This is a genomic window from Paenibacillus sp. KS1, assembly GCF_001680695.1.
Classification (GTDB): domain Bacteria; phylum Bacillota; class Bacilli; order Paenibacillales; family Paenibacillaceae; genus Paenibacillus_B; species Paenibacillus_B suaedae.
In genome coordinates, this window is the sequence record NZ_MAIS01000017.1 from 1 (window position 1) to 83,420 (window position 83,420).

At 47.0% G+C, this 83,420-nt stretch carries 70 protein-coding genes and 3 pseudogenes; 21 read left to right on the top strand and 52 right to left on the bottom strand.

The genetic code is table 11. The features are described from left to right. The first annotated feature begins 324 nt into the window (after positions 1-324). Both BBG47_RS07915 and BBG47_RS07920 read left to right on the top strand, forming a co-directional pair. A complete protein-coding gene (locus tag BBG47_RS07915) occupies positions 325-1,263 on the top strand; it encodes a hypothetical protein (RefSeq protein ID WP_065291292.1) in 939 nt (312 codons plus the stop codon). A gap of 66 nt (positions 1,264-1,329) precedes the next feature. Next, positions 1,330-1,572, top strand: a complete 243-nt coding sequence (locus tag BBG47_RS07920; RefSeq protein WP_021255329.1) for an NHLP leader peptide family RiPP precursor — start codon at positions 1,330-1,332, stop codon at positions 1,570-1,572. A gap of 79 nt (positions 1,573-1,651) precedes the next feature. On the opposite strand, the gene BBG47_RS07925 is transcribed toward BBG47_RS07920, so the two are convergent. Beyond that, positions 1,652-3,583, bottom strand: a complete 1,932-nt coding sequence (locus BBG47_RS07925; protein ID WP_065291293.1) for an ATP-binding protein — start codon at positions 3,581-3,583, stop codon at positions 1,652-1,654. A gap of 427 nt (positions 3,584-4,010) precedes the next feature. Between BBG47_RS07925 and BBG47_RS07930 the strand changes: the two genes are divergently transcribed. Beyond that, positions 4,011-4,616, top strand: coding sequence for a pentapeptide repeat-containing protein (locus BBG47_RS07930; protein ID WP_065291294.1), 606 nt, complete (start codon positions 4,011-4,013; stop codon positions 4,614-4,616). 68 nt (positions 4,617-4,684) lie between these two features. Here the strand turns inward: BBG47_RS07930 and BBG47_RS07935 are convergent, their stop codons facing one another. Together BBG47_RS07935 and BBG47_RS07940 are read right to left on the bottom strand one after the other, a co-directional pair. Then, on the bottom strand, positions 4,685-5,833 hold the full coding sequence (locus tag BBG47_RS07935; protein ID WP_254659780.1) for a phosphodiester glycosidase family protein: 1,149 nt from the start codon (positions 5,831-5,833) through the stop codon (positions 4,685-4,687). Positions 5,834-6,022: 189 nt separating this feature from the next. Then, the gene (locus BBG47_RS07940; protein ID WP_065291295.1) at positions 6,023-6,778 is read right to left on the bottom strand and encodes an acyl-[acyl-carrier-protein] thioesterase; all 756 of its coding nucleotides are present in this window, start codon (positions 6,776-6,778) and stop codon (positions 6,023-6,025) included. Positions 6,779-7,154: 376 nt separating this feature from the next. On the opposite strand from BBG47_RS07940, the gene BBG47_RS07945 reads away from it, so the two are divergent. The 3 genes from BBG47_RS07945 (at position 7,155) to BBG47_RS07955 (ending at position 10,379) form a co-directional block, all read left to right on the top strand. Next, a complete protein-coding gene (locus BBG47_RS07945) occupies positions 7,155-7,880 on the top strand; it encodes a futalosine hydrolase (RefSeq protein ID WP_083189157.1) in 726 nt (241 codons plus the stop codon). Between the two features lie 2 nt (positions 7,881-7,882). Next, complete coding sequence (locus BBG47_RS07950) at positions 7,883-8,725, top strand: 1,4-dihydroxy-6-naphtoate synthase (RefSeq protein WP_065291296.1); 843 nt, start codon at positions 7,883-7,885, stop codon at positions 8,723-8,725. Positions 8,726-9,167: 442 nt separating this feature from the next. Then, positions 9,168-10,379: an MFS transporter gene (locus BBG47_RS07955; protein WP_065291297.1), complete on the top strand. Its 1,212-nt coding sequence runs from the start codon at positions 9,168-9,170 to the stop codon at positions 10,377-10,379. A 153-nt stretch (positions 10,380-10,532) separates the two neighbouring features. Here BBG47_RS07955 and BBG47_RS07960 read toward each other — a convergent pair whose 3' ends face one another. From BBG47_RS07960 to BBG47_RS08010, 11 genes and pseudogenes are all read right to left on the bottom strand, one after another. After that, positions 10,533-11,825 (bottom strand): Gfo/Idh/MocA family protein, encoded by a 1,293-nt coding sequence (locus tag BBG47_RS07960; RefSeq protein WP_065291298.1) that lies wholly within the window; start codon positions 11,823-11,825, stop codon positions 10,533-10,535. Between the two features lie 296 nt (positions 11,826-12,121). Continuing rightward, entirely contained in the window at positions 12,122-13,024 is a 903-nt protein-coding gene (locus BBG47_RS07965; protein WP_021255338.1) for an ABC transporter permease, read from the bottom strand. 13 nt (positions 13,025-13,037) lie between these two features. Then, positions 13,038-13,949 (bottom strand): ABC transporter permease subunit, encoded by a 912-nt coding sequence (locus BBG47_RS07970; protein ID WP_065291299.1) that lies wholly within the window; start codon positions 13,947-13,949, stop codon positions 13,038-13,040. A 259-nt stretch (positions 13,950-14,208) separates the two neighbouring features. Beyond that, positions 14,209-15,276, bottom strand: coding sequence for a sensor histidine kinase (locus BBG47_RS07975; RefSeq protein WP_139070691.1), 1,068 nt, complete (start codon positions 15,274-15,276; stop codon positions 14,209-14,211). Continuing rightward, positions 15,269-15,979 (bottom strand): response regulator transcription factor, encoded by a 711-nt coding sequence (locus BBG47_RS07980; protein WP_065291301.1) that lies wholly within the window; start codon positions 15,977-15,979, stop codon positions 15,269-15,271. The genes BBG47_RS07975 and BBG47_RS07980 overlap by 8 nt, the downstream gene beginning before the upstream one ends. A gap of 125 nt (positions 15,980-16,104) precedes the next feature. Further along, positions 16,105-16,683: a class I SAM-dependent methyltransferase gene (locus tag BBG47_RS07985; RefSeq protein ID WP_175400500.1), complete on the bottom strand. Its 579-nt coding sequence runs from the start codon at positions 16,681-16,683 to the stop codon at positions 16,105-16,107. Between the two features lie 361 nt (positions 16,684-17,044). Next, positions 17,045-17,920, bottom strand: coding sequence for a radical SAM/SPASM domain-containing protein (locus tag BBG47_RS07990; protein ID WP_065291302.1), 876 nt, complete (start codon positions 17,918-17,920; stop codon positions 17,045-17,047). Positions 17,921-18,098: 178 nt separating this feature from the next. Then, a complete protein-coding gene (locus BBG47_RS07995) occupies positions 18,099-18,725 on the bottom strand; it encodes a hypothetical protein (RefSeq protein ID WP_139070692.1) in 627 nt (208 codons plus the stop codon). A gap of 158 nt (positions 18,726-18,883) precedes the next feature. Then, positions 18,884-19,522: a DUF1349 domain-containing protein gene (locus tag BBG47_RS08000; RefSeq protein WP_065291304.1), complete on the bottom strand. Its 639-nt coding sequence runs from the start codon at positions 19,520-19,522 to the stop codon at positions 18,884-18,886. 94 nt (positions 19,523-19,616) lie between these two features. Continuing rightward, a complete protein-coding gene (locus tag BBG47_RS08005) occupies positions 19,617-20,081 on the bottom strand; it encodes an OsmC family protein (RefSeq protein ID WP_021255349.1) in 465 nt (154 codons plus the stop codon). 151 nt (positions 20,082-20,232) lie between these two features. Next, positions 20,233-21,757, bottom strand: a pseudogene (locus BBG47_RS08010) (ABC-F family ATP-binding cassette domain-containing protein). A gap of 660 nt (positions 21,758-22,417) precedes the next feature. Between BBG47_RS08010 and BBG47_RS08015 the strand changes: the two are divergent. Continuing rightward, positions 22,418-22,858 carry a helix-turn-helix transcriptional regulator gene (locus tag BBG47_RS08015; protein ID WP_065291305.1) on the top strand — a complete coding sequence of 147 codons (441 nt, stop codon included), beginning with the start codon at positions 22,418-22,420 and terminating at the stop codon, positions 22,856-22,858. Continuing rightward, complete coding sequence (locus BBG47_RS08020) at positions 22,855-24,036, top strand: macrolide family glycosyltransferase (protein WP_065291306.1); 1,182 nt, start codon at positions 22,855-22,857, stop codon at positions 24,034-24,036. Before BBG47_RS08015 ends, BBG47_RS08020 begins: the two co-directional genes overlap by 4 nt. A gap of 145 nt (positions 24,037-24,181) precedes the next feature. On the opposite strand, the gene BBG47_RS08025 is transcribed toward BBG47_RS08020, so the two are convergent. Both BBG47_RS08025 and BBG47_RS08030 read right to left on the bottom strand, forming a co-directional pair. Beyond that, positions 24,182-24,955, bottom strand: coding sequence for a DUF6612 family protein (locus tag BBG47_RS08025; protein ID WP_065291307.1), 774 nt, complete (start codon positions 24,953-24,955; stop codon positions 24,182-24,184). Positions 24,956-25,124: 169 nt separating this feature from the next. Beyond that, on the bottom strand, positions 25,125-25,985 hold the full coding sequence (locus BBG47_RS08030) for a DUF6612 family protein (RefSeq protein ID WP_065291308.1): 861 nt from the start codon (positions 25,983-25,985) through the stop codon (positions 25,125-25,127). Between the two features lie 198 nt (positions 25,986-26,183). Between BBG47_RS08030 and BBG47_RS08035 the strand changes: the two genes are divergently transcribed. Continuing rightward, a complete protein-coding gene (locus BBG47_RS08035; RefSeq protein WP_065291309.1) occupies positions 26,184-26,744 on the top strand; it encodes an SLOG family protein in 561 nt (186 codons plus the stop codon). A gap of 188 nt (positions 26,745-26,932) precedes the next feature. On the opposite strand, the gene BBG47_RS08040 is transcribed toward BBG47_RS08035, so the two are convergent. The 11 genes from BBG47_RS08040 to BBG47_RS08090 form a co-directional block, all read right to left on the bottom strand. After that, entirely contained in the window at positions 26,933-27,505 is a 573-nt protein-coding gene (locus tag BBG47_RS08040; protein WP_065291310.1) for a GNAT family N-acetyltransferase, read from the bottom strand. A 221-nt stretch (positions 27,506-27,726) separates the two neighbouring features. Beyond that, entirely contained in the window at positions 27,727-28,155 is a 429-nt protein-coding gene (locus BBG47_RS08045; RefSeq protein WP_065291311.1) for an NUDIX domain-containing protein, read from the bottom strand. A 119-nt stretch (positions 28,156-28,274) separates the two neighbouring features. Beyond that, positions 28,275-28,874, bottom strand: a complete 600-nt coding sequence (locus tag BBG47_RS08050; protein WP_021261013.1) for a response regulator transcription factor — start codon at positions 28,872-28,874, stop codon at positions 28,275-28,277. Next, on the bottom strand, positions 28,871-30,001 hold the full coding sequence (locus BBG47_RS08055; RefSeq protein WP_065291312.1) for a sensor histidine kinase: 1,131 nt from the start codon (positions 29,999-30,001) through the stop codon (positions 28,871-28,873). Before BBG47_RS08055 ends, BBG47_RS08050 begins: the two co-directional genes overlap by 4 nt. A 68-nt stretch (positions 30,002-30,069) precedes the next feature. Beyond that, positions 30,070-31,128: a Delta(5) desaturase DesA gene (gene desA / locus BBG47_RS08060; protein WP_065291313.1), complete on the bottom strand. Its 1,059-nt coding sequence runs from the start codon at positions 31,126-31,128 to the stop codon at positions 30,070-30,072. Positions 31,129-31,356: 228 nt separating this feature from the next. Next, positions 31,357-32,178 (bottom strand): alpha/beta hydrolase, encoded by an 822-nt coding sequence (locus BBG47_RS08065; protein WP_065291314.1) that lies wholly within the window; start codon positions 32,176-32,178, stop codon positions 31,357-31,359. Between the two features lie 72 nt (positions 32,179-32,250). Beyond that, positions 32,251-33,273: a FecCD family ABC transporter permease gene (locus BBG47_RS08070; protein WP_065291315.1), complete on the bottom strand. Its 1,023-nt coding sequence runs from the start codon at positions 33,271-33,273 to the stop codon at positions 32,251-32,253. Further along, the gene (locus tag BBG47_RS08075) at positions 33,266-34,273 is read right to left on the bottom strand and encodes a FecCD family ABC transporter permease (protein ID WP_021261018.1); all 1,008 of its coding nucleotides are present in this window, start codon (positions 34,271-34,273) and stop codon (positions 33,266-33,268) included. Before BBG47_RS08075 ends, BBG47_RS08070 begins: the two co-directional genes overlap by 8 nt. A 38-nt stretch (positions 34,274-34,311) precedes the next feature. After that, positions 34,312-35,334 (bottom strand): ABC transporter substrate-binding protein, encoded by a 1,023-nt coding sequence (locus tag BBG47_RS08080; protein WP_065291316.1) that lies wholly within the window; start codon positions 35,332-35,334, stop codon positions 34,312-34,314. Positions 35,335-35,435: 101 nt separating this feature from the next. After that, positions 35,436-37,067 (bottom strand): ABC transporter substrate-binding protein, encoded by a 1,632-nt coding sequence (locus BBG47_RS08085; RefSeq protein ID WP_175400501.1) that lies wholly within the window; start codon positions 37,065-37,067, stop codon positions 35,436-35,438. Between the two features lie 192 nt (positions 37,068-37,259). Then, a complete protein-coding gene (locus tag BBG47_RS08090; RefSeq protein ID WP_021261021.1) occupies positions 37,260-37,568 on the bottom strand; it encodes a hypothetical protein in 309 nt (102 codons plus the stop codon). A 174-nt stretch (positions 37,569-37,742) separates the two neighbouring features. Here BBG47_RS08090 and BBG47_RS08095 point away from each other — a divergent pair, with 174 nt between their 5' ends. Then, positions 37,743-38,129 carry a helix-turn-helix domain-containing protein gene (locus BBG47_RS08095; RefSeq protein WP_021261022.1) on the top strand — a complete coding sequence of 129 codons (387 nt, stop codon included), beginning with the start codon at positions 37,743-37,745 and terminating at the stop codon, positions 38,127-38,129. 100 nt (positions 38,130-38,229) lie between these two features. Here the strand turns inward: BBG47_RS08095 and BBG47_RS30645 are convergent, their stop codons facing one another. The 13 genes and pseudogenes from BBG47_RS30645 to BBG47_RS08155 form a co-directional block, all read right to left on the bottom strand. Beyond that, positions 38,230-38,469, bottom strand: coding sequence for a hypothetical protein (locus tag BBG47_RS30645; RefSeq protein WP_254659782.1), 240 nt, complete (start codon positions 38,467-38,469; stop codon positions 38,230-38,232). Further along, the gene (locus tag BBG47_RS08100; protein ID WP_254659783.1) at positions 38,403-40,334 is read right to left on the bottom strand and encodes an ADP-ribosylglycohydrolase family protein; all 1,932 of its coding nucleotides are present in this window, start codon (positions 40,332-40,334) and stop codon (positions 38,403-38,405) included. The genes BBG47_RS30645 and BBG47_RS08100 overlap by 67 nt, the downstream gene beginning before the upstream one ends. A gap of 36 nt (positions 40,335-40,370) precedes the next feature. Next, positions 40,371-41,532 (bottom strand): annotated as a pseudogene (locus BBG47_RS08105) (ADP-ribosylglycohydrolase family protein). A gap of 86 nt (positions 41,533-41,618) precedes the next feature. Next, positions 41,619-43,070 (bottom strand): extracellular solute-binding protein, encoded by a 1,452-nt coding sequence (locus tag BBG47_RS08110; protein ID WP_065291318.1) that lies wholly within the window; start codon positions 43,068-43,070, stop codon positions 41,619-41,621. Positions 43,071-43,182: 112 nt separating this feature from the next. Continuing rightward, positions 43,183-44,064, bottom strand: a complete 882-nt coding sequence (locus BBG47_RS08115; RefSeq protein WP_021255373.1) for a carbohydrate ABC transporter permease — start codon at positions 44,062-44,064, stop codon at positions 43,183-43,185. A gap of 13 nt (positions 44,065-44,077) precedes the next feature. Further along, positions 44,078-44,980, bottom strand: a complete 903-nt coding sequence (locus BBG47_RS08120; RefSeq protein ID WP_028531973.1) for an ABC transporter permease — start codon at positions 44,978-44,980, stop codon at positions 44,078-44,080. Positions 44,981-45,004: 24 nt separating this feature from the next. After that, positions 45,005-45,313 carry a DUF4387 domain-containing protein gene (locus tag BBG47_RS08125; RefSeq protein WP_065291319.1) on the bottom strand — a complete coding sequence of 103 codons (309 nt, stop codon included), beginning with the start codon at positions 45,311-45,313 and terminating at the stop codon, positions 45,005-45,007. Positions 45,314-45,315: 2 nt separating this feature from the next. Then, complete coding sequence (locus tag BBG47_RS08130; RefSeq protein WP_065291320.1) at positions 45,316-46,683, bottom strand: acyclic terpene utilization AtuA family protein; 1,368 nt, start codon at positions 46,681-46,683, stop codon at positions 45,316-45,318. A 158-nt stretch (positions 46,684-46,841) separates the two neighbouring features. After that, on the bottom strand, positions 46,842-47,564 hold the full coding sequence (locus BBG47_RS08135) for a FadR/GntR family transcriptional regulator (RefSeq protein ID WP_065291321.1): 723 nt from the start codon (positions 47,562-47,564) through the stop codon (positions 46,842-46,844). 179 nt (positions 47,565-47,743) lie between these two features. Next, the gene (locus BBG47_RS08140) at positions 47,744-49,372 is read right to left on the bottom strand and encodes an extracellular solute-binding protein (RefSeq protein ID WP_065291322.1); all 1,629 of its coding nucleotides are present in this window, start codon (positions 49,370-49,372) and stop codon (positions 47,744-47,746) included. Between the two features lie 56 nt (positions 49,373-49,428). Beyond that, positions 49,429-50,313 carry a carbohydrate ABC transporter permease gene (locus BBG47_RS08145; protein ID WP_065291323.1) on the bottom strand — a complete coding sequence of 295 codons (885 nt, stop codon included), beginning with the start codon at positions 50,311-50,313 and terminating at the stop codon, positions 49,429-49,431. A gap of 13 nt (positions 50,314-50,326) precedes the next feature. Continuing rightward, positions 50,327-51,232 (bottom strand): ABC transporter permease, encoded by a 906-nt coding sequence (locus tag BBG47_RS08150; protein ID WP_254659784.1) that lies wholly within the window; start codon positions 51,230-51,232, stop codon positions 50,327-50,329. A 119-nt stretch (positions 51,233-51,351) separates the two neighbouring features. Beyond that, positions 51,352-52,530, bottom strand: a complete 1,179-nt coding sequence (locus BBG47_RS08155) for a Gfo/Idh/MocA family protein (protein ID WP_065291346.1) — start codon at positions 52,528-52,530, stop codon at positions 51,352-51,354. 810 nt (positions 52,531-53,340) lie between these two features. Between BBG47_RS08155 and BBG47_RS08160 the strand changes: the two genes are divergently transcribed. Beyond that, positions 53,341-54,246 (top strand): NAD-dependent epimerase/dehydratase family protein, encoded by a 906-nt coding sequence (locus tag BBG47_RS08160; protein ID WP_065291324.1) that lies wholly within the window; start codon positions 53,341-53,343, stop codon positions 54,244-54,246. 189 nt (positions 54,247-54,435) lie between these two features. Here the strand turns inward: BBG47_RS08160 and BBG47_RS08165 are convergent, their stop codons facing one another. After that, entirely contained in the window at positions 54,436-55,467 is a 1,032-nt protein-coding gene (locus tag BBG47_RS08165) for a LacI family DNA-binding transcriptional regulator (protein WP_065291325.1), read from the bottom strand. 290 nt (positions 55,468-55,757) lie between these two features. Between BBG47_RS08165 and BBG47_RS08170 the strand changes: the two genes are divergently transcribed. Continuing rightward, positions 55,758-56,450, top strand: a complete 693-nt coding sequence (locus BBG47_RS08170; RefSeq protein ID WP_065291326.1) for a glycosyltransferase family 2 protein — start codon at positions 55,758-55,760, stop codon at positions 56,448-56,450. A gap of 70 nt (positions 56,451-56,520) precedes the next feature. Next, positions 56,521-57,339, top strand: a complete 819-nt coding sequence (locus tag BBG47_RS08175; RefSeq protein WP_065291327.1) for a WcbI family polysaccharide biosynthesis putative acetyltransferase — start codon at positions 56,521-56,523, stop codon at positions 57,337-57,339. 110 nt (positions 57,340-57,449) lie between these two features. Here BBG47_RS08175 and BBG47_RS08180 read toward each other — a convergent pair whose 3' ends face one another. Both BBG47_RS08180 and BBG47_RS29855 read right to left on the bottom strand, forming a co-directional pair. Continuing rightward, complete coding sequence (locus tag BBG47_RS08180; protein ID WP_065291328.1) at positions 57,450-58,493, bottom strand: hypothetical protein; 1,044 nt, start codon at positions 58,491-58,493, stop codon at positions 57,450-57,452. Between the two features lie 22 nt (positions 58,494-58,515). Beyond that, positions 58,516-58,710 carry a hypothetical protein gene (locus BBG47_RS29855; RefSeq protein WP_065291329.1) on the bottom strand — a complete coding sequence of 65 codons (195 nt, stop codon included), beginning with the start codon at positions 58,708-58,710 and terminating at the stop codon, positions 58,516-58,518. Positions 58,711-58,901: 191 nt separating this feature from the next. Between BBG47_RS29855 and BBG47_RS08190 the strand changes: the two genes are divergently transcribed. Both BBG47_RS08190 and BBG47_RS08195 read left to right on the top strand, forming a co-directional pair. Next, entirely contained in the window at positions 58,902-59,471 is a 570-nt protein-coding gene (locus BBG47_RS08190) for a TetR/AcrR family transcriptional regulator (RefSeq protein ID WP_065291330.1), read from the top strand. Then, a complete protein-coding gene (locus tag BBG47_RS08195; RefSeq protein ID WP_065291331.1) occupies positions 59,468-60,553 on the top strand; it encodes a serine hydrolase domain-containing protein in 1,086 nt (361 codons plus the stop codon). Before BBG47_RS08190 ends, BBG47_RS08195 begins: the two co-directional genes overlap by 4 nt. A gap of 56 nt (positions 60,554-60,609) precedes the next feature. Here BBG47_RS08195 and htpG read toward each other — a convergent pair whose 3' ends face one another. Then, positions 60,610-62,487 carry a molecular chaperone HtpG gene (gene htpG, locus BBG47_RS08200; protein ID WP_028531964.1) on the bottom strand — a complete coding sequence of 626 codons (1,878 nt, stop codon included), beginning with the start codon at positions 62,485-62,487 and terminating at the stop codon, positions 60,610-60,612. Between the two features lie 408 nt (positions 62,488-62,895). On the opposite strand from htpG, the gene BBG47_RS08205 reads away from it, so the two are divergent. From BBG47_RS08205 to BBG47_RS08215, 3 genes are all read left to right on the top strand, one after another. Continuing rightward, entirely contained in the window at positions 62,896-64,347 is a 1,452-nt protein-coding gene (locus tag BBG47_RS08205) for an esterase-like activity of phytase family protein (RefSeq protein ID WP_065291332.1), read from the top strand. Between the two features lie 183 nt (positions 64,348-64,530). Beyond that, the gene (locus BBG47_RS08210; protein ID WP_065291333.1) at positions 64,531-66,879 is read left to right on the top strand and encodes a S9 family peptidase; all 2,349 of its coding nucleotides are present in this window, start codon (positions 64,531-64,533) and stop codon (positions 66,877-66,879) included. 189 nt (positions 66,880-67,068) lie between these two features. Further along, entirely contained in the window at positions 67,069-69,399 is a 2,331-nt protein-coding gene (locus BBG47_RS08215; protein ID WP_065291334.1) for a S9 family peptidase, read from the top strand. Between the two features lie 240 nt (positions 69,400-69,639). On the opposite strand, the gene BBG47_RS08220 is transcribed toward BBG47_RS08215, so the two are convergent. The 7 genes from BBG47_RS08220 to BBG47_RS08250 all read right to left on the bottom strand — a co-directional run bounded on the left by BBG47_RS08220 (position 69,640) and on the right by BBG47_RS08250 (position 77,536). Further along, positions 69,640-70,590 (bottom strand): helix-turn-helix transcriptional regulator, encoded by a 951-nt coding sequence (locus BBG47_RS08220; protein WP_021255396.1) that lies wholly within the window; start codon positions 70,588-70,590, stop codon positions 69,640-69,642. A gap of 203 nt (positions 70,591-70,793) precedes the next feature. Then, positions 70,794-72,200: an erythromycin esterase family protein gene (locus BBG47_RS08225; protein ID WP_065291335.1), complete on the bottom strand. Its 1,407-nt coding sequence runs from the start codon at positions 72,198-72,200 to the stop codon at positions 70,794-70,796. Positions 72,201-72,308: 108 nt separating this feature from the next. Continuing rightward, the gene (locus BBG47_RS08230; protein WP_254659785.1) at positions 72,309-73,796 is read right to left on the bottom strand and encodes an ArnT family glycosyltransferase; all 1,488 of its coding nucleotides are present in this window, start codon (positions 73,794-73,796) and stop codon (positions 72,309-72,311) included. Positions 73,797-73,875: 79 nt separating this feature from the next. Then, a complete protein-coding gene (locus BBG47_RS08235) occupies positions 73,876-74,559 on the bottom strand; it encodes a hypothetical protein (protein ID WP_065291337.1) in 684 nt (227 codons plus the stop codon). Between the two features lie 129 nt (positions 74,560-74,688). Further along, positions 74,689-75,375, bottom strand: a complete 687-nt coding sequence (locus tag BBG47_RS08240) for a TFIIB-type zinc ribbon-containing protein (RefSeq protein ID WP_065291338.1) — start codon at positions 75,373-75,375, stop codon at positions 74,689-74,691. Positions 75,376-75,478: 103 nt separating this feature from the next. After that, positions 75,479-76,225, bottom strand: a complete 747-nt coding sequence (locus BBG47_RS08245; RefSeq protein WP_065291339.1) for a hypothetical protein — start codon at positions 76,223-76,225, stop codon at positions 75,479-75,481. 12 nt (positions 76,226-76,237) lie between these two features. Beyond that, a complete protein-coding gene (locus BBG47_RS08250) occupies positions 76,238-77,536 on the bottom strand; it encodes an SPFH domain-containing protein (protein ID WP_065291340.1) in 1,299 nt (432 codons plus the stop codon). Positions 77,537-78,295: 759 nt separating this feature from the next. Here BBG47_RS08250 and BBG47_RS08255 point away from each other — a divergent pair. Then, positions 78,296-80,653: a glycosyl hydrolase family 18 protein gene (locus BBG47_RS08255; RefSeq protein ID WP_083189155.1), complete on the top strand. Its 2,358-nt coding sequence runs from the start codon at positions 78,296-78,298 to the stop codon at positions 80,651-80,653. Positions 80,654-81,010: 357 nt separating this feature from the next. Then, positions 81,011-82,357: an erythromycin esterase family protein gene (locus tag BBG47_RS08260; protein WP_065291341.1), complete on the top strand. Its 1,347-nt coding sequence runs from the start codon at positions 81,011-81,013 to the stop codon at positions 82,355-82,357. A gap of 30 nt (positions 82,358-82,387) precedes the next feature. Here BBG47_RS08260 and BBG47_RS31390 read toward each other — a convergent pair. Beyond that, a pseudogene (locus tag BBG47_RS31390) lies at positions 82,388-82,788 on the bottom strand (IS30 family transposase); the annotation flags it as partial. 207 nt (positions 82,789-82,995) lie between these two features. Between BBG47_RS31390 and BBG47_RS31205 the strand changes: the two are divergent. After that, on the top strand, positions 82,996-83,163 hold the full coding sequence (locus BBG47_RS31205; protein WP_368072438.1) for a hypothetical protein: 168 nt from the start codon (positions 82,996-82,998) through the stop codon (positions 83,161-83,163). Positions 83,164-83,420 lie beyond the last annotated feature (257 nt).

Below are 83,420 nucleotides of genomic sequence, written 5' to 3' on the forward strand. Positions count from 1 at the left end.
CTTTAGACAGCCTTCTTTAGACAGACTTCTCCAGATGGACTTCTGCATGTAGTCAGCAATGTTCTTGTCGATTTAACCAATCTTCCTCTATACTGGTGGTAACTGACTTCAACTTCCTAGCTTCCTACTTCCTACTTCCTATTTCCTATTCAAGCTATCCTATCAACATCTGCATCTGTTTCGCACTCACACTTAGCTCTTATGCTTTCATTCTGCTACTATCCTACTCACGAACGCTACGCACGCCTACAAGTTTCTCATCATGTCCAAACATCATTCATACTTCAGAGTTGCAACATCAATCACATAGGAAGGAGGGATACTATGCATTGGTACGAACCGTTCCGCTCCGAGATTGAACAGGTCTTTCAAGATGCCGAGTGTATCATCGAGGCATTCCCAGCCCCGCTGAATGACGCAGGATTTCGCTATATAGAGAAATTCAATCCCAGTAACGATCGAAGCACAAATAATTATATATGCTACTGCCTCCCTTATTGGATGCAGGACATGACTGGACTCTCGACAGCGCATTGCCGCCGCCTGGCGCTTGCAAGCATATTCGGCATGCTCTATTACTTTATCCAAGATGATGTCATGGATAATGATTGCGATAATAAGGCCGAGCAGCTTGCCTTGGGTAATCTATGCTATATCGAATTGCTCGACATCTATAGACAGATGTTCCCTCCCCGGTCCCCGTTATGGGACAGCTTCAGGCAGTACACATGGGAGTGGGTTCATGGCGTCACAAGCGAGCGTGAGCAGGATGTATTTATGACGGATCGCCTCAAGGTCGCTCACAAGTCAGCCCTCGTCAAGCTGTCTAGTAGCGGCGCGCTCTTCTTAACGGGTATGGAGGATAAGCTCCCGCATGTAAACGAGGCCGTTGATACTGTGCTTGTTTGTTTGCAGATGACCGATGACTGGGCAGATTGGCAGACAGATCTACAAGATGGAAGCTATAATTGTCTGCTGGCGTGGATTCGTTCTATTCAACAGATTCCGACAGATAAACCACTTACCGAGGAACTCGTTCGACATGCCATTACCGTTTCCGACATCCTCGCTTCCTTTGGTCAAGAAGCTTTGAAACTTCAAGCCAAGCTGGATGGCATGCCGGAAGCGTCCCCTCAACTTGTAGAGTTCAACCGTTCACTAGCAAACATTCTTGTCGAAGAAGCCGACCATATTCGACAGCAGCGTGAAGTGCTGATGATGGGCGGATTGTCGTATTGGTTGTCGAATTCGGTAACAAAGTAGTAGTTCAGAAAACAGGCAAAGTGTTACATTATCTGTGTAGTTCATTCCATATACGGAGGGGTGCACATGGTAACTACGGAGCAACTTTTCAAAAATCAAATCATTCACAAGGCCTGGGAAGATCCTTCATTTAAGGAGCGCTTGCTCAAAGATCCGAAGGCTGCCATTAAAGAAGTGCTAGGCATTTCGATTCCTGACCATGTTGAACTAACGACTCAGGAAGAAACAAAAGATCGCTTCGTCCTCGTCATACCTCCAAATCCAGCAGAGACACTCCCTGCAGAAGGCGTTCGCCGTTTCGTCTGGTAAATAATCTCCCTCTAAAAAGGGGCTTTCCCTCGTCAGGCTATGACTTGTGGAATGCCCCTTCTCACTCTTGTATAATCGTCTAAGTACCACTATGAAGCGCAATAGGTGGCTGTTCCAGTGCAGAAGGAAAGCGCACTATCGCCTCTGTCCCTTTCCCCTTCTCACTGTGAAAATGGATGCTTCCCTGCATAACTTCAACGATGCGGAAGGTGACCATCAACCCTAGCCCAGTTCCCTTCGTCTTATTCGAAAAATAAGGCTCGCCAAGGCGTGCTATCTCCTCCTGATCCATCCCCACACCATCATCCTGAACACAGATCATGATACCCCCTCTTTCTTCATACCCTGCTATTCGGATCATACCGCCATCCTGCAGTGCTTCGATGCTATTCTTGATCAGATTGATAAATACTTGCTTGAACTTGGATGAGTTGCCGTAAATCAATAAATTTGACTCTACTTCCAATTCGATAACACCACCCTGCATATTTGCAAGCGGCATAAGTATCCCCTCAATCTGCCTAAGCTCCTCCCCAACATTAAGAATCACGACATCCTCGAGCTCCGGCTTCGCAAAAGTGAGGAAATCAGTAATAATTTCGGATGCGCGATCAAGCTCAGTTAATGCAAGCTTCACGTATTCCTTTTCTTTGTCATTCGAGTAATTCTTCATCAACTGAAGGAATCCTCTCGTTACCTGAAGCGGATTGCGCACCTCATGGGCTACAGAGGCTGCAAGTTCGCTGATGATGTGCATCTTTTCGGAATGCTGCAGCTTGCCGTTGTACATTTCAAGCTCCTTGGAATATTGAATAACCTGTTCATGCGTCGCAACGATTCTTCTGCCCATAATCATGATGAAGGCAATGATAAAGGCAATAACTCCCCATTTCCAAATGGTAAGTTCATACTGGCCAGAATGAAGCAGAAACCAAACTAATTCTCCTAATGTCACAATAGCAAAAACAGTAAAGCCAATTGCAAACAATATCGCGTCCACATTTTTTCGGATAGCGTATACGATAGAAAGCCCCGTCAGCAAGCACAATTGCCCGACAATTAGGACTGCATACACTTTGACGGTTATAAAGTAAAAAAAACCATAGAACTGATTATTAGATAGTATATTTATAAACAGGCACACAAGCATGAGTATAGAGTAAACAACTTGAAACTTCCTGATTTTCAATGTAATTGAGAATGGTCCGGGCCCAGTAATTTGCTCGAAATAATAAGTTAGTGCTGGGGAAAGGGCTTGCATGGCGATGTCAAATAAGATGACAGTCAGTTTCCCATATTCGCCGAAATAAGTATGAATAAACTTAGAGTTCGTAATCATGATAATACCAACAGCCATGATTACGATATTAAGAGATAACCAACTGGGCACGTCAATATTACGAAGGGAAAAGACGCAAATAAGCATTACAATGGAGATAAACACCAATGAACTACCTAGTAAAATATCTATGAGCCCTTGATTCGCATAATCTTGAATGATTTCTTGGTAATTGCCGATGATGATTGATTTCTGGATTCCAATTCGTTCTACCGTTGTAGCCGTATGGATATATACATGTTGACTATTAGAGGATGGTCTGATCGGCACAAGAATTTGATATACGTCAGATCCATAATCACGTGCAGAGTGGTACAGCTTTCTACCTTCATCCGAGTATACATCTACTTCAAATCCATATAACATACTTATGTATAACCCGGGTTGATCCCAATGCACAGGCGGGAGAGAAATTCGATACCATGCAGATTGGCTTCCTTGTGGCTTCAGGGGGACGCTTGATTGAAGATCAATTGTCTCCCATCCCTCTGTTCTCCTTACAATGTCCTTCCATGCACTTTGCTGCTTTTCCCATATTACATCCCATTGGGTTATCGTTATTTTAGTGGGTTCTGGTTGTGTGGATAATAGAGAAGGCGATGTTATAGCTCCAATAACCAATATAATGAGGCCTATGAAAATACCTCGCGTGAACCAGTTTTTAAATCCCATTTCACACCCCTGTATGTATTCAAGGATCATTCCATATCCAATATGGGCAATACTTCAACAAAAATATGTAAAATCCTGCTTAGAATCTGGAAATTGAACCATTTCTAATATGCATCTCCATAAAATATAATAATCTTCATGGATTTTGTTGAAAATACCTGTTCATGCTACTTCTGTGTCGATCTATGGCTGGGAAAAGACATAGAGAAAGTATATACAAACAATAGCGAGATGACTGTCGAAAAAAGAATGTCGAAATGTATTTTTTCATGGTTTTATCCGTTGAACCTATATTTACATGGATACGACCACACAATGATGTGTCCCCTCGTAATATTTGCATCATTGCATACAGGTAGATTTCCTTGTTACGATAACTACTGGAATAGATGAACGATATCGTATGAAATCTACAAAGGAGTATCCTATGACAACTTATATAGAAGAACAGTACGACGGCAACGACTTTAGCTATGTCAATTGGAGCGAGTCTGAGCTACGCAATTGCACGTTTACCTCCTGCCGCTTTCGAGGTGCACAACTGGATGGAGCAGTGACAACAAGCTGTCAATTTATTGACTGTGATTTCACAGGAGTCGTGCTCAATGGCTCTACACACACGCACAGCGCATTTACGAATTGCCGGTTCACAGGAGTGAATTTATTTGCGGCCAAATTTGCAGAATGCAAAATGGTAGGGACGGATTTCACCAATGTATTATGGGATGGCATAACGATTATCGGAGGAGATTGGTCGTATACGAATATGCGCCATGCGAACTTAACGAGGCAGAACTTGCGTGGTGTTCGCTTCATGGAGGCAGACCTGACTGAAAGCAAGCTGGAGAAGGCTGACTTACGGGATGCCGATCTAACCCGTACAAATCTCACCAAAACCAAATTGGCTGGTGCAGATTTGCGGGGTGCTGAGATGAACGGAGTGAACTTCAAAGCACTGGAACTTACCAAAGTCCGAATTGATATGATTCAAGCCGTTGCATTTGCTAGAGCATACGGAGCCAAGGTAGATTGATTCGTAGATAGAGTAACAGCCGCAGTCTGCTAATATAGCAATTTTGCGGCTGTTTTTCAGTACTTCTTTTATTTAAAAATGAGCAGCGCATTGCTAATGTTCCGCCCAGGGTATGTCATATATCTTCCATTGTAATAAAGGCCACTTGATGCTCCGCCATCCAAATTCATCGCCTGATAAGCGCCAGCCTGCTTCATCACTTTAGCAAGCTCTGGAATCGTAGCGCTGGATGTAGTCAAGATCATTAGCTTGTAGTCCTTTGTTATACCAACCGCACTGCGTATGCTGCTGTGCTTCAATATTTTCGGATCTTTAAAGCCTTCGCCCTTCAGATTAACGGTAATCTTGCCGTCTGTAATAAGACGCGGCCCTACCTGCAAAGCTCCGTACACATCCCCTTCTTGGAATCGATCTATGAACGATGGCCCCGGGATCATCTCTACTTGATTATCTTTCGTGAACAGAAGCACACTTCGTTTATCGCCAGAGCCGTTATGTATCATTTTTCCGTTTCTAACTACATAGCCATACGGGACTTTCACCTTCGAATTGGAATAAGCATCAAAGTAGCCCCCATTTATCGCAGCGATTGCATAATTACGCTTTGCCATATGCTTGAGGTTATCGACCGAGCCCTCTCCTCCGTAACCCACTCCTACGCCGAGACGTATATGAGGATGCAGCAGATTTATGGTCAGCATCGTGGTCGTCACCCGCTTGTTCCCGACCCTGAATGCTCGCCAGCTCTTCTCAATTGACGATGTTTGGTTGATCCGCTGCTTCGAGACAATAGGCAAGCGAACATGACTGTCCCCATTCCAAAAATGGACAAGCGATCCGTTCTTGTCCCATTCCATAGACAGGTTCATTGCTTCGCTGACGAACCGAACTGGAACATAAGTCGTCCCCCCTGCTCGGAATGGGGCTGCTTCCAACTCCGTATTCATTCCGTTGACATATGCCTGCGTTGTACCTAATGTCATCTCCAGATAATTATCGTCGCTTACCACCTCTATGCGCTTACTCGTAGGCTCCCATGTCACTTGATAGTGCAGCTTATCGCTCAAATAGCGTATCGGGACGTAAGTACGGTATGCCTTCGTATCCATAACCCCATATGAACTTGCATCTGCGTGAGCTTGCCCATGTGGTGTAATGAATGTAAAAGTTAAGGCTATCCCTAGAACTGCTGTCATTATTTTTTTCAATTTCTGCACTCTCCCAGGCGAAAAAATCCATTTTCAGGAATATAGTATCATATCATCCTTTTGAAGACGATGTCTTTTTTCGACAATAATGTCAATTAGCCGACGTAATCCGATCATCCTGACGATTAATGTCATTGTCACAGAGAAGAGGAGCGCAACGTTAGCGCTCCCCAATCCCCGGCACCATCTATCCAGCAGCTATTCTTCTCGATAAACAACTTCAGCATCGAACAACGTACTGCCATCCGAAGCTTGTCCACGAATAAAGCAGCGGCGATCATCTGCATGCAGCGCTTCACCAGTAGAACGGTATACATCTACTTGATCCCCGAGGATGATTTCCTTATGGTACGTAATTCGGAAGCGCGACACACCTCGTTCCAATTCCTCTTGCGTCATCGCATCCAAGCATATATCAGCAAATCTGGCATTATTCAAATGGCCGTTCATATCAATACTGCTCTGTCTTACGTGGAGGGTATAAGCAAGGAGAAGAGAGGATTCTTCTGGTATGGCAACCTTCTCAGGCATCTCCCCCACAGAATCCTCATTATTGACAGGAACATCATAAGGAAATGCGGATGCCCGAAGAATACGCCGCTTATTCAGATCAACAAGTGCCCATGTCGTACGGGATTGAGCAATTTGCTGATGCTCTGCATCGTAGACCACATAATCACGCAGCCATTGAACGCCTCTCGCTCCCTTATGCCATGTATCCAACTGAAGTACATCTCCGTACTTCGGCATTCTCATCAGTTCCAAATCCACGGTCAACAGCATCCAAGCCATGCCGCTGCCTACCAATTCGTCCATGGATACATCATGCGATGCAAGATGGGAATCACCTGCCCGCTGCATCCACTCCATTAATGTCGACAAGCGACAATCGCGCTTGTAATCACAGTTATCAGATGATACTTCATGTTGCTCACTCCAACGATTTGAGACCACTTCTAATCAACTCCTTCTGAACAATCATCTGCCTGCTTTTGAGTCCATCTATCTGCATCAGTCATTCCATGCCCAACAATATCATAACCGATATTGATCTGCTAAACCGCTGCTTCCACTGCGGAGACCTGTTCACGATCCTGAGCTCACTTGGTAATCGTAAATGCTTTTATTCATAAACCATCCTATGATATGTTAGTATAAACATAAGATAAGAAGCAAGCATAGATTATCCCCTTTACACAATAAATCCCCTCTTTACAGAAGTTGAGGAAGAAGATAATTTGAAGGAAGTAAATCGATATATAATTTTTCCGATGCGATAGACGGTGTGTGTGAAACGCTTGTCTTGTATCATAAAGGAGCGACCAACATGATGAAGGAAATGAAGGATGCCTCAGCAGCGGTTTCAACTGTCTTTAGTGCAGCTGAAGCCGCCGAACAGCCAACAGAGGGCCGCATTCTAATTGTGACTTCTGTCACAGCAGAGCGGGATGCCGTATTGCGCGGCCTTCAGCATCATCCTCAATATGACGTCATTCTCGGTGGCGTGGGTGTCGCAGCGGCCGCAGCCCGGACGGCTCGGAAGCTTGCAAATGAGGGTTCATCCAACTATCGGCTTGTCATCTGTGCCGGTATCGGCGGGGGATTTCCCGGACAAGCTGAGATTGGATCATTGGTCGTCGCAAGCGACATCATTGCCGCAGATTTAGGTGCGGAGACCCCAGAGGGATTCTCCAGTCTGGACGAGCTTGGCTTCGGCTCTGCTCGCATTCCTGTCGATGCTGGGCTTGTCGCTCAAGTAGCGACAGCACTGCAAGCAGCGAATCTGCCAGCACGTTCCGGCCCCATGCTCACGGTTGCAACCGTGACAGGCACAGCTGCAACCGCAGCCCAAATGGCAGAACGTGTGCCTGGAGCAGCCGTTGAAGCCATGGAAGGCTATGGCGTAGCAACCGCGGCGCTGGATTTCGGTCTGCCCGTACTGGAGCTACGCGCGATATCGAATGCCGTCGGCCCACGCAATCGTGCCGCTTGGCGGATTCAAGAAGCGCTGGATGCATTGGAAGCTGCCAGCGCAGTTTTAGTGGAGGTGCTGTAATCATGAAAATCGCCTATTCCCCATGTCCGAACGATACATTTGTCTTCCATGCTTGGGCGCATGGACTTATACCGGGTGCCCCGGAGTTAGATGTAACATATGCAGATATTGATATCACGAACCACCTTGCAGCGAGCGGCAACGGGTTAGATGTGCTCAAGATTTCATTCGCAGCATTGCCTTGGGTACTGTCTGAGTATGCCCTGCTGCCATGTGGGGGAGCGCTTGGCCGTGGCTGCGGACCGCTTGTATTGACGAAAGAATCGGCTTCGCCCCCAGCTGACCCATCCAGCTTGTCTGGCCGCCGTGTCGCAGTACCCAGTGAACGATCTACAGCCTATCTATTGTTCCGGTTGTGGGCTGCACAGAATGTGCCAGGCGGGGTCGGAGAGATTGTCGTCATGCCGTTCCATCAGATCATGCCGGCCGTTCGCGATGGCCACATTGATGCAGGGCTAGTTATTCATGAAGCTCGCTTCACATATCCGTCTTACGGTCTCACGATGCTTGCCGATCTGGGCAAGTGGTGGGAAGCGGATACCGGCCTGCCGATTCCACTCGGTGCCATAATCGCTCGCCGCACGCTTGATGTGAACGCAATCGCCGGCTGGGCACGCGCATCAGTCGAATATGCATGGGCTCACCCGGAAGCATCACGTGAATACGTCCTAGCTCATGCACAGGAGATGTCGCCTGAAGTAACGGATGCCCATATTAACCTGTACGTGAATGAATTTACTAGAAACTTAGGTGAAGACGGCTATGCTGCAGTCGAAGCACTGCTTGGCCGCGCAGCGAAGGAAGGTCTCGTGCCTGCTTTCGATTTAGCCGCACTTCGCTTGTAGTCTATAGTGTGATTCGCGAACGCTAGGTATACTATACCATTACGAAGTAGAGCGCCCGCAAATTACGCGGGCGCTCTCTTTGCTTCTTTCGCTGCCGACAGTGATAGACACTTGGCTGATATATCGCTAGGCGCCTACGGGAGACAGCAGATGAATAAGTTCAAGTTAGGAAGACAATCTGTCCCTTCTATATACGCCCCCCTATCCAGTTGTCGACTCTTCGATCATATGCCCATTATGAAAGGATATGCTGTCCATTCGGCATGTCACCGCATACGATACAGCGAGTTTGCATATGCAAACGTTGGAAGCTTTTCATAGGCGGGTCGTGTATAATAGTTTATTGCTAAAGTAAGTAGGCAAATAGAAACGAGATTCTAGGAACAACACACTCCGAAGGAATCGCTCTCTTGCTGAAAACAACTACAGGAGTGAAAGTCCAATGGAAACATGGAAGAAAAATTTATGGATTCTATGGTTTGGTACATTCATCGTCTCATCAAGCTTTTCCATGGTCGTCCCATTCCTGCCGCTCTTCTTGATTCAAATTGGTGTAAAGGATCATATTGAGCTGTGGTCAGGGATTTTGTTCAGCAGCGTATTTTTCGCTGGTGCCATTTCTTCTCCGTTCTGGGGAGCGATTGGCGACAAGTATGGACGCAAGCCAATGATTATCCGGGCCGGAATTGTACTATTCGTAACTTATATTATGCTAGCCTTCGTTACGAATCAGTACCAGCTATTAACGATCCGTATATTGCAAGGCCTGTTGACAGGGTTCATCCCTGGATCGATTGCCCTTGTTGGCACAAGCACACCTGAAAAAAAGGTCGGCTATGCCTTGTCGATGATGGCAACCGCCACTGCAACCGGTACAATAATGGGACCGCTCCTCGGCGGCATCTTATCGAAGCTGTTCGACAGCCGTCTGACGTTCGCATGTGCAGGCATCTTGTGTTTGATTGCAACATTGCTCGTCATCTTCTGGGTAAAAGAAGAGAACTTCGTTCCAACGAAGGATAGCAGTTCGATCGTCAATACCATTCGGATCGCATCCGTAAATCGTCCGTTCATGATCGTACTTCTGCTGTCCCTATTGACCCAATTCTCGGTCATGACGATAGAGCCTGTTCTCCCCCTCTACATTGTAGAAATCGGGCATTCAGCGAAGGACGCCTCATTAGTAGCGGGGTTCGTATTCTCTCTTGTTGGCATAGCTAGTATTCTGTTCGCAGCAAGATGGGGTAAGCTTGCCGACCGCATCGGCTTCCAGAAGGTCCTTCTTATCGGCCTGCTCGCGGGCGGTATCGGTACGCTCGCTCAAATTCCGTTTCAAAATATATGGTGGTTCTCGATTATCCGCTTTACATATGGCATCTTCTTCTGCGCTGTGTTCCCAGCATTGAACGGACTCGTGGTGCGGACAACAGACAGTGATTTCCGTGGACGCGCCTTCAGCTTGAATCAGACCGCGAATCAATTTGGCGGAATGCTCGGCCCACTCGTTGGGGGAGCGATTAGTGGTGTGTTCTCCATCCACATGGTATTTTGGGTCACGGGTATATTGCTGCTTGCAACGATGGGGTTGGCGTTCTGGACGCAGCGTGGTGACCGCGTTCCAGTGAAGGCCGCAGGAACAAGCAAAGAGTTGTAATCATGTAATCCTCAGAAATTACAGGTTTACGTTGCGGAAGACTTATGAAGAGGTTACAATCATCGTTCTACAATAACAAGGGGCTGCATCGAACGTAATTTTTACATACGTCGGTGAGCCCCTTCTCTTTTTTATCGAGTGATCGTTGGAACATTACCGCTCTGAACATGTACCTACCAAGGGCTTGCTGACTACCTGCTGGTAATATCGCGTCAGCTGCTGAATATCCATAGGCATTCCGTCATGCAATCGGGAGCGTTCCGCAGCGAACGCCATCATGTGGCTCTGCACGGAGCCGCGCAGCACAGCCGATAGGTCGCTCCTATTGTGTGGCTGCGACGATACGAGACGGCAAAATTCATGCATCATGACCGTACAGCCTTCGCGCCCCTCATCATGGACATGCATCTCTTGTGAAGTATCATGAACAAAATCATATACTATGAATGTCTGCTTCTCTAGGTTACCGCGTATTTCCCCGCTCGTTCCTGATATTTGCACCATTCGCGAGCTGTCATGCGTGAAGGCTGACAAGGTAAAGGATGCCGTAGCTCCGTTGCGAAATTCCATATTGACCACCTGATGATCGACGACATCATTGTCACATTGGAAGACACACCGCCCATAAGGCGTCTCACGAATCACATCCCGAATATGCTCATCTGTTGGATCCTTCGTAAAATGCAGCGCACGACGACGACCTTCTCCCAAGTAATATCTCAAATCTGCATAACAGCATTCATTAACGTGCGGACAGCCATCTGTACAATAGAGCGGCGCATCTGCCGGCTTATTCTCCCGCCTGAAATGGAACAGCGAGCCGAAGGACGTCAGCCGCCTGCAATCCTGCTGCATGAGCCACAGAATAATATCTAAATCATGACATGACTTCGCTAAAATCATCGGACTAGACTCGCTCGTCTTACTCCAATGGCCACGTACATAACTGTGGGCCATGTGGGCGAAGCCGATATTTTCACATAACTGAATATTCACGATCCTCCCAATGCTGCCTGCATCGATCACCTGCTTGATAGAGGACCAGAATGGTGTGTAGCGCAGCACATAGCATACAAGAACGATCCGGTTGCACCGTCTCGCAGCTGCCTCAATCTCGACGCATTCCTCAGGCGAAGGCGAGATCGGCTTCTCCAACAACACGTGATAGCCCTGCTCCAGTGCCATCATCGTCGCTTCGTAATGCATGCGATCCTGCGTGCAGATCATCACCGCATCCGCATAGCGTGCCCCTTGCAGTGCTTCCTTCCAATCCGAAAATACATATTCCGCCTGAATATGATGCTCGCGCGCGAACACCGCCCGCCTCTCCTCGTCCGGTTCGGCAACCGCGACAATTTCTAATTCCTCTGGGAATTGCAAAGCATGCTGTGCGTATACATCTGCTCCTCGCACCCCTGCTCCTAGCAAGATGGCCTTCACACTCATCTCTCCGGCACCCTCCATTAAGCAATCATCTCGTTGTGATTGGGATATTTTTCTTTGTCTATAATTCTATAATCTAAAGCAAATATCCAATCGGAGCAATGCATTTCCCCACTCTATTTATGAACATCGTATGTCATGAAGACATCCTGCTCTTCCTCTACGAAGAAGCTAAGCTTGCTATCCTTCTGCATAACGCCAAGCCAGATTTGTCTGTCTCCGCTCGATTCTCTGCCTGCTGGATTCTGTCTCTGTCGAACGTGATGATTTCAAAATTCGCATCGTAGTCTCTCTGTCTTCTATAAATAGGAGCCCATGCGGCGGTTGAAGTGGCGTCGTAGGCCCTCTCCCAATAGATTGAAGGTGAGCACCGTGAACAAAATAGCGAGCGCGGGATAAAATACGAAAGTGAACTTGCTTAAATAAATATCCGCGCGCGTCTCTGCAAGCAAGGACACCCAGTTGGTGCTTGTATTCAAAAATTTCATGGTGAAGTAATCAACCTCGGCCCAATTGTGCGTCAAGAAAATACTCAACACACCTAATTGTCCAATAAGCAGCATGACCTTGCCCAAATCAATGCAAAAATTAATGACGATCTCTGGTACGAGCGACGGCATATAATAATTTCGAACCAGGCGCCATCCACTTAATCCAAGCGACTCTCCTGCTTCTACAAATAATTCGTGCGAGATATGGTTCGCTTGCTGCTGCACAATATGTGCCACTCGCCCCACCTCAAGCAAAGCGAGAATTGGGATTACCCATAGAATACGATTGCTCGAATATTGGATGAACGGCATACTCAGTAATAGAATAGCTGAGAAAATAACAGGCAGAAACGTGAATATCTGATTCAAGCTTGTTACCAGCCAATGAGCAACTCCCTTCTGCTTATACGCGAGCACGCCTAATGGCACTGCAATTATATAGCGCAGCAGAGCAATGAAGAAGACGATATAGACCGTCTCCTTGGTTCCTACCACGAGCTTGCTTAAGTTGTCGACGCCTTTCTTATCCGAGCCAAGCCAGTTCAGATCCGAAGCTTTGTAGGGAGGCAGCATGAGCTTGCCCTGCTCTGACCATCTATGCTTTTCGGGTGTAAGCGACTTGTCTATGAACGGCAATTCTGGACCAAGGTACATCACAAATAAAACCAAGGCGAGCATTGCCCCACCGATCCATAGTGTGTAGTTTTTCAATGAGGACACTCCTTTATCTCGATGTCGGCGCAATGGAACGCTTGGCCAGCAAGGCAATCCACTGAACTAGCACCACCATAATCGTAAAACAGCAAGCAATTCCGATAATGACACCCGGCTCATAATTCACTCCCGATCCGAAGCTAGTATCATAATCAATCGCTTGGAACAAACGGTGAGCTGCACCAGGATAACTCATTAAGTATTCGACCATTAGTAAATTAGACAGGGTGTATCCGAACAAGGAAGGCAGGTGGGATAAAATCGTTCCCATACTATTGCGGCCAACGTGCTTGTACAAAATCATTCGCTGCGCCACTCCCTTCGCTTTGGCAACCTGAATGTACATCTGTCCTTCCTGCGCCGCAATTGCAGCGCTCGTAATTCGTGCAATATACATAGCCGGATATACGGATACAAGTACAGATGGAATGAGGAAGGCATACCATTCTTTTTGCTCAAAGAAATGAATAAACGGCATGTATCGAATAACAAACCATTGAATGAGCAGCACGACCATGAAGTCGGGCACCGATTGAAACAACCAAGTCGTTCCGTTCCCGATCACATTCCACTTCGACTTGGACAGCTTATAGTCAACAATCCCTTTCAACAAGCCCAATATAAAACTTAATAGAAAGCCAATCACAATAATAGTTAGGCTGTTCCCCATCACTGTCAGCACCTCAGAACCTACAGCTTCCCCGTAACGAGTTACGCCTAAGGTATTGTCAACAAAGATACCGCGTATAAATCCTGTGATGTTCTCGGCATACTGCGACCAGCTGAAATGATACTTCGCTGTCATCTTGTAGCCTTCCATGCCGATGTCCAGCTTGCGTGGAAATAGGACAACGAGCATTATCATGATCAATGCAAAAAAGCTGAGGCATAGTGACTTCACCATATGCAGTACTAGATTCATAATTTCCTCCTGAGTGATTCTCTCGCGATCCATATGCTAGTGATACCATATCATTCCTGCAATGTGAAGACGATGCAATTCTTTTATGGTTATTTTATCCATCAAATAGATTGCTTCTATGATTGTTGCTTGCTTGGGTGATCATCTTCCCCTTCACATCATAAAAAAGCACATTCCCAAATGAACTGGAAATGTACTCTCTTCTACTAGTTCTATTCTATTGACCTCATGGTATAGGGGGGGCCAGACTTATTCATTGTTACTGTTCGTCCAGCGGGAGCTCCAGACGGAACGTGAATTTCCCCTCCTCATGCGTCATGCTGAGCTGACCACGATGCAGTCTTGCAATATGATAGGCAATAGATAGGCCGAGACCCGCCCCGGGGCTATCGTGTTGATCGTTACGAGAGGCTTCCGCCTTATAGAACCGCTCGAACAATCGCTGCTCCTGTTCCTTCGTAATAGGCTGCCCCCAGTTCTCTATTTCCAGCCATACTGTATCATTCTGCTCCCAGAGCCGCACCGTAATTTCTCCGGGCCTTACTGAGAACTTGTACGCATTCATTAGCAAGTTATCCATTGCTCGAACAAGCAGCTCTGCATCTGCCATTATCATTATCGCACGTTGGGAGGCATGGACAAGCCGAATCGTGAGCGACGCCTCTCTTGCCAACGGTTCAAATTCAACAAGCAATTGGCGCAACAGTCCGCTCAAATCAAGACGAGAGCGCTCGGTCTCCACTCGATTGTCAGCTAGTCTTGTATATTCGAACAAATCATTGATCAGCTGGCTAAGCTGTTCTGTCTTCCGGCATGCATTGTGAAGGTAGCGCAGCTGCTCTTCCTTGCTTGCTGCCTCCTCTTGTTGCAACAAGTTCAAGTATCCAATCAGACTCGTCAGCGGTGTGCGTAAATCATGCGAGACATTTGTAATAAGCTCCATCTTCATCTGCTCGGTAAGACGCTCCTTCTCTATCATCCGCTGCAACTGTTCCGCCATATGGTTAATAGAATCTGCGATAATACCGAGTTCATCCTGTCTATCCAAGGTTACACGGGATTGCAGATCCCCCTCGGCAATAGACATAATCCCCTCTGTCAATCTCTTCAAATCTCGTAGTAAACCGCGTGTAAAGAGAAAGAAGTATGCAAGGTATAGAAATAGAAACACTAATGGACTGACACCGTGACCTATTAAATAGGACGATACCGTATCCATGAGCGCCATTGTAATAAAGGTACAAAACAAACTGAGAAGCGCAAACCAGAACAAACGTCCTCGGATGTTATGCTTCCCATGCAGCATCGACCATATCCTTCTACTCAATCCGATACCCCACTCCCCATACGGTCTTAATATATTGAGGCTCTCTAGGATTCTCTTCGATTTTTTCTCGAATATTGCGGATGTGCACCATCACCGTATTGTCTGTGATAAATTTGTCTTCCTTCCAGACCAGTTCAATAAGCTTATCAATGCTGAATACATGTCCCCGCCGCCGTGCCAGCCGCTCCAATATCGAGAATTCAGTAGGGGTGAGCAGCACTTCCTTCCCTCGGACAATAACGAGATGCCGTTCCGGATATATGCATAAATCCTTTATTTCGATAAACGTTTCATCTGAAATCGGGGGCACCTGCATGATGCGTTCTTCTTGTCCCGCGAAGGATTGTCTGCGCAATTGAGCCTTTACCCTCGCCAGAAGCTCCATCGGATGAAATGGCTTGGCGATATAATCATCCGCGCCTGTATGAAGTCCCGTGATCTTATCCAGACTCTCTCCTTTGGCGGAGAGCATGATAATCGGCACCTTCGTATGTTGACGAATAGCCATGCATGCCTGCATACCATCCATATTCGGCATCATCACGTCAAGAATTATAAGATCAATGGTTTCTTGCTGTATCAGCTCCAATGCTTGAACTCCATCTACTGCCTCGAACACGGTATAGCCTTCATTGTGCAAGTAAATGCGGAGCACATCTCGTATGTCCGTATCATCATCTGTTACTAATATCCGTTGACTCATCCCATCCTTACTCTCCTTTCTGTAGAGCAAGTATATAGCTTAAGAGAAGTGTATGAACAATCCAATTAAAAAAGAAATGATATTCAACTGCTAAAGGGATCGAGAGTCGAAGGCCGAATACCCGATTACTGTAACCCGCTCCCTTTCCGGCATACATATACAAAGGCTGGTGGAACATTCAGAAACACAAAATGAATATTCTCGATATCAAAATAGCGAGCCAAATGCGGCTTCATTTGTTGAGAGTATTGAAAGGCAACGAATAAACCTCCCGGCTTAAGCGATGCGAAAATTTCCTCGATCAGATGATCACGCAACTGTTGCGGAAAGTTGAAGAATGGCAGCCCGCTCAGCACACAATCCAACTGCTCCCTACTTTCATCCCCCAATATCTTGCCTAGCTCACCAGCATCCGGATAAGCAGCGTATTCGGGATAGTTATCCTGCAAACGCGCCAGCAACAATGGATCCTTCTCGAACAAGATCACTCTGGCCGTATCCCGCTTAACCGTATCGATAAATCTGGTAATGGCCCCTGTTCCCGCGCCTAATTCGGCAACATGCTGCACCTCTTGCCAGTCCACAGCATCCATCATGCGCTGCGCGAGAAATCGTGAGCTTGGCGTAATGCTCCCTATCTGTTTGGGCGTTCGAAAAAATGTATTTAAGAACAGTAGCTTTTCCCGAAACATGTTCACACTCATTTGACGTCTCCCTTTCGCTCGTAACCTTGGTTGTTATTATCATATCCAACATGTCTTGGGATCATAGGGAGTTTGCTCTGAATGAGTTCTTAATGAGTTCTGAAGAATTTCTGAAGGGATAGATTCCGCGGATAAAAAATCTCCTGTTGTTTATATATCAACATTTTACAACCTGGAAACATTTTGATAAACCCTTGAAATATATTCCTCCTTAATTAGAGCATCGCAACAATACTAAAACAAATAAGCCCTTATCACCCTCGCGAGGATGGTAAGGACTTCAACTTTCAACTTATTTCGAGAGAAGGGCATGAACTTCCTACCTTCATGCGCTGCTGTCGCTCAGATTTATATCATTCAGCTATGTGCCGAACCGCTTGCGATACCCGCACTTGCGGCACAGCTCCTCCACAGCTTCTCTGCGGGAGAATCCGTAGAACAAGTTGTTCGCTCGCTCGCTTTCTACAATATCCGAGAATGAGTCACGGTTCACATTGCCGAGATTAATAACCCCTTCGCCATCCAAGCAGCACGGTACAACGGTTCCGTCCACGAGTATCGCAGCTTGGGAACGAAGCGCATGGCAGAAGCCTTTGCCCTCATCCTCCGGAGCGCTCAAGCTTGGCCATTCAAATTCATGGTCTTGATTCAAATAAACACGATCCGCAATCTTAACACCGCTGCCCGGAACGATCTTCTCTTCAATTCGATAGTCCAAATTGAATTCTTTTTCAATAATTTCAAGCGTCTCGCGGTTGCGATTACGCTCCATGTTCGTTTTATTATCCTGCGTCAAATTCCATAGTCGGAACGAGAAGATAACCTTATGCTCTTCAGCTTCACGCACGAACTCCAAAATATCAGCAAGATACTTATCACGGTTCTCCGAGCCAATATGACCATCGAAGCTATGAAGCGAGAAGTTCATCTGACGCAACGCTGGCTTGCCCAGCAGCTTATGCTTGTTCTTGCGTATAAGTGTACCGTTCGTTGTAATGTTGACCTTGAAGCCCTTCTCATGGGCTGCATCTAATAATTCATCGATCTTCGGATGGAGCAAGGGCTCCCCTTTGACATGCAAATAAATATGATTCGTATGCGGCTTAATCTCATCTAGAATATGATTGAATGCATCCAGCTTCATGAAGTTTGCCTTGCGTTCTGTCGGCGGACAGAACGTACAAGCCAAGTTGCATACACTGGTCAGCTCTATATATACTTTTTTGAACGTTTTCAAGATTGTTCCCCATTCTATTGTAGTAGTTCCGTACTGTCCTCACCCTCTACTATGCACGAAAACGTCCCTGCATTCAACTTAATCTGGGGCGGAACATACAGGAACTAGTACGGCAGAGCAGAATTCCATCACCGAAAACGATGGATTGTAGCGAAGAATAGGGGGTAACGTACACACGTCACATGTGAATATCGATTGCTTGATGGGTTGATCGGAGTGCATCCTGTTGTCGATCTTGAGGTATATCATTAATTAGTTCTTCCGTAGTTGGATTGCCTTCGTTCCCTTTAACAGCTTGATTGATCTCATCTATGGAGCTTCCGATTTTCTCATCTACAGCAGAGATTTTCGCTTGTACTGCAGCTCCCTGTTCATTCTTCTTCTTAATGACTGTTCGTTCTGCATTCTCATGCATAGAAGCTTTGCCTGAATCCCCCGCACCATCGTCTTCATGCTTCAATCTATCCTGCTTTACTTCTGAATGTATAGTTGCTGCTTCACGATTTAATTTGCTGCGGACACTCGTTATTTTTCCAAGGTTGTTATAGAGGGTGTGGGCTGTCAGAAGATGATCGATGGAGGGATCCGTGGTCATTGAGGTTCCTGTTTTCGTCTGGTTAGATGTTGGTTGATTTGATGCAGAATCCGACTTGCGCTCCTCTTGCTCCAACTTCGATTTCACTTCTGCAATTTTTTCGTTGAGCAGGTTCTTCTGTTTCATTAGAGACTGTATCTCCGTATCTCTTGTGGAGTTAGGCATCATTCGATACGTATTACTGCTAGGCGCCCTTTGAATGGTGTTCATACAACCAGCTCCTTATGGTGGGTATTTTTGGGAGATTATATCTGTTATATCGGCTTTGAAATGGCTTTGGTTAAGAGCTGCTGCATTTATTTCTACTTTTCGCATTATCAAAAAAGAGGCCCTTCAAGAGGACCTCGTCTTCACCATTCGTTTATGATTTACTTATACACTTGAGTTCGATCATCGGAGAGTTCTTCAATCGTTATGTAATCAAAATGCGCCTCATACCCTTCACCTTGCGGACTGCATGCATAGATGCCCACTTGAATGGGCTTCGACTCCTGCTCGAACAAATGTGTCATGCGAAGCTGCTTCCAAGCGGAACCATCCAGCGAGTAATCGACATAAAAGTCGTTGCCAATTCGGGAAATACGGAAGTAGACCGGAGCATCCCCATTATCCACTTCTTGTGTCGACCAATCGGAATACCCATGGTTCGTGACGACTGCGCCGAGCTTATTGCTGGCATCCGGAATATATTCTATTGATGTTTTGAGCCAAGTGTCCGGCGAGTATCTAACCATTAAGCCCGCTTGGTCATAACGGTGGACAGGATAGGAATATACCTTGGTCGTCAGCCTAAAGTTCCCCTCAATTTCTGTGTATAGAAAATGTCCGTTATCGACTTCAAAGCCATAATGTGTCTTTTTCCAGTAATCGGTTTCTTTGGCGGTGCGAACAATGAGTTTTGCAGATTCTTGATTGATCTCCCACGCTCGAGGCGGCGAGTACCACATCAAGTTCGTGTTCAATTGTTCATGTTCAAAATTTTCATGCAGTCGAATTGAATTGCTCATCTGAATTGCCTCCATGTCGTAGTCTCTATTCCATCATAGGTGGAATCATCCCTACTGTACAGGGCGCAATTAAGATTACGGTGCATCTCCTACGTTATGAAGTGACCTGCGGAGAGTCCTGTTCCAAAATAATGCCATTCAATACAAGTCGAACAGGAGCACTAATCGTATCCCCAACCGGACATGTACGCTCAATGAACTGCACGAATTGTTCGATCTGCTCATAGGAAGCATTGCTCTTCACATGGATGTTGTAGCGAATTTCAGAATAGCCTCGGCGCACGTCAGATTTGTTCATGAAGCCATCTGTATCCAAATCCCCCTCAAGCTCCACCCAAAATTGCTCCAGCTGAATATTGAATTTACGGGCATATGCTCTTGCCACGATGGACTGGCAGGCGCCTAACGCACACAGTACGACTTCAACCGGATTCATTGCCGTATCCGTACCGCCCAGCGATTTCGGCTCGTCAATCGTAATCTCGAAATTCCGTGATCTCGCCTTTACAACCATTCCCTCTTGCAGATGTGCAGAAGCAGTAAATGTTTCAAGTGGCATTCATATAACCTCGCCTTCCTATTTTAACCAACATTATATCACAGTTAAAAAATATGAATAGTAAGAATGTTCTCTTGCTTCCAAGAAAAGAAGGGAGACCGCAGCTTTCTGCAATCTCCCTACAATGGTCAAGCCGCAAACGAAGCATCCTTTATTTCAATGACCACACCTGTGTAACCCAATCTGCATAAAAGTCGGGCTCATGAGATACCAGCAGCACTGAACCAGTGTAGCTGCGCAGTGCCTCTATAAGGGCCTCCTTCGCCCGAGTATCCAAGTGATTCGTCGGTTCATCCAACACGAGCACATTGCTGTCCGTCAGCATCAATTCGCATAATCGTACCTTAGCCTGCTCTCCGCCGCTTAGCGAGCTGAGCGGCTGCCGAATATGCTCCTCCGTCAACCCAGTCATCGCAAGCAGCTTGCGTATCTGCTGATGTGTCATGTCTGTACGGAATGCGCATAATTGATCAAGCGCGGAATCGTCGGATACGAACAGCTCTTGGGCAAAATAAGCGACCTTCACCCGCTCTCCTTGACGAACATTGCCATGCAATGGGGGTAATTCTCCAAGCAGCGTCTTAAGCAGCGTTGTCTTGCCAACCCCATTATGACCGACAATCGCAATCTTCTCTCCTCGTTTCATCAACAGATTCAGAGGCGAGCATAGCGGCTTCGCATAGCCGATTTGCAGCTGTTCAGCCCTCATAATTCTACCTTCAGGCTCCACATGAACTTGGAAGGAAAATCGCGGCTTCGCACCCGAAGTTGGGCGATCAATCCGCGTCATGCGTTCGAGCATCTTCTCGCGGCTCTTGGCCTGCTTCGCCTTGCGAATCTTATTTTTCTGGACAAAATCTTCAAGTCGGGCAATTTCCTTCTGTTGTCGGCTGTACGCTTCGTGCTGCTGCAAATTATTAAGCTCGTATGCGCTGCGGAATGCCTCATAGTTGCCTACATAACGCTTAATATTCTGGTGTTCGACGTGGAAGATCGACGTGGCAATTTCATTTAAGAAAGAATTATCATGGGAAATGACCAAGAAGGCTTGCTTATACCCCTTTAAATAGCCCTTCAGCCAATCAATGTGCACCTCATCCAAATAGTTCGTCGGTTCATCCAGCAGGAGAACATGGGTCTCTTTCCAAGAGCAATCTTCCTAGAAGCAGCTTCGTGCGTTGACCTCCGCTCAGCTTCTCGACATCTCGATCCAGACCAATATCAAGCAGCCCTAAGCCTGCGGCGATCTGTTCCAGCTTTACTTCAATCTCATAAAATCCTGAATGCTCCAGTCGATGCTGAAGCTCCCCATACTTGGCAAGCCATAACTCCAGATTGTCAGCATCTTCGGCCATTTTGTGTGCCAGCTCCATCAAGTTCTGTTCCATGGCATAGAGGTGGCCAAATGCCCCGCGCAAATAATCGAGCACGGTCATCCCAGGCTGCAGATCAATATGCTGCTGCAAATAACCTACCTTCACATGAGGCAGCCACTCCACCTTCCCTGCATCCGGCAATAGCTCACCGGACAGGATGCGCAGCAATGTTGACTTGCCCGCTCCGTTGCTGCCTACAATTCCGGTATGCTCCCCCGGTAGCAAGCGAAAGCTAATATCGAGAAATACTCGTTTATCTCCATAAAAATGGGTTACTTCTTCTACAGATAACATACTCATGTCATTCTCTCCTTTGCATGTGCGTAAATGATGCTCAACGCCAAGCGAGAGAACAGCTTCATAAAGAAAGTATTTGCTTGTGTGTATGAAAAAAAGGGCAAGGCGAACGAATCGCCTTGCCCTATACAAATAGCCCATAATAGGTAGTTCAATTTATCCTTAGTGCTGCTGACCAATACGAACAGACCGTGTCTGTTGGTTCCGCTTGGTTCTGCACCCAAAGTTCATGAACGCGTACTTGTATATGAAAAAAGGAATCGGTTCTTTATCCACTGTTCTTCGATTGGCGTTAAGCTAAAAATGGGCAGACTTCTCCCGTCTTAAGCCAATTTCCGTTGAAGAACAGTTGACAATACCGCCATCCCCTTTCTAATCCTCATCATAAAATGGTATTACGAGGAAAATGATACACGATCATAGCTTGTCCTGTCAAGAATATGCAATACCGCCGTTCATTACTGTATTGATTTGGTATGATATCGATGCGGGAGTGTTGGATATGCCGCATTCTTGGACGGGTTTGTACCTTAGGTTCATTTGGTTCGCAAAATCGGATTGTATGAATGCTTTGCCACAATTCTTAACATAAAATGTTGCGAATTGTTGATAGATTTCCACCTTGGTTCTTCTATATATTTAACGTATATGGAGATGAAAAATATGATTGGTATGAATATTCGTATGTTGCGTAAAAAGCATAAATTCAGTCAGGAGCAATTAGCTGAGAAGGTAAACGTATCACGACAGACCGTAGCAAAGTGGGAAAACGGGGATGCCTTGCCCGATATTTTTAAATGCAAGATACTCGCTGAACTTTTTCAAGTAACCCTGGATCAATTATCCCGTGATATGAGTGAAGAAGCGGCGAATCAGCTCGCTCCCAAGGGGAAGCAGTTCTTTGGTGTTGTGAAGGTAGGAGATCGGGGACAGATTGTAATTCCCAAACAGGCACGCGAAATGTATCAGATACAAGCTGGTGATAAGCTGATTGTCTTGGGGGAAGATGCGACAAAAGGGATTGCCCTCTTAAAAAGCAATCATTTCATGGAATTTGTAGAGATGATCCAAAAAGCGGAGCGGGAGGTAGATGAATCAGAATGAGCAAAATTGTATTTTTTTCGATACCCGCACATGGTCATACTAATCCAACCATTCCGGTGGTTGCCGAATTAGTCAATAGAGGCCATCAAGTTTGGTACTATTCCTTTCTAGAATTTCAGGGGAAAATAGAAGGTGCTGGTGCTGCATTCATTGCTTGTGATGAGTTCTTGCCCCAGCTTTCACAAAAGGAATTGGATCGCAAGGTTGGCAAAGATTTTACAGCATTAATTGAGATGGTTGCCGATACGACCATTGCTTTGGATGAGGAGGTATGTCAGGAATTAAGGGAAATTCAGCCGGATTGTATTGTATCTGACTCTATATGCTTTTGGGGAAAATTATTTGCTAAAAAACTAGAAATTCCATATGTTTGTTCGACTACTACCTTTGCTTTTAATCAGTACACCGCGAAACTGATGAAGCGTGGTTTCATCGATGTATGGAGGATGATCGTGGGTTTGCCCCGAATGAACAGAAAAATTCAGTTGTTAAAGAATCATGGGTATGAAATTGAGAATGTTGTATCGATTGTTCAAAATAATAATGAAACAGACACCATTGTCTATACCTCGAAAGAATTCCAGCCGATGGCGGATACCTTTTCTGAGCGATATGCTTTTGTCGGACCATCCATCAGACAGTCTCCGCCGATACAGATTAATAAAAAAGATAGAAAACTAATCTACATTTCACTTGGGACTATACTGAATCAAAATCAAGATTTTTACCAAAACATGATCCAGGCATTTGCAGATACGGACTATGATGTTGTGATGTCGGTTGGTGAAAAAACGGAGATTTCTTCTCTTGGCAATTTACCAGGGAATTTCACAGTGAAAAATGTCGTAGATCAAATATCGGTATTGCAAACAGCCGATGTATTTATTACCCATTGTGGCATGAATAGTGTGAATGAAAGCCTGTATTTTGGAGTTCCAATGGTTTTATTTCCGCAACATAGCGAACAAGGATTAGTGGCTGATCGGGTTGCTCAACTGGGTGCAGGTTTAAAGTTGAAAGGAAAGAAGCCAAAATATTTGGCAGCAGCGGTATCTGAGGTGTTGACGAATCGGACATATCAGGAAAATGCGCAAAAACTGTCAGAAACATTTCAGAATGCTGGTGGTGCAGTAGAAGCGGCCAATGTGATTTTAACTAAAATTCGAGCGAAGTCTTAGTGGTATCTGATAATTTCGTATTGAACTATATACAAAAAACATAAAGAACTCCCGCGGTATAGATATCACGGGAGTTTGTCTTCAATCTAACTGAATCCAATGGAAATAGCCTTAGAAATATGGTCTCGACAATCGAAATCGTATCCTATTGAGCGTTGTCGATTACGTCCATCGGCACTTTGATTTCGGCCACTCCGTTATGCTTCGTAATTGTGCTCGTCACCTTCATGCTGATCGAAACCTTCTGTCCGTTCTCTTCCCCTTCGAGCACAAGTGTAAAGCCGCTCTTCGTCGGGAAGTAGGTTTCCTTATTCACACCATATGTCATGGTAAGCGTCTTAACATTCATCTTGCCAAGCGCTTCCGCAGCTTCTTCACCAGATGACTCGGACAACAGCGTCTTCGCCAACTCCTTGCCTTTATCGCCAGACATATCCGTAGTCATGAGGTATTCGTTACCTTCCACGGTAATCTTCGAATCTTTCTCTAACGGCTTGAATTTATCGAGATTTTGCGTCAAGCTCATTTGGCTTTTAATGTTCGTTTCCCACTGGCTCTTCAACTCATCCGGAACTTTCGCCCATTCGCCATTGACCTGAGAGTATGCTCCTTCTTTGGTGAAGTATTGTTTAATCGTTTGGTTCGTTTGGTCTGACACAATTGACGTATCTTGATAGAAACCAAGCGGTTCCTTTGTAAAGTCAGTTTTGATTTTAATATCCGATTTTTCTTCTTTGCTGCTGTCGCCTTGAATCCCATTCACTTGCTCAACATGGACATCCATTGAATAGCTCTTCAATGTTTTATCCGCATCCGTAGCCTTTTGAATCAATTCTCCTGCCGTAGGTGTTGCGTTGCCGCATGCTGTAATGCCTAGTACTACCATGATCGCTACGAGTGCTGCCGTCCACTTCTTCAAAACCGTCTGCCTCCCAAAATTAGTATGCTCCCTCATAGTAACCAATATCGATAGACAGACAAAGTGAACGTAGCCCTATTCCGAAACAGAAATTAGTAGAATAGAACTATTAATGCCATAAAAAAACCGCCAAATCCGTAGATTCGACGGTCTAGGCTATACATTGCGATTACTTAGCGCTGTCCAATACTTCTTGTGGCACCTTGATTTCGCCAATCTCGTTATGCTTCGAGAATGTGCTTGTCATAACCATATTGAGTTCAACTTTCTGACCTTGCTCTTCGACTTCCATAGACATGTCCACATCGGATATTGTTGGTTGGTATGACTCCTTGTTGACACCAAACTTCATCTTAATGCTTTTAATCTTCATTTGCTCAATCATTGCTTCCATTTGAGGATTACTGTTAGAACCAGATTGGGTCATCAACGACTTCGCCAGTTCCTTCATCCCGTCACCGGACAAGTCCGCCGTCAAGATATAGTTAGTACCTTCTTCGGATACCTTCGAATCTTTCGCTATCGATTTGAAGCGTTCCAGGGACTGCTCTGGGCTTGCCCCTTTCTCCGCACCTTCAAGAATTTGTGCCTTCATGTCATCCGGCATCTTCGTCCATTGCCCGTTCACTTGTGAATAAATGCCGTCCTTCGAAATATACTGAACGACTTTTTGCTCACCTTGACCCGCTACGTTCATTGTCATTTCTTGATACAGATTGAAAGGCTCTTTAGTCATGTCGCTTTTCAGTTTTATTTCCGTATTTTGCTCTTGCTTCTGTTCACCTTGGCTGATTGTAAGATCCTGCTTCACTTGGCTGTCCATAGAGAAATTCTTGAGCGACTTGCTTGCATCAATTGATTTTTGAATAAGTTCATCGACAGATGGAACCTGAGCATCCTTTTTCTCTGTCTCAGTTGTCGTCTGTGCTGTAGAAGAGCTGTTTGCTCCAGCAGTGTCTTTTTTATCTCCACAAGCCGTCATGCTTACTACTAATATTGCCCCCAACAATAGTGCAACCCATTTTTTCAAAACTTTTTCCCCCTAAATGTTAGTATACTTACTCATATTAACCAATTCATACGTCTCTGTAACAGGGATTTTAGAACTAAATCATGTGTCAAATTGATGAAGGAACTAGATATTTAGTCCCATTCTCTGTATATTTATCATTTTTAGTTCTACCGTCTATAATCATATATATAGATACATTCTCGGAGGAATCATACATTGAAAAATCTACTCGTTACCGGCTACCGAGCTCACGAACTCGGCATTTTTAACAATAAACATCAGGGAGTTCCCTATATACGCAAAGCGATAGAATCTCGCCTTATTCCGCTAATTGAAGAAGGATTAGAATGGGTCATCACACCTGGCCAGTATGGAGTCGATTTATGGGCTTGCGAAGCTGCTATCTCGCTGAAACAACAATATCCGCAGTTGAAATGTTCCATTATTACGGCGTACGCCAATCCTGAAGCACAGTGGAGCGAGGAGAAGCAAACCTATTTCGAAGAAATTATGCACGGAATCGATTACTATGGCACGGTGAGTAATGCTCCCTACAGTGGCAAATGGCAATTCATCGCAAGGGACGAGCTGCTGTTCCGCAAGACAGATGGCATTCTGCTCGTCTATGATGAGGATTCGGGAGAGGCAAGTCCGAAGTTTACGAAGGAACGCGCCTTGAAGAAGCAAGAGGAAGAAGGCTATATCTATATCAATATCGGAGCAGAGGAAATTCAAGCGATTGCAGATGAGGAGCAAAGCAACATGTTCTTCGAGTGAAAAATAATTGTTTTGAATAAAATTCGCTTGGTCTAGTGAAAACGGATATGTATCAAGTATGTAAGGGAGCAGGGGCTTCAGTTAATCGTTCCAAAAAAGTAATAGGTCGACTCTATAAAACCAGCGGTAGCTTTGTGTTGTAAAATAGTACACTGCCGCTGGTTCATTGAATGAATACAGCCATTAGTTCAATCATTTTGCATCATAAATTCCTCTAATGTTATCCTCATTAGTTGAGTATCTTTATATTCTCCATCAAACAATTCTCTTTCATGTAGTACTTTTATCTTGTTAAATCCACATTTTTCATAGCTCTTGATTGCTCTGACATTCACGATTTGTGGATCTATGTAAATATCCTCAACTCCTCGCTCGGTAAATAAATACCGAATGATAAGTTTCAATGCCAGAGTTCCGATTCCCTTATCCCAAAACTCAGTCTCCCCTATAAATATATCTAGTCCGAATTGCGGTTGATCAGGCTTTGCTCCATATTCATGAATTTCATCCTGTTGTAACGGATAGAACTGTAAATATCCTATAGAGGTATTATTAAATTCAATAATACACGGGGTGACATAATGCTCTCCTCTTGCCCGTGCCCCATATTTTCCTATAATCTGTTCCCATGTAAATCTGGTCCTTGATCCTTCAATAAAACTTAGGATTTTTTTATCATTCAGCCATTTATATAACAAAACAAAGTCTTCATCAGCATAAGACATTTTTCTAATCGATACCTGACCATCCGAAGCAAGCATTACGTCTTCCCCCTCTAATGGTTTATTTTGTTAAATCCCATCAGCTAACATCTTGCGATATCTTTTTCATCTCAGTAATTTTGAGGAATAGCAGAATACAAGAACCCTGTTGCTGAAAGTAGTTTTGTTCTGTTTTTGTCGCTCCGCCACATTATTTCCCGGAAAATGTTGCACCACGCTCATTCCCACACGTTCCACTTAAACCAAACTAGATTCAAGCCTCAAGCTTTTCCCAATATTCGATCTATTGCAGGCTTCGTAAAGCAGGCCAATTGCTCGGGCAGCTCGTCTAGGGAAAACCAACGCATATCTTTAATTGCTCCATCTGCCTCATTATTGCGTGCTTCTCCTCCCTGTACTGTCGTATCGTAGATGAGGGACACCCAGTGTTCATCATTTTCGGGACGGATCGTTTCCGCTGTACATATCAATTGGGTCACCGTTATATCAAGGTTAACTTCCTCTTTCACCTCACGGATAACGCATTCCTCTAACGATTCGTACATATCCAGCTTGCCGCCAGGAATGCTCCATGTTCCTTTTTCCGGATTCCGGTTGCGCTTGACCAACAGAATTTCGTCATTGTGATTGCGAATTACCGCTCCAACACCTAATTTCGGGATTGCTATTGTATGATTTGTAACTGTCATTGCCAATCACTCCTTAATCGAATATTCACCATCATTAGACTATTTAGGTCATGCAATGGTTTCACAAAAAGAGGAGTTGCGCATTGAGCGCACTCCTCCATTTCTATCGATATCCAGCCTTACTTGAACCAGCCCTTCTCCTTAAACCGCGTAATCGCCTCGATGCGATTGCCAACATTAAGCTTGTCGAGAATAACTGAAATATAGTTGCGCACGGTTCCTGTCGTGATATACAGCTCAGAGGCAATTTCCTTCGTATTCTTGCCGTCTGCAATCAGACAAAGCACTTCCTTCTCCCGCTCTGTCAGCGGATTCTCCTCCGAGTATGCTTCATCTACCAGTTCAGAAGCATAGATCCGTCTGCCTGCCATAATGCTTCGGATTGAATCTGCCAGTTCCTCGCTCGGGCTGTCCTTGAGCAGATATCCATTCGCGCCTGCCTTCACGGCTCTCTCGAAATATCCCGGACGGGCAAAGGTCGTCAGGATCACAACCTTGCAGCCTGCGCCCTTCAGTTCCTCAGCAGCATCCAACCCGCTCTTTCCTGGCATCTCAATATCCATCAGGCATATATCTGGATTGTGCTCATGAACGAGCTTTACAGCCTCATCCCCATTGCTTGCCCGCCCGACAACACTCATATCCTCTTCCAAATCCAGCAGAGACGCCAGCGCTCCAAGCAGCATCCGCTGATCTTCCGCAATGACAATACGTATCACGTCCCCACCTCCTTAATTGGCTGCTTCGTCACGATCGGCACTTGTATGATGATGGCCGTACCTTGATCACATACAATGTCCATACTTGCGTTAATGAACTCAAGCCGTTCCTTCATTCCAAGCAAGCCATTGCCTGTCGACTGAAGGCTGGTGTCCATTCCAACACCGTTATCCTGCACCTTAACCTTAAGTTCTGCTTGCGAAGATTCAAATTGAATCGAACAGGACGTCGCATTGCTATGCTTCACAATGTTTGTAACCGCTTCTTTTAGACACATACTGAGCACATTCTCATAAAGAAGCGAGATATTCGCAGGCTTGCCGCCTTCTAGGCTAAACTCAATTTGAGCCGCCTTCAAAATTTGCTTGATGCGAAACAGCTCATCCTCCAGCCGCGTTCCCCTCATTTGTGTCACCAGTTCCCGCACTTCCTTCAAGGCCGTTCTCGCTGTCTGCCGCACATCATTGATTTCTGCTTGGGCACGTCCGGGATTCTTATGAATAAGCTTGCCTGCAAGATCACTCTTCAGGCCGATGAGCGACAACTTCTGACCAAGCGTATCATGCAAATCACGGGCAATGCGGTGTCGCTCCTGCAGCTTCACCAGATCCGCAATCCGCTTGTTGGCATCCTCCAGCTCTCCTTGCAGCTTATCTCGCTTGTTGCGATTATAAGTCGTTACTGGGAGCAGGATAACTCCGATCATGCTGACAAGAACGAATGGCAGCTGCGTGATGAGCACCGGATTCTTCGTTACAAATCCATAGTTGATCGTCACAATCGTACTAATCAAGTGGATGGTATATAACGTAATAAAGCCGATTTTGTGCTGAATATTACCGATAAAGAACGCCAGAAACAATGCAAAGTATACATATCCGAACAGTACCGTCATTGTAATGGAAATAATCACTTGGAAGGAGGTCCAAAAGTAGACCCACCATCCCTTCGATACAAACGACAACACATAGCAGCCGAAAAACGCCAGTATCATGACTACGCCAATACCAACTTCGTATGGCGAAGAGGCCCGAAATATAAAGTAAAAAGGAAGGATATAAAAGACAACCCACACGTACGGGCTCAATCCCGTACTCCTGTGAAATATGTGATACCACTTCTGCATGGTTGTCTTCCTCCTTCCTCTTGCCATATTTAATTGTATCTTACCATAATGATGCCAAGCCGTGCTCATTATTCCCCTTGAATCCCCGCTCTTGGCGGCTTGTAAGAGCTTCTAATGCGGCCTGACTTCTGCAGCAGCATCTGCTTGTGTTCCTTGAAGCTAACGAAGACCTTTCTCTCTTCATCCCATAGTCGGAATCGGAGCGATTTCAGGCTCGTACGCAAGGTGATCGTCGTTGCCTTCTGCAGCGGAATGGACGCATCATGCGCCTTCTCCAAATTGTAGTTCGGCACCTTCGGACTAAGATGATGCACATGATGGAAGCCGATATTGCCGGTAATCCACTGCAGCAACTTCGGCAGCTTGTAATAGGAGCTTCCTTCTACCGCCGCCTTCACGTAGCTCCATTCATCCTCATGCTCGAAGTACGTCTCCTCGAATTGATGCTGCACATAGAACAGCCAGATGCCGAGCATGCCCGACAATAAGAAGATTGGCCCTTGGATCATCAGAAATGCCTGCCAACCAATGGCCCAACACAGCAATGCATATAACACTACAATTCCAATATTCGTAATGTGCGTATTCACTCGTTCCTTACGCTTCGCACCTTTAACATTGAAGCGATACGTAATAAGGAAGATGGCGATCGGCCCGATACAGAGCATGACCACTGGATTGCGGTATACACGATAAGCTAGACGTGTCCACCAGGAAGCCTCCTCGTATTCCTCAACCGTCAGCACCCACATGTCGCCAATTCCCCGCTTGTCTAGGTTGCTGCTTGTGGCATGATGGATAGAGTGACTGTTCTTCCATTGCTGGTAAGGTACAAGGGTGATCACCCCTGTAATCGTTCCCAGAATATCGTTTGCCTTCCGGCTCTTAAAAAAGGATTGGTGACAGCAGTCATGAAATATAATAAATGTCCGAATGACGAAGCCGGACGCCATGACCATGAACACGAGTGATAGCCAATAGGATACCGTAAGACTCGCATAAGCGGCATACCACAGAACCAAAAGCGGTAAAATCGTATTGCATATTTGTCGAATGCTCGATCGCATATCGATCTGTTCATAAGGCGCTACTTCCTTCTTCAAGCTAGTAAGCTTCGAATCGGCCATCTTGTCAGTTCCCCCTAAATTGTTAACGAACATAGGTGATATCGCATGAACCCATACTTAATTATCTTAAGTATAGAGAATCCGTGTCATCCGCAGTAGTCATAAACGTCAGATAAGGGACATGATAAATGTCATATATGTCACGTTAAAACAGGCAAACATAGGCGCGCCGATCCGCAAACAAATAAGCAGCCTGCTGAAATAGGTCAGCAGGCTGCTTGTTACTTCTTATTTATGAAGCGCGAATCGGATTGCGCGTCCGATCAAGCCGGGAAGCACCGATAAATGCCCTTCGCCGGGGAAGACGTGAAAATCCACGGACAAGCCGTTCTCCTCCAGCTGCTTCAAGCGCTGGTACATCTCCTCCGCATTATGCAGCATCCGATTCGGGTGTGAGGCTTCCTCTTCCCCGACGGTCATGAGCAGCCGCACTGGGGTTGGATCAGGCTCTACAGTTCGGTTTGCCGTAAATGCCTTCTCCGCCTCCAGCACGCAGCGATTGCTCCACCAGATGGAGGGGCTGCCCGCAATATAAGTCTGGAACAGATCAGGCTTCGTGAACATCGTATTCAGCGTGAATAAGCCACCGAGTGAATGACCGAACAAAGCCTGCTTCGAACGATCTATCGGATACGCCTCTTCGATTGCTGGCTTCAGCTCTTCCTCGATGAAGCGAAGGAAGTTGTCGCCGCCTCCCGTTGGCGGCCATTCCTCCCCGCCCGGTCTTGGCGGCAAGGATGCACGATCCGTTGGAGGTGTCAGTTCATAGAAGCGATCCACAGGAAAGTTTCCTTCCGTCAAATAACCAATCCCTACAACAACCAGAGGGCCGAAGCCGCGAATGCCTCGCCCCTTCAACACGCGAGCCGACTCCGCGCAAAGAGGAAATAACGCGTTGCCGTCGAGCACATACAGAACCGGGTACCCCTCCGAAGGAGCTTCGCCCTCGGGAACACTAACACTAATTCGATAATCTCGGTTCGTATGCGTGGATACCGTATTGTAAACCGTAGAACGCGGCAGCGTAATCGGTTGTTCTGTTACTTTCATGCTGGTTCCTCCCCTATTGTGCGGAATGAATTCCGATGACTCTGCCGATGTCAATGTTATCGAACATCGGACCTATTTCGGAGCTCGATAGAGCAAGTAGATAAAATACGGAACGCCGAGCAGCGCCACAACGACACCTGCCGGCAATGATATCGGCGCAAAAATCGTTCTGCCGATATAATCGGAGACGACAACGATAACCATCCCGATTATTCCGCACACGGGCAGCATGCGATGATGACTCACACCGACCAGCTTCCGTGCAATATGCGGTGCGATCAAGCCGACGAAGCCAATGCTGCCGGATACGGATACACAAGCACTGACAAGTCCAATGCTGGCTATGAGCAGTAAATTTGTCTCCCGATTGACTGCCACGCCAAGACTCATCGCACTGTCTCGCTCGAATTGCAGCAAGTCCAGCTTCCGTGACTTGAACCAAATGAATGGGACGCAAATGATGAGCCATGGCAATGCGGCCACAACGTAATGCCAGTTCGCATTCCACACGCTGCCTGACATCCACACCGTTGCCATCTCGAAGTCCTGCGGATTCATCTTCAATGAAATATACATAGACAATGCCCCGAGACCAGAAGCTACCGCAATACCAACTAAGATCAAGCGCTGCGGATCAAGCCTGCCTCGATGCCATGAGAACGCAAAAATAAAGATAGCTGCCAGCAAGCCACCGACAAGTCCAAACAAAGGCATAGCCATTACTGCAAACCAATCTGTGCCGACGATCTTCCCTTGGAAGAAAAACATAAACAGTACGACTGCAGCTCCGGCACCAGAGTTAATCCCCAAAAGCCCTGGATCGGCAAGGCCATTCCGCGTAATGCCTTGAATAACAGCACCTGCTATGCCAAGACCCAAACCTACCATCGCAGACAGCACAATGCGCGGCAGTCTGAACTCGAAGATAACAAGCTCATGATCCGGCTGCGGATCAATGCCCAGGATGGTATTGATGACATCCTTCACCGTCATATCGAAGACGCCATTTGTCACGCTTATATAGACCGCCGTACAGAACAATGCGAGCCCAACGCCAAATACAATCCACCAACGAAGCAATGAATCTCTATGCACGTCCTCCCCCTCCTTTTTTGCGAATGAGATAGAGGAAGAATGGAACCCCAATTAAGGCTGTTACTACACCGACCGGAGTTTCGAACGGATGGTTGATGAATCTGCTGAGTACATCAGCAAGGCCAAGGAACAAGGCCCCCAGCAAGCCTGCACAAGGCACCGTCCACCGGTAATCGAGTCCAACCAGCATGCGTGCAATATGAGGAACAATTAAACCAACGAAGCCAATCTTGCCTGCCAGCGCTACCGAAATACCGGTCAAAATGACGACTGAAGCGGTTGCAAGCAGCTTTACAAAAAACGTCTTCTGCCCCAAGCCAGCCGCAACATCTTCGCCCAGCGAGAGTGTCGTAATTGATCTGGTGACAGACATCGCCAGAATAAATCCAACAATAGCAAATGGAATAACAAGCTTAATTAACTGGGGATCCAATTGATGAAGCCTAGCGTTATACCAGAAGCTGATATTCTGCGAAATTTGAAAATAAACGGCGATCGCAGATGAAATGCTGCTGAGCAGGGTTCCGATAACCGTTCCGACAATCGCCATCTTCACTGGCGACAACCCACCCGGAATTGTGGAGGCCAATCCCCACACGACAACAACGCCAAACAATGAACCTAATAACGAAAAGAAAATCATTTCGATGGATGACGCAGAAGGAACCAAAATCGTGCACAGCGTAATGACGAAGGCCGAACCATCAGATACCCCCATAATAGAAGGGGATGCAAGATAGTTTCTTGTCATCCCCTGCATCATGGCTCCTGATACGGCTAGGAACGCCCCGATCAAGAGCGCCCCTATTGCCCTCGGCATGCGCGAGTGCATAATAATTTGGTGATCTACATTGTCCGGATTGAAGTGGAATACAGCATTCCATACGGTATTCGCATCAATGTTCTTGGCTCCATAGAGCACGGATAATACGATGACCGCCACCATGGCAATTGGTGACAAGATCATGATTGCAATCGCCAATGCCTTCTTATTATGCATATCGTACCAACCTGTTGTTTATTATTTGAACATCTGAATTATTGGGACAGTTTATCTACTGCTGCTTCAAGGAACAAGAATTTGCTGAGCGCTGTGCCGCCTTGTGCTAGCGGGTCTACAACATTGACGAACACCTTGCCGTTCTTCACCGCATTAACGCTCTTCCAGATAGGATTGTTCTCCAAATCCTCCAGTGCTTTCGGTGTATTCTTGTTCTCATCTGGAGAGAACTGAACGAATAGATAGTCAGGGTTGATTTCCGAGAATTTCTCCAGCGAGATCAATTCTTGCGCCTTCGCTGCTTTCACTTCTGCGGGAGCCGTCAGACCCAAATCGTTATAGAGGGAAGCATTAAAGAAGACTCCCTCAGGATAGATCGCCAGATCGCCCTTACGAACACGAACCGCCAATACCTTCTTGTCCTTCAGCTTATCGCCGAACTTCGCTTTCGTCGCATCCAAGTCGGCTTTATACTTGTTCAAAGCCTCTTCCGCTTCTTTCTCCTTGCCTGTCAGTTCTGCCAAGAGCTTCAGATTGGCTTCCCAGTTCGTAGACACGTGAGATACCGGAATGGTGGTCGTAATTTTTTTGAAGTTCTCGATAGCCTCTGGCTTGAACTTCGTAGAAGCGAGAATGACGTCAGGCTTCAGCTTCAAGATGCCTTCGTAATCCGGCTCCATCTTCTCTCCGACCGATACGGCTTCCGTTGTCGCTTTCTTGAACAAGTCAGGGAATTGCCCGCTTACACTAATTGCACCAACTGGCTTCGCGTCAAGTACAACCGCATCTTCCATGGATTCCATAGAACCAGAGATTACAATGCGTAGCTCTTTTTTAGCAGGGATCGTATATGTTTGATCCAAATACGTAATTGTTTTTGTTTCGCCGGATGGTGCCGACTCTTTATCTTTATTGTCTGTGTTAGACGCTGCAGGTGCAGTCGTTTCCGTGCTGGAACCGTTCTTCGCATCAACGCCTTCTTTCGCGCCACCAGCACCGCATGCTGTCAATGCCAGTGAAAGTGAAAGCAATAATAACCCCTTAACCATCCATTTGTTCATTTATTTCTGAACTCCCTTCGAACGCTTCAATTGATAATGATTATCACTATTAAATGATAGAACGTTTGCCCCGAATCTCCAATGGATAAATTCCTGAATTGTTATGGACAATTTCCGGATAGCAATTGAAGCATTGTATCCATCATTCGTTCCATCGCAATCGGAGAATACTCGACCCAAGGGTCCGTATGTATCAGATGAACACGTTGTCGACGCACAGCGCTAAGCTGCTGCCATCGCCAGCTTTCCTGCAGCTGCTCCCAAGCGGCTAACGTCTCACTCTCTTGGCAGACGTTAACGAGCAAGCGATCTGGATTGATTAGGGCAAGCTGCTCCAATGACAGCTCCATGTTATAGACTTGCTCTGGCCATTGGAATGCCTGTTGGAGCTGCAGATTATCGAATACAACCTCTGCAATACCACGATTGCAATATGCATAGATCTGCTTTCTCAAAATTCTAACGAAGAGGAAGGTCTCATCCTTCACGCCAGATGGAAGTTGTTCTCTCACCCAATCCACTCTGCGATCATACTGAGCAAGCCAATTCGCAGCCTCCGTCTCTTCCCCAAGCAGCTTCGCTGTATGCACCAGCTGCTCTCGCCAATTCCTCGTACTTGGAACTTGACAGACATTCCCTGCCTGACCAAGCTGCTCTTGCTCCTCCTCGGCAAGCCCATCTATGCTGACGATTACATCCGGCGCCGCCTCGTGCAGCTTCATGATGTTCGCTTCCCAGTGCTCATTGACCCGGTACGCACTGAGATGAACAGGAATATCATAGCGATATTGATCGTAATAGTATTTCGTCCATTTCGGGTGCAGGGGCGCAGCATAGGGAATAATATTGAGCGCCAGCAGATAGCCCGCTACTCCAGTTCCGTATGCAGCAATTCTCTTCCTGCGGCTCTTCATATAAACCGAAGGGGAAACACCAACCATCTGCTTGAACTTCCGGCTGAAATAAAACTCATCCTGATATCCAACCTGATGCGCGATATCTCGCAGCTTCACATCAGATCGATTCAGGAACTGCTTTGCCTTATTCATTCGCAGCTCTGTCAAATAATCGTTTGAGCTGAGGCCAAATGTTTTTTTGAATAAATCAACGAAATACTTCGGACTCACTCCTGCAATGGCTCCCAATTGCTCGATCGACAAGCTGTCACTATAGTGCAATTCCATATATACCTTCGCTCTCTCAATTGAAGAACTTCCATGATCAGTGAGGGACGGCTTCTTATTCAGCAGCGTATAGATAAGCTCCTGGAAGGCATATTGAGCACGGAATCGTTCCTGACCACTCTCGCTGCCATGCATGCGAACGACTGCATCGCACAGAAGTGTCAGTTCTCCTGCTGAAGTCACCGCAATTGTCTCCTGGTGTTCGATTTCCCGTTCATCATGCAAGGGATGAAGCAGTGCTCCTTCCTCTGCTTCTCTATACATATCGAAATAAAAAAGATAGGCCTCTATGCCATCTTCTGCTTCTGATTTCATGCCGAATGTATGAGCAGGGGCGAACCAATACGCACTTTCACGAGACAAGGAATATTCCTTCTTGTCCAGCTGTACCGTTCCATGCCCTTGTGTTGTAATGATCAATAGATGTGTACTTGTCCACTGTTGGGCGGATTGATAGCCCTGCACATCCTTGCGGTATTCTGCTGTACGCAGTTTATAGATCGCTTCATTCCAGGAAATGCGACTGCTGGAATGATTCCGTTTATTCATCGTTTTCATACTGCCTCCTACTTTATATAGAAGAAATCGGTGAGCATAATGAATCTATCTTAATGAATCTATCCTCCTTCTCATCATAATTGATAATGATTATCATCGTCAATATATCTATGAATGAAACCAATACAAAGAGCCCAACAGTTCCTACTGCTGAGCTTGTCTAACCTGATGACATTGTTCTTGCTAGTTCATTGGGAGATGGCTATTACTCATCGCCAATTCTTCCTCTGACTTGTTCAAGAAGATGAGCATCTTCAATCCATCCTGTACGCCCTTTGCATAGATCCATCCCATTTGCATAGAAGCCATCTCGTTCTGCACTTGTATCCATTCCTTGTGCAAGCTGCGCCCACTTCGACCTAACTTGCGCTGAATCGAATGCTCCAATTCATCTAATTTATTCTGCAGTATTGTTATTTCCGGAAGTATCTCGACTTGTGTCCTAAGGAATTCCAATCGTTGCTGCAAGGTATCTTTTACCCAATCAGACATTTTTTCTTCCTCCACATCGATTACTAAACTGATTACGGAAATGCAATTATCCATGATTCATATCATTTTCCATATAATAGTTCCATTATAGTATAACATTTATCTTTTTGTTATGTTATAGTGATATCTCATTTTCCTCTCCGATTCAATAACCTCTAAACTGAGGTGAACATCATGTCAGATTTGCTTAAGTTTGTTGGCGAACAGCTAAGAATGATTCGACTCGCAAAAGGATTAAGCCAGGAGCAAGTTGCAGAAAGAACGGGAAAAGAGGGCATGAGCAAGTCGCGGATATCCGATATTGAATCCGGGAAAGTCAATGTAACCTTGAAGACATTGGAATCTCTTATGCATGCGCTGGATATTATGCCTAGTGAACTGTTTGACTTCCAGAAGCTCGGCATCGAGGATGGCATCGAAGACAAGCAGATGCTTCTTGATCTACATAGAATCACGCTCATGGAAAGATCGATTGATGAGGTCAAGTATGTGGTTCGAACCACAAAGGATTTCCTTAACACGATGGATGCTAAAAGTTCCAAAGGAAATAAGCGTTCCTAAACGCAACACCCGAGAATCACGACCTAATCGTCGAAAATACGAAAAACCCGCCCTCCTTATCCCGCGGGTTCTTCGTATTGTAAAATGGCGCTCGTCTCGTTTACAGCTCAGTTATTGTCAGTTTTCGATAGTAGGTTCTAGCCGCACCGAGCGTGCTTACTCCATACATGCCATAGCTCCACGCATCATCCTCGTGCTGCAGCAATTGCTCGCCATTGATGCTTAGTGTAAGGGTACTGCCCTCTGCGGTTAGCTTGATGTCGTACTCCTGATTCAACTTCCATGGGTAGGCACAGCTGGCAAGCTTCTTGTAGCCGAAGTCATTTGCGTATAAAGACACTTGACCCTTCCGTCCAGTCCCGCATGGTAGCCGCGCATAGCGCCTTGAGCCCGTATCGCAACGAGATGTGAATCGCCGCTTTGCGGGTTGAGCGTAACCTCAACCGAGTAATCTGTCGCAAAATAATTGCCTGCATATGACTCGCTAGGCTCGGCTGTCATCACGTACATGCTGCCATCTACCAAGCTCCATGCCCCTTGATTGTGAGCGAATGGGGTTACACAGCCGAAGCTCATCGCCTGCTTGTGGAAGTCAATTGTGTAGGCCGCATTGCCGTATATCCGGAATTCGTCAATGAAGATGCGTCCAAGACTCTTCGGCTTGCGCGTAGAGTCTGACTCCAGAACGATGCCAACCTCATCAATCAATTCTCCCTCTGTGTCTGGAATGACAAATTCCACATCGATCCACTGTTCGTTCACAAGCTTGCGGTAACCCTGTGCCAAATCCCGCTTGCTCTTCGCCAAACGCACATATGGGGCAATTGTCATCGGCGCATTGCCGCCCCACTGATCAAGGTAAATTTTCATCGATACCGTCTGACCTGAATAAGCCTTCGGCGAGAAGGTAGGCGAATAACGCTCATCGTTGAAGTCGTCCCGAGTGTAAAATGACTTATAGAACACCTTCGAGCTCTCACCGCGAGTCATGCGATCAAATAGAACCTCAAGCGATCCCGATCCTTGGTATGCCTGTTCTGTAGAATGCTTTACGCGGCAGAAGAATGGATCGGATACGCGCATATTATGTGTCGAGCCTGGCAGCTCGAAGTCAAAATGGATTTCGTTCTCCTTGCAGCTGTCCTGCAGCTCGAGCGGGCATGGCACATTGGCCAAGCGGTAGCCCAGAATCGCCAGTTCCTTCGCATAAGTAGGAATATCGAGAATGTTCAAATAACCGGAGATGCCTGACATGACGATGCCGTCATTGATCGGCGTGCGATAATGTTCCCCGATTCCGCTTAAGCCGCAAGCTACCCCAAGCACCGTTCCGACATTGCCAGCATTGCAATCCGTATCCCAGCCGCACATCGTCGCGATTTCGACAGTACGGTTAAAGTCGCCCTGTCCGTAAATCATGGACAGCACACATACGCCTGCATTCGGGATGATATGGCATACACCCGTATATTTATCGTAGCCCCAATCCCGCTCCAGCATCGCGCGACATGCTCTGAAATCGTCCGGATGCTGTTCATGGAAGGCGAGGACAGCGCGCGCAACCTGCGCGTAGAAGGAATCGCTTGGAATTTCCGCTAGACCTGCTTCAATAATGTCTTCGATGTTCGCTGTCTCGAAAGCTTTCGAGATCGCCGCACAGAAAAATCTCGCGCCAAGAACGCCCTCACCATCATGTGATACTCTTGCCGCCGCTTCGCCAAAGTCAGCCGCCTTCTTCGGATTGCAGGGATTCACAAGTCCCCATGTATCAATAAAAATCTGACCGCCAATCTGTTCGGCAATAATTTGTCCGTTCTGCTCAATCGAACCAGATTGCGGAGCGGAGATTCCTTTTTTCAAATTGATATACGCGGTATGCTCAGTGCTTACGCCATATCCGCCCCACCAGAACATGCCGATGCCTTCGCGAGAATAGTTGAGCCAAGCACGCGCCACATCATTTGGCGCAATGTCGCGATCCACCGCATCATCATAGAGGGCACGGAGGAAATAATAAGGGCCGTTGGCGTCGTCATCTGCCGCAAAATTTTTAAAATCCTTCACATATCCCGTAATCTCGCCATACGTATTGTGAATTCGCTCATAGGTCCAAATTGTCGGCTCTACCGGCGCTCCGAGCCGAATCCCGATATTCATTCCCAAGTAACCTGCATAAATCTTCTCTACATAATTGTTCGGTATCATACAATCTGTCACCGCCTCTAAGTCGTTATTCTCTTGTTACATCATCTGATCTATCATTTGCTCTCTCTTTCGATGTAGCTGTGCATCCGTGCCAATGATCGCGGTTGCCGCTTCCATGAATGCTTCGCAGTGCTGATCGATGCGCTGCTGATTGATGTCTTCGAGTGTAGCTCTCTCTTCCGCAGGTATTGCCTGCACGCCTTGCATCGCGCCGAGAATCGCGCCGATCATGACGCCGATGGAATCCGTATCGCGCCCCGAGCTGACCCCGTCCTTGACCGCTTCCAGCAGATTGCCCTCGTGCAGCAAGATATAAGCCAGTGCAAGCGGCAGCTCCTCGATGGCGAACAAACGGCTTGGCGTGTAGTGATTGGATGGGATGCCGATCTTGTGTATGCTCCGATGCACATCGTCTCCCATTGGTGAATAGCGCGCGAGCACTTCATGGAAGGAACGAACGATTTCCTCTCGATCCTCCTTGCGGGACTGAAGAAGAAGAGCCGTCTCGCAAATGTCATGTATCGCCCGCTTCGTGCCGTCCTTCGCATAATGCAGCGCCGTATCCGCTATATCATGTACGGTCGCTCCCGGCTCCATTGCCTTCGCAACACAGCATGCCATTACGCCTGCCGCCTCGAGGCCGTAGCTGAGCTGATGCCCAGATGCGAACAGAATTGCCTCATCATAGGCTCCCTTCGGATTGCAGGCATTCACGATGCCGATCGGGGAGATATACATGGCTGCCCCGCAGTTGACCATATTGCCGTACCCGCCTTCGCGCGGTTCACAATTCGCGAGCACATGCCGATTGAAAATATGCTTCTCGGGATAGAACAATCGATCCATAATGAGCGCTTCCCGGCCGAATTCCGGAATATACCGTTGGCCGAAACGCAATCTCCTTCACGAATTCATTTGCCATATCATAGGCATCCAGGTGACGGCGTTCCGTAACATATACATTCATTAATGCGAGCGTCATTAACGTATCGTCGGTAATAATGCCTTGGCCTCTCATTCTCCCCTGCCTCGCTGCCTCCGGCCAATCCGCCTTCCACCATTTCGTTTGCGTTGTTTCCACGCGCCCATACTTCTCTTTAATTTCGCTGTACGTCATTTTCTCTACGACAGCACCCATTGCATCCCCATAGGCTGTTCCGTAGATTGCTCCTTGTACTCGCTGCGCAAAAGAAACCATCCCGCTTCTCTCCCTCCTGCCTGAAGAGCGAGGCAGTCGCCTCGCTCCCCGATATCCAGTCTCATACGCTCTAGCTTTCGAGCTTCCTATTTGATCGTTTGATTCGCGTACTCTGTAATTTCCTTGCCACCGGCATCATTCCACGCCTGCACGAACTTGTCGAAGTCAGCTGCCGATTTGCTGCCCATCACGATGTTCGCTGCGAATTCCTTGTACAGCTCATTGCAGGCGTCCCATTTGCCGGCAAGTTCGGCTGGTATTATGAAGGCATTATCCTTGCTCGACAGAGAGTCAATCATCTCCAATGACTTCATTGCCGGTTCAGACAGGTATGGTGTCGCAGGATCGAATTCATGTTCCGGCTTGAAGTTAATCGTAGAGCCGACGAATAGCGGGTACCATTCCGCGAATTTGTCCTTCAGCTTGATTTTGTTGTTAACGATCTCGTACTCTTCACCCTCAATGCCAAGCTTGTCGAGCATTTGCCCCTTCGGGCTGGCCAAATATTCGAGTACAGCAAAGGCCAGATCTTTATGCTTGGACACTTTGCTTATCGCAAAGCCGCGGCTTTCCTTGCTGACATCGATCGGCAGGTAGCCTTGCGCCTTTCCTTTTGCCGGCGGCAGAGGCATCACCTTGGCCGATGCTCCATTTTGAGACGTCATTTTGTTATTGTACAGATCGATAACCTTGCCCTGTGTCCCTGCGATAATGGCAGCTTGGCCATCATAAAAAGCTTTTTCCTTCGTATCCCATTTCTTTGTTAGAAACTCTGGATCAAGCAAACCTTCCTTATACAGCTTGGCATAGAACTCCAGCTTGTCCTTCTCAAATGGTGTAGTTCTGCCGAATGCGTATTTCCCGTCAGCGCCCTTAATCCATGTCGAGGTCAATCCGAATGCTTGTGCGAACATCACATCAAGCTCATCAAGATTGCCCGCTGTCGTGTAGGCAAATTTGGCACCGTTCTTTTCTTTCATTTCTTTGAAAAAATTATAATAGTTATCTATGGATGGATTCGCGAGCAATTCCTTGCCTGTTGCCGACTTATCGAACCAGTCCTGGCGCATGACCGGAATTTGGCTGCTCGTTGGCGACAGCCATACTAAGTACGGATAGTTTTTCGTGCGTTCTTGATTGAACACGTTCATGGATGCTTTGACATGGGTGGATTGTTCAATGTAAGGGGTAAGATCTTCAAGGATTTGCTGTGTGATGGCAAATGCGTAATCGCCGCCTTGGAAGTACATAATGTCTGGAATCGTGCCGCTTTGCAGCAGTAAGCCCAGCTTCTCCGAGTAAGTCCCGCTCTGTACTGGAACGACCTCCAGCTTAATGTTCTTTCCTTCTGCCTTCATGCCTTCCTCAATCCCTTTAATCACCCTTGCATCAGGCGGCAGATCCTTGCCGACAATTGATATCGTGACTGCCTGTTCGGATGATGATTGTGCATCTCCCGCATCCTTCGTTCCGCTGGAACCACACGCTGTAGTAAGCATCATCAAGCTGGCAAGCATAAGGAAAATCATTTTTTTCATTGCATTTCCTCCCCCATATTTATAATCCTTTGTGTTCATAGATGGTTTTCAGTACTAAGAAGGCTACTGCATTTTTTGAACAAAATGCATTTCTTTGATCACAATAGCTTGTTTATTCTTTCACTCCGCCCTCCATCACTCCGCTTGTATAATGTCTCAGAATGACAGGATAGAGGATAAGAAACGGGATAATGGCAATGACGATCGTCGCTGCTTTCAGGGATGAGAAATCCAGCTGCGCAACATTACTGTTTTTCAGCAGATCGGCTGTGCCGATTAGGGCTGTGCTGTCCCGTTCCACAACGAACTGCCGCAGCAGCACTTGCAATACGGTATTGTCGCGACTCGATAGAAAAATGCTCGATTTGAAAAATTCATTCCATTTCGCAACCGCATAGAACATCCCGATTGTCAGCAGCGGTATGCGAGCCAGCGGCAGGACAATTTTGACGAACATTCGAATATGTCCGGCACCGTCGATTCTCGCCGCCTCGATCAGGGAGTCCGGGATCTCTTCAAGGAAACGCATCATAATGATTAGGTAGTACACATTGATCATCCGGTAAAATACCATAGCCCATAAGCTGTCGAGCAAATGCAGATCCTTGATGACCATGTATTCCTGCACGATCCCCGGTTCGAAGATCATAATAATAATGAGGAAAATCATAATCGGCGTTTTGCCTACTAAATGTTTGCGGGTCAGCACATAGGCCGCGAGTGTGGTAAAGATAACGCTGATGCATGTACCCGTAATTGAAATAAACAAAGAGTTCAACAGCGCCTTGCTGACCAGTGCATTGTTGAGCACAACTTGAAAGTTAATAAGGGAGAAGCCTTGAGGCCAAATTTCGTAGCCCCGCAGCATATGAACCTTGTCTGGATTCGACAGCGCTCTGGCAATCAAGTTCATGATCGGGATGAACATCGTTAAGACAAGTGCTGAGAGGATAAGGCCGATCAGCATTTTGGATACGGTTATTTTATTTCGCAAGATGCATCCCTCCTTACCAGGCGCCTTTGTTCGTAATTTTTTTCGATATAAAATGAGTCGACAGCACAAGGATGACCCCAATTAAGCTCTTGAATAAATTCGCTGCCGTTGCAAACGAATATTGGCCATTAATGAGACCAACCCGATACACGTAAGTATCGATGATATCGATCTTGCTGTTGACCGAATCGTTCGTGAAGTTCAATACTTGATCCAGCCCGGCGTTCATAATAAAGCCGACATTAAGAATAAAGATCGTGACCATCGGAATATACAAATGCGGAAGCACGATCCGCGTTACAATATGCCAGCGGCTCGCCCCATCTACATATGCCGCTTCGTACAAGCTAGGACTGATTCCCATGATGGCCGCAAGATAAATAATCGAATCCCATCCGATGCTGCGCCATGCCTCACTCGCCAGCAGAACCCAGCGAATGCTGCCCTTGTCAGTCAGAAAGTCATGCGCGGGGAAGCCGAACACTTGAATGAGCTCATTGACGGCACCTGTCGATGGGGATAAAAATTCGAACCATATCCCTGTAATGACGACCCACGATAAAAAGTGAGGCAAATAGGAGATAACCTGAACCGCCTTACGAAAGCGCCCATTGCGGAATTCATTAAGCATTAATGCAAACAAAATGGGCAGTGGGAACAGCAACACCAGCTTCATCGCACTAATGATGAGCGTATTCGCCAGAACATTCATAAAGATGGGTGTACTGAATAATTCGCGGAAATATTTCAAGCCCACGAACACATGGTCACCCAAAATGCGATAGTCAAAGAAGGCCAGCTTCATTCCGATAATGGGCCATATATGAAAAATAAGAAAATACGCAATACAAGGCAGCAGCAGGAGATAGAGCACTTTGTCCGCCCACACCCGCTTTAATTTCGAAGCCGCTTTCATTTCCACTCACCTCCGGGCGGTTGCTTAGCTGATTTCCAATTCCATGAGCGGAGCATGCTGCTGCGCTCCATATACATCCCGATCGAATACGGTGCCTGAGGACACCTGTCTGGCGAACGTAATTTTGAAGCCGAGCGCTTGGTCGAAAAACACAAGCTGCGTAATATGTTCAAGCGGGATTTGGTATAACCTGGATACCATCTCTTTATTAATTCGACCAGACTGCTTCATTTTGTAATAGAGTTCCGGTTCTTTGAACAAGACGTCTATCGTAATCTCGAAGGGGCCGCTATTTTTGCTTCGAAATACGGCCGCAGCGTCATATAGCTTCATGACTACACCTCTGTATATTCGTTCTTGAACATCTCCAGCCCATCCGCAACCTCCATCAAGTGGTATACGGAAAATTCATAGACGTCGCCGAACGGCACGTCGCTCGGTGCAAATGGGAATGCCAGATTGCCAGCCGTCGACTTTCTTCCCTCATACCCGTAATGAAGGAAGGTGGAACGGGCAGAGCTGCAAATCGCATTCGCCAGTTCCTGCGTCTTGGCAGTTACCTCGATGACGACACCGAGCTCATGAGCAGGTGCCCGATTCGGCTCCAGCTCTCCCAACACGCCATTCAAGCCATAATTAATGAAATGAATGTGGTAGTTTTCCCTTGAAATTTCATCGTAGTACTCATACACCTGCTGCTTGACCAGTTCCTCTACCTCTTCAATCCGTGCAATAAGGAGCGGATCACGCACGCCGGCAATGACGAAGGTGCGGCAGGCCACCTTCATAGCGCCTTCCAGCTTGATTTTGTACACCGGAGTCTCCGATATTCGGCTGCCGCTTACTTCTACGCTGCCATCACCAAGCTCCGTGAAGATGCAATGCTCCAAATCCAGCGTCAGTCCAGGTCCGTGCAAAATGTACGGATGATCCTTCTCGTAAAACGTGTGGGCGGCAACCGATACGGCTGTGCATTTGCGCGCCTCGCTAAGCGGCTTCACGATAAAGGAATCCATCTGCAATATGCCCAGCATGCAATCCTTAGTCGTACCCGGTTCAGCAGACAGCGCGGCGCACTCTAATATTTTCCCCAGATGATAGGCAAGCGCGGCATCGAACCCGTGAAGCATGGCGACTGCCGCAAATGGAGACGGATCATAGGCCCGTCCGCAAATAACGATCTCCGCTCCTTCTTGAAGCGCCTCTACAATGGGCTCATGCCCCATCTGCGCCACGATGTTCGTCGTTGCCGCCAAGCGCTCCTGAGTCAGCGGCGCAACCGTCAGGCCTAATGGCGCACACTGCCCGGCATCCAGCTTCGCAGCAACCACCTCGTGAGGAATGTCTGCCCAGATCGTGGCGATTTTGATGCCTTGGAAGCGATGCTCTTCAAGGATCTCCATGATGATGGCCTGCGTCCATTCCACATGTACCTTGGCGCCGCTGCCCCCAGCCGATCCGATGATGATCGGAATCTTCGCCTGGATTCCCGCGTTGATCATAATCTCCAAGTCCTTCTTGCAAGCCTGCTTGCTGACGATTGCAGTTCCCGCACCCAGCTTGTGGGGACCGGCATCCGTAGACCCAGCGTCTACGACAATGGCATCCGGATGATGCGCCATACCGTTCATGAACGAGGCCCTTGGAAAGCCATAGCCCAGCATCCCGCACGGGGCCAGGATTTTGAATTGTTCTTTTGTCATAGGTACCCTCCACCATCACAGTACGCAATGCGTGTTGTAATTTTTTGTTTGCAGCTTGCTATCCGGTGTTCTTTAGGGTCTAGGTGTGAGTTCTAGGGAGTATTGGAAATGTGGGTAATTGGATGATCCAATTTAATGATCAAAAGGAAGCGATGCGCTCACCCTTTTGAGCTTCCATTGTGGAGCAGAATGTTCTGCTTAACTTGTTGCAAGTGATAGAGCAGTGCTTCCTTTGCTTTTTGTGGGTTTTTCTCCTTAATGGCTTGTAAAATGCGGTAATGCTCCTTATATACATCGTCCTTGCGTCCCGGAATATGTTCCGTCTTCGCAAGTGTCTTCTGGAGCAGATCGATATGCAGATCGATCAGGTTGACGAGTACAACATTGTGTGTCGCCTTGGCAATGGAGAGATGGAATGCTTGATCCGGATTGGCTTGACCATTCGAATCATCCGAATCATCAGAGTCACGGTCAATCTTGCCCCATTTCTCAAATGCCTGCTCAATCTCCCGAATATCCTGCTCGGTCGCTCGTTCCGCAGCAAGCTCGACGATGCCCGTCTCGAATATCTCTCTTGCTTCGAGCAGCTCAATGATCGTGGCTCGTTCGATATTCTCCAGCATGCGCTTCTTGTCTTCGGCTTCGTTCAGCGTCTTGCTCAAGAAGCGTCCGCCTCCGGGTCGCGTCTCTATGAGTCCTTCTCGTTCAAGAATACGGAAGGCCTCCCGCAAGGTTCCCCGGCTAATGCCGAATGCTTGGGCGAGCTCTCTTTCTGTTGGCAATACATCTCCAGGAGCCAGGTTGCCTTCGAGAATCAGATTCTCTATTTGTTCAATGACATCTTCATAGACACGGTGGTACTTAATTTTTTTAATCGTCATTGCTCATTACCTTTCATGCGTTTCATTCGAAATTGGGTGACCCAATTATCCGCAATTTCATAGTAATTGGTAATGAAAACGGTGTCAATATTTTTTTCTAATCCTTCTAATCGAAAAACGACCCGCAAGGCAGCAACTTTTCCAAGTGTACCACTGCGAGCCACATTATCGATTATAGATTATTTTCCACCCTTATAACGCTCATAAGCAGCTTCATAGATCTCCAAGTAACGCTTCACGTTCATTTGCTCCAGCTGCTTCACATACGCATCCCACTGATCGAAGCCTGCTGCTCCAGAGGCGAACTTGTCGCGCATCTCGTCGATATACGTCTGGATGTCCGTCTGGATCGTCGTCAATTCTTCCTGCTCCTCTGGCGTGAAGTTGAAGGATGGCCATACATCCTCCATTTTCACCGAGAATGGCTCTGCAACCTGCGCATTTTTCACAGAAGAAGGATAGCCCTCCGCACCCTTGAAGAACTTCTGCTTCACGATGCCCGGATAGTAGCCGCCCGGCCACGTCAGGTATTGGCTGATAGCCTGATCCAGATTCAGACCATCCTTGTTGTTCTTAATTGCATCTAGATATTCATAGTCACCCTTATCGTTCACCTGATAAGTAACGCCTTCAAAGCCCATGAAGAACATCTTGGCGCCTTCATCGCCATAGAAATGATCAATCCAGCGTATTGCGGCTTCTGGATTCTTCGCTTTGTCCGTCAGGACGAACATACCGAGGTTGCCAAGCGGCGAGCCGATATTCGTCAGCAGCTTCTCCCCGTTCACTCCTTGAATGACTGGCATCCCCACATAACCATCCTGATTGTACACGGCCTTCGGATCAACACCGTCCAAGAACCCATATAAGCCGGCGCTCGCCTTCGAGGTAATGTCCGTATCCTTCATCGTGAAGGTTTCCTTGTCCAGCAGTCCATCCTTGTATAGCTTAGCGACATATTGCAGCAATTGCTTATATTCATCGGTTGACTGAACAAAGCGAAGCCTGCCCGTAACAGGATCGAGATCAACATTCAGATTGGCTATCCCATTCTTGCTCAAGCCGAATGGGCCGCGCAAGAAGTTGATCATAATGCTGACGCCCCTGGATCCCCACGGAATCTCATCCTGCTTGCCGTTCTTGTTCGGATCCTTTTCTTTAAACGCTTTCAACACCTGAACCAATTCATCCAGATTCGTCGGCGCCTTCATTCCCACGTTATCCAGCCATTCCTGCTTCACCCAAGGCGTGCCGTAGAACAGCGATTTGAACTCTGGATCAAATATGGTCGGGAATCCGTATATGCTGCCATCCGGCATCGTAATCCCCTTTTTCACAATCGGGTACTGCTCCATAATCTTCTTGAAGTTCGGCGCATATTGATCGATGAGGTCGTTCAGCCTTAGAAATGTTCCTTGGCTACCGTATTTGATTAAGTCCGTCTTCGGCAGTGCAGAGGCAAAAAACATCTCCGGATAATCGCCACCGGCCAGTTTAATGTTGCGCTTCTCCTTCAGACTGTCAATCTGCACGGTCTCCCATTCGATATGAATGTTGCTCATTTTCTCGTATTCCTGCCAGAGCATCAGCTTGCTCCAATCGGAAGAAGCGAAGAACTTGCTAGCGAAGGCCGTCATCGTCATTTTGTCCTTCGCGATCGGCATGCCCTCCTTGTTCATCAGCGCCACACGCTCATCGCGATTGCCTTCGTTCGCTGCACCACCGCCTCCTCCGCCGCACGCTGTTACGAGCAATGAGAAGCTCAGCACCACACTAAGTGTCAATGTGAACCATTTTCTTGAACGCATCACATGTCCCCCTTGATTATTCAATATTGGAATACCGATACCGATGGCCGTGCAATCTACCCCTTCAATGCGCCAATCATGATGCCCTTCACGAAGTACCGCTGCAAGAACGGATACAAAATCAACATTGGCAAATTCGCTACAACGAGTACAGCGTACTTTAACCCTTCCACGCTCATCTTCATCCGTACCGCTGATTCAGAAGTCAGCTTCACGAACTCGCCGGAATCGCTTTGAATCAATATTTCGCGCAGGATAAGCTGCAGCGGGAATTTCTCCTTCGTCGTCAAGTAAATCAAGGCATTGAAGTACGAGTTCCAATGACCCACTGCATAGAAAAGCACCATAACTGCAATAATCGGCATGGATAGCGGCAGTACGATACGGAGCAGCGTCTGGATGTGCGTGCATCCATCGATCATCGCAGATTCCTGAAGCTCACCGGGAATCGACTGCTGGAAGAAGGTGCGCATAATGATGATATTCCAGACGGATACAGCATTCGGGATAATCATGACCCACAGCGTATCGAGCATGTTCAAGTTTTTAATCAATAAATAGGTAGGAATCAATCCGCCCCCGAAGAACATGGTGAATACGATAAGTCCGGTTACAAGTCCACGCCCTGCCAGGTCACGGCGAGATAATGGATAGGCGGCACATATGGTCATCACGACATTAAGCGCCGTACCGATGACCGTATATAGAATGGTGTTGCTGTAGCCGAGCAGAATGTCCTTGTTTTGAAAAATTTTCGTATATGCATCAAGGTTGAACCCCTTCGGAATGAGCCACATTTCTCCGCGCAGCACATGTTCAGGATTGCTGATAGAAGCGCTCAATACGAATACGAGCGGGTACAGAACGATGAGAGTGAGCACAGTAAGCAGCGTGTAATTGATTAGGTTAAATATGCGGTCGCCAATCGAACGGTCAATCATCTTCTGTCCCCCTTTACCATAGGCTCGTCTCGTTGACACGCCGCGCAATGTAGTTCACAACAATCAAGAGCGCAAAATTGACAACGGAATTGAACAATCCAACGGCAGCCGAGAAGCTGTACTGCGCGTCCAAAATACCGGTACGATACACATAGGTGGAAATGATGTCTGAGCTGCTCATGTTGAGTGAATTTTGCATGAGGAATACTTTTTCGAAGCCAACCGACATGACGCTGCCCAGATTCAAAATGAGCAGAATGATTATCGTCGGCGCTATCGTAGGCAGGTTAATATGCCAAATGCGCTGTATACGCGTTGCGCCATCAATGGTCGCTGCTTCATGCAGCTGGTGATCGACACCAGAAAGGGCCGCCAAGTAGATGATGGAGCTCCAGCCCATCGTCTGCCATACATCGGACAGCACATACAGCGTTTTGAACCAGCCCGGAGAGGTCATAAAGGTAATCGGCTCGCCGCCCATCGCCACGATCAGATGATTGATAATGCCTGTACTCGGATTCAGAAAAATAAACAGCATCCCCACAACAACGACGACCGACAAGAAGTGCGGGGCGTACGTAATGGTCTGTACGACCTTCTTGAACCGCTCGGCCTTTACTTCGTTCAGCATCAGCGCAAGGAGGATCGGGATTGGGAAGCTTAGCGCCAAGGAATAAAGACTGATGAGCACCGTGTTCGTCAGCAGGCGTTCGAAGTAGAAGCTGTTGAAGAAGCGTTCAAAATGCTTGAAGCCAACCCACGGACTGTCCCATATCCCCTTATTCGCCATGAAGTCCTTGAAAGCAATCTGAATGCCATACATCGGCAAATAGTGAAAGATGATATAGTACAGCACGACCGGAAGCAGGAGCAGATACAGCTGCCAATTCTTCACCAGCCCCTTGCGTATGCGCTCCATTCGACTGTTGCGCCCAGGTTCAAGCTCACTGGAACGCTGCATTGCAAGTTCAGTTGCCTTCATCGCCTCTTCCTCCCTGATGCATCGTCTACGTACAAGCTATCCGGCTGCTTCATGGATTAGCCCTCCGATAGGATAGCGGCAGCATCCAAATTCGGTATTGGCGAGACAGAGACAACGCCGCCGCCTTGGCGAATCGATTCGGTTGCCGCACAACCTACAGCCACGCTCATGCGTCCCGCAAGTGGAGTTGCTATCGGCTCCTTCCCATGCAGAATCATATCGACGAAGTCCTTGCAAATGTTCGGATCCGCTCCGCCATGCGATCCCTTCGCCTCCTTAATCTGATACACGCGATCTGCCAGCTCGCGCTCTGAATTGGATTTGCGCGTCCATACGTATACTTTGTCTTCCATTTCGTTATTTTCCATCCGCCCTTCCGTGCCGATAAAGGTATAGTTCCGCTGATAATCCGGTGTGAAGTGGCATTGTAGATAGGAGGCCTTGATCCCGCCTTCCAGCTCCATAATGACCATATTGTTGTCCTCCACATTCACCTCTTCACGGAATGCACATTCGATCAGTCTCCCTGGGCTCGCTTCCGTACACGTTGACCGCTCCTCACAGGTTGGACAGGTTAAGTCATTCGGCTTATCCCCGCCATAAAAGTCCAAGCTGCCGAATGCGCTCACCTTCGTCGCATAGCGCCCTGTAATCCAATGAATGATATCGATATCATGCGATCCCTTCTGGAGCAGCAATCCTGTGCTGTTCTTGGAGTTCGCATGCCAATCGTGGAAATAGAAATACCCGCCCCAGCCTACAAAATGTCTTACCCAAACAGCCTTGATCTCGCCAATTACACCAGAATCCACAATTTCCTTCATCGTACGGTACATATTCATGTAGCGCATATTGAAGCCGACCATCAGATGCTTGCCGGATTCCTTCCATGCGTTCAAAATGTTGTCGCAGCCTTCCACCGTAATCGCCAGCGGCTTCTCGCAAAAAACATGCTTGCCTGCCCTCAGCGCAGCTACGGCATGCTCCTCATGGCAGAAATCAGGCGAGGTCACCGCTATCGCATCGATATCTGCACGTGCAAGGAGTTCCCGATAGTCTGTCGTGACGAACGCGTCTGGGTTAACATCATCCTTGAATTCCTGAAGGCGCTCCGGATAAATATCAGCTGCCCCCACTACAATGGATCGCCCCTCCGGCTGATGCCAATATTTCGCGATTGTCCCTCTTCCACGTGCACCAATCATGCCAATTCGAACTTGCTTCTCTGTCTTCATTTCCTCATTCTCCTCTCGATTATGCTTGCAAGCCTTGTGCAAAATGCCCGCTTGCAGCAGCACATCGCCCTCTATAGTAAAGCGCTTTCAATACGCGATGCCGCTAGTTCTCTTGTGCAGCAGCTAAATGCAAGTAAGGGGAAATAAGCGTCAGCAATAAAGCATGCAGCACAATGGCTAGTTCAATCAGATATTTTTCTAGTCGGCTTCTTCCATGGTGAGGTATTTAGAATTCATACGAGACAGGATTCATAGGATCTAGGTGCATTTGATCTATTGGATGTATTAGATCTATTGGATTCTTGGGTTCATAAGGAGTTTTCTTCCTGCACCATGCTGAATGGTGAATAAATGAAGTGTGTCTGATGTGATGGATCTTCTAGTGTGATGATCGTGATTGATGGTCATGTGATGGGAATATGATGAGTGCTACCCAAGTACTTAAGTTTGGGTATTGAATCACTTTGCGCAAAAAAGACAAATATATTTGGGGTAAAATCTCTTGAAGTTTGGATAAAAATATCGCGAGCACATTTACTGAAAATGGTTTCACCTGCAAGCTTGTCGTCATTATATTACGCTAAACTTTCCTCCGTCAACACGTTTTTGGATGAATTTTTCATCAACCAAATTTAAAATATTTGGGGCAAATATCCAAACTATGCATCTCCCTCAGCTTCTCCGTATTGCATGGAGTTGATCAGTTTCAATACGGCGTACAGGAATATCCGTGCAATCGGCGAATACAACATAGGTAGAATAAATCGTCCCCTTCACACTATAAACAGGTAAGAGAAGGAGTTTGATGACATGAGTAAAGTGCTAGTACTCGGGGGAACCCGCTTCTTTGGCAAGAAGCTTGTAAACCTGCTTATTCAAGAAGGCTCGGATGTTACCGTTGCTACACGAGGACATACGGAGGATTCTTTCGGTGATCAAGTGACGCGTATCCATCTTGACCGAACAGTGCCTGAACAATTGCGGCAGGCTGTCGGCGACACGGAATGGGATGTCGTCTACGATAATATCGGCTATCACCCGCAGGATGCGTTCCATGCTTGTGAGATATTTGCTGGCAAGGTGAAGCGGTACATCTTCACTTCAACCTTGTCTGTCTATCCCTTCGGGCAGATAGGCTATTCCGAAGAGGCATTCTCCCCATATACATACGCCATTCCAGCCGATCTTCCGCAGGAAATCGCATATGGCGAAGGCAAGCGGCTTGCTGAAGCCGTCCTGTTCCAGCATGCTTCCTTCCCCGTATGTGCCGTTCGATTTCCAATCGTGCTTGGCATGGATGACTATACGAAGCGGCTTCATTTCCACATCGAGCATGTACAACAGGAACTTCCTATCGGACTTCCGAATCCACAAGCCGAGATGAGCTATATCACTTCGGATGAAGCAGCCCGCTTCCTATTCTGGCTGAAAAACCAGCACTTCGAAGGACCTGTCAACGCTTGCTCGAACGGGGTACTGTCGATCCGTCAGATCATTCAGCTCATCGAAGAGGGAGTAGGCAAATCTGCACTTATCGTAGACACTTCCGATCCACAGCAGGCAGCAGCATTCGATACCGCTCACCTGTCTCCGTTCGGCGTGCCGGAGCAATGGGGCCTGGATACAAGCAAGGCAGCACAGCACGGATTCAAGTTCGACTCGATTCAGGACTGGTATCCTCAACTCATTACATCGATTATCGGTTCCCGTTCGTAATAGAACAGGCTCGAAGTGAAACACACAAGGATCCGCTTCAAAAGTCCGTCTTACATTCTGACCCCTACATGGGGGTGAACATTGCATGACAAAAGACGCCTTTCCCCCACTAAACTGTGGCTTTAAAGGCGTCTTCGTTTATCTTATAGGGCCTGTTTTTTACTGCCTATTGAGAACAGCCTCATCCGCTCAGGTAGACTTGCGTACAATCAGAGAAAAAGGGAGCAGCATTCGGAAAGGCGCTGGATATGGATCCGTCAGCCCATCCAATAAAGCCTTCGCAGCAGCATACCCCATCTCGTACTTCGGAATATGAATAGACGACAATGGCGGAGAGCTGTACTTGGCGAACTCAATATCATCAATGCCTATGAAGGCAAGATCCCCGGGAATGGACAGTCCCTCTTCCGCCGCTGCCCGCATCGCAGCAATTGCCATCATATCGCTGGCACAGAACATCGCAGTAGGCCGATCTACTTGTTGTACTAGCTGCTTCATCTGTTCATAACTGCGATCCGCATCCCATTCAGCGTCAATGACCCAATTCGGGGTCCATACACAGCCCGCTTCCTCAAGAGCGATTCGGTATCCCCGATACCTCTTCTCCCGCTCCAGTTGTCCAAGAAGCCCTTTCCCTCCAATAAATCCAATCTTGCGGTGCCCATTCGTGATGAGATGACCAACCGCCACCCTTGCCGCATTCATCCGATCGTAGGAGATGACCGGAATTGACGGATCTGCTACATCGATCCCAACAATGTTCGGCACTCTCTCCTTCAGCCACTTATATTGAGCAGGATCCATTCCTTCTACACAAATGATTCCGCTAAGCTGATACGACTTCAACAGGGATTCAAACAACGTGGTGCTTCTCAGTTCAGCTTGGGTATGTAAAAAAGCAAGTGAAGCTCCTGCCTCAAGCAGCTTGGCTTCTATTCCTTGAATAATCGGAGAAAAGTAAGGATGATTGTACTTGTTGTCAGGAAGTGATAGGATGCAGCCAATCGCATGAGTGGACATAGGAGATGTGTGATGCCGCGTTCGGGTACGCGCTTTGGGATTGGCTATAGGTGTTACCTGATAATTGAGTGTTTTGGCGGCCTGCCATATTTTCTGCTTCGTCTCTTCACTTACTCGCCTGCTGTCATCATGATTTATAACGCGTGAGACAGTCGATATCGAGACTCCGACCTTCTCTGCTATATCTTTCAGTCTGACCATGATCTCCTCCCCTGGCAGTATGACTTATCTTCTTCGAAGTCGGTAAGCAGTCTAGTTGTAAATCACAGCATACCACAGCGATCATGCACTTAAAAGCATGAAGTACAAGGCAGCGCGGTTCACTCACTTCCCCTCACTTTCCCTCACTGTTTCGGGAAATTTGGCTTCAGACGCTTTTTTTTACAAATAGGGACATTTTGTCCCTGACCATTAGCCAATGCCGTGCATTATATATTAACAAAAGGTCAGTTCTATCCGCTTTGTGCAGGAACCTGTGGAGGGTCACTCGGATGAAATACATGCTCGGCATCTTTTATGTGAATCGCCTTGATCTATTGTATCGGGCCATTGCCAGTATCCAGCCCTACTGGCCGCATACGGTTATCATCGATAATTCAGACAGCCATGACCTCCGTCATGAAGCAGCCTTATCCTCTATCGTTTCGATTTACGAGCCCCCCGTTCCCTTCTCACATAGTCAATCGCAAAATATGCTGCATCGATGGGGCGCTGAGCGGCAATGTAACGCAGTTCTCTATATGCATTCCGACGCAGAAGCTCATGAAGGCGTTCCGGATGCATTCCTCGCTACGTTAGCAGCATGGCAGCAGACCGGGCATCGATGGGGCGTCGCCTTCACTAACTTGGATACGCTCGCTGCATTTCACATGGACGCAATTAGGGCTGCTGGACCGTGGGACCACCTGCTTCCTATGTACTTCTCCGATCAGGACTGGTACCGAAGAGTCGTGCTGGCAGGATACCCGATCGTTCCAACCGGACTGGGCGTGACCCATCATAATGCCGGGGCTTCGACGGTTAAGTCCAATTCCCTGCTCACCCATCTCCATCACGTTACCTTCCCGTTGTACCACCACTATTATGAGACCAAGTGGGGCGGTACTCTAGGGAAAGAGACCTACCACCTTCCGTTCAATCAATTCCCGCTCAATCCCGTAGACAATTATCTCACTGTCACGTAACCCCTGAACACGGAACGCGAGGCTCGATTATCTCTGTCTATCATAGATAGAATGAGGGAGTGTATATCGAATGAAAAAATGTATTGTATTCGGAAATTGTCACGTATTTCCCATACGCAGGTATTTGATGGCATCTCACACATTCCGCTACAGTTATAAGCTGGTAGATGTGCTCCCTATCCAAAACTGCAACCAAGAGATCGGGATCGGCGATCATGTGCTGAACGATTGTGATTTGTTCATTTACATGAAGACGAGCGATGCCTACGGCGAGCGCTTGTCTAGTGATTACTTGTTAAGCAAGCTGCCACCCCATTGCAAGAAAATTAGCATCGGCAACGCCTACTTCAAATCCTACTACCCTCAATTTACTTACAATAACAAGAATACGCTGTATGGATACGAGGATCAGAACGTTCTCCGGTTATTGAAGCGAGGAGAGAGCAAGGAACGAATTGTCGCCATATTGTCTGACGAGCAATTCTATTCTGCCAAAGAACTGCAAATGATCCACAACGAATTCATGTATAATCTCCGCCAACGCGAATTCGACATTGATATTCCACTTGCGAATTTCATCGAGCAGCATTATCAGAAGGAGCATCTATTCTGCACGGTGTGCCATCCCCGCTATCATATTATCCGCTACTTAGCGATGAATATTTTGCAGCGAATCGGAATTTCTACGATGGAAATTGCGAAAGCCTTTTACGATTCAGACTTCATCGATTTGATTCACCCTATTTATCCAAGCGTCATTAAGCATTTGGATCTGAGATTTCTACAGCCAGGTGCGCGTATCTATTCGCTGGGAGATGAGAAGTTCACCTTCCAAGAATATATCGCACGGTACGTGGATATTCACAGCCAAGAACTGCAAATGGTGTAGGGCTTGCATAAGAAACCGGATCATATGTAAAAAAAAATCAGAGGGCACTCAGCCTCTCTGATTTTTTCTGCCTTCTGTCTTCTGTTCTCCGTCGAAACATTCTCGGTCTTCTATTTTGATTTCGCAACTAGTTCTCTGTTTAATACGAAGACCTTTCCTTTTTCATTTATAGCTGCCAAAATACTTGGACTGCCCTCTTTCAAAAATGTATAGTTGTTATCCTCTACCTTCACTTGGTATCCTGTCACGTCGATGCCGAATATTTTCTTAATCATCGGATTCATTGTTTTTATGGCTTCCGCAGCAGTATACTTTGGCTTGGCGAACTTCTTCTTTAACTCTTCCCTGGAGCTATGAATGGGTCTTTCTGCCCCCAAAGAAATATTCTGTATTTTATTTGTTGCCGCCTCGATCCATACGTTTATCGACTGTTCGTTATTCTGAGTGAATAAATAACGGTCAGCCCCTTCCCCTACAAAGCGTCGGACGGAATCGAACGTTATCTTCTTTCCGCCGGTAAATGAACCTGCCGCCTGTTGAGCAGCTTGGACAGCTCTCTGATCAACCTTAGACTTCGGCACATTATATATTGCCAATTGCACTTTGCCGCTTTTCGCGTCGATGACAAGATGGTAAGGACCTAGCGTACTAATTTCGCCGCTTGCTCCATCAATGTTCAATTTCGTAATATCGTCATACGAGAGGCTCTTCTCTGTTTCTGTGATGGCTGCCTTCATCTTTGTCCGGATGCCCTCGTCCAAGGAAGAGAGCTGAGGGTCGAGATTGATTTGATAGATTTCACCGGTTTGTGCTTTGATCGTAACCTCAGCAGCAAATATTTTCTCCGCTCCCTTTACGGGATGCGTTACGGTTCGATAGTCTTTCGAATAAAGAGTAGGCTCTTTCTTCCCATCGATTTTATACGAATACCGCACGCCTTCAAAGTCAATTTCTTCATTCACGAACGGCTTCAAAGCCTCCTGCACCTTCTCCACCAGCTCCTTGTCCAAATCCTTAACGGTCTTCGTGAATCCCGGCTCGCCTTGTTGTTCGGAGTTGGCCGCAGCTGCCACAGCGGATGTCGGTCCCGGAATGGATACCATAAGAAGCGCTGCTGCGGTTACAGATAATAGAACTACGTTCCACCGTTTCATGAATAAATCCTCCTCCTACCCATTAGTTTCTCTTGCCGTTCTCAGGCAACAGACTGATACCGAAGCAGTTCCCTTTCAAGTCCACTCTGGCTGCTATTGTAGGACTGCCTTTTTTCGTAAAGGAAAATTTATTTCCGTATTTCGACTCCTGCTTCGCCTCGTACCCGCTTAAACTTAGTTGGTTCCATCCAATCAACATTTCATTTTGGCAGGACAAAAAGCCGTTCACCACCTTCTCAACTAAGTAGGGTCGAACAGATGTATAAATAAATATATTTTCCACATTTTTCTTGATGAGGTATTGAAAATCTACCTGTCACATATATACTGATTATAGATAAATATCATTTGATATGTATCAGATGATATTTCATTGGATTTGGATGCCTACTAGGGAGGAAACCCGCTATGCCGCCTAAGACGAAGTTTTCGCGGGATACGATCATTGATGCCGCCTTCAACATTGCCATGCGAGAAGGAATCTACAGCATTACGATTCGCAAGGTCGCAGAACATCTGGGGAGCTCAATTGCGCCTATTTATGTCAACTTCACAGATGTTGCGGAGCTCATTCAAGTGGTCGTACAGCGTATTTTTACTTTCAGCGACGATTATCTCCTCAGTCAGGATACGGGCCAGCCATTTCATGATATTGGCGTTGCCACACTCCGCTTCGCAAGGGAATACCCGCTCCTGTTCCGCGACATGGTCATGAGACCGAACCCCTATTTGCAGCATGAGCCCAGCGAGATGAACAGCCTAATCGACAGAATGAAGACCGATCCGGAGCTTGCCGATTTCACAGACGAAGAGCTGATGCCTATTCTGCTTAAGATGAGAATATTTACGCTAGGTCTGTCCGTTATGACGGCTAATGGCCTGCTGCCGGAAGGCTTCAATGACATTGAGGTCATGGACAGCACGTCCGCCGATATTATCGCTGCCGCCCGCATGCGGCAGGAAGGGGAGCAATTATGAATCGTCAGGAAGCGATGAGTCGAATCGAGCGGCAGTTTAGAAGCGTTATTCAGCGCAATCACAAGCTTCACAATGCCTATTTCCTCGTACATTGCGAGCCGCTAGGCATTCATCTGAACATGGCGGAAGGCATGACGCAAGGCAAGCCAGCCCTTCCGCAGCAGCGCTATTATATTGCCAGCATTAGCAAGCTGTTCACCTCGGTACTTACGGCAATGCTCGCAGAAGAGGGCAAGCTCACCTACGAAGATCCCATCCATCATTACCTTCCCTCTGAGCTGATGCACAAGCTGCATGTTTACAAGGGCACCGATTACTCTAATCGAATTCAAATCAAGCATCTACTCAGCCATACGTCCGGATTGAACGATTACTTCGAGGATCGCCCCAAGCAAGGCCCGCGGATGCTCGATCTGTTCACCTCGGAACCTTCGCGCCAATGGACGCCGCAGGAGGTCATTGAATGGTCCAAGAAGCATCTAAAATCCCATTTCCCACCCGATCAGGGAATCCATTACTCGGATACCGGATACCACTTACTAGGCTTACTCATTGAAAACATCACATCCAATCCACTCCATGAAGCATTTCGCCGTTACTTATTCGAACCGCTGCAGCTCCATCATACGCATATGGCGTTTTATTCTACACCGGCAGTAGAAGACCCTTATCCCATGGCCGACTTATATGCCGGCCAGACTGCAATCACCCATTACAAAAGCATCAGCATGGAATACGCAGGCGGCGCCTTAATATCGACCTCTGAGAACTTGCTGACATTCATGAAGGCTCTTACGAGCGGCAAGTTGATATCCAACGAAAGCCTCCAGCGCATGCAAGTATGGACGAAGTTCAGGCCGGGCGTGGATTATGGGTACGGCATTGTCCGCTTTCGAACCGTTCCAATCTTATTCCCGGCAAGATATAATGCGTGGGGCGCATGGGGCTATTCCGGAACCGTTATGTTCTATCATCCCGCCCTCGATGCCTATCTGATCGGCAGCTTGAATCAACTGCGATCCACCGCTAAGGCAGTTCGCATTATGTTCAAGGCCATTGACGTTCTCCTGAAGTGCAGATAGCCAAACGCAAAAACCCGCTGCCAGCGCTTGGGCCGACAGCGGGTTATCTTCTATCATTACACCATAATCTTGCACATATCGTTCGTGAACTCCACTGGATCCTGCAGCGGCAAGCCTTCAATCAAGAGCGCTTGGCTGTACAGCAGGTTCGTATACAGGCTCAGCTTCTCTTCATCAGATGCATGAGCGTTCTTCAAGGATTGGAACACCTCGTGGTTCACGTTGATTTCGAGCACCTTATCGGCTTTCACCGCTTGGTTGTTCGGCATCGCATTCAACACTTTTTCCATCTCGATGGATACTTCGCCTTCTGCAGACAAGCATACTGGATGGGACTTCAAGCGCTTCGAGGCTTTAACGCTCTTCACCTTATCCTTCAAGATGTCCTTCATCGCCTCGAACAGTTCCTTGTTCTCGTCTTGTTCGTCAGCAGACTTGTCATCGCCATCGGACTCGATGCCGAGATCGCCGCTCGATACGTTCTTGAATTCCTTCTCCTTGTACTTCATGAGCATCTTGATCGCGAACTCATCAATGTCGTCTGTGAAGTACAGAATCTCATAGCCCTTATCCAACACAAGCTCAGTTTGCGGCAGCTTCTCGATGCGTTCGATCGATTCGCCAACTGCGTAGTAAATGTATTTCTGATCTTCTGGCATTCTTTCTACGTACTCATCCAGTGATACCAACTTCTTCTCCTTGGAGGAGTAGAACATGATCAGGTCTTGCAGCACATCCTTGTTCATGCCATAGTCGCTGTACACACCATACTTCAACTGTCTGCCGAACGATTGGAAGAACTGCTCGTACTTCTCTCTTTCGTCCTTCATCAAGGATTGCAGCTGGCTCTTAATCTTGTTCTTGATATTCTTCGCGATCAAGCTCAACTGGCGGTCATGCTGCAGCATTTCGCGTGAGATGTTCAAGGACAGATCCTCGGAATCGACCATCCCTTTCACGAAGCTGAAGTAGTCTGGGAGCAGTTCTGCGCATTTGTTCATGATCAACACGCCGTTCGAGTACAGCTCAAGCCCCTTCTCATATTCCTTCGTATAATAGTCGAATGGCGTATTCTCTGGAATGTACAAGATCGCATTATATACAACAGCGCCGTCAGCGCTGATATGAATATGCTTCAGCGGCTTGTCGAAGCCATAACGCTTCTCACTGTAGAAGTTCTCATAGTCTTCTGTCGTCAGCTCATTCTTATTTTTGCGCCAGATCGGAACCATGCTGTTCACTGTTTCTTCTTCTTGATACGCTTCGAATTCCTTATCGTCGTCTTCCTTCGGACGATGCTTCGTCACATCCATCTTGATCGGGTAACGGATGAAGTCCGAATATTTCTTCACGATCGACTTCAGACGGTATTCATCCAAATACTCGTCATATTGATCGTCTTCCGTGTTCGGCTTGATCTTCAATGTGATAACCGTACCCGGCACATCCTTCTCGCTAGGCTCAATCGTGTACCCGTCTACACCCTTCGATTCCCATTTGAACGCTTCATCACTGCCGAACGCCTTACTAATTACCGTCACGACATCAGCAACCATAAATGCAGAATAGAAGCCTACACCAAATTGGCCGATAATGTTATGGCCATCCTTCGCTTCATTCTCCGTCTTGAAGGCAAGGGAGCCGCTCTTCGCGATAACGCCGAGGTTGTTCTCCAGTTCTTCCTTCGTCATCCCGATCCCTGTATCGGCTATTGTCAACGTACGGTTCTCTTTATCAACCGATACTTTAATAAAGTAATCTTCTTTATTGAACACCACATTATCATCAGACAAGGCTTTATAGTACATTTTGTCGATCGCGTCGCTCGCATTGGAGATGAGCTCTCTAAGGAAGATTTCCCGCTGCGTGTAGATCGAGTTGATCATCATTTCCAACAAACGCTTGGATTCTGCTTTGAATTGCTTCTTAGCCATGAATAAAAATCCCCTCTCATATCTTTTCATGTCATTACTTACACGTAGTCATTATCATTATAGTATAAGCAATGGATTAGCACTCCACTACACAGAGTGCTAACAATATAGTAATAGTGTACCTAGTCTATTTTTTACTGTCAACTATATCTCGTTCAAAAATGGGATTTTCTGATATATATTTTTGTTTTTATATCGAGCAGATAATGATGCTAGAAGCAGACAACCTATCCTAGACTTTACCTCCCGATGTCCGTTTCTATTTGTATGCCTCACTTTGTTTACAAACTCTCAAGTTTTCCATTACATCTCCTTAACCTTTCCAATACATAACCTTAACAAGCGCTTGCTATAATCCAGGTGAACAGACAAGAACGCACACTTATGCCTTATGGAGGGACATAACAAATGAAAAAGAAAGCTATGATCGCGCTAGCAACCGCATTGACATTGACTGCTGGAACAGGAATTACTTCGGCACAAGCTGCCGATAGCGTACCTGCATCCCACGTTACGTACACGAACAACGGGCAAACGGTTACACCTGCTTCGCCGGCTGTAGAAATCGACTCTCGCTTATACATGCCTCTCCGCGCACTTAGTGAAGTAACAGGCAAATATGTAGATTGGGATGAATTCAGAGGCAGTGTTGCGTTGACGGACAAGCCTGAGTTGACTGGCAAGTACAAGCTCAATGCAGCGGATCTAGCTGAAGGAATTAAGATGGGTATTGGTTCATCCTTGACTCATGTGCCTGGCGATCCTGACAATGTGTTCTACTCCACTGCTGACCGTGGCCCGAACGGCCAAGTTGAGGTTGGCGGTAAAACTCGCCGGACGTTCCCGTTAGCAAGCTATACGCCTAGCTTATACAAGATTCAAATCGATAAAGATGAAATTAAAATATTGGAGCAAATTCCGCTCAAGGTAAATGGCAAAAATCCAACGACGGGAAATGCTCATATTACCGGACTTCCGAATAGTAAAGGTCGTGATGAAGCCCCATTCGATGCCAAAGGGGAAAAAGGCCTAGCCTACGATCCATACGGACTCGATATCGAGGGTCTTGCCTATAACGCGAAGGATGACACGTTCTGGATCTCGGATGAATACGGCCCTTCCATCGTTCATGTGAAGCGCGACGGTACGATTATTGAGCGAATTGTTCCAAAAGGATGGGCTGCACAAGTCTCTACACCGCTTGTACCAGCTAGAGAAGTGCTTCCATCCGTATACAATAAGCTTCGCCAAAATCGCGGTGCTGAAGGCGTCGGTATTACGCCAGACGGCAAGTACATGTTCATGTCTATGCAAAGCCCGCTGCGCAATCCAGACAAGTCTACAGACAACTCGCGTCAACTGCGCATCATCAAGTTCGATCTTGCGACATTGCAGCCAGTGGCTGAATATGTATATGTGACAGAGGATGCCAAGCCATTCACCGGTCTAGATCAAGCAGACATTGTCATCTCGGACGTGGTAGCCATCAACGAGAATACGCTGCTGATTGACGAACGTGACAAAAATGCAGGCGATAAAGCTCAATTGAAGCGCATTTATGCGGTCGATCTCACGACAGCTACGAATATTCTTGGCAAGTATGACGACGAGAAGTCTGGCAGGACACTGGAGCAAATGTCTCTTGCTGATCTGAAATCCAACAGCATTCTGCCGCTTGCGAAGCGTACTGTATTGGATGCTGTTGAATTCAAATATCCGTATGAGAAAATTGAAGGTGTATCCCTCGTAGACGGCAATAAACTCGTAATCGTCAATGATAACGACTTCGGTGTGGACAGCAGCTCGTCCGACAACGGCACTGAACTGTGGACATTCAAGCTTCCTTACTCCATCCAATAACTTCACACCTACTTGCAGCACCCCGGAACGGACGTCAGCAGTCAGCGTCTATCCGGGGTGTTCGCGTATATTTCACACGATTCCATATAACCTACCTAATACATACAATTGATCCAAATACTAAATAAAAAGCTTCATCATATACATATATGGGTCTGTACATATAAGGAGGTTATTCAATTCATGAGAAAGAAAGTCATATCCGCCACACTTGCTGCTGTGCTCACTGCATCGCTTCCGCTGACTGTCATGGCGCAGCAGAAGTCTACTTCTACTGCCGCCTCATCATGGTATACAGAAGGGATTCAGGCGCTCATCTCCAGAGGGATTCTTCCCGAGCAGACAAAGCCAACATCCACAATCCCGGTAAAGGACTTCATTCGCTATGCCGCACTATCGCTCACCTACCAGCATGGGATCGATCCGCTAAAGGCAGCTGCGAATGAAGGCTGGGTCGAAGCTGAGGAATTCTCCTCTCTCGACGCACCAATTACGCGCGGAGAGCTTGCCCGAATCCTCGTTCGCGCCTATGAACTTGGCACAGAGGAACGCAGCGAGAAGACATTAATGGAATATACGCTGCGTGCTAAATCTCTTGGCTTACTTACTGGCTATCCAGACGGCAGCCTTCATGAAAATAAAGACGCGACTATCGGGGAAGCCGCCTCTGCACTTCGCAACCTGCGCAAGCGCCGTCTAGCTCAAATCGACAACAAGGGTGTACCGCTCATTTCCGTTGAGGATTTCATGCGCAACCCTGGCAATTTCTCGTATCAGTTGTCTGCGGACGGCAACTACATTTCTTATGCGGCTCCTTGGGAGAGCCGGACGAATATATTCGTGAAGAAGATGGATGGCTCGAGCGAGCCTGCACGCATCACTAGCTCCAAGGATCGCGATATTGCGGGGTTCTTCTGGAAGGGCGATCACATCCTGTACTTGAAGGACAAGGGCGGAGATGAAAACTACCACTTATATTCGGCAGCATTCAACGGCAATGCGGAGAAGGATCTCACTCCATTCGATAAGGTGCGCGTCGGGGTAGTCAGTACATTGTCCAGTGTGAAGGATGAAATTCTCATTACGATGAACAAGGATAACGCGAGAGCATTCGATGTATATAAGCTGAACGTGAAGACAGGGGCTACCAAGCTTGTAGCGAAAAACCCTGGCAATATCCAATCTTGGCTTGCCGATCACAATGGCGCCATTCGCATGGCTGTTGCTACGGATGGCATTGAAGGATCTGTGCTCTATCGTGATACAGAGGACGATAAATTTAAACCTTTCATTACAACAAATACAGGAGAAACCGTCTACCCGCTTGGCTTCACGAAGGACAACAAGAACATTTATGCGATATCGAACAAGGGCCGCGATAAAACTGCGCTGCTCAAATACGACCTGCAGGGCAAGGAGCAGCTACTCTACTCCCATCCTGAGGTCGACTTGGATCGTGCAGTATACGATGACAAACAAGATAAACTGCTCATGGCTACCTATATCACAGACAAGAAGCATAATTATTACTTCGATGCGGACTTCGAAGCTCTGAACAAAAAGCTGCAACAAAAATTACAGGCAACGGAAAGCGAAATCCAAATCAATGATTACAACGACGCAAGAACGAAATTCATCGTCAGTCTGTCGAATGACAAGGTACAGGGCAAATACTACTACTATGATTCAACAACGGATAAGCTGACGCTCCTTGCTGCCTTAAGCGACTGGCTTACAACGGATCAACTTGCCGATATGCATCCAATCTCCTATAAGAGCAGAGATGGCTTAACGATCTACGGCTATTTGACACTGCCCAAAAATAAGCAACCCGAACAGCTCCCGCTTATCGTGAATCCTCACGGCGGGCCTTGGGCTCGCGATGAGTGGGGCTTCAATCCCGAGGTTCAGCTGCTCGCTAATCGCGGATATGCTGTGCTGCAGGTTAACTTCCGATCCTCAACAGGTTATGGCAAAGCATTCATCGATGCTGGCGACAAGCAGTGGGGACGCGATATTCAAAATGACATTACGGACGGCGTGAAATGGGCAATCAAGCAAGGCATTGCAGATCCAAGCCGCATCGGCATTTACGGCGCATCATTCGGAGGATACGCAACGCTTGCTGGCATAACATTCACGCCGGATCTGTATGCAGCAGCCGTCGATTATGTAGGCGTGTCCAACATCTTCACCCTGCTGAATACGCTGCCGCCATATTGGGAAGCGAACCGCAATATGTTCTATGCGCGCATCGGCCATCCAGAAAAGGATAAGGAGCTGCTTAAGGAAGTATCCCCTGTGTTCCATGCAGATAAGATCATTACACCGCTCTTCGTCGCACAAGGGGCCAATGATCCGCGCGTAAATAAAGCTGAATCCGATCAAATAGTTGAAGCACTCAAGAAGAGAGGCATTAATGTAGAGTATATGGTGAAGGACAACGAGGGCCATGGCTTCCACAACGAGGAGAATCGAATTGAATTCTACAATGCCATGATGAAGTTCTTGGATACCCATTTAACAAAATAGCTTCCAATCCATAACAGGGCTCTTTCCCATGAGAAAGGGCCCTTTTTCTGTATGAATGGCGATGTATACATACAATAAATTCACCTAACTGTTATATTTTACATGAATCCTGCAATACCAATTTTTACGTATATACTTGGGAAAGTTCAAATTATGAACATATACAAGTATACAAAGGGGTTCTTTTCAATGAAAAAGAAATGGATTGCTGCATCACTCGCGGCCGTGCTTGCCGCATCGCTGCCGACGTCCGTCATGGCGCAGAAGCCGGCCGAAGCTGCCACTTGGTACAAGAATGGGATTCAGGCGCTTACGTCCAAAGGAATTTTGGATGAACATGCAAAACTGACGTCTACGGTTTCCGTTGACGAATTCGTCCGCCTTGCTGTATTGGCACTCACGTACCAACACGGAATTGAGCCGATGAAGACTGCTAAGAATGCAGGCTTGGTAGATGACGGGGATTTCACCTCTCTTGATGCGCCGATTAAGCGCGGAGAGATTGCTCGTATCCTCGTTCGTGCGCTTGGCAAGGAGCAAGACGAGAAGAGCTTGACCGATTATGCGGAACGCGCTAAGACGCTGGGCTTGCTCAAGGGATTCCCAGATGGGAAACTGCATGAGAATAACGCAGCAACTCTGCGCGAGGCTGCATCCGCACTTGAGAACGTTGTGAAGCTGAGCCGTTCCGGCATCGACAATAAGGGCGTGCCGCAAATTTCCGTCGAGGATTTCATGCGCAACCCTGGAAGCTTCTCCTATCAGCTGTCTCCGGATGGCAATAATATTTCCTATGCAGCAGCGTGGGAAAATCGCTCGAATGTCTTCGTACAGAAGATGGACGGTTCCAGCGAGCCGGTGCGCGTAACGAGCTCCAAGGATCGCGATATTTCCGGCTTCTTCTGGAAAGGCGATCATATCCTCTACTTGAAGGACAAGGGCGGGGACGAGAACTTCCACCTGTACTCCGCAGCGTTCAAAGGCAATGAAGAGAAGGATTTAACGCCATTCGATAAGGTTCGAGTCGGCGTAGTCAGTGCATTGTCCGGCGTTAAGGATGAGATTCTCGTCTCCATGAACAAGGAAGACGCCAAGGCATTTGACGTGTACAAGCTGAACATAAGGACTGGCGAAACGAAGCTTGTCGCGAAAAATCCAGGCGACATTCAAGAATGGATTGCCGACCATGACGGCAAAATTCGCCTTGCCGTTGCTTCAGACGGCATCGAGGGCGTCGTATTGTACCGGGCGACAGAGGAAGACGAATTCAAGCCATTCATTACGACATCAGGCGGCGACAATGTTAGCCCGCTCGGCTTCTCCAAGGACAATAAGACAATCTATGCTGTATCGAATAAAGGACGCGACAAGTCCGCGCTCGTCAAGTACGACCTTCAGGGCAATGAGCAGCTGATCTACTCCCATCCGGACGTCGATCTGGCAGGAGCGGTGTATGACCATAAGCAGGATAAACTGCTCATGACTGCTTATATAACGGATAAAGTACATGTGAAATATTTTGATGAATCATTCGAGGCTTTGCACAAAAAACTTCAGCACAAGCTGCAGGCAACCGAAAGCGAAATCGGCATCAACGACTACAATGAAGACAAGACCAAGCTCATCGTCAGCCTATCCACTGACAAAGTGCAGGGCAAGTATTATTACTATGATTCCACAACGGATCAATTGACGCTGCTCGCCAACCTGAGTGACTGGCTCAATCCAGAACAGATGGCGGACATGCACCCGATCTCCTTTAAGAGCAGAGACGGCATGACGATTCATGGCTACTTAACGCTGCCGAAGAATAAGACGCCAGAGAATCTCCCTCTGATCGTCAATCCGCATGGCGGCCCATGGACCCGCGACATGTGGGGCTTCAATACGGAGGCTCAGCTGCTGGCTAATCGCGGCTATGCCGTGCTGCAGGTTAATTTCCGCTCCTCTACGGGTTACGGAAAAGCATTCATCGACGCCGGAAACAAGCAGTGGGGTCGCAACATTCAAAATGACATCACGGATGGCGTACAATGGGCAATCAAGCAAGGCATCGCCGATCCGAAGCGCGTCGGCATTTACGGTGCATCCTTCGGCGGATATGCGACACTAGCCGGCATTACGTTTACGCCGGACATGTATGCAGCAGCCGTCGATTATGTCGGGGTATCCAACATCTTCACCCTGCTTAATACATTGCCGCCTTATTGGGAAGCGAACCGCAACATGTTCTATGAGCGCATCGGCCATCCGGAGAAGGACAAAGACATGCTGAAGGCCGTATCTCCTGTATTCCATGCGGACAAAATCACAACGCCGCTCTTCGTCGCACAGGGCGCCAATGATCCGCGCGTGAACAAGGCCGAGTCCGATCAAATCGTCGAGGCCCTCAAGAAGAGAGGCGTAGATGTCGAATATATGGTGAAAGACAACGAGGGCCACGGCTTCAACAATGAAGAGAACCGCATCGAATTTTACAATGCCATGGTGAAGTTTTTGGATACACACCTGAAACATTGATTAGATTCGTCTGGCCATATTCGCCCACAACGTAAAAAAGATCGGGTTTCAGCAGTCAGATGTCTCTGATGCGCTGGATCCGATCTTTTTTTATTTTCGCTATCAATATCTCTGCATACGATGCGGCAATAACTGCTCATTACTCACTTGGAGCTATTTCTCTCCTTACATGCTGGTCCCTCATCTACGGAAGGCAAGAGGTTACAGTTTGAGCCTGCCATAGACATCTCCTGAGTTCATCTAGCTATGCTGCCACACGGACAAGGCGTTCTTTTTGAAATGACTTGGCGTAACCCCCGTCTTGCGCTTAAAAACTCGGGAAAAGTACGGAACATCATTAAAGCCCACTTGGAAGCATATATCCGTTACCGACATATCAGTATCAAGCAGCATCGCGGCCGCCTTGTGAATCCGAATATCGACCAAGTAATCATTATATGTCTTACCGGTAAACCGTTTAAATAAATCACAGAAGTATGTCTTCGAAATATTAAACTTGCGGCAGATCATCTCTAGGCGCAGCTCTTCATTATAATGCTCATGAATGTAATGAATCGCGGCCGTCATCAATTCCTTGAATTTGCCCAATCGTTCATCCACGTCATCGGAATTGCGCTGTCGATCCATCTCTCGCACAAGCATCGTCATCAGCTTCAGCAGATCCGCCTTAAGTACCAGTTCGTAATAACGATTAGCCTGCTGATATTCGTCCAGCATATCATTCAGAATCTTCGATACCTCAAGATCAGTCGCTCCCGACAATGCCACCTTCGGGGTCACATGTTCCTCATCCAGCATGAACTGTTCCAGATAGGAGTAGTCGAACCTCCCTCTGCTTCCATTATGCGGTTGATACTGCTCGTCAATAAAATGCGGGAGAAACTCAAGTCCAATAATGTCAATTCCTTGACCGGCCACTAATGTAACCCGATGAACGGCGTATGGTGGGATTACAAAAATATTGCCCTTCACCATCCGATACGTGTGATTATTGATCGTATGCATGAACTCGCCTTTCACGACATACCAGATTTGAAAATAGTCATGCGTATGATCACGTATGCTGCCACCCGCATGGTTCCAACGATATATTTTAAAAGGCAGCGGTGTTCCGATCTCGCTCTCAGCGCGATAAAATTGGACATCCTGTGGCATGGGCTTCTGCTGCAACTCTCGACGCTCGAGCATCATCGGTTTCCCCTCCTCTTCCACTCTGATCCCGTTCCCAATCCAATCTGGGTTAGCCTGGAAACCATTCTCTTCTATCATATCATGATTGACCAAACAGGCGATACCGAATGTGCAATTGATAAGGCGAAATTAGCAGGCGGGAATCCTCCTCCAGCATACACAAAAAAGAGCTGCATCCCGTATGCAGCCCTATTTAACCTATATTATTGTGCAATCCGCCGTGACGGATGGATCGTGTCCACGAACAATAGACCATCATACTGATCCCGAACGACCATCGTCTCCTCAAGTACGCCCCACGCTTTAGCAATACGGGGAGTGAACATCCATGATGTACCGGGTTCAAGCTTGGCCTGTGTGAGATCCAAGAACTGATTAGGGTGGCCTCCTGCTCTAAGCAGCGCTTCTATGCTTCCTTCATTATGCGGCAGCGTGATGCGCTCGGTATCCTTGCTATTCTTGCTGGAGCTTCCTTGATAGGCATACAATCCGATCACATAATTGTCCTTCCGCAGCGAGAATGGCAGCATCTCCCCCATTGTTGGATAAGGGTGATTGTCGAAGCCGAAGCCATTATGCTCGGTTACCATCGTCGAATTATGCTTTCGAACATGGTAATTATGCCCCCATACGATGATCTTCTTATCGGGATACAGGCGCTCGGCAAGCCATGCCGTATTGCTCGCCATTTGTTCATCCCGAATATAGCTGGCTTCCTTCATCTGTCGCTCTGGCTCAATCCCTGCGAATAGCTTCACCATTCGTTCACAGTACGTCTCCAGCATATCGATGCGATTCTGCAGCACACGCTCCATAATGGGAACGAGCTCTGGATGCTCAGGGTGAACAGCCTGCAGCTTCGTCTTGTTCTCCTTCACGAACGTCTGGAATACTTGATACTTCGCAATCAGCAGCGATTGCTCCCGCTTGAATTGCTCCATATCCTTGTAGGCATGCACCTTCAAATACCATCGTTCCGTTTGCGCGAACGATACCGCTTTGCTCTTGTCGACTTGGGCGAACCATTTCTCCACAAATGCAATGAACGGTTCCGTAGTACCCTGTACATCAATCCCTGTCAAAATAAGCGGCCGTGCCGTCTTGCTCTGCTGCGCGATATACTCGAATAATGGCAAGTTCTCCTCCACCTGCCATACGCCAAAGATCGAACTCTTCATCATGTCTATAGGCGTACGCTTGCCTATCTCCGCAAACGCGGCTGATGTCTCGCCCAGATTCGATTCAAACGCGAGTACATCGTACCCGAGCTGTTCGTGCAAAAACTGAACCAGCCGAACCTTCGCTGAATTATATTCCGATGCGCCATGTGACGCTTCTCCTAAACTGACCATTCGCTTATGCTGCAATAACGGCTTCAGAAACTGAAGATCCTGAAATCGTTCCTTCGTTTCCTGTTCCTTTCCATGGCTCTCATCATGAATGGCAACCGGCTTCGCATGCTCCTTGACCCACTGCTTCCATGCATGGCTGCTTGCCATGTCCGCCTCACCAGAGTCAATGCTGCTTGCTGCTGCGCTGTTGGCGATTGAGGTGCAGGCAATCATGCAGACTGCCGCCCCCATAATGAGTGCTCTCTTCCATCCTATCATTGTTTCACCTTCTGATTATGTCTTTGTTGTCTTACATAAACAGCATAAATCGAGAAGGTTAAGGTCAAGGATGGCTCACGTTTAAGTTTGGTTTAAAAAAAAGCAAGGTCACGCTTCCTCGGCGACTTCTTGTCGTGCATCCTTCACGCGCAGTCGCAGCAGTCGGCGGAATGGGATGCGCTCCTTCCACTGGGACATGACGACAACGAGCGCATAAGCGCCATACCCTTCAATGATAATCATCGATGGCATAATGAAGTATCGGTACCGCTGCTGCACTTCAATGAACAGATGCACACCCATATAGCCGAGAATTAATAGAATGAGGAACAGATATTTATGTTCGGTATCCCTGCGCAGAATAAGAAGATCGACGGCTAAGAACAGCAGTAAGATAATGACAAAGTAACTGACATACGAATACGTATGAATCAAACCGAATAGACTGCTCACGCTGTTCGTATTCAGGCTCCAAAATAACGCATCAACCTCGCCCCACATAAGCCGAATTTTACTTAGGAAGAGATTCGACAGCTCTCCAACATTGGACAGGCGCTCCCACACCATTTCCTTCTCAATACGCGTTCGCTCTTCTCCTAACGGATATTGCGACACTGTTTTAAAGTCCTCTTCCGAATAGGCCCCCTCTGTCTCACGATTGAAGCCCAATACAAATTTCCACATCGGATCATGGTTCTCTAATGTCGTATTCGAGATTCCCGTTCCTACCGCAATGAAGCTAACCAGGTAGAAGACAGCAAAATAGGTCGTCATGAAAATAACAAGGAAGCCGATCACTTTTTTGATGGACTCCTTCTTCAGTACGATTAAATAAATCACCGCATAAAACAGGATACTTAATAGGATCACAATGCCCAATGGACGTATGAGATTGCCAAGTGACAGCAGCACCGCTATTACCATGCTTACTTTCCATTTGGGCGTTCGTTTTTGGAGCAAAAAGTAAAAACCGAGATAGAACAGAAACGTCGCCAAATGCTGATTCGTCAATACCGAGCTCATTACAATGCTGGGAATGAAGAAGCAGTAAGTGATGCCAGCGAACTTCGCCGCAAATTCATGAAATAGATTCCGTCCAATTTTATATACCAGCACCGTAATGCCTGCGCACCAGAGTGCATTTATGATTTTCAAGGGCAGCAAACTTGTGCCGAATATCTTAATCATCAGCGCCTGATACATCGTGAAGCCTAATTGATAGGTCCATGCCTGGAAATAATCGCTGTACTTATACGAGAAATCCCCTACCGACATTTTCACTGCGGCATCGTACATGATTTGAAAATCAGACATCGGCTTCGTATCAACGACAAGCACCCACATAAACCGGATACAGAAGGCTAAGCATGCGATAAAAAGGATAAATGCCCGTTCCTCTTGCAAATGCCGATATGCTAAATAGGCCAAAATAAATACAAAAGCCGTATAACCTGCCATAATGAATGGGACTTGAATAAGCATATCTGGGCTGTACCCCATGAAGACGCCACACATGTAAAAAAGAATGATGCACAGAAATGAAAGCAAAATAAAAAGCAGCGGTGTCTTGCATATCCGCGCTTTGCGTAACGACATCTCCAAGGATATCCCACCTATTTATAAAATGAACCCATTCATTGTACCATCATTTCTGAATCATAGTAGCTCCATAATATTACACTGCATCGTATGCCATCATGGAGCCACAATACTCACATGCTGCTACAGAATCAGGCTGCACCTTTATCTGGGCACCACAACCCGTGCAGTCGACTACTTTTGGGAGCATCGGCTTGTTGGCAGCAGCTGAGGCCGCACGTTCGTAAGGTTTAAAGTTATCGTCCCATTCAGCGAGATCGGTCATCTCATTCCCCAATTGTACCCGATACTGTTCTACCATAGCTTTTTCATCTGCACTGCGATCTATCTTCGTGCTTGCCCACACGAGAAGAGCACCCGGAACACCCAGTAATAATACAAAAACAAACAGCATCTCTACTTCTTCCTGCATATCCGACCAGATCATCATATTTCCCAGCAACACAAGCTCTACGAATAACATCATCATCCAGCCCAAGCCTCGCATGAAATTGCTGGCCCTCCATAGCTTTTTGCCAGGGAGTAAAATGCCCCGCTGACGAAGCTGCAGCTCTATTTCGGCTTTTGTCCTTCGCTGCTTGCCCTTGCGGAACAGACAAATTCCTGGAATGCCGAATACGAATACAGAATACAACAATTTCCCGAACCAATCCTCGATCTCGTGAAGCTGTGACAAGTTAAGAAAGAACGAGAGGATAAAGCTGATTTGGAAAAATAAAAAGATTCCGCCTACTACCTTGAAAAAAGAGCCTTTCTTCATTATATGTCTCCCATTCCTCCTGAATTCTACTAAAATCATCTATAGCTCTGTTGAGCTTATTTCGGTCAACAACCCCGGGTTTCTCTGATTTCTGCACAGCAAGAATTATCGCCCAGCAATTTGCTGTGCTTACTCATACGGAACCGCAGATCCGCAATAGTCGCAAGAAGCAGTAGATCGAGGAGGTACCTCGGTCTGAGCGCCGCATCCCGGACAGCTGACCATCTTCGGAAGCAATGGCGCACTGGCAGCCACCTCTGCAGCAGCACGACTATGTAACGGTTCGTCATCCCCATCCTCATTCTCTTCTTCATCGTCTTCGTTATCTTCGTCTGAGGGGTTCATGTTCTCTGTTTGCTGCTGCATGTACAACGCATCTGCCTTCGCATCGATTCGAGAAGCCCGCCAGAGCATGAAGATACCGAGGATGAAGAAGAATAGCCCTACGCCATAGATTGTCGTTAATTGAGACTTAGGCACAGGCCACTCCGCCAATACACTGAGAAACTTCCACTCGATGCCGAACAATATGATATAACCGATGAATCGAAGCAAGTCGCTCACTCTTAACGAATCGCGCGCCGGAATCAGATTCTGCTCCCGCATCATCTTCCGTGTTTCCTTGCGTTTCTTCAAATACTTGCCACCGATGAACGACATGAGCCCTGGAATCCCGAATACAAATACAGAGAATCCTAGCTTCCCTACCGGATCATCAGCAGGAGTAACACGGGATAAGCTTACGAAAAAGCCAAAAATAAAAGCAACTTGCAAAAAGAGCAGCACTCTTCCTATTGTGCGTAATAAACCACCCATGGAGTTCAGTTCACCTTTCTATCTATTTAAATATTTAACTATTGAGCATATATTCATGTTTTATATATCGTTGTCTACCCCTGGAATCTATTCATCGCCACTGCTATTTTAAACTTGCCAACTGCTCATTGCGCAGCTTCATTCCGTTAGACAACTGCCGGATCATGTCTCGCAGTTCATCAGCGCTGTATACCGTATTACGATCATGCACCATAGATCGTACACCTTCCTCCAGACGAGCGGCCTGATCCATGATCTGTCCTTCCTCCAGCACCATAGCCGGTACTGATAGCGGATCGCTATATTTCACCTGCTCCTCCAGCTTGCCCATCTGTTCCAGCAGCACATCACGCTCTGCATGCTCCCAGCCTTCCAATTCCAGTCGTGCTCCATGCAAGACAAGCTGAAGTCGCTTCTTAAATTGCATTCGATTACTCTCATCCTTCTGCAAGCGGCCAACAGATAATCGCGTGAGGCCAATGAGGAGCGCCAAAATGAACGCTAATGCAAAGGTGATGATGTGAATCCACATGTACAGCTTCTCGGATACATCCAGGACGAGCCAAAACAGCACAATATGTACAAGAACTGCAATATTGTAAATGAAGGCGATGGCTCCCATTGATAAATTCATAGGAACCTCATCTTTGTGCTTGGACAGATGGACGAGCATACTCATGCAGAATAGATAACTGATCACCCCTGCCATCATGAGCGAGCCGAAGGACAGCCACCATGAGAAGCCACGAGATGCCTCCTCGCTCAGGCCAAAGAATAATCCAACCGTTACAGCTCCTAGAATGAGAAATATCGCTGATGTAATCCACTTGAACCGTGATGCCCACTTCATGATATTCTCCCCCTATACCAGCTTATTGCCGCATTCCACGCAGAATTTTTGCCCCGGTTTAACCTCGCTGTTGCACCCGCTGCAAGTAAGCGTCGTCACCTCGCCGCAGTGCGGGCAGAACTTGGACTTGCTAGACACCGACTCACCGCAATGACGGCATGGAACAGGCATCGCTTGTCCGCATTCGATACAAGCTCCTTGATCCAGTGGATTATCAGCCCCACATTCTGGGCATGTATAATCCGGATCCCCGCAGTGTGGACAGAACTTGTTCGTACGCGGCATCTGCTCGCCACATGCCTGACATTTCACCTCAACCGGCTTCTCCGTGTCGCCACTTACAGCCAGCGATGTACCACAACCTGTGCAGAAAGAGGCATCTCGCTGATTGCCACGATTGCACTTCGGACATACCTTGTCATGCGCATCAACTCGAAGCTCGCCTGCCATCTGCGTCATGACGCCGCCTACGGCACCGCCAACCCCATATCCCATGCCAAGCCCAATACCTGCACCCATCAGATCTGACTTGACTCCACTATCATTCTTAGCGACTTCTCCAAGCGTATCGAATGTACGCTCTTGCTGATAGGTGAATCCGATAATATTCATTTCAGCCCGCTTCGCCAGTGCTTCCCGCAGTCGTATCGTAGCCGGATCATCCTCCGGCGTATTGACAGAGTCTACATAGAAATTAAGCAAACGAATGCCATACTCCTCGAACACCGGTGCAACCAGCTCTTGAATATGCTTGGAAATATCCGATATGTAGGCATTGATCTCTAATATACTAATCTTGCGATGCACGAAGTAGGAAGAAATCAGCTGGTGAATATTCATCATGAGCACGCCGCGGAAATGTTCGGTCAGCGTATCTTGATTGAATACAGGCAGTGTGCCTACAAGCTTGCCCAAGAACTTGCGCGCATCTTCGATCTGAATGCCGAACTGCCCGAAGGAACGCACCTTCACGAACAACTGATACTTAGGATCCTGCAACTGAAGCGGTGTACGCGTACCCCATTTTACATTCAGAGAATGAACCTTATTGACATACCATACTTCCGCAGTGAACGGAGAGTCCCCTCCGAACGGCAAGTTAACAATATGATTCAATATCGGAATATTCGCCGTGCTAAGCGTATGCCTGCCCGCTGTGAAGCTATCGAGCGCTTGCCCGCCCTTGAACAAAATCGCTTCCTGAGACTCATTTACGATAAGCTGCGACCACGTTGCCAGCTCATGATTGGGAAACTTCCATGCAAATACATCAGGTGAACCATCATATTTAATTACATCAATAATCGCCATATTCTGCAGTACCTCCGACAATAATAGTATGGAGCCATACACATCGAAAGGGATCGTTTCTACTTCCCTATATCAACTGTTTGTATTAATATGAAGATATACACTACATTCACTACTTTACTACTACGAGGAAGCTTGCAAAACGTATCCATAATTAAGTCCGCATGCCTAATCTTTCTTCTATCTGCTCCCATTTCTATTATATAAGGCAGCTGCTTCTTACACCATCCTCATAATGGAAATCAAAAAAATAGGCCTTCCCTAGCCCGTGCTTCATTCGGCATCATAACGTTCATACTCGCTTTGCCTCGTGCATATATTTATTTTCGTGTTAAAACGTTTATCTGGAAAATCTATAAATGTGATCTCCCTCGATTTGGCACAGTATTTATGACTACCAAATTTCAAGCAACACGTCAAACGATGACTGCAAATTGTTAAAGCGATTCGCTTTATTCCGCCTCTTCCTCCGCTTTATAACACATGGATTCTTAGGATGAATAACGCCTTCATCTCACTTCACTAACTTCATCACATACAAGACTATGCCGTTTCTATTGTTTGTCTTAGATACCGCCTTAATTTGAGCTTCACAATCCCGCCCTGGCTTGTAATTTCGCATTCTGATCCACCTAGCATCCATCTATCGTTCTAAGAAATTTGAATGCGATTACATAGATTTGTTAGTGAAAGGAGATGTTTGCTGTATTCCTCAGGTCTGGCGAACCTAACCCAATATGAAACGGAGTGTGATTAAGAATGAGAAAGGTCAAAAAAGTTAGTGCGATCTTGTTTTTTGTCTTCATCTTGGTATTCACAGCTGTACCATTGACTGCCTTCGCCGCTTCACCATGGGCACCGAATACAGCCTATAAAACAGGAGACCTCGTCACCTATGGAACCGATACCTACCAATGTGTACAAGGACATACCTCTCTTGTCGGATGGGAACCGCCAAACGTTCCTGCACTGTGGAGCAAACAATTAGCTCCTACCGACACAGAGCCGCCGACTGCTCCAACAAATGTTGTAGCCAGCAATATCACAACCGTATCCATCACCCTTGGGTGGACGGCATCTACCGACAATGTCGGTGTTACAGGCTATGACGTCTATAACGGAACGACACTTGTAGGCTCGACTGCGACAACTTCCTTCACCGCTTCAGGCTTAACGCCAAATACCACCTATACCTTCACCGTTAAAGCTAAAGACGCAGCCGGCAACATTTCCCCCGCCAGTTCGCCTATAAACGCAACGACATTGGCAATTGTTCCGGATACCCAACCTCCGACAGTACCTGCTAATGTAACCGCCTCCAACGTGACCAGCAACTCGGTTACATTGAACTGGACGGCTTCAACGGATAATGTTGGGGTCACAGGTTATGATGTGTACAACGGCTCCATACTCGCCGGTTCTTCGACAACTACTTCCTATACCGTTACAGGCTTGAATGCCAGCACTGCCTATACGTTCACGGTCACTGCGAAAGATGCCGCCGGCAACGTATCCGCTGCCAGCTCACCTGTCAATGTCACGACAAGCGCTGTTATTATAGACACGGAGCCACCAACAGCGCCTGCCAACTTAACAGCATCTACCGTAACGACGAACTCCGTATCCTTAAGCTGGATCGCTTCGACAGACAACATCGGCGTCACCGGATACGATATTTATAATGGCACGTCGCTGACAGGTTCTTCGACAACTACTTCCTACACTGTTACAGGCTTAACTGCCAACACTGCTTACACCTTTACTGTGAAAGCAAAAGATGCTGCGGGCAATGTGTCCGCCGCCAGTAATGCGCTCACCGTTACAACTCGTTCCCAACCATCAAGCCAATATGAGATTATCGGCTACTTCCCAAGCTGGGCTGCTTACGATACGCCGTCCTTCACGCCTGCCAATGTTGACGCAACAAAAGTAACGGTCATCAACTATGCATTCCTTGATATTTGCTGGAACGGCAAACATGGCAATCCTTCGAAGAGCCCCGATAATCCAAATCCAAACACATGGACCTGCCAAAACGGCAATGGCACTCCAAATAATGCACCGAACGGTTCCATCGTAATTGGAGATTCATTTACAGACGGTACAGCTGATGGCGGATACAACCAATTGGTTACGATCAGACAGCTGAAGAACACCAACCCGAATCTGAAATTATTCGCCTCCGTCGGCGGATGGACGTGGTCCAACCAATTCTCCAACACCGCGAATGACCCTGTCACAAGAGGCAACTTCGCCACTTCCGCCGTCAATTTCCTGCGTCAATATCAATTCGATGGCATCGACATCGACTGGGAATATCCGAACAGCATTGGCGTACCTTGCGCATCGGGTCAGACTTGCCAACGTACAGCCGACAAAGCCAACTACATCTTGCTGCTGCAGACCCTTCGCCAAGCTCTTGATAAAGCCGGACAACAAGACGGCAAGCGCTACTACATTACGATCGCTTCCAGCGCGAACTCCAGCTTCCTTGCCGATGCAGGCGGCACCAACAACTGGCTATCCAACGCTGCACAGTACTTGGACTGGATCAACATTATGACCTACGACTACTATGGCCCATGGGATGCGACAAGCGGCATCGGATCGCCATTGTATAACGACCCCGCCAACACAAACGGCAGCAGCCAATTCAATATCAATTCCACCGTAACCAACTATTTGAATAAAGGCATTCCTGCCAATAAAATAACCGTAGGCGAACCATTCTATGGCTATGGCTGGAAAGGATGCAACGCAGGTCCAAATAACAACGGATTGTACCAAAGCTGCAGCGGTGAAGCCACTGGCGGTTCCAGCGGCTCGACGTATGACTTCGCCCACATGCAGAACACCGGCCTGCTGTCCGCTGATTCCACAGGCAAATACACGGTTGCTGGCCAAGGCTATACCCGCTACTGGAACAATGTGACGCAGACCCCATTCCTCTACAATCCGTCTACGAAAGTCTTTATTTCGTATGATGACGAGCAATCCATTCATTTGAAAAATGAATTCATCAAAACCAAAGGATTACGCGGCGCAATGTTCTGGGAACTGAACGCAGACAGAAACCGCACCCTGCAATCCGTTGTATCCAACGACTTGCCGCATTAATACGATTAAGCAGATAATTTAGCGATAAGGATAGGATAAGCAGCACACGCAATAAAAAAGGGCTTTCCCAAAAGTAGAATCTTCTACTTTCTGAGGAAAGCTCTCTTTATGTATTCCTCGTGAGATGGATATGCCTGAACTGCTGCTGCACAAACGTAGGAGCCGATTTCTTTACAGCAGATTTAAGAGGTTGAATAGATATTCCTTCAACTATAAGGATTGCAGCTGCTTTGTTTTTTGTATATACATAAGCATCTTAAGGTTTACTTAAGAACCTAGTAAGAAAAAAGAGACTTTTAGGAACTAGAATATATTTATCTTAACAAACCAACTTATAAAATATTTCAGGAGGATTTTATGAAAAAGAAGATGGGCATCGCAATTGCTGCCTCTATTATCACTCTAACTAGTTTTACAGGAAGTACTTATGCAACTTCGAAAGCAGAAGTTTCTGTTACAGGTTCCTACAACACAAATCAAATGGCTCAACAGATAAAATGGTTAGAAGAGCATGCAATGCCATTAAAGACAACGGATCCAACAGCACCTATTCATGATTTGAGTCCGCTTAAGGATATGATCGGATCAGCTACAATTGTTGGTTTAGGCGAAGCGACCCATGGGGCTCATGAAGTTTTTACCATGAAGCATCGCATTGTTAATTATTTGACAGCTGAAATGGGCTTTAAGGCCTTAGTGTTAGAAGAGGGATGGGACAGAGCATTGGGACTCGATCGCTATGTTCTTACGGGTAAAGGGGACCCAAGCCAATATCTAAGTCCTGTATTTAACACTAAAGAAATCATAGATCTGCTTCAATGGATACGCCAATATAATGCTGATCCAAAGCATAAATCAAAAATACGGATCATCGGGATGGATATACAAGCAGTAAACGAGAATGTTTATAACAATATCATAGAGTATGTAAAGAAACATAATCCCAAACTTGTAACTCGTTTCGAAAAAAAGATGGAAGGCCTTATTCCTGTAACAAAGGATATAGATACCTTTGGCGGCCTTAAGAAAGAAAATAAAGAGCAATATATTTCAGATGCGAAACAAATCAGTACTTTATTAGAACAAAATAAAAGTAAACTGAATGGAAAATCCCAAGAGTTCGCATGGATCAAACAAAATGCTCGTATTATCGAGCAATTTACAACAATGGCAGCTTCATATCCTGATGACCCGAAAGACTTTTATTTGAAACATGATATTGCCATGTATGAAAATGCGAAGTGGACAGAAGAACATGTAGGAAAAACAATCGTGTGGGCCCATAATGGACATGTTTCGAAAACAAATATGATCCCTTTCGTATACCCTAAAGTAGCGGGGCAGCATTTAGCAGAACATTATGGAAAACGGTATGTATCCATTGGAACATCTGTCTATGAGGGACGTTACAATGTTTATAACAGTAACCATGAATATGGGCCCTTTGGAACATTAAAATTTGATGACCCGAATAGCTATAACTATACGTTTGGACAAGTCAATTACGACCAGTTTTTTGTTGATTTACGTAAGGCAAACGGAGTGACAAAAACTTGGCTAAACGAGCAACATACCATTTTTGCCGGAGTAACAACGGTAGGTCCAGATTTCCCAACGACTGTTGATGTACCATTAGGTAAAACATTTGATATCCTTGTTCAAATTCAGAAAGTGAGTCCATCTCAACTGATCAGGAAACGGTGAATTCCTGGGATTTATTTATTTGACGGATTGTCAAGCTAAGTACGACAGTTCATTCATGAACGCTTCGTGAGCAGACATCCAGCCTAGACATCTACGTGGACGATTATTAATGAGAGAGATAGCCTCGTTGCCAAGAGAATACGGATCTACAAAATAAACTTTAGATTTATGAGAGTTCTCAAGGTTGGCATAGCTAGCAAACTCTTTCCCGCGATCTACGGTAGCGGTTGGAAAGGCGGCTTAAGGATACTGGCTAGCAACAACACCAAAGGCAACCTCCATCGATAGGCGTTACGATCGGGCATACTCATGGCTAAGTAGTGCCGAGTCTTACGCTCAATAAAAGTGCCTACACAAGCTTTGCTTTCACCACGGCTAGAGACAACGGTATCCAGCTCCCAGTGGCCGAAGGTTGCACGCTTGCGAACCTGAACCAGCTTCTCGGTCAGCTCTCATTTGCAAGTTAAGGCTTATCGTTGCCGACAGAAGCACTAGATGCTGCGGCAACGATAAGCGTGTTGAGCCGACCGGGCTTCGTATACTGCTCTGAGGCTTCCGCGTTCGATTTCTCGTGCGATGAGGGAATGGCCGCAATAGTAGCTAGTTTGCGAATGATACGAAACTGGAGGCACGAAATTATGAACAACCATCGATGCCGATGGACAAATGCCGCTGTAGAAGGACGAAATAATCGGATGAATGCTTCCCAACGGAAACGCTATTTCACTCGAAATAAAGCTGTATGTTCGGGGACTTATTGTAGAGTGCAATCAAGCTCGCTACTATCTATAACCAGAGCAAGCTAGTTATTCAAGCATTAATTGTTGTATAGAGCTTAAAAAGCTATCTGATCTACTGTTAACAATACATAGAAGTGTCTGACTCCGACTATGCACCTCATCGCTTCGGAGTACAAAGAGCAACAATGAATGATATCAATAACCATATGGGTAAGAACGGAATATAATATATGGCTGCGGCGATTAAGCTCCCAGGGTTATCAGCTGTAATAATGGCAAAGAAACCGAAATAAGCAATTTGCCCACCTATCATCACATACGCA

Bases quoted from the DNA above. Each gene is read 5' to 3' on its own strand.
- BBG47_RS08245 (WP_065291339.1), bottom strand. From the start codon at position 76,225: ATGAAGTGGGCATCACGGTTCAAGTGGATTACATCAGCGATATTTCTC.
- BBG47_RS08005 (WP_021255349.1), bottom strand. From the start codon at position 20,081: ATGCCACTTGAAACATTTACTGCTTCTGCACATCTGCAAGAGGGAATG.
- BBG47_RS08085 (WP_175400501.1), bottom strand. From the start codon at position 37,067: ATGAATAAACGGAATCATTCCAGCAGTCGCATTTCCTGGAATGAAGCG.
- BBG47_RS08225 (WP_065291335.1), bottom strand. From the start codon at position 72,200: ATGATAGGATGGAAGAGAGCACTCATTATGGGGGCGGCAGTCTGCATG.
- BBG47_RS07985 (WP_175400500.1), bottom strand. From the start codon at position 16,683: ATGAGTGTGAACATGTTTCGGGAAAAGCTACTGTTCTTAAATACATTT.
- BBG47_RS07995 (WP_139070692.1), bottom strand. From the start codon at position 18,725: ATGAACACCATTCAAAGGGCGCCTAGCAGTAATACGTATCGAATGATG.
- BBG47_RS08000 (WP_065291304.1), bottom strand. From the start codon at position 19,522: ATGAGCAATTCAATTCGACTGCATGAAAATTTTGAACATGAACAATTG.
- BBG47_RS08180 (WP_065291328.1), bottom strand. From the start codon at position 58,493: ATGAAACGGTGGAACGTAGTTCTATTATCTGTAACCGCAGCAGCGCTT.
- BBG47_RS08045 (WP_065291311.1), bottom strand. From the start codon at position 28,155: ATGACAGTTACAAATCATACAATAGCAATCCCGAAATTAGGTGTTGGA.
- BBG47_RS08235 (WP_065291337.1), bottom strand. From the start codon at position 74,559: ATGAAGAAAGGCTCTTTTTTCAAGGTAGTAGGCGGAATCTTTTTATTT.
- BBG47_RS07915 (WP_065291292.1), top strand. From the start codon at position 325: ATGCATTGGTACGAACCGTTCCGCTCCGAGATTGAACAGGTCTTTCAA.
- BBG47_RS08015 (WP_065291305.1), top strand. From the start codon at position 22,418: ATGATTGGTATGAATATTCGTATGTTGCGTAAAAAGCATAAATTCAGT.
- BBG47_RS07930 (WP_065291294.1), top strand. From the start codon at position 4,011: ATGACAACTTATATAGAAGAACAGTACGACGGCAACGACTTTAGCTAT.
- BBG47_RS08205 (WP_065291332.1), top strand. From the start codon at position 62,896: ATGAAAAAGAAAGCTATGATCGCGCTAGCAACCGCATTGACATTGACT.
- BBG47_RS08040 (WP_065291310.1), bottom strand. From the start codon at position 27,505: ATGCTTGCTTCGGATGGTCAGGTATCGATTAGAAAAATGTCTTATGCT.
- BBG47_RS08055 (WP_065291312.1), bottom strand. From the start codon at position 30,001: ATGCAGAAGTGGTATCACATATTTCACAGGAGTACGGGATTGAGCCCG.
- BBG47_RS08120 (WP_028531973.1), bottom strand. From the start codon at position 44,980: ATGAAAGCGGCTTCGAAATTAAAGCGGGTGTGGGCGGACAAAGTGCTC.
- desA (WP_065291313.1), bottom strand. From the start codon at position 31,128: ATGGCCGATTCGAAGCTTACTAGCTTGAAGAAGGAAGTAGCGCCTTAT.
- BBG47_RS08100 (WP_254659783.1), bottom strand. From the start codon at position 40,334: ATGATACCGAACAATTATGTAGAGAAGATTTATGCAGGTTACTTGGGA.
- htpG (WP_028531964.1), bottom strand. From the start codon at position 62,487: ATGGCTAAGAAGCAATTCAAAGCAGAATCCAAGCGTTTGTTGGAAATG.
- BBG47_RS08195 (WP_065291331.1), top strand. From the start codon at position 59,468: ATGAATCGTCAGGAAGCGATGAGTCGAATCGAGCGGCAGTTTAGAAGC.
- BBG47_RS08080 (WP_065291316.1), bottom strand. From the start codon at position 35,334: ATGAACAAATGGATGGTTAAGGGGTTATTATTGCTTTCACTTTCACTG.
- BBG47_RS08215 (WP_065291334.1), top strand. From the start codon at position 67,069: ATGAAAAAGAAATGGATTGCTGCATCACTCGCGGCCGTGCTTGCCGCA.
- BBG47_RS07960 (WP_065291298.1), bottom strand. From the start codon at position 11,825: ATGAGTGTGAAGGCCATCTTGCTAGGAGCAGGGGTGCGAGGAGCAGAT.
- BBG47_RS08255 (WP_083189155.1), top strand. From the start codon at position 78,296: ATGAGAAAGGTCAAAAAAGTTAGTGCGATCTTGTTTTTTGTCTTCATC.
- BBG47_RS08145 (WP_065291323.1), bottom strand. From the start codon at position 50,313: ATGATTGACCGTTCGATTGGCGACCGCATATTTAACCTAATCAATTAC.
- BBG47_RS07945 (WP_083189157.1), top strand. From the start codon at position 7,155: ATGAAGGAAATGAAGGATGCCTCAGCAGCGGTTTCAACTGTCTTTAGT.
- BBG47_RS08125 (WP_065291319.1), bottom strand. From the start codon at position 45,313: ATGAAGCTATATGACGCTGCGGCCGTATTTCGAAGCAAAAATAGCGGC.
- BBG47_RS08075 (WP_021261018.1), bottom strand. From the start codon at position 34,273: ATGCATAATAAGAAGGCATTGGCGATTGCAATCATGATCTTGTCACCA.
- BBG47_RS08095 (WP_021261022.1), top strand. From the start codon at position 37,743: ATGTCAGATTTGCTTAAGTTTGTTGGCGAACAGCTAAGAATGATTCGA.
- BBG47_RS08240 (WP_065291338.1), bottom strand. From the start codon at position 75,375: ATGGGTGGTTTATTACGCACAATAGGAAGAGTGCTGCTCTTTTTGCAA.
- BBG47_RS08230 (WP_254659785.1), bottom strand. From the start codon at position 73,796: ATGTCGTTACGCAAAGCGCGGATATGCAAGACACCGCTGCTTTTTATT.
- BBG47_RS08260 (WP_065291341.1), top strand. From the start codon at position 81,011: ATGAAAAAGAAGATGGGCATCGCAATTGCTGCCTCTATTATCACTCTA.
- BBG47_RS07970 (WP_065291299.1), bottom strand. From the start codon at position 13,949: ATGAATCTAGTACTGCATATGGTGAAGTCACTATGCCTCAGCTTTTTT.
- BBG47_RS08165 (WP_065291325.1), bottom strand. From the start codon at position 55,467: ATGGTCAGACTGAAAGATATAGCAGAGAAGGTCGGAGTCTCGATATCG.
- BBG47_RS08190 (WP_065291330.1), top strand. From the start codon at position 58,902: ATGCCGCCTAAGACGAAGTTTTCGCGGGATACGATCATTGATGCCGCC.
- BBG47_RS08220 (WP_021255396.1), bottom strand. From the start codon at position 70,590: ATGATGCTCGAGCGTCGAGAGTTGCAGCAGAAGCCCATGCCACAGGAT.
- BBG47_RS08065 (WP_065291314.1), bottom strand. From the start codon at position 32,178: ATGAAAGTAACAGAACAACCGATTACGCTGCCGCGTTCTACGGTTTAC.
- BBG47_RS08140 (WP_065291322.1), bottom strand. From the start codon at position 49,372: ATGCGTTCAAGAAAATGGTTCACATTGACACTTAGTGTGGTGCTGAGC.
- BBG47_RS07950 (WP_065291296.1), top strand. From the start codon at position 7,883: ATGAAAATCGCCTATTCCCCATGTCCGAACGATACATTTGTCTTCCAT.
- BBG47_RS07980 (WP_065291301.1), bottom strand. From the start codon at position 15,979: ATGAGTCAACGGATATTAGTAACAGATGATGATACGGACATACGAGAT.
- BBG47_RS08130 (WP_065291320.1), bottom strand. From the start codon at position 46,683: ATGACAAAAGAACAATTCAAAATCCTGGCCCCGTGCGGGATGCTGGGC.
- BBG47_RS08135 (WP_065291321.1), bottom strand. From the start codon at position 47,564: ATGACGATTAAAAAAATTAAGTACCACCGTGTCTATGAAGATGTCATT.
- BBG47_RS08160 (WP_065291324.1), top strand. From the start codon at position 53,341: ATGAGTAAAGTGCTAGTACTCGGGGGAACCCGCTTCTTTGGCAAGAAG.
- BBG47_RS08175 (WP_065291327.1), top strand. From the start codon at position 56,521: ATGAAAAAATGTATTGTATTCGGAAATTGTCACGTATTTCCCATACGC.
- BBG47_RS08170 (WP_065291326.1), top strand. From the start codon at position 55,758: ATGAAATACATGCTCGGCATCTTTTATGTGAATCGCCTTGATCTATTG.
- BBG47_RS07925 (WP_065291293.1), bottom strand. From the start codon at position 3,583: ATGGGATTTAAAAACTGGTTCACGCGAGGTATTTTCATAGGCCTCATT.
- BBG47_RS08250 (WP_065291340.1), bottom strand. From the start codon at position 77,536: ATGGCGATTATTGATGTAATTAAATATGATGGTTCACCTGATGTATTT.
- BBG47_RS08110 (WP_065291318.1), bottom strand. From the start codon at position 43,070: ATGAAAAAAATGATTTTCCTTATGCTTGCCAGCTTGATGATGCTTACT.
- BBG47_RS08155 (WP_065291346.1), bottom strand. From the start codon at position 52,530: ATGAAGACAGAGAAGCAAGTTCGAATTGGCATGATTGGTGCACGTGGA.
- BBG47_RS07955 (WP_065291297.1), top strand. From the start codon at position 9,168: ATGGAAACATGGAAGAAAAATTTATGGATTCTATGGTTTGGTACATTC.
- BBG47_RS31205 (WP_368072438.1), top strand. From the start codon at position 82,996: ATGAACAACCATCGATGCCGATGGACAAATGCCGCTGTAGAAGGACGA.
- BBG47_RS08090 (WP_021261021.1), bottom strand. From the start codon at position 37,568: ATGTCTGATTGGGTAAAAGATACCTTGCAGCAACGATTGGAATTCCTT.
- BBG47_RS08150 (WP_254659784.1), bottom strand. From the start codon at position 51,232: ATGGAGCGCATACGCAAGGGGCTGGTGAAGAATTGGCAGCTGTATCTG.
- BBG47_RS08020 (WP_065291306.1), top strand. From the start codon at position 22,855: ATGAGCAAAATTGTATTTTTTTCGATACCCGCACATGGTCATACTAAT.
- BBG47_RS07920 (WP_021255329.1), top strand. From the start codon at position 1,330: ATGGTAACTACGGAGCAACTTTTCAAAAATCAAATCATTCACAAGGCC.
- BBG47_RS08210 (WP_065291333.1), top strand. From the start codon at position 64,531: ATGAGAAAGAAAGTCATATCCGCCACACTTGCTGCTGTGCTCACTGCA.